This is a genomic window from Sphingobacterium sp. xlx-96, from assembly GCF_011007365.1.
Lineage (GTDB): Bacteria > Bacteroidota > Bacteroidia > Sphingobacteriales > Sphingobacteriaceae > Sphingobacterium > Sphingobacterium luzhongxinii.
This window is the reverse complement of sequence record NZ_WFKM01000012.1, coordinates 56,029-171,371: the sequence shown is the minus strand read 5'-3', so window position 1 is coordinate 171,371 and position 115,343 is coordinate 56,029. Positions and strand designations below refer to the sequence as shown.

Here is a 115,343-nt window from a genome sequence, read left to right as displayed (position 1 = left end):
GATACATTACTCAGGTTTTCATAAATACTAAGTAGTATGTGTTGGTCAGGAACGGGCTCTTTATTAATCTCTGCGAGTGAAGCAAGTAGGTTGGCTTTGGCTTTTTCATAGTTCTGTTCTTGTATAGCCAATTCAGCATGTATACCGTATGCGGAAGCAACATGATTGTGTTGCCCCGTTTCTAAGCCCTTGGATTGTGCTAACAGTGCATAGAACTGGACGCTCTCTCTGTACTCTTCCGGGTAGAAGCGTAAATAGAGATTTGCTAAGTTGTTGGCTACAAAAGACAGATTAGAAGTAATGGCGAAAGAGTGCTTATTTTTATTGTATACGGCTATTGCCTGCAAATAATATTTTTCAGCTAAGTCTCTATAACGTTGTACATGGGGGTTAGCTGTGAATTGTTGTTCATGCATATAACCCATAGACATATAAGCTTCAAAGATCGCATTTGGATCCTTTTGTTTTTCAGCTATCTTTAAAGATAGGTTTCCGTATTTTTCCTGCGATTCATATTCATTCCAATTGGCATATATGGAAGTTAGTTCTTTATATACAGAAGCTTTGCGAAGCTCTAGTGTAGGTGAAGGGGGGGAGGAGTCAAAATATTGTAATGCCTGAAGAAAACTGCGTACAGCTTCGGCTTCTTTGTTATTTCTAGCCGCCAACCAGCCTTCGCCATACTTTACATAGCCTTTTATTTCAATTTCCTTTGTTTTTTTAGCATATAGTTTGGCCTTGGTAATATTGTCAATTGAGGTTGTTGCGTTGTCCAGTATACGATTATTCATGGCAAGTACGGTATATAGGTAGGCCGTATACTTACCATCGGAAAGTTTAGAAGCAAGAGCTACATTCTCTTCTATAAGAGCTATGGCCTTGTCCTGTTGATTATTGAAAAAAAGTGCCTGTGCGTATTTTCCGGTTAGCTGAAATCGCTCTATACTGGCTTCTCTAGTTTTGTTATAGTCTTTTTTTAGTTGGTTAAGTAGATCTTGTGCTAGGACTAGATTGCCGTAGAATAAAAGAAAGATAATAAGTATGTATACAGTCCCCCTAGAAACTTGCCTTAATAACTTTTTTGCCATGCTAAAGTTGTCCCGATTTGTGAAGATAAGTCAACGAATATAAAGCTTTCTGTTGAAATGAGGGGAAATCTCCTCTATGCTAACTGATCAGCATAGAGGAGATCTGAAAAGTAAAATTAGTCTTCGGTAGTATGAATACGTTGCCCCTTACTGTCGATATAGTATATCTCTAGAGCTTCTGGATCTTCTGCTACAGCTGCCATGTTTTCCGAAAATGTATTCGCAAAAGTGAATTTAAAAGGAATGAGTGTTTTACCGTTCTCGTCAATGTATCCATATTTTCCATCCTTTTGCGCTAGGATGAGGTTGTTTTCAGTAGGCAGATAGATGAATTCAAATGTTTCGCCTATTCTTTTCTTTTGCGTGATGTTGTACAAGACATATTCCTCATCTACAATAGTAGCAAAATTAGTTTTGTTATAATCAGAAATTAACGCATGTTCGATAGGAACAACTATTTTTTGATTTTGATCGATTAGACCACTTTTTTCACCAATCGTGACCATAGCCATGCCATGGTTGAAGAATGATATCATATCATATTTTGCAGGTATAAAGGTTTTACCATCTTTATGCAATAGACCATATTTTTCATTCTGACCATATAGATACTGCTTTGTATTATCGTCATAGTTGAGGTATTCATAGGTAAATGGGATTAATACCTTACCATTTTTATCAATTGCACCATATTTCTCGTTTTTATCAATTGCAAGCGCGACATTGTCGTCTGTAAATATACCGATGTAAGTATATAGCGGTTCGATTATGATATTATCAGATTCGTCTTTCATACCAAACAATTCACCGGATTCTTCACTGTACAGAAAACGGTCCTCGGCCAATTGTGTCTCGGCTGCATCCATGTCTTCACCGGTCATTTCTGTGTAACCATCTGGTACCTCGAAGTAACTATTATCCAATGTTTCATTTTGTACTTTACTTGCTATAAACCCGTTGCCTCCGACCGATAATGATAATACGGCTCCTTTTAGTTGTTTGAAAAATTGGAATTCTCCCCAATAAAGACTAGGTATTTCGTCGGTGTACCAAATCTCTATCAAAGCTTCTTCATTCTCTTCTGTGCCATAGTCTACTTTTAATTGTGCCAGTTTACAGTTGTAGCCGGCTATTTTTTTCTGCTTTCCCGCCACAAGCTTAATCGGTAACAGTTCTTCTTCCTCTTCGATGTTCGTGTCATTAATCAGGTACTCTTCTGAATCTGGTATTAATGCAAAGGAAGAGTTTTCGTTTTTATGCGTGATGTATATAACCCCGCTTAGTGCAGCATTATCTACTCTAAAGTATTCTTTGTTAACCCAAGCAGTCATTAATGCATTGCCTCTGCTTTCCGCTGTCTTAGCGTCAGATTCGGCTAGCACACTGTAGTCAATTCGAAACAGCTTTTGGGATTGTGCCCAGGCACCTGTGAAGGTTAATACTACTGCTGTAATAAATAAAGTTATTTTTTTCATTTTTAGTTCCATTACTTACACAAAGATGCTAATAGTTTTATGCATTTTCTATCCCCGATAACCGCTAATTTTTATCGCTCTAGGAATCAAAATATTGTGGTTCGAAGGCTGTTAAATAAAGAAAGAGGACCATTTAATTTACTGTTTCTTTTAGCTATACGCCTTCGAATCCCTACTTTTGTATATGAATAAGATTGAAGAGATTAATGCGTATATCCAAAATGAACGCGAACAATTATTAGCACATCCGTTATACTCCAAAATTAGTAGTATTAACGATTTACGTTTATTTACCGAAGTACACGTGTATGCCGTTTGGGATTTTATGTCTTTATTGAAAAGTTTACAAAGGCGCCTTACATGCACACAGGTACCCTGGGTAGCTTCAGAATATCCAAATACAAGATACCTTATTAATGAAATTGTGTTGGCCGAAGAATCGGACGAGTATATTGACGGAAGACGGTTAAGTCATTTTGAAATGTATTTGGATGCGATGATTTCAATGGGGGCAGATACCGCTGCTATCGATCAGTTCGTCACCCTTATCAAGCAAGGTGTACAGGTTCGAGAAGCTATAGGTGGACTGGAGGCTGATCCACGTATAAAAGCTTTTTTAGACTATACCTTTACTGTTATTTTTGATGGAGGAGATCACGAAGTTGCTGCTGCTTTTACTTTTGGCAGAGAAGATTTAATTCCAGGCATGTTTAGTGCTATACTCAAAGAAATCCAGGTTCGTTTTCCCGATACTGATTTGCAGAAATTTATCTATTATTTTGAACGTCATATCGAATTGGACGGCGATGAGCATGGGCCTCTTGCTATGCAGATGATTATGGAGCTAGCGGGGGAAGATGAAGCAAAATGGGATACCATAAAAAAGGTGTCAAAAGAGGCTTTAACAAAAAGAATAGCTTTGTGGGATGCCATTTACGATCGTATTGTAGGATGAAAAGTCGGTCGGAGACAACAAAACTTTCATGATTCGATTGAATCACCAACAGATATGAAAGTTCTTGGTGGCCTCTGAAAACATACACTTTCAGAAAAAAAGTAAAGGCAGCTTCGATAAGCAATTTATATATTCAGACCTGTAAAATAATAAACAAAAAATACTAATGGAGTTGAAATGCCCATTAGTATTTACATACACAAGTTATAGTATAGAACTTCACTATTTAATAGTAAATTCTGCAGTCACCAATATTTTCTGCTCAGGCTTACTCTTAAACCAAAACTCTTTACATAACCTATATCTGCCAGCTTTTTTAAATTCATCAGCTAAAATGGATGGAATAGCATATGGCCGTGAATTTTTCGATTTAGGCCTGAGAATTCCAAGAGAATCTTCCCATCCAAGATTTTCGCGCAAAGGCACAATCTGCCATCTGCCATTTACAAGTCGTTCTATTATAAACTGATTAGCAAAATGAAATATTTCTTCTGTCTTATTCATTATTACACATTGTACTATCTTTTTGTCCTCGGTTCGAAGTAGCACATTTGGTAATAGTTGCATCTCAATACTATCTGGACTATTATAGCCACCACCCGTTGCCTGTGTTTTATAAATGTTTAAATTTTCTGTAACTATAGCGGAGGGGTTAACGCTACTACTAGCGTAACTTGACTGAAATAATAGGGTAAAAAAAACCAAGAAATTTATTCGTGTAAACATATCTTAAAATTTAATCTGTAATTAATACCTAGCTAATCCAAAGGTAGTTAAAATATTGTCTGCTTTCGTATTTCTCTGTACTCCAAAACCTTCTATTAACTTGGTCAATTTTTGATTAGCCACTTCTTGTGGAGAGGCGAATTGGACGGCGATGAGCATGGGCCTCTTGCTATGCAGATGATCATGGAGCTAGCGGGGGAAGATGAAGCAAAATGGGATGCCATAAAAAAGGTGTCAAAAGAGGCTTTAACAAAAAGAATAGCTTTGTGGGATGCCATTTACGATCGTATTGTAGGATGAAAAGTCGGTCGGAGACAACAAAACTTTCATGATTCCATTGAATCACCAACAGATATGAAAGTTCTTGGTGGCCTCTGAAAACATACACTTTCAGAAAAAAAGTAAAGGCAGCTTCGATAAGCAATTTATATATTCAGACCTGTAAAGTAATAAACAAAAAATACTAATGGAGTTGAAATACCCATTAGTATTTACATACACAAGTTATAGTATAGAACTTCACTATTTAATAGTAAATTCTGCTGTCACCAATATTTTCTGCTCAGGCTTACTCTTAAACCAAAGCTTTTTACATAACCTATATCTGCCAGCTTTTTTAAATTCATCAGCTAATATGAATGGAATACCATATGGTTGTGAATTTTTCGATTTAGGCCTGACAACTCCAAGATATTCTTCCCATCCAAGATTTTCGCGTAAAGGCACAATCTGCCATCTTCCATTTACAAATCGTTCTATTATAAACTTATTAGCAAAATACAATATTTCTTCTGTCTTATTCATTATTACACATTGTACTATTTTTTTATCCTCGGTTCGAAGTAGCACATTTGGTAATAGTTGCATCTCAATACTATCTGGACTATTATAGCCACCACCCGTTGCCTGTGTTTTATAAATGTTTAAATTTTCTGTAACTATAGCGGAGGGGTTAACGCTACTACTAGCGTAACTTGACTGAAATAATAGGGTAAAAAAAACCAAGAAATTTATTCGTGTAAACATATCTTAAAATTTAATCTGTAATTAATACCTAGCTAATCCAAAGGTAGTTAAAATATTGTCTGCTTTCCTGTTTCTCTGTACTCCAAAACCTTCTATTAACTTGGTCAATTTTTGATTAGCCACTTCTTGTGGAGAGGCGTCTCCTTCTACAGCGAACATGGCAAAAGGTTTATTGTTCGCAAGTTTGTCACCAATACCGACTTTATTGAACTGAAATTCATCAAACTGACTTCTATCAGAACAAGCGTTCAATAATATTAAAGCCAAAAATGTCAATCTCACTAAGATTGCTTTTCTCATAATAAAATAGTTTAAATTTATAAATATAGAAATGTACCGTTTTTTTTGACGCTATGAAACGATTTAGTGTAAAAAGAAAATTACAAAGCGCTAAAAATCAGCGAAATATGTTGATGTTCGGGATTGTCAGCTGCATTTAAACTCCATCTGATCAATGATCTCATTTGGCAAGAATCCGCCTTATATGCCTCTTCAAAACAGCCCAGTGCAAAATAAAGTCTGTAAACTATTTTAAGGTCGCATCAGAGTTTGGCACCCCAAGTCTTGCTTCGAGCTGTACACGTCCTACCAAATAAAAGATCGTCGCTTTTTTGGTGGTTAGACTCCCCGTAAAAAAACTGATATCAGACGTTTAAGAACCAAAAGTTGATGCCTTTAGCGCTCGAACAAAAAATTATACTCTTGTTTTTATTAATCAAGTCCTTTTCATGATAAATAATCATACAAAAGAAACAGAAACGAATTAGTCTGTACAAGAAAATAGGTCAATGAATAATCACTGGTCTAACATTGTATTGCAATATTATTGATAAACAGCAAAAACTTTCAGAAAAAAAAAGGTTTTCAAACGGGGAGAATGAAAACCTTTATAACCAATTATAAACCTAAATTATGATAGCACAAATATAAGTGTAATCTGTACACTATGCAAGGGGATAGGAAGTTTTTTATCTGAAATGACACATCTTTGACATTTTATCTGTAAAAAATCTAAATAGATGAGGATAGCTACAAAATTCGTTTTTATATTTAAACACTTATATTGGGTATAAGGGCGAATTTGTTTGGGGTTGAAAGTTAACTTTAATTTTATTTTGATATATATGCGAATAGTATCACTCTTGATAATGATTTTGTTGGGGACAATATCCCTACAGGCACAAACCAACCGCTTGGTATTCCAAACGGATTTTGGAAATATTAAGGTACTACTTTACGATTTTACACCCCGGCACAGGGATTTGATTTTACAGTCTGTTGAGGACGGAGTCTATATGAAGTCTTTTTTTAATCGGGTTATAGCTGATTTTGTTGTGCAAGGTGGTGAGCATGATGTCGATATAGCCAATAGAGAGGGAGCTGATCCCTCTGGTGCAAAGCCTAGGTTAGGGCCCGAGTTCGACCAGAGAGCTTTTCATAAAGTTGGAGCATTAGGTGCTGGACGGGACGATAATCCCGCGAAAGCCTCATTTTTAAATCAGATTTATTTCGTGGTAGGCAGACCCGTCTTAGAGAAAGATTTGATTCAGCTGGAAGAAAAGAAAGGGCGTAAATATACGCCGGAGCAATGGGCCAGCTACCTTAAATTTGGAGGGCAGCCTCGGTTGGATGGAGATTATACTGTTTTTGGTGAAGTTTATGAAGGAATGGACGTGCTCCTCGAAATCAGTAAAGTCAAGACGGATAGTTTGGATTATCCAGTACTTCCCATTGAATTTAAGTTAATACGGCTAGATTAATTTTAATTCTCTAGCCACTCAATGCCACATCAAGAGCCATCATAATGATGAATCCGCCTATAAATCCCATGGTAGCCATATCTGAATTCTTATTTTGCTGTGCTTCCGGAATTACCTCTTCTACGACTACAAATATCATAGCCCCAGCTGCAAATGCCAATGCATAAGGTAAAATAGGCGTAAAGGCCGCCACGGCAATTGCTCCAGTAACCCCTGCAACTGGCTCGACAATAGCCGAAAGCTGTCCGTAAAAAAAGCTTTTTCGGCGGCTCATCCCCATCCGTCGCAATGGCATAGCAACGGCAATTCCCTCTGGAAAATTTTGTAATCCTATACCTATGGCTAGTGCTATTGCACCACCGATACTTGCGGCAGGAATACCAGCAGCGACACCACCAAATAATACCCCTACAGCCAATCCTTCTGGAATGTTATGTAAGGTGATGGCTAATACGAGCAGTGTTGTTTTTTGCCAGGGTGTCTTTATACCTTCTACTTGTTTAAAGTTGACATGTAAATGAGGTAATACTTTGTCCAAGACAAATAGAAATGCTGCTCCTGCCAAGAAGCCTAGTACGGCGGGCATTACTTTTGTAAAGCCTTCGCCATCACTCATATCGATAGCAGGTATAAGTAGACTCCATATACTGGCAGCTACCATTACTCCTCCTGTAAATCCGAGCATACCATCCATAAATTTCTTGTGGTTTCCTTTGAAGAAAAATACGAAAGCAGCACCTAAGGCGGTCAACAACCAGGTAAACATGGTCGCATAAAAGGCTGCCCAAATTGGATCAGTCTGCTCTAAAAATGAAATAATGGATTCAAACATGTCGGAAATTGCTTAACGTGAGCTAATTTATTTTATCAAAAGTAATAAGTTAGATTATTCTAACAAAATTATTCTCAACAAATATGTTTGCATACTCTAATAATTTGTAGATTTGTGTATGAACACGCCCATAGAGGAAAACTATCTGAAGGCTTTATTTATGTTGTCTGCAACAAAGGGAGAGGCTACGGTCAATGAGGTCAGTCGGTTTCTGGATATAAAAATGCCGACCGTAAACAGCATGATGAAGCGGCTTGCCGACAAGGGGTTTGTCATTCATGAAAATTATAAACCCCTGAAGTTGACTGACGAAGGGCGTTTACAGGCTGCATTGGTAATTCGGAAGCACCGTTTGACCGAGATGTATTTGGTCGAGAAAATGGGATTTGGATGGGACGAAGTACATCATATTGCAGAGCAGATAGAGCATATACACGCCCCCGATTTTTTCAATAAGATGGACGAACTTTTGGGATACCCTACCGTAGACCCCCATGGGTCTCCAATCCCTAACAAGGAGGGTAATGTCGCAGAAGCCCCATATTTAAAACTTAGTGAGTGTCAGGTGGGAGATGAGGTAGAATTGATGGCTGTCGGACAGTCGTCGTCGTCTCTTTTGAAATACCTTGATGCGCGTGAGCTAGGATTAGGGATAAGTATCCGCATCGAAGATATTGAGGATTTTGATAAGAGTATGCATGTGAGTTATTTGGGAAGAGTAGGCGTTATGTTGACTTCGTTGGTCTGTGATAGCCTCTTGGTGAGGAAAGGATAAAGGAGAGGAAAGGATAAAACACCCCATCACATAATTTTAAAATATTCCTTACTTTTAAGCTTCAACAAAGCTATTCTATGTCCGAAGCCGTTATTCAATCCAGTTTTTCAAGTTATGAAAAGACCGTTTTTTTATTGGCGTTGACACCGTTTACCGTTGTGCTGGATTTTATGGTAATGCCCCCCTTAGGTGATATGCTTTTCAAAGCCGTGGATATCAGCGCTTCTTCTTTTGGGAATATTGTATCTGCATGTGCCTATAGTGCCGGTATATCTGGTTTGCTTATCGTCGGTTATGTAGGAGCCGTTTGTGTCGTTTTATCCTAGCTATTGATGGAGAAGGTTGATCGTTATGTAGCCGCAAAAAATAAGATCACAGCAAATTAGTATTTTTCCCTGCACTATTGAGGTTTAGATAGACAGGCTTTTTAACATTAAATCAACAATAGCTTCTGGTATTATCCATTAATAATAGATATGTTTGCCACTTTTGGCATATTGATAGGGTTTATTTCAGTATGTTTTATTCAAAAAAAGAATAAAAGGAAACATGATAGCAGATATTCAGGACAAGGAAGTTGAAGACTTATACCGAACAGGCATTATTCAGCAGACAGCATATTGGTCAGCAGTTAAGAAATTACAGGGATTGCAGTCCAAAGCTTTTAATTTTGAGACCAAGTTATCCGATTTGTATGTAGATACAACAGATACAGGTTATTTGATAGGCGATTTTTTAGTTATCATACAGGCGATAGATAAGGAACACTGTATTGCTTATGTACCTTACGGCCCAGAAGTGGAACCTTCTGAAGAAAATCAAGGTTATTTTCTAGAGCAACTTTCCGAGAGTCTGCGATCTTATCTACCGCAGAATTGTATCATGATTCGGTATGATTTATCTTGGGAATCTCATTGGGCAAAAGATGATGATTGTTACGATCTGCACGGCAACTGGTTGGGTGTGCCTGATAGACGTATTCAGGAAATGCGACTTAATTTCAATACAACGCATTGGAATCTACATAAAGCCAATACAGACATTCTACCATCAAATACCATATTCATGAATCTGAAGCGAGATGATGAAATGCTGCTTGCACGAATGAAGCCTAAGACGCGGTATAATATTAATCTTGCCGCACGAAAAGGCGTTCGTATTCAATCGCTAGGTTTAGAAAGTATAGATGTCTGGTACGATTTGTACCGACAAACGGCCGAGCGCAATAACTTTTTCCTTCACGATATTAATTATTTCAAGATCGTGCTTTCCGCACGGGCAAATGATACGCTATCGCCAGCGGATGTATATCTTTTGGTTGCTGAAGTTGATGAAACACCACTAGCGGCTATGTTCTTGGTCGTCGCCGCGAATAGAGGAACATACCTCTATGGGGCGTCGGCAACGGAGAATAGAAATTATATGGCAACCTATGCGTTGCAATGGCGAGCCATGCAAATTGCACGAGAACTGGGGTGTACCGAGTATGATTTTTTTGGAGTAGCTCCTCAGGCAGATCCCTCGCATCCACTTTATGGACTTTATAGGTTCAAGTCTGGATTTGGAGGGGATATTTATCACCGCTTAGGCTGTTGGGATTATCCACTTGATAAGCAAAAGTATCAATACTACATTTCAATGGAATTTAAAAATCAAAGCTATCACCTAAGTTGATTTTAAACTAGCTATAAAAAAAGCCTGTGACGTATAGTCACAGGCTTTTTTTATAGCGATAACTTTAGATACCTATCTAAGTTATGTTTCAACTGTTATTGATGTATAAAATTTGTCCAATCGCTACCTTCTTCGTAGTCCATTAATGGATCTGCCTGTGTGCCTGCTGACCATTGCCCTGCCAACATGCTCAAGTCCATTTGTATGTGCTGGCGGGTTATCTCGGTCATTTCATTGTTGAAACCGCGATGGTTAGAATGTACTACAAACTGGAAGCAGACTACACGTGCAATCATTCTCCCCAATGTAACCATCTGGCGTTGTTTAGTTTGATCCGGGAGGTTAATGTTCAAAGTACTACCGAATATTTCTGCCGCATCTTTTGTAAGCTCGTAGCTTTTTAGATAATCGAGCAGATTGCTGACTTTCGTTTTGCGCATCACCCGTACTACAGCATCAGCGACCTGCGAATAAAGCATTTCATTAGATCCTTCAAAAATCTGGAAGGGTCTACTGTCTACTACGCTTCGACCAGCGATATGATCTAGGCGATATCCATTTGCCCCGGCCAGCTGTAGTGCTATTTGAGCGGATTCCTGCATCAAATCAGTAACTAGTGCTTTCACACTATTGGCATCAACTGCATTACCAAACAAATCCTCGGCTATAGAACTCATGCTGCTGCTGTAGGAGCACATGGCCGAGCATAAGGTGTAGGCCGCTTGGATACGTGATAATTGAAACTTTACAGCATCTATCTCACTCAATGGCTGTCCCGAAACGCGTCTTGTCTTACAGTGTAATAAAGACTCATCCAAAAGACGCTTTATGAATCCCATACCCATACCAGGAAATTGCAACCTGCTACGGTGCAACGTATCCAACATCAATTTGATACCCGTGCTTTCAGCTACCAACTTCTGTACAGCGGGGACTTTGATGTTAATATCATTCAGACCGTATGGAATGGCATAAAGACCTAGGTTATTAAATTTCCTTTGAACGATGATCTTTTGGTCTTCGATAGCGTTATCCGTTACAAAGAAATCAATATCTCTTGCTAATTCACCATTAGCCACAGTTTTCCGGGCAGTGACTAACCAAAAGTCAGCAGCACCCGTTAAGCCTTGCCAGTGCTTTTGTCCTTTGATGGTATAGGTGTCACCTTGCAGTTCATGGGCAGTGCGCATGCTCAAGGCATCACTGCCATAACCGGGTTCTGTAATCATCAAGCCGCCCATAGCTTTATCTTCTAAGAAACGTTTGAAGACGCTAGCGTGTAAAGACGGGTCAGCATATTTGGCAAAAGGCTCCAGGAATAAAGCGATATTAATACCAAACATGAGCGATAGCGATAGTGACTCATAAGATGCGGCGGATAATACGCCCAGACATTCCTTGACGTGCACGCCTCTGCCACCATGTTCTTCAGGAATAGCTACTGAAAGTGGGTTCATCGCCATGATCTCACTCAAAAATGTGGGAGGGAGCCCCCTAGACAAACTGATAGAATTATAATCATATTCAGTATTGAATAAACTAGACAACCGCTCCTTAAAGGATTTTATATACAGATTGAAATCTTGATGAACACCGATTTGTTCCGTTAGATTAAGCATAACAAACGTTTTTTAATTGAAACATTGAGTAAACAAATTTAAGGACAATCCTAGCACAAAACAAAACAATGTTCTTACGGGCATTGATAAGTATTGCTGCGTTAAATTTCCTTTAATCGTTTCCTTATTACAAAAATAGCGGATAATGTGTCGTGTTATGTGTCTTATCTCGTACCAATACTAGGACAAATCGTGCTTTTTTTATTTAGCATTATTTCGATATTCTGTTGGAGAGAGTCCAACTATCTTTTTAAAAACACGTGAAAAGTAAGAAGGATCAGAAAAATCCAATTCGTAACAGATATCCGAAATGCTCTTGTTGGATTCAAAAAGAAGTAATTGGCTATGCATAATACACACCTCGAGTATAAGCTCTTTAGACGAGCTATTGAAAACAGAAAAAACACATCGGTTTAAGTAGTTGGTCGAGACAGCAAGCTTGTCAGCATAAAAACCTATATGCTTATGTTTTTTAAAATTCTTGTGAACAAGATGTTTAAACCGCATCGCAATCTCTTGTTTTCTATTCAATAGCTTATTCGAAGAGGAAAGTTTAATTACTTTTAGAAGTACAGATTTTAACAGACTATCATTTAGCTCTTTATAGGGATGATCTGCATAGAGTTCTTTACGCAGAAGTTTACATAACTGATCGATATCTCGGCTATCTTCCGTTGATAAGTTGATCAGTGGCGAAATGCTAAATATGTTCAAAATTTCCTGGGCTCTGAAAATCGAAGTCATAGCCGCTTCATTGATCAGTATACAGTGTCCATTTACTGATTTATCAGCAGCCTTTACTGCAGAGATGTTGCCATAGCTACTGATAAGGATAGCAGGTGCCTTCACCATATATTCCTTAGGGCCGATCTGGTGTGTAAAATATCCCTCTGTGAGATGGACAAGTAGATTGTATCCTAAAAAAATAGGCGGAGTAGGAAACTTAATATAAGGAGCAATTTCGCTGAGGGGGAATATTTTGACCGGAAATTGTTGATGTTTTAAGTGTTCCTGACTACCTATCATGAAACGTTCTACAAATTCATCCGCATTAACTTGTTTTTCCATTTTTTAAAAAAACTGTTGTATGATTCATGCATACCGATAACTAAAATTAAAAAAACTTTGTGGCATATTCATAGGAAGACTACATATATAAGGTGTTATTCTCAGGAGGTGAGATATAATTTATTCCTATGTAAATAATTATCTTCGACGAGCTCGCAAGTTCGGTTCGTTAAAGCCCATTCTTTAATTCATATGACTGGCATGCTGCATCGCGGTCATCAGTGGTTGTACATTTTTTTACATGGATATTTCATATATTAACCTTAACGTGCTAAAAAAGCGGTTAATTTGCGAATTGAATACATAACACAAGCATTGATGGACTATTTTAAGGATCTACTGGAATTATTACAACTTGAGCTGACATATGACAGACAGCAGCACCAATCGTTGCTTTTAGAGCGTGGAGTCAATGCACGTAAATCTTTGGGTGTTTCTTGGTATCCTATCCAGATTACGAATAGTGAATTGGGGCGAGGAAATTATCTTACCCTCACGATCCATAAAACCACTGACTTAGAAAATAGCCATAAGTTTAGGTTTGGTATGCCTGTTTCTCTGTTCTCGAACCACAATCCGCATGAAGATCGGATTTCAGGTACAATAGCTTTTGTTAGTCAGTATTTAATGCGTGTGTCTTTCCGCACGGATGATCTCCCCGAATGGAGTCGTAAGGGAAAACTGGGGATAGATCTCTTATTTGACGAAAATTCCTACCGGGAGATGACGGGTGCATTAGTGGAAGCCGAGTCTCGAGCCATAGATAAGGACAATGGACAGTTGATACGTCAACTTATAGGAATTGAACCTCTGCGTGTTGGTTCACAAAATACGTTTTACGAGAATACTGCCCTAAACCTCAGTCAAAACAGTGCTGTAAGACAGGTGTTGGCCGAGGGGCCGTTGACCATACTTCACGGTCCCCCAGGTACAGGCAAGACGACGACATTGATTAACGCGATATATGAGCTAATACAACGTACAGGGCAGCAGGTACTCGTCGTTGCACCCAGCAATACAGCTGTAGATGTGTTGTCCGAAAGACTTGATTTAATAGGACTTAATGTGTTACGGATAGGCAATCCCGTAAAGATTTCCGATCATCTCATGGAGCTAACCTTGGATGAAAAAGCTAATAAGCATCCTGCTTATCGCGAAGTCAAGGTGCTGGGTAAACAAGCCAGAGCGTACACCGATATGGCTCATAAGTATAAGCGTAACTTTGGACGATCCGAATATGAACAACGTAAAGCTTTGTTAAATGAAGCCCGCAAAATACGAAAGGAAATTGACAGGATACAAGATTACGTAACCGAAGATATATTAAACAAAGCCCAGGTAATTACAGCGACCTTGGTAGGAGCCAATAACCCCTATATTAAAGATCGGTATTACAAGACTGTTATTATCGATGAAGCTGCACAAGCACTAGAACCAGCTTGTTGGATTCCTATTTTAAAAGCCGACCACTTGATATTGGCTGGAGATCATTGTCAGTTGCCTCCTACGGTCAAGTCCAGTCAGGGGCGGAGTAACGCTCTGTTTCATACGTTGTTTGAGAAGTTAATCAAATTATACCCCGAAGCGGTTTCTTTCTTGGACACACAGTACCGTATGAATAGCCAGATAATGGCTTATCCATCTACTGTTTTATACCGGGGAATGTTAAAGGCAGCGCCGTCTGTGTCACAATGGACTTTACAGGGAGATTCCCAACCGATTATTTTCATCGATACAGCCGGGGCCGGATACGAAGAGTCTGAAGCAGATGATACCCTATTGAATAGGGAAGAGGCACTTTTTTTGAAAAGCCATCTTTCTGAACTATTGTCTCAATGCCGTGATCTGCATCGCGATGCTGTTTTACCGGACGTAGGTGTCATCACGCCCTATCGCGGTCAGGCCACCTTGCTGAAAGACATGTTGGCAGAAATCAATAATAAGGATTTCGGTAGCCTTCAAATCACTACCATAGATGGTTTTCAGGGACAAGAGAAAGATATTATTTATATAAGTCTTGTACGTAGTAATAGCGATCAAGCTATTGGTTTTCTATCCGATATTCGTCGTATGAATGTGGCCTTGACAAGAGCTAGAAAGAAGATTGTCGTGATAGGAGATAGTGCTACTATAGGGGCTCACCCTTTTTACAAGGGATTTTTAACATATGTTGAGTCAGTAGGAGGTTATCACAGTGTTTGGGAGTGGGGAAGCTTATAGATTTTTCTCTTTTCGGCGTAGGTATTTTTCTCTTTAGCCTCAGGTTCCTTGTCCATAGTTGTAGGGCAAGGAAGTCCAACTGTAAATATAGAACCTTTATTTGGTATGCTATTGATATGGACGATGCCGCCGTTTCTTTCGATGAGGTCTTTACACAATACTAATCCCAAGCCAGCCCCCGGTTCGTCCACTGTTCCAAGTGATTTGTGCTGTATGACATTAAATAGCAATACTGATTTCGAAGGGTTAATGCCCACTCCTTGGTCTTTAATGTGTATAAATTTGAAGTTTTGGTCCTTGGACGTGAAAATTTCGATTTCACCCGTGACATAACTGAATTTTATAGCATTACTGATCAAATTACGTAATATAATGATAAAGTGATCTTTATTTACAACAACATGCTCTTCGTTCGAAACATGTAGCGTTATCTTTAATTGCTTCATTATGGTTTGTTCTTCAAAACCATTTAAAATATTTTGGATGATAGGTTTGATCAACACCTTTGTAGGAGGGGGGGCGATGCCCTGTAGACTGCTACTTCCCCATTGCAAGAGATCATCCAACACTTGGTTTTGTTGAACGATTCGGAGGTGGAGCTGATGGATAAAATCAGCAGAAGTTTCGTTGTTTAGTACTTGGTCTCTCAAGGCTACAACCATAGTTTCCAGCGATGCAAAAGGACTTTTGATATCGTGGGCGATTATAGAAAATATCTTCTCATTATCCTTATTGATGGCTTGTAATGAGCGACGTTGATCTTCTATTTTCCTTATGTTTTTGTAAATGATCCTTAAAAAAAAATTTACAGAGGCTATAATGAATATAAGCGCACAGATTATGTTATAAAGAACACGAAGTAGGGGTACGGGTTTTTCAAGCGAATTGATGTTTGGGAAAAGATAGATTAATACTACAGCTAAAGTGACTGCTAGTCCAAAGATAATATGAATCCGACGCTCATCATAAAGAAGTGTTGAAGATATAAGTATACACACTAGAAAATATTCTGCCCCATTGTGATAGAGAACAGCTCCCAAAAAAAAGAAAATAAAGTTGCTTGTTAGGAGCATTAACTTGGCATGATTTGGTTTGCAGCGGTATTGAAGCAGCAGCACTGCAATATCACATAGCCCATTTGAAAAGTTAATCAATGCCAGTAGATAACGATGTTCGAAAAAGTTGGTAATCGAAAAGAGCATGGCAGGAAGAATACAGAACCATGCAATCATGTTCACCATCTGCGCTCTTTTGAACTCCATGTAGGACATAGACGGATCTGTACCGATATGCGTTAGCATTTCCCAATAATATAGGATACGTTTCATAGGTCTATATATTCAAGTGGCAAAATATGGATACAAAAGGATTATGTTTTCAAGATATTCTATTCACTGTATAATGTCAGATTAAAGGGAGTCTATTTCAGTTTTTTCTTAGCTCAGCCCATTTTTTATCAAATATAAGTAGCAAAATGTATTTTTAAAATTAAAAAAGATTAACCAATTTTTACCCGTCCAAAATTACGGAGCTATTTATCTCCGATACCCCCTCTATCACTTTCTGACCAAAAGTGGTGACTCATTTGTCCGGCCATCGAAAATTTCATTGGGCCGGATCATAGATTAGTTCTACAATCGGAGCGAGCCGATACGGCTTAATTTAGGGTTAGAAGCCAGGCCGTTAGGATTGCACCCTAACTCGCCTTCAGGTATTGCCAATCCCTGTTTAGCATAAAACCCTATCCAAAAATCGTCAAAATCACCTGTTTTAGGATTCTTAAAGGTCATAGGTTCCAAAACAAATAGTTCGACGTGCCTGAAAGCCCTTTCTACAAAATCCGAACAGTAATAGGTACTATCGTTCAGTTTATAGCTCCAGTTGTAAGGCTTCCCCAGCATTCGGTTTGCTTTTGTTATTGCCTCCGGGATAGCAGACCTATATTGGCTATCGATTCGATATATGACATACAGCTGCTCTCCACTCAGACTATCCAAAGGCTCTTTTACTGACCCTTTACGACTACTTGCGTGGAGAATGTACGGGATGCCTTCTGCAATTTCAATTAAACCTACATGATCAAAAGAGATGCTCTCCGATCGTTGTGTGACCCTATTGATCGCTCCGGAGAGATTTTCTGATTCAGCGCCGACAAAGAGAAGATCACCTTCAAAAATAGTCACTCCGTTATAGATTACACTGTCTTGCGCACGAAGCGTTAGTATGTTGAGTATGAATACGAGTAGAATCGTTATTTTTTTCATTTTATCTGCTAAAGGGTTAAATTAACTGCTACCTTTCTTCTTTACGGTAAAGCCTGTTCTTTTCAAGAATAGAGACAAGCATCGAGGAAGAAGCTTTGTATAGCGTCGTAAAAGTACGAAATTCCATAAGGAATAGAATGGTAGATAAAGGCTTTTATGAAGCAGAGTATTCTCAGCGGTAGTCACAAGTTTCATGTTTTAGCGGATAAATCGAGAACTTAGAATATTTTTTTTATAAATATATTGACCAAAATATTTTGATAACAGCAACTAAATACGGTTATTTATCCCTAAATTCAGATGGATTAACCTTTTTTAGTGTTTCTCTTAAATTATAATACACATGATTCGATCTAAAATAGTCGGTACAGGGGCCTATATTCCTACAGAGGTAATAGGGAATGAGGTTTTTTTAAACAATACATTCTATACCGATGAGCATACGCCGATCCAGCAGCCTGTGGAGACGATAATACGCAAATTTAAGGCAATCACTGGGATAGAGCAGCGTCGATACGCACCCCTAGGTATTGCCGCTTCCGATATAGGTGCCTTTGCAGCAGAAGAAGCTATTAGACAATCGGGAATAGATCGCGAATCTATAGACCTGATTATTGTCGCACATAACTACGGAGAGATGAAATATCCCGGTGCTCCGCGCGATATGGTTCCATCGATAGCCTCACGTATAAAAAATAAACTGCGTATCCAAAATACGGCGTGCATTCCATATGATATCATATTTGGGTGTCCAGGTTGGGTACAGGGATTGATTCAGGCGGATATGGCGATCCGGTCTGGCGATGCGCAGATCTGTCTAGTAATAGGTGCAGAGACACTCTCGCGGGTACTGGATCCTACAGACCGGGATAGTATGATTTTTTCCGATGGTGCAGGAGCCTGTATCGTGAAGGCTACTGAGACAGGAAAATCAGGTATCATAAATACAGCTGTACGATCTGACACCGGATACGAAATTGATTATATCAGTTCGTCCAACAAAAATAGTGGAGAAACAGGAGAGCCGCAGTACATCAAGATGAAAGGAAGAAAGGTATATGAATATGCGCTCAAATATGTACCCCAGGCCATGAAAGATTGTTTCGACAAAAGTCGTGAAGCGATAGGTGATCTAAAGATGATTTTCCTGCATCAGGCCAATGACAAGATGGATGAAGCTATAGTCAAAAGATTTTTTGAACTCTATGGAATAGAAAGTCTTCCGGCAGATATCATGCCGATGAATATCGCACACATGGGTAATAGTTCGGTAGCCACGGTGCCGACACTACTACATCAGGTATTAAGCAAAGAGATCGATTCATTCACATTGAAGGAAGGCGACTTGATCCTATTTGCGTCTGTAGGTGCTGGAATGAACATCAATGCAGTAACCTATAGGTGGTAATGCGGGATTAAGCCTTAATTTCTAATCTTAAAAATGAGTGAGAAGCAACTTTGTAATCAAGAATTTCGACATTTTTTTCTTTCGTTTGTGCAGTTTTATGCGTCATTTCATTGTTATTGAACACCACATTGGTGTCTATGCTGAAATGAAAAAGGGGGAATTCGTCTAAAAAGGCAAACATAGTCTTTCAAACTTATGGGAATATCTGATGCTTATGTAACAGGTATTCCCATCCCCTGTAAATCACAAAAATAGGCCTAAGTATTCGACACCGCCTTCAATATCGAATACGCGCATGGTCGTTTTCGATATCTCTCGCCAATTTAAGGATATAGACTTCTTGCTGTATGCCAGGTTTCTCTTTTCAATTCAAACCAGTCCGTCATATCGCCTTCATAGTCAAATGTCTCTCTGAGATCAAACCCTAATTTAGACAGTACCCTTTTTGAATTCAGGTTTTTGGGATCGGTGATCGCATAAATAGAATCTATACTTAGCTTTTCAAATCCAAAACTTAGAATAGCTCTAGAAGATTCGGTAGCAAAACCCTTTCCCCAATGTTTTCTCTTAAAACGGTATCCAAGCTCATAAAAATTAGTTTGATTATTCAGTGGTCCTTCAAAATACTTTAATCCCGACCAACCGATACATTCATTTGTTATCTTATCTACAACAGCCCAGCGAGCAATCCCGTTTTTTTGATATTGTATTTTTAGCATGTTGATTACTTGAGTAATTTCGGATATTGAAGTTACGGGCCTATTCTCTATATACAAATGAACTTCAGGATCAGAATCCATTTCAAATAAATCATTTGTGTCAATATGATCGAGCTCTCTCAAGAGAAGGCGTCCTGTTTCAATAATAATTTTCATAATTTAGTGTTTGATTACCCTATATAATAGCATTTTGAAAAGTAAATATAAAGAATTCTAACGTATCGTTCCCACTAGTAGAAGTTCATGGGGCCATGCACGCTTTTGATTTTTTTCTGTTCGTAATCAGACAGTTTTTACAATCGGCAAGTACATCCTGCCGCCGGTACCTAAATTATCCAGATACTCCCTTACAATAGGTATATCCGCCTCTGCCCAGTCATAGCGCAGCATCTCCGCCGCTTCTACCCATATGGCCTGTACATGCTCTGTAGCCTGTACAGTGCCGGACTTCAATTCACAGACGAATGGATATAGGCAGATCGAAAAGGTAGGGTAGTGGTGTTCTACAGGCGTCAATGCTTGGTCTATACCGATGTTGACACCCAGTTCCTCTCGCACCTCCCTACGCAGGCCATCTTCTAGTGATTCGTCCTTTTCGAGCTTTCCTCCCGGAAATTCCCATTTCAGCGGCAGCTTCATGCTGGCCGATCGTTGGCAGATCAGGACCTTACTTTTATGGACTATTATAGCACAGGTTACATGTAGCATATGCGCCTAAAGATAGAGAAAGTAAATAATAAAAAAATAGCTACAGATTGACAACTCGATATTTCCCCCCTTTCCTTGTGTTGAATTTGTAGCGATTGCCTTCCATGTTTACTACAGCTTCAGCCCCTATAATTTTTGCCTTCTGTGGCATTATAATATCACATTCTTTTCCTCCATGAGATATGATTTCAACTTCTTTCAAATTTCCATTCTCCCATTGTATACACAGTTCAAAATTCCCACGGGCCTTTATGCCATTAATATTCCCCGTTTTCCAGGCAGTTGGTAGTGCCGGTAATATACGTATGAAGCCCTCGTGGCTCTGCACAAGCATTTCTATAATTCCTGCTGATACACCAAAGTTTGCGTCAATTTGGAAAGGAGGATGTCCGCTAAATAAATTAGAATACACCCCTCCACCAGGCCTACGCTTAACATTTTTTTTAGCTGCAGGCTCTATAAAGACGAATGATTTATTTAAAATGCTATAAGCACGGTCTCCGTCCTGCATTCTAGCCCACCAGTTTATCTTCCAGGCCATACTCCATCCGGTACTCACATCCCCTCGGTGCTCAAGAGTTTGTCTAGCCGCCTTTACCAAATCTGCATTATCATCATTACTGATCTGTGAGCCTGGAAAAAGCCCAAACAGATGAGATATATGGCGGTGCGAATCATTGGGATCGTCAAGATCTTCTGCCCATTCTTGAAGCTGCCCGTATCTGCCGATTTTGAAGGGGTAGAGCTTAGCCATTGATTTTTCAACTTTATTCCGGAATTCAACATCTACATTTAACTCCTTTGATGCAGAAATAATGGATTTAAAAAGCTCTCTGACGATAGAAATATCCATTGTTGTGGCTTTTCCTATACTATATTTCTTCCCTTCAAACGTGTATACGTTTTCGGGAGAAGTAGAAGGTGCTGTTACCAAAAAACCAGACTTTGGATCTTCCACAAGCCAGTTTAGCATAAATTGAGCAGCACCTTTCATCAAAGGATAAGCCTTTTCACGCAAGAAATGCTTGTCCTGCGTATAATTAAAATGTTCCCATAGGTGTAAGCTTAACCATGCACCACCCATCTGCCAGCAAAATGCCTGGGGATAATACGTTTTGTCGGCTTCAAAATGACCTACAGGCGATGTTTTTGCCCACAGGTCTGAATTATGATGTGCTACCCAACCTTCGTGTATACCATAATTTACCCGAGCAGTTTCTTTTCCGTTGATGGACAGTTCTTCGATAAACGATAGCAAAGGTTCATGACATTCGGACAGGTTTGTGTTTTCAGCCAACCAATAATTCATTTCTGTATTAATGTTAATCGTATAATTACTGCCCCAGGGAGGTTGTACTTTGTCATTCCATAGCCCTTGAAGGTTGGCGGGTCTACTGCCTGGTCTCGAACTAGAGATAAGCAGATAGCGTCCATATTGAAAAAATAAAGCCTGCAAGTGCAGATCAGAAGGATCTTTTTCAAAGTTTCTAAGTCTACTATCTGTCATCAATTGCGCTTTCTGCGCAGGAGCTTCGAGGTAGAAGCTTACCCTGTCAAAAAGTTGCCGGAAATCTCTTGTGTGGTCATCAGTCAGCTTTCCTATTTTGTTTTTTAAAGCGTTGGTCATTTTTGCTTTAGCTTCGTTAGATGCTTTTTTATCCCCATTTTTTGGAAACCTGTTAAAACCATTAAAGTTCGTGCTTTCTGTCAAAACAAGAGTCACCTCATCGGCACCGATAACCTGGAGGAAGTCACTACCGACCTGAATCTTTCCCCCTTTATTACGGATAGCTAATCGAGCTTCAAATTCCAAGCCTTCATTGGGGTCGTAAGTCACTTGTTCTGGAAAGTAAGTTCTATGGGCTACATATTTAGGTGCTTTTCCCTGCAGCAATAGCTGTTGCCCTTCTACATGGCTTGTAGCTTTCAGTTCGCTGCTCAATCTTGATTTAAAAGTTATTTTTCCTTTTTTGTTGGCTTTAAGGTGGATGACCAATGCTTTTGCCGGATGACTTACAAAAGCAGTTCTGGTATATTTAACCTGATCTATTGTATACGTTGTCGTGCTGATCGCCTTTTGAATATCCAATGTCCTTAGATAGTCCGTAGCCTTTTGTCCATCGTGTTCAAAATCTAACCATAAGTCTCCTAGCGGAAGGTACCTGGCAGAGTAAGGGCCCTGCATTTTACGCCATGTTTTTTCGGCTTGGTCAAATTTATTGTCAAGTATTTGTTTGCGCAAGACGGGCAGGAGAGAGGCCGCTTCCGGATTATTGCCTGGTTCCGGATATCCAGACCATAAGGTATGGTCATTCAACTGGAATCTCTCTTGTTGCACACCACCAAATACCATTGCTCCTGTTTGACCATTTCCAAGAGGCAGTGCCTCTTCCCAGTATTCCGCTGGACGGTCATATTTTAGCAGCAGTTCAGTTGCGGACTGCGCCTGTAATCTTGGTATTTGAAAAAGACAAAGAGAAATAATTATAAAGCAGTACGATTTCATTATGGTATTCGATTAAATTTTAATTATAGCCAAGATTTTGGACGAGCATACGCTCGTAGTTTGTTTTAATTTCGCGGGTTGGTATAGGTCCCCTATTCCAATGATTGTCAAAAACAACACTAAATGTTAAATGACAGCCATGCCATAAATTCTTAATTGCATTACATTCCATTTTAGAAATTACTAAGGTGACAAATTTATAATTCGGTCGCTTCAACGTATCGGACAAAGCTTTTTTTAAAATTAAAAAAAATGTAAGCCCTATTTGAAAGAATTTACGCAATCGATTTAGATAGATCTTATAAAATAATCTCCATTTGGACGATGAACTATGAAACTCTCCACAGGTCGATTTTATCACAGACAGACAGCATGTCAAAAGCTTTTATCCTAAATACCCTGATGACGAAATTAATTACCCTTCATTAGTTAAAAGAATTACTTTTGTATGAAATTTTATCATTATGGGAAGGCCAATTTATTCAATAGAGGACGACTCTCTATGCTGTCCGATTTGCGGAGCAACGGCGGAATGGGTATATTACGCTGATAGCAAACAAAAACTTGTCCAGCATTATATCTGTATGAATGATAGTTGTCAATACAGTTTTCTTATTGGAGCGGATTGAAAAAAAATCCAGATGTAAACAGGCCTTCAATTTAGATTATAGGTCTATCTACTCTTAACTGCTGTAGTACGACTAAGGCTTATTACCCGTTCTTATCATTTTTTTTGATCCTGTTCATTTTTCATTGCGATTGTTCTATATTATCTCCGGAGCAGCATCCTTATCATTCGATTCTCTGATAGCAGAAGCTATTTCCTTCAAAGCTTCACTCTGCTCGCGTAGGGCAGAGGCATGTTCTCTCTTTACTGCGAGGTACCTCTCCAGTAATGCAGCCAACATCAGATACACAGCATAAATAATGAGCACTATTATGGCAGCCCAGACCAAGTACATTAAAATTGCAGTTATAATCATAATTGTGTTATTTATATTCCTAGTTTACCACGGCCACTTTTACCAAAGGCCCAATATGCCAGCATCCCTAAAAGATTTGTTATAAGAAGGAGCACAATCCATAAGGCTCTTTCACTGTCCTGTAATACGGGGTTTTTAATAGCGTGGTATATCGTGTAGATAAAGGTGCCGAACAGGGGAACCATAATAAAGAACTCTTGGAAACTGATGAAAAGTAAATTCATAATTTTAAGTCTGTTTTATGATTTGGTTTTTATATGTTTAATAGATAGTCATCACATCGTTTTCTGATATTGGCCCAATATACAATACACAGAAAAAAAGTATGTAGATATCAACTATTCAGCCTGATACCTTAAAGATACATAGAATTTTCTATTCGTACAAATTTATTTGCATGCAGTACACAGTGCGGCAGGCCGCAAGTTTATGATACAAGACCATCTCCATAATTCCTTGCAGACGAGGTATTTTGGAGAGCAGGAGGTCTATCTTATCCAGGCACCTATTTCATTCTTTGTTATTCATAGATGTTATTCCAGATAAAGTCTTGATCTAACTATATGCTCAGTCTCTTTGATATAGCGCTCCATTATTAGTTTCGAATTCTTGAGTTCGTATTTGAATACCGCATTTTTACCATTGATATTTAAATGTATAGAATCCTTGGATACAGTATAGCTGCCGTCGCCTTCAGGTGACTTAAAAGCCCCATCGGGCAGAAACTGTACAGTCATGTTTTTGACCGAATCCAGCCTATCTTTGCCTCCGTCATAGGGCGTACGATCCATATTCAGGTAAGTTATCTGTTCGGCCACGAGCTGCCATTTTTTATGTAAAGGGTGCTTTAGGCTGTTGAACGAAAGAAAAACTATACTTGATAGGACGATTAAATAGCTGAATAACCTCATAGTAGCAAATTTAACATTTTAAGTTGTCGATTGCATCCAATAGCGCATTACCTGACAAAAAAATCCCTCGAGTGGGGAGCTTCAGGGATTTTTAACTAACCAATTATTAACCTAAATTATGAATACCTATATAACGTCAAAACACATGCCGATAGTATATCCGTTTCAAATAATACATAGACGTTACGACCGTTTATTTCCTGCTCCCCTTTACAGCCGCGATTGCCCCTTACATCGTTAGCTTTTCTAACGCCGCCTCCCCCTTATACGTAGATGTGCAATTTGATATTGTAAGCTATGTTCCTTATCTTTAGGTACTACTAGTTTTTTTAACATACCATATTATGATTAAACCACTCTTACAGGACCTAAGGTATTCAATGGTTTATAAAGTTATCTTAGGGATATTGAATCTATTAATGCTTGCTATTATTATTTTTTTATGTACCAGGATATATTTTACACCCCTTGCATTTGACGCACCCATCACTATCCTTATCAGCCTACTCGGATTTTCTATCTTCCTTTATTATCGATTGACACAGTACAGTCGTTATGTCCTCCAGTGGCATGCTTCGCTCAGCGATCAGGGGATTTGTATTTTTGATCCAAGACTGGGTAGGCTAGATTATTATTGGGACACAGATTTTATTGGAATAGATTCATTTAATCTGCTTTTGGAAATTGGGCCCTATGGGCCACCCGAGCGAATGAACAGGACATACGGTGATTATAAGATCAGCAAGTGGTTGACAGGGCACAGGCAGATCGTGGATTCAAATGTCGCATTTGTAATTCAAAGGGACTTCAAGCACATCAAATTAGATGAGATAGACCAAACCCGATTAATAGATGAAGGCAAAAATACATATTACCGTTTTCTTAATACCAATAAGTGGAATATGCTTTTCTTCAAATTTTGTTTTTGTTACATCACTACCGCACTTTTGGTGTTTTATGTGCTTACTTTCGATATGTTTTATTTTAATCCTTCAATAGCATTAGCCATCTGTATTATGGTGAGTATACATTTGACCATCAGTTTTCAATATTGGAATTATGTGAGGTACATAAGTAGTTTAGCACTAATGGCGAGTAGCATTATTTCGGTAATAGCCTTTTCTTACATTATGTTTGATAATGTTCATTTTAAGAATGAAATGTTCTTTTTTATTTGGGGAATAATATTTGGCTTTATTTTGACCCTCAGTATATGCGTGTTCGTTTATTTCCATAGGCCGCTTGTGTTTGTTTTAGCGCCCAAGATTAGGTACGGCATTTTATTTAGCTGTTTTATACTCATTAGTTTATTTAGTGGAGCATTTCTAAAAGTCGGCAATATCGCATTTTCGGAACAGCCATACGTATGGGAGAAAGGTACAGCAGATTCCCCCCTTATGATTTTCATCTTCGTGGGAGAAGATCCTGATTACGTAAAATTTGACGACAAGGACTGGGGAAGTCATCATATGGGATTGTTTTTCCTGAATTGGGCAGAAATTGACCAAAGCACCCAACGTGTCGAGATCTTGACCTATAAAGGGCGGTTAGGTATCCCTTGGATGTATAAGAACTATTCCAAAGACGAAAAACATAAAGCGAAAGTTATAGCAGGCTCAGAATAAAACATAATTAGTGTACTGATATTATCCATTCCGCTAGTATGCATGGTCATGATGTTAACGAAGAGGTTACATCGCTAGTTATCTTCTATACATCTATTTCATCAAGTCCTCCTACTTGTAGTGCTCGTAGAATCTATTGCTGAATAGTACTGTAGGGTCATATTTTAGTTTCATACCAAAGAAACTGTCTGCCTGCGGATACGCTTTACGCATCTTTTCTCTGTCGATATGCAACCTATAAGGCAGGTAAAACGTTCCTTCATTTTTCAGGGCTGCATCCACAAGCTCATTAGTCAGCTCTTTCATTGCCTCTTCCTGTTCTTTTGTTTTCTTTTGATTGAACAGGATCACAAATCCATATACATCTTCTTTAGCATAGTTCAGGTAGCTGTCCCTATCCTCACGGACACCACGTATTGTGATATTTAATAGATCAATCGTAGACCGTTTTAAGATCGGTTTGATATCCTGTATAAAATGATTGAAGTGTCTTTCTGGAATAAAGTACTCCTGCAATAGATCTGTAGAAGCAGTATCTTTGTTTTCAATCAGCGATACATGATCATTTAAGAGTTCATTTCGGGTGTAGACAGTATTTTTAGAAATCTTATTCTTGCCCGTTTCCAGATCCCATCGCAGTCTCTTTCCGTATTCACTACCTACACTACCTCTAAATACCAGCCGCTGTGTTTCAGTGCTTTTCGTTTGTTGGAGAGCAGGTATATCCGTCTTTACTTCCTCAAAATAGTTAAGTGTAGCCTCTTCTAGAAAGTGTTTATCCGAGATCCGTAACCTTCCAAATACAAGATTTACATTTGGGTTATCAGACACATATTTCTTATAGGAGCTTACATAGTTGGCAGGAGATAGTCTGATATACTTATAGGTCAGTGCTGCATTGTCGACAACATGGAGCTTAACATCCAGTATTACACCAAACAAACCATATCCACCCAATACCAGCTTGAATAATTCCTGATTTTCGCTTCTGCTACAATTCAACACCTTACCGTCAGCCAGCATTATCGAAAAGGAGTGAACACTTTTCGATATAGGAGGTAGGTCTTTCTGCCAGCCATGTCCATTCACACTGATCGATCCTCCGATGGAGAAAGAGCTAAAAGCCTGCATTATCGCAATAGATTTACCATACCTGTCAAGATACTTCAGGGCATCCTCCCATAAAGCGCCAGAACCTATCGATAAGATGTTCTTCACTGTGTCAAGCTCCATATGCTTATAGGGGAGCATATTCAATAAGATACCATCAGGTGATATCGTGTGGCCTCCCATGCTATGTTTGGCGCCCGAGATCGAAATTTTTAAACCTTTCTCTCTAGCATATTTGAAGATGCCCTTAAGCTGCGCTTCAATTTGGTTTCTATCTGCCGGAATGGCAATAATAGTATCCATCTTTGTGAGATTCAACTGACTGGCATCATTAGTATATCCTCGCGGAATTTCGACTTTGGTTCCAGCTTCCTTCCACCTTGTTCTCAGTAGGTGAAAAGAAGGTATAGACAAGAAAAGTATCAAACAGACTGCCCCAATGAGCCAAAAGTATTTTGTTTTCATTACACTGCAAATTCAATTGTACAATATACCTTATTGTACCGTTTCTTTTATACCAAGACATAGAAAAGTTCTATTTTTCAGTGAATTTGTACCCCGTATAATACAAAAAAATCTCTGAGACGATACCTTTGGACATAAACTTCAGGATTTCGATTTATTGTAAGATGGCGGTTAATAAGATGGATATGCCAGAGATATAACTTCCTGCGTTTACAATAGAAATCTAATTACTTGTTAGCATCGTTTTTTTAGCGCAGTGTAAGAAGTCACTTTATCAGAATACGCCAAACGAAGCCATTTAAAAAGTAGCGATATGCAAATTTCTTTTTATAGACTGTTACACAATACCACTATGAATATTTAGATTAATATTAACATAATGTTAATATTTTATATTACCAATTTACTTTAATATTTGTTTTTTATGTTTGAGAAAATCTTATTCGACGTTCATTTGGATGTTTTGTTTTGGTGTAAATTTTAACTTTTTTTTTGTGCATGCGTTTTATTTACTACTATTACAGGCTTTTCTATGCTCATTTTGAAACCCATGACAATCCTCTTTTTAAAAGCATAGTTGCTATGGGGATGGCATTTGTTCTCATGCTAGGGATTGTTTATTCTATTATTGAATATTTGAATCCCGGCTCCATCAAGTATACTGAATATAGTAGGGGAGAAAAAACCATATATATCCTGTGTTTCTATTTCCTTTGGCATTACTCCTTGAAATACATTTTAATCCACTTTGCCAAAGTGGATCCTAACACAGGAGTATCCAGTTTATATAATTACACCCCATCTATCCGAGCCTCTAACTATAACATCGGGGTACATGCATTTCTAATTGCATTACTTCTTTTTTTGGGTTATTTAAGAGTTCAGTGATCCGGTATTTTGATTAGAAACCTTATGGACATTTTATTAAAACTTCTATTTTGTTTGCAGATAGTTATATTGTTGAGTAGTAAATCTGGTCCAAGAAAGCCCCATGCTGATGAGTATCTCTATTCGGTCATAGATACAGCAGGTCCGGTGGATCGGTATAGAGACAAGGCTATAAGTATGATTGAACCGTACTGTGTTTTCACTGCCAATAAATAGAAACTTTGAAGAATATATGAAAGGAACTATCTATCTGATACTATGTGTTTTTTTAAGTGCCACGAGTATTTTCTTAAGCTATTTATGGATATCAACGACAAAATACAAAGTTAACAACAAAGAATATGTACAGCGTTTTGGTTTGCCCTATGGACTGCAGTTTGCATACCATGATTACATTTATGGTGGGATAACTATATGTGATAAAGATGAGAAAATCATTTTGTCATCAGGAAAAAAAATAGGTATGGAACAGGTCGAGGTAAGGCAGTTGTTGTGCTATACTGTATTACCTCGGGAAAAAGTGCTTTTCAAATTCTTAGATGGGACTAATAAAATTCAATATTGTTCCATCAATAGATTTCATAGGGTGACTTATGAGCAAAATGAAAATTTGGGTAATTGTACGGACTTATTAAGTGTTTTGAGATGGATACGGTTTGAAATCTCGCCGCTAAATACCCGCTATGCCCTGTTTACAGGGATTTTATCTATGATTTTAATGATAAATATTGTTTTGATTATAAGGCTTTTCTCAATGTTGAAGTATAAGCTAACGTTAAGGTCTTAAAAAGTAGATGCTTGTTGAAAAAGGGAAATATTTAGTTGCACAAAAAAAATCCCTGGAGCGGGGAGCTTCAGGGATTTTTAACTAACCAATTATTAACCTAAATTATGAATACTGTTATAACGTCAATTCCTATGCCGATAGTATATCCGATCGTCATAATAACATAAAGGTTACATTCGGATTATATTTTCTTCTATCAATATTCTATACTTGACGATACTTTTTTATCGAGTACCTCTGATGGATATAGCGGTAAAAAAAGCCACCCGCAACATAACAGACAACATCCCAGATATCTGCCGTATGGTGATCCGTAGTTCGCGGCATGATATACTCAAATACGTAAGCGGTTAATACCGAGATCAACAGGATTTGAAATAGGGGATAGCGGTATGGTTTGGAAGTGCCCAGTATGCAAAGACTTACCGATTGCGCTACGTGGATAATCAGCGGTACGAATACAAAATCCGTCAACCAGTTGTTCAGAACCGGAATCGGGTGTCCGGAAACTCTTGTAAAACGGATCAAAAACCAACTGATACAATAGAATTGGAAATAACAGTCGTCCAATAGGTATACTAATGAACGAAAGAAACCGCGATAAGCATAGCTAAGCCGCCACATAATAGTAAGATTAAGAACATGTACCAACCAACCACTTTCTGTTTCTTTTTAAGGGGCGAATCATTTGGATCCGGGGCAAATAAAGTTTCCCGTATTTCGTAAATGTTTCTCGATAACCAACTTCCTGAATTCTTAGCCATAACAACCATTATTTGTGGCAAAATTACAATATTTAAAACAACGTCTCGAAGATTTAACCCCACATTGATCACTCCATGCAGTCCATCTGCATGATCCCATTTGGTTGTTTGAATTTATTCTATTCCTCATTTATATATCCCTTCAATTCCTCTCTAAGTTGATAGTATCGCTCGAGTTCCCGTTGCAGGTCACTTTCTTCGGATACAGCTTTATCTTCAATAGGCAGTGGCGCATCAAATGATCCTTCGATGACTTCTAATGTGATCTTGTCGTCTAGAGATATATGATCAAAGTACCAGCTGACGTGTTCGGATGCATCAGAATCTAAACCTCCTATTGATAGCGTAGGACCTTCGCTTCTGCCTTCTCTGTGTACAAGAGACGTGATAGCCGTCAATACAAAGTTCTCTTTGTCAAAACCAGCTTTACAGATCTGCCTGCCATTGATTTTTACATTAATTCCCAGGTTGTTCATCTTTGATTTATCCATTGATGTAATCTTTGAGTTTTTCCTTTAGGTAATGGAATTCCTCCAGTTTGTATTGTAGTTTTTCTTCTGGCGATGTTGTACTTTTGTGACGTTCGATGGGCGGATCAAAAGAACTGTCGATCAGCTCAATTTCTATGGTATCTCCTAATTTGACATCAGTATTATACCAGCCCAGGTGATCATCTTCATCTGAATCCAAGCCACTCACATTAAAATTATAATATTCACTACCGTCGTTTCTGTGTACAAAAGTTACACATCCGGTTACCACGTAATTCTCTTTGTCAATTCCAGCGTTAGTTACTACTTTGTCGTTGAAGCTGACCTTCAAACCGTATGATTTATTCATGATTATTTAGTCTTTTCATATATAAAATGTTTTTTTAGACTTTACTGTTTCAGCTATTACGCGCAATTGAAAATTACTCACACAGCATTGTGTCAAAGTCTAGCTGCAATTGTGTCGTACCATCTTTATCAACCCGCACCCACTTGAAGCTTTTTAATGCATAGGCATTTCCCTTATCTAAAGTCACCCATTCATCAATTCCCCTGGCTCCGTTTCGGAGATCGTTATGTGTGCCTAGCCCTACAGGTGCGGTGTAGCTTCGGTCCTTAACGAGAAATTTGCAGCCACCTGCGTTTACAGCTTTATCGGCATCTGTTTGTGACAAATATCTCGACTTGGTGTAGTTGGGCAAGGTATTATGCACCATCATTGGAGACATAGACGTTGCACAAGAATTGAGCAGTATTATTACTGCTATGCAGCATATTTTTAAAAAATTCATAGCTTTTATATTTTTCTCCTGCACAGAAATATAGTAGATGGATATCAACTATTTGATGTGCCATCATTAAAGATAGCTATTACATTCTATTGCTACAAATGGATTTGAAAGATAAAAGTATCTCGACAGGATGCCCATTTAATTTTTTAACTCTGTTGGAAGCTATGCTCTACAAAAAGGCAGACAATAAAAAATACCTGGAGCGGGGAGCTTCAGGTATTTTTAACTAACCAATTATTAACCTAAATTATGAATACTGATATAACGACAATTCCTATGCCGATAGTATGTCCGATCGTCATAATAACATAAAGGTTACATTCGGATTATATTTTCTTGTATTAATAGAGGAGGAGCTAGATTAATTCCTATGTATCTTTAATATACTGCGCCTATTTCAATTTTTTGATAGCCTCACTCTGTAACTACCACCAATTGTTCTATAGTGGCATCGTCTCGCATATTTAACTTCGTTGAGGACTTCGTCGTTCCTTTCAGATCGGGGTTCGCTTCCCGCCATTCCTTGGCCGTAACGCCAAAAAGAGCCACGTTGAGCAGGTCTGCTTCTGTAGCATATACCAGACCTACCTGTTGTTTGGTGATCTGCTGTGGAATTAGATTTTCTCTAATAGCATCGGTGTGTATTTGATAGTTTACTTTAGCCAACGTACGTTGCAGACTCCAGTCTAATTTAAGACGGTCATTTTCTTCATCTTTGAGACGTTGATATTCTTTGACTAGCAGCAGCTGAAATTTCGGGCTGATCCACATTCCAAAATGAAATGCAATGTCTTTATGTGCATAAGTTCCGCCATATCTTCCTGGCTTGGCTGTAATTCCAATTGCATTGGTTGCCTCAATCCAATTTTTCACAGACAAAACGAAATTATTACTTCCTGCGGAATTTTTAATTGTACCGAATTCGGTATAATTAAAATTGGGATTGTATAAGGCTTCCCATTCGCCAGTATATTCAATAGTGCTTTTGAGTGTGAGCCATTTTATGATAATGGCTTCCTGCATTTGGCTCTTAGCCATATCAGTAAGTGAAATAAAATCATCTTGCTTTTGCGAGATGATACTTATTTCTTTACCTCCGATTTCTATTTTCTTATTCTTACTCATAATTTATCCCCGAATTTATAAATTGGTATGGTGTTTATTCACCATAATTACGTTGTCAATTAGCTAATCGAAAAGGTCTTATCGATTTACATCCACAGCCAGATCCATATCACGCAGGTATACTTCCCTCATATAGCCATCCCATTCCGGCTCATCCCGCATGATAACTCCGTATACACACATTCTAGCTTCTTCTTCTGTAAGTGGGGGATAGCCTTCGGCTATAGCGTCTTCATCCAAGAATAAGCCGTTGCGGTCATTCCATGCCAGCCATTCGATTAGTTCGGTTCGGGACATGCTATTGACTTGTTCTAGTAACTTTTCGTCAGTCAGCTCTGATAACTGATACCGCCAATCCGAGTCCCGTTGTATTAAAGATTCGTTCATAACTTTAAGATTTACAAAACGAATATACTAAAAATATTAGTTTTGTGAAAATCTTACGGATACAATCTTTGGTATCCAGAATAGACGGTTGGATTTGATACGCTCGCGGTTGGTCTTCCAGTCGAAGCCATGCCAGAACTCCCCATCCACAAATATTGCCAGTTTATACTTTTTGATCACGATATCGGGACGGCCAGGGAGCGATTTGTCATGCAGGCGGAAGCGGATATTTTTAGACCATAGCGCTTTTCGGAGGAGCATCTCAGGTTTAGAGTTCTTGCCCTTGATACTAGACATGATCTTGCTACGCTGCTTTGAGGTATAGAAGCCAGCGGATTCCTCAAATCGAGGAACTGCTATCCGATCATCATCCTCTTTATCGTAATCAGTCATATCACAAAGTTATCAATGTTAACTATACAAAATATCATATAAAGCCCAATTAAGTTAGGCGTAGCAGTTATTTAAAACTTTAACAATTAATTTCAACCAAAAGTTGTACTTTGCTGCTCAAATTTATATTCAAAATAAGATGACGACTCTGTTTATTATTCTCATAATACTAGCAAGCGTAATACTTACATTCTTCGTTCTAATTCAAAATCCTAAAGGTGGTGGTTTGTCATCCGGATTTGCAGGAGGAGGAAGCTCTTTGCGCATTGTTCAAAAAAGCATATGGTGAGGATTAAGTAAAATATTATCAAAAATTAAAAGAAATGAAAAGAATCCGTGGCATACTATTATTGGCCGTAATTTTAGTAAGTAGCTGCAAGACTAAAAGCCATCTTGTAAACCTTGAGTATGAATACGACAATGGGGGAAATAGAGATACTGTAAATTTGCAGGTCGAAATGGGGAAAAAGAAAAAAAATAGAGAAAGAGACGTTAAGGTAGTACAAATATCCCCTGATTTGTATAGTATACAATATGGCATAGCAGCTAAGATTTACGGCGGCATTTATTTTACACATCCTATTACGCTACTTTCCGTATCAGAAACTGGTACATTTATCATAAAGCGGAATACAAAGTATAAAATGGGTAGTCAAAATTAACTCTTTCGTAGTCGAAATATCGTTTCCATAAGCTCCACCAAACTAACAGCAAAGCCCGTTATCTTAAAGAATTTATTGCTTTTCAACTGATCCGATCCGTGAAGTAACAGCTAATGGATCTTGCAGAAAGATATCCTACGCGAGGATTTCAGACCTATTACGGCAAAATACGCCTAGAAGGCATTGTGTGGAACCGAAAAAGGGTGCTCCGAGTTTATCGAAATATCAATCTTAAGCTTAGAACCAAACGCAAACGTCGCATTCCTTCTAGGATTAAAGAGAAACCCAAGTCCCTGGTTCAATTAATGATACTTGGTCAATTGAGTTAGCTTCGCTGCTACTTCGTGGTTATGAGTGATTCGCTTGCGAATGGCCGAAGGTTTAGAGTGCTCAATGTCATGGATGATTATAATCGCGAATCATTGATAAATGAAGCGTTCTACTCCATCCCTGGCGTTAGACTAGTGCAACAATTAAAGGAATTGATTACATCTAGATCTAAACCCAAGCGTATAAGAACGGACAATGGCCCGGAATTTCTATCTAAAGTCTTTACAAATTTCTGTGCAGAAAATGGGATTGAACTGCAATATATACAACCGGGAAAACCAGCTCAAAATGCTTACATCGAGCGGTTAAATCGTACGTTCAGAGAAGATGTACTCGATGCATATCTATTTGGTTCTATAACAGAAGTTAATGCCATTGCTTATGAGTGGCAGATCGAATACAACAGTAATCATCCGCATAAGGCCCTAAATGGGCTGAGTCCGTGGTTATACGCTAAAGAAGCTTTGGTATCTTGAAGCGTATTTTTATATTTATTCAATGTTTGAAAACGGGGAAGGCTTCATACCCACTGGCGCTTTTTTAATGTTAGAAGATAAGACTGCCAAAAGAAATTTATCCAGAATCTTTATGTATAAAAATAAAAAGCTCATTTGGTATTAATGAAAAAAGCTTTGACTAACACATTAAAGAGAAGATAGAATCACTTTTTAAACGATAAAAAGTCATAAATAAGTTATTTTATCAAATGCAAGCTTTCCTTGTTTTACTTGAGCTAGCTCCTTAGCACTATAACCAATAGTATGGAGAACATAGTTTGTACTGGCCAACTGTCTTTCTACTTCGCTTTCCCCAAATGCTTCATAATTCTTTTCTGCCATAACTCGTTTTTTAAATTCATTTTCAATGTTTTCAATGTTCTTCTTCGGGAAAACAGAAAAAAGGTTCATAATACGCGTTCCGAAATATACTTCTGCTGGTCTAAGATTTTTAGAATCAAAATACAGGATTACAAAAATAACCTGTTTAGGATCTAGTTTTTCATCATCTATATTTTTTGGAATATTCGCTATCAAAATAGATGCAACCATCTCTTTATACGTTGTTTTTAGGATATTCGGATCATAACTATAATCTTTATCATTCTCTAAAAGTTTATTTGAACGTTTACCAATGGTTTTAAAATCCTGTCTTTGTTGCTTTCTAAGTGCCTCCAACTCTTTATCCTCCGATTTCTTATTTTTTGCATTTAGGGGGTTGTAAAAATATTTATAATCAGCACATGAAGTACATAGGATAATAAGTAAGAGAAGTTGAACAATTTTCATTATTGATAACAATTAGTGTTTTCTAAAAAGTGCTGTAGGTAAAGTTCCCTGTTTTGGTAAAGTTCCCTGTTTTGGTAAAGTTCCCTGTTTTGGTAAAGTTCCCTGTTTTTCAAACAACTTAAAATTAATAAATTAGTTTGTTAAACATTATGAAGAAGAGCAAATTTTCGGAACATCAGATTGTTAATATTCTCAAAGAATATGAGTCGGGGTAAAGCTACAAAGGATATTTGTAGAGAACATGGTATTTCAGCGCCTACTTTCTATCAATGGAAGCAGAAATATGGCGGTATGGACGCACAGCATCTTAAGGAGTTAAAGGCCCTTCAAGAAGAAAACGCTCGTCTAAAACGGATGTTTGCCGATTTGAGTTTGGATCACCGCATTTTAAAAGATATAATTGAAAACCGACTGTAAGGAGCTCATGAATACCTAAAATATAAATATTAATGAATAAAAAGCGCTAAAGCTCTGTGAACGTAAAGAGCTGGTTAATGGAGTGATAGAATAGCATGAAATCAGTATTCATAGAGCCTGTAAAATTGTCTGCATGAGTCGCAGTATGTACTACTATGCGTATAAAAAGGATGATAACGCTATTATTTCAAAGCTAATGGATCTTGCAGAAAGATATCCTACGCGAGGATTTCAGACCTATTACGGCAAAATACGCCTAGAAGGCATTGTGTGGAACCGAAAAAGGGTGCTCCGAGTTTATCGAAATATCAATCTTAAGCTTAGAACCAAACGCAAACGTCGCATTCCTTCTAGGATTAAAGAGAAACCCAAGTCCCTGGTTCAATTAATGATACTTGGTCAATTGAGTTAGCTTCGCTGCTACTTCGTGGTTATGAGTGATTCGCTTGCGAATGGCCGAAGGTTTAGAGTGCTCAATGTCATGGATGATTATAATCGCGAATCATTGATAAATGAAGCGTTCTACTCCATCCCTGGCGTTAGACTAGTGCAACAATTAAAGGAATTGATTACATCTAGATCTAAACCCAAGCGTATAAGAACGGACAATGGCCCGGAATTTCTATCTAAAGTCTTTACAAATTTCTGTGCAGAAAATGGGATTGAACTGCAATATATACAACCGGGAAAACCAGCTCAAAATGCTTACATCGAGCGGTTAAATCGTACGTTCAGAGAAGATGTACTCGATGCATATCTATTTGGTTCTATAACAGAAGTTAATGCCATTGCTTATGAGTGGCAGATCGAATACAACAGTAATCATCCGCATAAGGCCCTAAATGGGCTGAGTCCGTGGTTATACGCTAAAGAAGCTTTGGTATCTTGAAGCGTATTTTTATATTTATTCAATGTTTGAAAACGGGGAAGGCTTCATACCCACTGGCGCTTTTTTAATGTTAGAAGATAAGACTGCCAAAAGAAATTTATCCAGAATCTTTATGTATAAAAATAAAAAGCTCATTTGGTATTAATGAAAAAAGCTTTGACTAACACATTAAAGAGAAGATAGAATCACTTTTTAAACGATAAAAAGTCATAAATAAGTTATTTTATCAAATGCAAGCTTTCCTTGTTTTACTTGAGCTAGTTCCTTAGCTCTAAAAGCAGCAATATGTTGGACATAGTTTGTACTGGCCAACTGTCTTTCGACTTCGCTTTCCCCAAATGCTTCATAATTCTTTTCTGCTATAACTCTTTTTTTTAGTTCATTTTCAATGTTTTCAATGTTCTTCTTCGGGAAAACAGAAAAAAGGTTCATAATATGTGTTCCGAAATATACTTCTACCGGTCTAAGATTTTTAGAACTAAAATACAAGCGAACAAAAATAGTCTGTTTAGGATCTAGTTTTTCATCATCTATATTTTCAGGAATATTCGCTATCAAAATAGATGCAACCATCTCTTTATACGTTGTTTTTAGGATATTCGGATCATAGTCTTTATAACCTTCATTATTCTCTAAAAGTTTATTTGAACGTTTACCAATGATTTTAAAATCCTGTCTTTGTTGCTTTCTAAGCGCCTCCAACACTTTATCCTCCGATTTCTTATTTTTTGCACTCAGTGGGTCATAAAAAACTCTATAATCAGCACATGAAGTACATAGGATAATAAGTAAGAGAAGTTGAACAATTTTCATTATTGATAACAATTAGTGTTTTCTAAAAAGTGCTGTATAGTTGTTGCTGGTAGGTATTATATTCTTAAATATAGATCTTCCGTGTATATTATCCGGTAATAAAAAGTTTGATTTCATGAGTCTAATATCCATAATATATTGCATATTATTACCTGTTCACTTCTACGGTTTCCATTAGCTTCCTTAACTATATTGTCTTTCTACATCAGCTCATAAATTATATTTCATTTATTTTCAAAAATTACGCAACAAAAAACGATTTCCGTGTATAATATCTTTAAATAGATATTAAATAATAATGAAACAACTACTTTACATTCATGGACTGGGATCAGGCAGAGACTCCCGCAAGTACAAGCTTATTGAACAATCATTTCGCAGCACACACCATTGCACCTGTGCCGAGTGGAACAACGATACCGATATCAAACTCTTTCTCTTTAACCTTTTCAAGCGTTATCTCGGGAGCAAAGAGCTGGTGATTATAGGAGATTCTACAGGCGGCAACTATGCCTGTCAGTTGCGTGACCTCTTGATCAGCAATTCGGTGAGCGTAAGACTTGTCTTGCTCAATCCCTTGTTGAATATAGCCAATCGTATCGCCGACCACCCATTCCCCGATACGTTGCGGGATAGCTTGGCGGCCATAGATCAGGTAGATCACTGCTTCCTATTACAGAGCTTATACGATGAGGTCATCGATCAGACCAAGGTCAGGCTGGGAGAGCGTGTCGTGCAGCTCAAGGTCGATGATAGCCATCGACTCTTCAGCATTGGCGACTATGTACCTACTATAAAAGCCTATATTCACGATAACGAGGTGTTTGTATAGCCATATCGGCCACCTCGTTATTTTCTTTAACAATTACTAATCTCATGCTCCCTTTGGGGAGCTCAATTACATTTTAAATGCGTATTATTTTAATCGTGATCACCATCTTTATAAGCGTGATCGGACAATACAGTTTTGCCCAAGATCTTAGTCTTGGCAATATTTACAATTATGTGAATAGCCGGGAGCAGTTGTCCAAAGAGCAAAAGACATTGCGAAAGGAACTTCGCGCCGAGGCAAAACAGAATACAGCTTCGCTTCAAGACAATCTAACCCAACTCAGAGATAAAGGGTATTTCAAATATATCCATAACAATGTACAGAATGACAATGCAAAATATCTACTGGCTATAGATAGGAGGCTATTGGTATTGCAAGCTTCACTAGACTCTACCTTACTTACTCTGCAAAATTCCTCCTGGATCGACAGTTTGGATGTGCCCGTGCCACATCTGACATATTACGGGGACAAGGGGAGTAGCAGTCAGTACTACTCGAGCATGGATATACTCCGTCATTTCAGAAAGCGGTATACCTCCTTGGTTCAAAAGTATCCTCGCGATTTTGAACCTTTGTCTATCCAAACAAACGAGAAGTTTGCTTATACGATTCTCGATTTTTGGAAACCTACCGATGGGGATAACTTGAAAAAGCTAGAGCGGGCACTATTAGCAAGAGAAGAGGACTATAAAAAAAGCCAAATAGTTATTGCAGAGCATAGAGCCAAGGAAGCCGAGCGATTGAAAAAGGAAGCCGAAGCAAGAGCCCAGATCGCAGAAGAGCAACGCCTGGCCGAGGAGAAGCAGCTCAACTTTGAGAAAAAGAGAGAAGCACAGATTGCGCAATTACCCTCAACCTCCGCGATCAAAGCAAAGTTTCGAAGCTACAAACATAAGACTGGGCATACTTTTGAGCTTTTTCCCGTAGGATTTACGCCAAAGCCCAATAAATCAACCTATGACAAGGTCCGGATGTTCGGTAAGGTATACACGGCCAGATATAGAGAGTATGACGCTAATGGGATTAATTCCCTAATCATAGAGTTTTACGACTCCGGTCATATCCTCAGTGTTACCGTATATAAGGGCGGAGGTTCCATCTATAGCGCCGAATACAGAGACGGTGCCAACAGGCCATATGACGTATATACGAAGACTGCAGACGGCAAATACCACATCACGTTCAAGAGAATCTACGACATGTATCTGGATAAGACTACAGAAACATATCGATACTATGCCGCAGAAGCCGATTATTATTATCCATAATGACTATTAGCTATGAAATATATCACAGATAATGGCAGACTATTTCCCAGATCTACCTCCACAACTTTCTCGTTTCCAAGTACAGCTCGATCTGGTTGAGCACCATCGGGAGCTTCTTCAGTACATCCTGTGACCAGAATCGGAATACCGTATAGTCCATATGCCGTAAGGCACGGTTTACCCGTTCATCCTTCTGCATATTGCGTTCGATCTTAGGTATCCAGAATAGACGGTTGGATTTGATACGCTCGCGGTTGGTCTTCCAATCGAAGCCATGCCAGAACTCTCCATCCACGAATATTGCCAGTTTGTATTTTTTGATTACGATATCGGGACGACCGGGCAGGGACTTGTCATGCAGGCGGAATCGGATATTTTTAGACCATAGCGCTTTTCGGAGGATCATCTCCGGCTTGGAGTTCTTGCCTTTTATACGAGACATATTATAGCTGCGCTGCTTAGAGGTATAGAAGCCAGCGGATTCCTCAAATCGGGGAACTGCTATCCGGTCGTCATCATCGTAGTTTTGCATTACTCAAAGTTAAGGCTTTTTACAGGTCAACTTAAAAAACCTTTTTCAAAGTTGATTACCTACTAACATTATTACTAATAATATTAGTTTTTATTCCCTTTATTTTATATAATTGTATTCACATGGTTTATTTTCTATAGTTTCTTTCAGTCGCCTTCAGGATTAAACTATAATGTTAGTAAGTTATATTTCTAATTTTTAATTCTTTAAGAGGCTAGTCTTAGAACAGCTCTTGTTTAGTATTGTTTTTTTTTATATTTGGGTATATGAATTTGGTTTCGCAAGAGAAAATGAATCAAGAAGTTTTTTTATCTGTAGAAGAAGTATCTAAAGTTTTAGATTTTTCACCCCAATACATTCGTAAGCTCCTTCGAGAAGGGAAACTTAGTGGACAGCGCGTAGGTAAGACCTGGGTAGTGAGCTCTACAGTTGTTGATGCTTTTGATCGTAATAGTCATCTAAAAGAAAACTCTGATTTTGATAGACAATCCTCTATCGTACGTAAGAATAGAAAGCCTATCGTGCTTTCATTTTTTTCTGGTGCTATGGGATTGGATATCGGGTTAGAAAAGGCAGGGTTCCAGACCTTACTAGCTTGTGAGATTGATAAAGCTGGACGTAAAACTATTATTGCAAATAATCCCAATATAGGCCTGATTGGTGATATTAGGAATTATACAGCAGAGGAGATTCTTTCCTATGCAGGATTGACGAGAGATACCGACATTGACGTTATAGCTGGAGGGCCACCTTGTCAGGCTTTTAGTACAGCTGGTAAGCGAAATGGTTTCCAAGATGAAAGAGGTAATGTTTTTTTAAAATATCTAGAAGTCATAGAGGAATTACGGCCCCGGTTTGTAGTCATTGAAAATGTACGAGGATTGTTGTCTACAAAGATGACGATTGATGTTGATGATGAAATATCTCGCGAGATGACACCTACTATGCGAGAGACTTCAGGAGCAGCCTTATACTACATCAAGAGACGGCTGGAAAATGCAGGTTATGGAGTCTCATTCAACCTCTACAATTCAGCCAATTTTGGATCTCCTCAGATTCGAGAAAGAGTAGTGCTCCTATGTTCTCGAAGCGGAGATATTCTACCCCACCTTACACCCACACATGACGCACAAGGAGAACATGGGCTCAAAAAATGGAACACTTTTAAGAAAGCAGTGAAAGATCTGCCTACGGAGTGTGATCATATTCAGTTCCCTGAGAAACGACTTAAATATTATCGTATGCTCAAACCAGGAGAGAACTGGCGTAATCTTCCTGCCGAGCTACAACCACAGGCCCTTGGAAAATCCTATTATCTAGGAGGAGGGAAGACAGGGTTCTTCCGGAGATTATCTTGGGACAGACCTGCGCCTACGCTCGTTACACACCCTGCTATGCCGGCGACTGATCTTGCGCATCCAGAGCTGGATCGCCCGTTGTCCGTACAAGAATATAAGCGAGTACAAGAATTTCCAGACAGTTGGATCATCGAAGGGTCTATTTTGGATAGGTACAAGCAGATAGGTAATGCAGTACCTGTTAGCTTAGGCAAGGCGGTAGGCTTGAGTCTAATGAATGCGCTAAATAACCAAGCCGTAGATTTGATTGATGACTTCAAGTATTCACGATATAATAAGACTTCTGATATACAGTGGACCAGAGAGTACCACCGTCTACATGAGAAACAGGCACAACAGCTGCTTGATATTTAGGCTTAAAAACAAGAGCAGGTAATTAATTACCTGCTCTTGTTTTTTTCTCTCTAGGGACAATTGTCCCCGAGTTAAATTCTACCAATTTTTCCCAATCTATTCCTCCGTTATCATCCGTAAAAGAATTTAAGAACTCTTTCTCAAGTTTATTTTTAAGATTGCTGTATGATAGGTTGAACTCTTCATTTCTCAATTGGGACTCATGGCCTAGCGGTTCGATTATCTTTTTATACAACTCGGTATCTCCCGATATCAATTCCCAAAACCGTTGACCACAAAGTTTATAATAGTTTCCTTTTTGCTTGAACTCCGAACGAGTTTGACTCTTTCCATAGCAACAGCCATTTACAAATACAGTTTCTACCTTCGCGCCAGAGGTCGCCAGTCGTTTCCGTGCAGAATTGAAATGGTCGATCATTTTTTTTATTTGCGAATCGTTGCCCCAGTTTGGCCCAGACTTGATCGTGACCATATAGCGCTTACCATCTTTTTCAAACTCTAAGTCTAGCCCCTCAACACCAGCTTTGCGGCCACAATAGACCAATTGATTTATATGGATTGCCAATTGTTCAAGCCAGTTACCAAATATCCCCTCCTCACTAGACGATATATAAGCAGATAAAATCCCATCAATGATTTCTGATGCCGTAATGACATTTTTAGCTTTAAACATATAGGGGTTTTTGGCTTTTAGAACATCTTTAAGCTTGATGTTTTCTATTTTTGACAATCGCTTTGCATGAAAATCGCCAATATTGGCTTTTACATATTGGATTACGTCTTCTATATTTAGCTGGTTCATATTATCAAACCTACATAAATTTGACTTTACCTGCAATAAAATTGCTTTCATAAATGCTCTTTATACCTCGGTATTTAGCGACAGCCTTTCGCAAAGCGCATAATATAATATGTGCAGATGCTGTAGACTGAGCACCAGTAATCGAAATTTTGTGTTATAATTTTTATAACATATTCAAAAATGGGATCAGTTATTATTTCAAGGATATTCAAATGACAATTTGTAACCACGAAGGACATTACGATTAGGCGTGCGATCACCTTACTCTCGCTGAGTATTAAATTATTTTTCATAAAAAATGATATTTTTTGGTTATTGAATCGTAGTACCTCAAAGCATACTATGCTGTATAGATTGCTATGCTTTGACGTAGTGCATTAAGAAATTATTTAACGGCAAGGGTATGGGACGGTGAAAAGGCTCTAACTTATCAGAGTTCGTTTTTCTCTTCCGCGAGTTCAAATAATGGCTCAATAAGAATCTCTTCGTTCGGTCTTATTGTCTCCCAGTAACATTATACCTAGTTTTGGAAATTTATTTAGACGGATGTAATGAATGGTTGAGGAATATTCTTTCTGCTCTTAATTTTGTCTTCCCACACAATTACATTATACGCGGTTTTGGATATTTGTTGCGTTAATTCTACAAATACAAAAAAAATAATGAAGAGCCGTTTTTGGGCTTAAAAATACCATACGGGTTCCCGTATTATTGATGTTGACTTATGTTGTATTTTGTGCAATATTTTTTTATTCAATATTGATTAATGCTATATTGTTACAGGATTTTTGAATGTTGAGCGATATAAATTGTGAAATAAGAATACAGATATATTTAAAGGAATTTAGAAGTGGAAATTGAGCAGAATAAAAAGCAATTATTAGATTATCTAAATGAAATTGCCCCTTGGGAAGGATGGAGAAGCAATTACAATAGCTTCGTGCCAAAATTTATAATAGAGGCCAGCAAAGGAGGGGATTGGAATGAATGGGATGAACACTTATTTTATGAATTTTTTGAGAGATCAAATAATCAATGTGTATCAAGCTTAAGACAAGGGTATTTTACAAAAGAAGAACAGAAAGCTATAAAAGAGAACTGGACGAGAATAGCTCCGGTTCTTCAAAAAATTGCGTTAACGCAAGACGTTCCACAATTTGAGACTTATAATGAATTAAAAGATATTTTACGAGATTATACTAGAGTTGATCGTAGAGCTAGTACCTACAGACTAATAGCCTCTTTGCAACCTAAAATTCTTTGTACCATTGTCAATCATGCTAAGCTGAATGAACTGATCACTTATTTGAACAAGTTTGTTTCCGGGTCCCAAATTTCATTTTCATACAATTGGTTTGAAAGTAGTAATCATGTATTGGCATTTTTTATTAAAGAGAGTGGATATAATTACAAAGACATCATAACATACCCTTGGCAATTATTAGAATATTTTAAAGGTAATCATCATATAGAAGACAATGATATGAGCGAAGATGCGGGAAGTAGCTTAAAGACAGAAATTAATCTTTTACAATACAAAAAACAAATTATCCTTCAGGGTCCTCCAGGAACAGGAAAGACAAGAATGGCAAAAGAAATTGCCAAAGATTGTATAGAACTTACTGTTGATCTCTTCCGAAAGATCATTTATAAAAATATAAAAATCAGTAAAGGTGGAGATAAACAGTCTTACATCATTAGCGAAGTAACTGATGAGACAATTGTCATCAATGATTCTACCGCTGAGCACACGCTTCAGATTGAGTTAATCAAGAAGTATTACTTCGACAGAAGCTTTTTACAGAGTGACTTGACTAGCTTTGATGAAAGGGGCCTGCTAATCAGTAGATTTATTTATGATAATATACTTGCGCATTCAGAGCAGTTTCACTTAGTGCAGTTTCATCCAAGTTATTCTTACGAAGATTTTGTGAGAGGCATTGAAGCACGTTCGGCAGGGACGTCTGTAGAATTTCATAATGTCAATAAGATTTTAGGAAAGATCATTAACCAAGCAAATCAAAATTACCTAGATAGTAGGCTTTACAATGACCCTGTTAAAGCGGCCGATGCTGTCAGTTTTAGAACTAAACTAGATAGATTTAAAGAAGTAGTGACAGAAGCTATTAATGGAGAAAATGGAGAGTATAAAATACCTAACGTTACTGCTAAAATAATGGAAGTTACGGATGTAGGTTTCAGGTATGTTTTTCCCAATACTCCTAATGTCAATCATAACATTCTTTTTATAGACTTGATTAAATTGAATGAGTTAGGTGTAGAATATAATACAGGAAATGATGTAAAGCTCCAAGAAGATCATTTGGAGATGAAGTCCAAGTCTCCGTATTATTTTCACACTTACAAGGAGATAGAAAGTTTAGATCTTGATAAAGAGGACAAACTTCCTGTTGCCACAAGAAAGAACTATTTATTGGTTATTGACGAGATAAACCGAGCTAATCTTTCATCTGTACTGGGCGAATTGATCTATGCACTAGAGTATAGAGGAGAAGATGTAGAGTCAATGTATGAAGTTGGTGGCTCCAATAAGATTTCTTTACCTCCCAATTTATATATCATCGGTACTATGAATACAGCAGATAGAAGCGTAGGCCATATTGACTATGCCATACGCAGGCGTTTCGCTTTTGTTGACATACTGCCCAAAAATCTCACTGGAGAGACAGGCGTAACTTTTGATCATGAGCTTTTCAATAAGGTCACAGGGCTATTTGTCAAAGATTACGACCCTGGTATAGATTACTCTATAGAACGGGATAAGCTACAAGCTTCTACACATCTGTCCGAAGAATTCCGCCCCGAAGATGTATGGCTTGGTCATTCCTATTTTATAGACAAGTCAAAAGAAACGGATGGAGCTGGTATGGATGTGAGGTTAGAATACGAGATCAAACCGATCCTGTTAGAGTATATTCGTGATGGCGTTCTCAAAGAAACCGCCCGAGCCATCGTCAATGCATTGCCTAACGAAGTTAAGGAGAGTAACTAGTTCCTAGATGAAGATTTCGTTATACGAACATGTTAGCCACTCGCTATACAAACGTAATAGGGACAATGAGAATGACGAGATAGATTACCACAAGTGGTCGTCCTGTCTCGTACGTTCTTACAAGGATAGGCGAGGTAAATACTATAGCTGTTACAAGCTCATCAAATCATTTGATAAGATCGAATTGGCAGCAGACTACTATATCGGTATCGATTGGCTTATTCCAGGGGAGAAGTATATCCATATTCAACCCAAGATCAATAAATATGTCGTCAACCAGTTTAGTGAAGCCTGTAGTGTCTTAGATGAAAAGGATACTGGCGATAGCCATGATGAGCAAGCAATTAGAGAGGCGAGTCAATTTCAAGTCAATTATCTTAAGATGCTGCTAGGAGCAATGTCCGATCCCGTGGTTTCTAAAGAGTGTACTGATCTAGTTCGTATCGAATGGGATGATACGTGGATTCATATCGATCAGCAGGATGATAGTCTCACTCCATTTTTAGTAGTTCAGTTTCTGCAGTTACTGAAGCACATTGTGCGCAAAGGACTTAAGAAATCTTACTATACTGTTCGGGAAAATCTTAACAACAGAGTCAAGGGCAAAATTCTGGTTGGAGACAATCTTAAACGCAATGTGTTTAAAAATCGGATGGTTAAGACTTATTGCGAATATCAGGTCTTTGGGGAGGATAATGCTGAAAACCAATTCTTAAAAAAGGTATTTCAGTTCGTTACAGCTTATATGTCCAATCATAAGGATCTATTCGCTGGTAATAAAGCTCAGCTTGATCAGATGAGAAATTACATCCGACCAGCTTTCGATCATATCGGAGATATAACCAAAGAAAGTACATTTAAACATTTCAAGTACAATCCTTTTTTCAAAGAGTACAAAGAAGCCATTAGGATAGGAGGCTATATATTAAAGCGCTTTGGTTATAATATCAGCCGTGCGACCGAGACTTCTGTGCTTACACCACCATTTTGGATTGATATGCCCCGCCTGTTTGAACTCTATGTCTATCAGAAGCTTTTAGAGGTCAATGGTTATGACAGGAACAAGATCCGATACCAATTTTCCACCTATGGCAATGCGCTGGATATTTTGGTCAAGGACGGAGAGAACTCGATGATCATTGATGCCAAATACAAGTTGCACTACAGGCACAGCCACGTGCATCAGGATATCCGACAAGTAGCTGGCTATGCTAGATTAAGTAATGTCCGCACAGAGCTCGGTATTTCGAATGATCGGAATATAGATTGCTTGATTATCTACCCAGATATGGATTATGGATTAAATCTAGAAGATTCTGATGACTCAGTCGATGAGTTATCACTTTCAGCTATCCGTGAAACTTTTAAGAATGAACAAAACAAAATTACGGCTTATTATAAGGTTTATAAGGTAGGGGTGGAATTGCCCTCTGTTCAAATCATTGAGAAATACGTAGTTTGAAAGTTTAGACTTTTCCTGAGAAATTCCTAACTTTAACAAAAAAGGTTCCAGTCATCCGAAGTATAACTGGAATCTTCATTGTTAACACACTTGCAGAGAGACTGCTATTTAAGTTGGGATACTAGACTTTGTAAATAATCATTTCTTAGTTGTCGCTCCTTTTTGTTGTTTACTGCCTCTGTTGCAGCAAGCTTGTAATCTTCGGGGATGTTATTTTCAAAATTCTCCAATTTGGAAGCAAACTCTGTGTGTTTGTGCGCAATCACTTCGAAGTTATTATACAGAATAATAAATAGAGAGAAAAAGTTTGATTTAGTATGCCAGATAGACTTAGGCCTAAATTTAAAGCTTATATATAGATCAGAAACCTTCTCGAATTTTTGAACAATTTCGTCTTTATCTTTAAATTCATAGAAGTAATCGTCTAGAAAATCATTTGCTTTTTCATTTCTATTGAATAGTCCAGCTATAACAGATGTTAAAATATTTAAAGTATACTGTAAGTGGACTTTTCGTGATATCTCTCGTACGCTGAAAATATTTTTATCGGTAAAAACTGTTTGAGATTTTTTTACCTTTTTAGAATTTGCCCATTTGTAAAATTCTTTTGGAATATTAGGGTCTTCTTTAAAACTATCTATATCTTCTGCTACATCTAAATTAATTTGATTACAAATTAATTTAGCAACCAACATATATTCTGAAGTTGAATATTCTGATGCAATTTTTTCTATAGCCGTTAATGAATTTGAAGTTCGGTTTATACGCTGGAAAATTTCTTGAACTTTTGGATCGTCATTATTAAGATCTAACTCGATGACAGCAACTTCATATTTTAGAAAGGCAGTTTGCTCTAGCTCGGTTAAATTTTCAAAGAATATGCCATCAACGTCAAAGCGATTATCTATAAATTGAGTAATGGCATTTGTTCTTTGTTGCCCATCAACGATACAAGAGGTTGTTGTCATATTAGTAACATTAACTTTGCCTTTTGAAATAAAGATTTGAGGAAATGGGTAACCCAATAAGATTGTCTTAATAAAATCCTTATTATGTATATCTCTCCAGACCAAATTTCGTTGAAAATATGCATCGGGGATTAACTTTCCACTTCTTATATCATTAACCAAATCTAGTAAGGATACAGACCTAACTCTATAATCTACCATGTTTTACTATATTTTTATATAATCTTTAATATTCTTAACCTGTTTGAATTCAAAAAATGTCTGAGATTGATAAATTCCAGCATTAATCGATTTAAAATAATCATTATGTTTCAAAGATAGCTCAGAAAAAAATTTAAACCAAGCGGCTCTTTGTTGACAGCTAGGCATAAAATCTGGTCTGAAAATTCCTTTAGAAATATATGAAGAATAATTTGCAAAACTATTTCCTTTAGAACTAGAAAACTTTGTTAAGTTTTGAAATCCCTCAGATAATTTAAATACTATTTCGCTATACTGAGTAAAAAGTGAAGGGTCAATTATAGCAATATCTAAGTCGGAAATCTTTGGTTTAAATGTCGATGTTTTATGAAAACTCCTTCCAACCTTCGAGGAACCACAAACCTGAATATGATTAATAGGGATATCAAAAAAAAGACTGATTTCATTTAGAATGTCATATTGTCTTTCTTCATTTTCAATAAATGCTTTTGTCGGATAAGTTAAGTAAACTTTTCTAACGATTTCAACGTGAGATTTTCTTTCGGCTAGCCCTTTATCAATGGATTCTAAATGATTCATATATCTTGTTTTATGGTCTCATTACCTATCCTTATCATTTTGATCCTGATCATCACCAATTTTAAATAAATGCGACTGGTATTGCCCATTGTTCTGCCTATCGTAGTTTTCTCTCGTAAACGCAAAGTACACTACATAAAACCACCCAAATATCCCGTGGAGTATTGCCCATCCAATAGATCGGTTCCGATCCCAGGAGGTGACGATTGCGATGATAGATCCAAGACCGACACCTGATTGTGTTACAGTTTTAGTGGTGTTATTAACTATATCTTGTCCGAACACGACCGTTATCAAGGACAAGAAGAATGCGGTTATTGCTAGCTTTTTCATACTAAATAATCTCGGGCGGCGTTCCGTTTTTATCATTCGACTCGCGGATTGCTGAAGCAATCTCTTTAAGCGCTTCACTCTGCTGAAGTAGGGCTGCGGTGTGTTCGCGTTTTGCTACCAAAGAGCGGTTTAATAAAATAGAAAGCACTTTGTATAACCCGTAGAATACAGTTGCTATTAAGCCTCCGTAAAATAACGGGACTAAAATTAATAGCTCTTGTGTGCCGATAAATAGTAAATTCATAATTTTAGTTTGTCTTATAAATGGTGGTATCTATTTCTTTTTTTGTTTATTCCTAATAACTGTTTAAACAACGCAATGTTGACTTTTCTCTTACATTAATCCAATTCATTTTAATCCCATCAAACCTATTTAACTTCTTCCACTTAACCCTACGGGTTCCCGTATTCTAAACCTCTGTGCAACATCCTATGGCAATTAGCGCAGACTAGCATTAGATCATCTAGCTTTGTTATTGTACTTTCAGTTAGTTCGTAAAGTGGTGTGCGATGGTGGCATTCGATGAAACCATAGCCGATTTCTCCATAAGTCTTGAAGAAGTCGAACGAGCACAGTTCACATTCAAGTTTGCCGTGTAGTTTTAGCGCTTGCTGCTTTTTCTTTTTTACGAGCGTAGCATTTCTTTCCCGTGCTAGGTGGTACTTATATAGTACTGTTCCTTCTGGTCGCTCAAAATCGCTATCTTCAATATCTTCTCTAGCGTTAAGTATTTCCACCTTAACCTCCGGGTACTCTACAGCAGCTTTAATGGCATTGGCTAATTTTTTCAATAGATCTTTCTGATCTTTAAACTCGTTAAATACCTCCTTGTCTAATTTGCTGGTAGACGACATACCCTTGCCTGTGTAAGAATCATCTAATGCCAGGAAATTACTTAGTTTTAAACCAACACCGTTAGGATTTCTAAATTTCTCATATTCTTCTTTATCACCATGAATAGGCAACTTGTTTAAGGTGTCCGATAAATCGATAATTAACGGATTTCTGGCATGAATCTGTCCCGGTTCCAACTGAAAATATAAATCTAAAGCGAGAATAAGCTCATCACGTTGCCATTTTGGATTACGCTTCTTTTCCATTGGAATTCTTTAGGTTTTCTACGAATTCTTTATAAGTCTCAAACCAATAGTTTCCAAGAATTTCAATTGAATTGTTTAGTTCCTTGCCAGGAATACCTCTTGTCACTTTGTAAAAGAAAGGTTTAGCACCCACTTTTTTATTTTCTTCATTTTTCTCTTCTGTTTTCTCCACAAACTTTGAAAAGGATTTTGCGAGCCGATCCCCCACTAAAGTCGTAGTAAAGACTGTATCGGAATCAACCATATTAATTTGATTAGCAATTTTTTCTGTTAAGAATTTCTCGTCAACTTTTAAGAAGGAGAGTGCAACTGCAATTTTATCATTTACGGTAGTGGAATTCTTTGATTCTGGGGTATAAGTTCCTTTTTCTTTTCTAAAAGTTATTCTTCGTTTCGTCCGTTCCGGCAAAGTCTCAAACTCTGGCATTTTTTGTTTGGGATTTGAAAATTGATAGTGCTGCATATTGAATGCTTGAGCAATTGCTTGCATACGTTCCAATTCTAAACTACCTTTGAGAGTTATTAGATTTTCGATGTTAATCCTATTCGTAAAAGCAAGAAATGCTATGTCTATAGCTTCCAATCCAAACTTTTCCATATACTTTAAAAGGATATGGACAAATTCTGCAAGAGAACTATTTGGCTTTTTATTATCGCTCATTTTTAATTAATCGAAAAATTTGAATTTTATATACTTATTACGTATCTTTGTTTATACTATTACGACAGGTAGGAGAGGCTCGTCCTCAGCCTAACGATTGTCACTCGTGAGCGAAAGCCGCCAAAAATTCCACATGAGTAGACATGGAGTTCGTATTCTATTGAGTTTTTGTATCTTCGTACATAATTCAATAGAGCGAACTTCTTGTAAGCCTTTGTGGAGCTTAAGTTTCGACTTAAGTAGGTTGCTTGGCGGCGCCACGCTCAAAGCTTTGAAGTTCGCTCTATTGGTTTTAACCAATTCAGCATTTTCAAGCTTCTAGGGTGCCACATCGTTTTATAAACATTATGATTATGATGAAACGATTACAAACCACTAAGCAAAACCACTCAGACCCGATCCAGGATCGAAGTCAACGGTTTTCTCTTTCACTATTTCAAAAAAACATTATCGCTCCGCCAGAGTAAGAGCAGATATCTAGGTATACAGAAATGGGGGTGAGATTGCCACGTCGTTTTTACTACGTGAAAAAACTTCTCGCAATGACGGTTGAAAAAAACGTCAAAGCCCATTTCTGATACCGGCCTACAGTACAATACGAAGAAAGTACAGTAGACTGATATCATGTTTTTAATCTAGCACCTTAAAGATATTGATAAGTTTCTATTGGTACAAATTTCTTTGCAATAAATATTGTTTTTTACAATATGTATGGGCCGGTACTTGTATTTTTCTTTTTGAAATGCCACGTAGCTAACGCTTAACAACCAATTATGATCTCGATCGGTGGCATTCAAAAATCAATTTGATTTTTGAACATGCAATGCACTAATCATTGCACAATCCCTTAAAAAAATGAACATTCTTTTAAAGGCTGGAAGAGGACTGCCTATTTTGAAGCAGCATACAACAGCAACCAATAACCTTAAGATGGGGCAAGATGCCCAACGCATTAAAGACAATGCGACCAATGAACCCCAACGTACAAGAGACGAAGCGTACTCTCAGATATTATCATCGATAGCAAGGAAGATAGATCATATCGACTTTGATGCTTATTGTCCGAGCAGAGTTATCGAAGCATTCTGGAATAAATACAACTGGAACAAAGAGACTTTTAATCTATTCGACTTGATACTGGCTGCTAGAGGCATTACAGTTGAGTCTGATCAGATCGAAGCTTTCCTTGAAGATTTTGAGTACTTCATCATAGCGCAGTATACTATCTACTATATGAACTATGACTATGACATTTTAGGATTCTGCTATGTCGAGGAAGAACTGCGTAGTACAAAAGAAGGAGTGAGGCGAGGGTTATTGACCCGATTAGTAGGTATACAAGGGAGGGGGATATAATGAGAAGTATATATATAATATTCTGTGTGTTGTTTAGTGGCACTTTGGTTTCTCCTGCCTTTGGGCAGGAGGCCAAAGGCCTAACTCAGACTACACTTAGAGGTGTGGTATCATCTCTTCAAGATGGTAAGGCTATCGAAGGGGCTTCGGTCACAGTAGATAAGAAGCATGCACGGACGGATAAGGAGGGGAGGTTTAGCATAAGCGTAGATAAGCCTACAGGAATACTAACTATAAAGCATATCGGATATAAGGAGCAACGGGTTGCCTATGCGAATACAGCTACACTATTGAGTATACGACTACAGCCCAATGAAAAACAGATCGAAGAAGTGGAAGTCGTATCTACCGGATACCAGAAGATACCTAAAGAAAGAGCTACGGGGAGCTTTGTACAGATTAATAGCGAACTATTTAATAGACGGGTCGGGTCCAGTGTGATGGAACGTTTGGACGGTATTGCTCCAGGGTTGCAGTTTGATAATAGAACTGGAAGACCGGTTGTGAATATCCGTGGTATAAATACACTAAGAGATAATGCATTAGGCCCTTTAATTATTGTCGATAATTTTCCATATGAAGGAGAGATCGATAATATCAATCCGGATAATGTAGAGTCTGTCACCCTATTAAAGGATGCTGCGGCAGCCTCTATATGGGGTGCGCGGGCTGCAAATGGAGTAATCGTCATCACTTTAAAGAAACCGCTGTTAAATGATAAAATGAGATTGTCGTTTAATACAAATGCGAGTGTTTTAGAGAAGCCTGACTTATATTACTACTCGAAGATGTCTACCAGTGATTTCATTAATGTAGAGCGAATGTTATTTGATAAGGGGTTCTACAGTACGCAATTAAATGGAGCCAATAAAAAGTTTTATGTCATATCACCCGTTGTGAGTTTATTGGATCAAGCTGACAAAGGTTTGATCAATCGGCAAGAAGCGGAAACTAAAATTGATGCATTACGCAATATGGACTATCGGGATGATATGATGGAACATATATACAGAACGGGGTTGAATCAACGATACGGATTGGACTGGAGTGGCTCTACAGGTAAGCTTGGTTACATCGTTTCACTAGGGTACGACAGAAATCAAAATACACTGATACGCTCCTCAAATGATCGCTTGAATCTACGCTTGTCAAATTCTTATCGCTTATTGGACAATCTGGAGCTGCGCACATCGGTAGCAATGACAAACAGAAATACAAGCAGTGGTGGTGGAAACCTTTTTCCGATCAATCCAGGCGGAGGAAAAACAAACCTATACCCTTATGCCAAGCTGGTTGATGAGTTTGGCAACAACTTGGCTATCCCAAATACGTACAATCAGGACTATATACGCAATACAGGAAATGGACAATTGCTGGACTGGGAATATAGACCTGTGGACGACCTCTATGATGAAACTAGGTTTCAGAATACGAAGCATTTGGCGCTAGGAATGGATGTAGATTATAGTTTGTTTGATCTTTTTAAGATTTCGGTACAGTATAATCTTGAAAATCAACTCGGAGCAGGAGGGACTTTATATGATGAAGACTCTTATTATATGCGCAATACGATTAATAGATTTACGCAGGTCTCTAATAATACTGTCAAGCATATAGTGCCGCTTGGCGCTTCGTTGATTTCATCTAATAACAGTATGGTCAGCCAGCGGATAAGAGGACAACTGAGTTTTGATCGAGTATTAGGTACAAAGAATATGGTTACTGCTTTTGCGGGAGCTGAGCTTTCAGATAAGTACATAAAGTCAAATAGTACACAGGTGTATGGTTATAATCCTCAAGTTCTGACCTCTTCTTTTGTTGATTTTCAAAATAGCTATCCGATATACGATGGATTATCATCTGCCAGAAGAATTCCCAATGCGCAGGATTTTGATGGAGCAATAGCGCGATTTGTATCTTTCTATATGAATGGTGCTTATACCTATGATACTAAGTATATTTTTTCAGTTTCAGCCCGTAAAGATGCTTCCAATTCTTTTGGGACAAAAACTAACACCCGTTGGAATCCACTGTGGTCAGCAGGTGTAGGATATATCGTAAGTAATGAAAAGTTTGTGAAAAATATGGGTTGGATAAATCATTTGAAGCTCAAGGGTACATTGGGGTATACGGGTAATTCGGGGGGCGGAAATGTAAAGCCCTTGATCATATATAACGGTTCACCAGCTGCTTACACTAATTTGTCTTACGCTTGGTTATTAGCTCCTCCAAACCCTTACCTAAAGTGGGAGGTCGTGCAGATGATAAACTATGGCGTCGATTTTAGTCTTTTAAATAGAAGGATATCGGGTACAGTGGAGGTATTTCACAAAAAGTCAATGGATCTTATTTCTTTGGATCCGATAGACCCCACGACGGGGTTTTCTACTGTTACCAGTAATGTAGCTGAAATAAAGGGTAATGGATTTGACGTACAGCTTAATGCTGCAATAAGTAATAAAGCGATAAGATGGAATGCCAGTATAGGGCTGTCACATGTTAAAGATGTCGTGACAAAATACTTCGGAGCAGAGATGGCTACGACAAGTATAGTGAGTGGATCTGGGAGAAATCTTAGTCCGATTAAAGACAATACTTTCTACGCCATGTATTCATACAAATTTAAAGGTCTGGATCCATCAGATGGATCTCCGATAGGTTTCCTTAATGGAGTCGAATCGAAAGATTATGCGTCTATCTTACGTGATTCCATTCAGAATCTTGTTTATCATGGATCGGCTTTACCACCTTATTATGGTTTTTTGCGCAATAGTTTTAATTGGAAGGGGATAGATCTCTCATTTAGTATTGCGTTTAAATTCGGCGCCTATTTCAGAAAGCAGACCATTAGCTACAGTACGCTCTATGCTAACTGGGCGTCTCATGGTGACTTTGATAAGCGATGGCAGAAACCTGGCGATGAGTTGACTACCTCCGTGCCTTCTATGGTATTTCCAGCCGATGGTAGGAGCGATTCATTTTACGGCTATTCTTCTGAAAATGTCTTGCGTGCTGATCTGATAAGACTACAGGATTTGCGTATCGGGTATAATTGGGTTACGCCGATGGGAAAAATGAAGTTTAATGGATTTTTTGCGGTCAACAATCTTGGTCTAATCTGGACAGCCAATAAGGTAGGGATAGATCCGGATTATAATAATTTACCAAGATCTAGAACCTTTTCTGTAGGAGTAAGAGCAGATTTTTAAAAGTTTTAAAACAGATTATTTACATATGAAATACGCATGTTTAGCGAAGCACAAACACCCCTGAGTATTCCATATAGCCATTAAAAAACAAACCGAGTGAAACGAGCTCATTTATACCGATGAAAACAAACACGCATAAATAATTAAACACATATGAAATATCCATGTAGCAGAACTGCACAAACACAGATGAAAATACTTTGGATATTCCATATGACCATTAAAAGTCAAATTATTTACATATGAAAAATAAGAATTTAAAAATAGGTGTTTTTGTAATTATGACCTTTATTATCCTAGGTTGTGAAAAATTCCTTAACGAAAAGCAGGATCAGAAAATCGTTATACCAGAGACATTGACGGATCTGCAAGCATTATTGGATGCCGCTATATATATCAACTATGGGTATTACCCATCCGTATTGGAAATGTCTACCGATGATTTTTATGTAGCAGAGGCTTCATTTAACAATTTGAGTAATTATAGCAGAGATGTTTATCTATGGAAGCCTTATCCCATGCATGAGGGTACTGATATCAATGGAGCCTGGATGTTTTCCTATCGGAATCTGTTGATTGCAAATACGGTACTGGATGAAATAGATAATGTACAGACCTCCGAGCTTAGACGTAAAGACGAGATAAAAGGAGCCGCATTGTTTTATCGGGCATATGTATTTTACCAATTAGCTCAGGCCTATTGTGACCAATTTATAGTAGGTGCGACGAATAGTGGGTTAGGATTGCCTCTACGAACTACTCCCGACTTTAACGAGAAGTCGCGAAGATCGACCGTCGCTGAGACTTATCAGCAGATAATTGAAGACATGAAGATGGCTATAGCTTTGCTGCCAGAGAAAAGTGAAGTGCCAACAAGACCCACTAAATTGGCAGCTCAGGGGGCGTTAGCGAAAGTTTATTTAGTCATGGGGGACTATGAACAGTCTCTGATATACGCCACGGAGGCGCTTAGGGGAAACGATGCTCTCATAGATTATAATGGCCTGAATGTTAATGCTTCGATTCCGATTGACAGGTTTAACAAAGAAACGATATACTATGCCTACAGTTTTAGTACAGACCTTTTAAAGAGGACAGTTGGACTTGTAGACTCAACCTTATACGATAGTTATGCCTCAAATGATCTACGTAAATCTGTCTATTTTGTCGACAACGGGAATGGTACCTATGGCTTCAAAGGAGCATATACTGGGCTGAATAACAATTCATTTTTTTTAGGTATTACTACGAGCGAGTTATTTCTGATTCAGTCTGAATGTTATGCTCGGATGGATAACGTTACGTCATCTTTGTCTATCCTAAATAAGTTATTAGAAAGCAGGTATAAGAAGGATAGTTATATTCCATATGATTCCATGTCGCCAGAGGATTGCCTACGTCTTGTATTGAGGGAGAGACGAAAGGAGCTGCTGTTTCGCGGTGTTCGTTGGTCTGATCTGAAGCGATTGAATAGGGAAACTGAATTTGCTAAGACATTGGAAAGAAAAATGAGGATTAACGGTAACCTAGAAACATATTATCTTCCGCCAAATGATCCTAGATATAATTTCGTGATACCAGAAGAAGTAATAATTAAATCAGGAATGCAACAAAATATTAGATAAGACATTAAACTATGAGATACATTAAAATTATCTTGTTTGTTTTGTCTACTATAACAAACATATATGCACAGGAAAGCGAGAGACTGCTGCCGGGACAGCAATTGCCTGATTTAAAATTTAATAATTTTCTTAGTACGCATTTGGATTCGGAGACATTTAAGCTTTTGTCTGGAAAGGCAACGGTTCTTGATTTTGGTTCTACTGGATGTGCGCCATGTATAGCTTCACTGGATAAATTTCAATCACTGATGTCGATATATGGGGAGAAGCTCCAAGTGATTAGTGTTACAGCTGAAAAAGAGGAGCGAGTACGGAAGTTTCTCAAGTCAAATGCAATAGGCAAACAACTTACCATTCCTATAATCTACGAAGATAGTGTGCTGCATAAACTGTTTCCTCATCTCTCAACGCCGCATTTGGTTTGGGTAAACAAGCATGGTATAATTGTCGCATTTACAAATCACGATTACGTTACGCCTGCACATATTGAGAGTTTTGTAAATGATGAAAAATTGAATTGGCCTGTTAAATGGGATTTTCCTTTAGATGTCAGTAAGCCATTGCGTGTTTGGAATAACCAGGCCGGGGATCTGAATCTATTACCTAAACATGAAATATCTGTTTTTATCTCAAGCTATATACCGGGGGTTCAGTCGAAATATTTTGCAGCAGGTGATACTGTAAAGGGAAATGCCAGAGTACTAGCTGTCAATCAGTCTATCCCCGAATTATACCTGCGAACGATGGGGCGAAGTCTTCGAGATAAATTTATGGCTTCACAGATAGTAACCAAGAATTTTGATGGGGGAAGTTTGGTGCATAATTATTTAAATGGTACGCAACTAGGATGGATGCAGGATAATGCATATAGTTGTGAGATAAATTATCCTGTCGATTTGAGTAAAGATTGGACAGGGAGAAAGATGCGGACATATCTTGATCTCTATTTCTCGTATAGTACGAATCTCATGGATACGTTAAGAGATGTCTGGTTAGTTTCATTGGGACCAGACACATTATCAATGAGAAGGGATGCAGGGGCTAAAGGTATAACTTTAATGAAAATGATAGACATGTTAAATGCAGTCCCCAATGCAACGCCAGTATTATATTTGCGGGGAACACATGTAAGAAAGATGGCTCCATTTACAATGGATTTGGATACTAAACGTTTCCATGATTTTGAATATCTAAAGAACCAATTGGAAAAATATGGTTTTCAGTTGAGGAAAAGTCGTAGAGTTATGGAGACGCTAGTCATTCGAAAGCTGCAGGAATGATTGTTTTATAAAGGGGCAGTCCATTGTGACGGCCCCTTTAACTTCGCTAGATGTCAATAGTCTACGGCGTGTTCTTTAATGTTGCAGTTTCGTTTGCCCCAGAACTCATAGCATTTTGGATGCGTAAGAGCACGGATTGGTTTGGCCCGGTAACATTGGCCGTGAAGTCAGGTGTGTTACCCGATGGGTCTGCTACCAGATCGGCTGGAGCTTTTACTTGACAAATTTCTTGGCTTCCGTCACAGCCCGGATCTTCTGTCGCTAATTGATAATGCTCCGGATTCTCGCGGTCATTGGGTATTAATGGGTCTCCACTACCCACAAAGTCCCAGTACTGATCTGTTAAAGTTACTGTTGAAGAAACTTCTTTTTTATTTGTTTCTTCCGTGAATGACATAAATGTCAAGCTTAATGCAATAGCTAAGGCTGCCAAAGCCATTGCATAATTTTTGATGTTTTTTAGCATAATGCTATAATTTAAATGTTTATAATTTCTTCCCTTTTTTTACCTCTGGAAAGATGAAGAGGGGCTTGTTATCCGGATCTGTTGATCTTTTCGTTCGATGCCTCAACAAGTATCGGATGGATAGTCGAAAAGGTCTTTTGGCCGACACGCCCTGCACCCAGTGGCCTAGTCACCGGGATTCGTTGTGGTACCTGTTATCAAGTTATCCTGTTATCAAGTTATCGTGTTAAAAAGTCCATCTTTAGCATTCGTATTGTTATCCTGTCTGAGTTGCTTTTTGTCAAATTTTGTAGATAGAAGATAGCCGGTAATACTGATGGCTAAGAAAAATAGATTGAACCAAAGGTGATTTGTCCAGCCCATCTGCGGTATTGCTAGTCCGCAACTGCAGGGAGGCTTGCCCCATACCTGGAGCAGAACCAGTGCGATATAACCCGTGAAGAGTATTAGCTGTATGCTGGATAGCAGCAGACCCACCTTGCGAAAGCGCTCGGCTACCAACAAGATCGCCGTCACCAGCCCTAGCGTGGGCAGGCTATAGATCAGTGCCCAAGCGACGGTATAGCTTAGCGGTTGCTGCAGGATCCCTGATTTAAAAGCCTCATAATGCATAATCTTGTATAGACTGCTCGGTATCCATAGGGCCAGCAGCAGTACGACTAGGGTGTTAAGTAGGTAGGTGTTTGTTTTCATTTTGTTATCTAGTTATCGTGTGAACGGGTTATCAAGTTATTTTTCGTTTGCACTGATGTAGGCCAGTACTTCGTCTGCCGGTTGCGCCCGGGGTATGCTTCTCTTTACATCTTACAGGCATTGTTGCATATTTCAAAGGTAGCGCGAATACCGATGAAAGCCGGTGTCCTCATACGACCAGTTGCGTGTTATAATCCGACTTTTGTGCTGATTTAAAGCTTGTTATTAGCTTGTTTCGTTTTTATTTGTTAATTTACGATAACAAATTAAGCCTTAAGGTATGCGTTTCGAGGTCAATACATGGGTATGGGTGGCGCTTTCGAACAATCGGAAGCTGGCATTTGTATTGGCGGTACGCAAGCATACCGTTATGGTCAGGTACTACGATGTGATCGGGCATAAGCTCTCTGCCAATCGGGAGGTTTTCACCAAGCGTGTGGTACTGCCTGCAAACCTCGAACGGGAGCAGCTCGAAAAGCTGCCCTGCGGAAAGCGCCCCCTCGCCCTCAATAGGGCCAAGATGATCGTAGCCACCAATATGATCTTTAAAGATATCGAGCAGCGGCTCGAGCGCCGGGTATATTACTGCCACAGGTGCCGTGCCTTCCATACTACGGCACAGTTTAGACTGCCGATAGCATTCATGAAGACACTGGCCGAAAATCCCTATCAGAGTGATGGTTATGAAAATTACCTCAAGATAAGCCACCGCAAGCGGGTATGGTACTGGTGGCACCATACGTTGGGGGTTAAGGTTCCATTCGCCCTGTTCGAAAGGATCGTTGCCGAATATGGGCCTACACCCGAAAAGGCCATCGTCCGGATCAAACTGGATCCTTTGGCCTTTATGCATTTCATGATGCTCTTTCTGTATAAGGAGCGGCTCAAACGTAGCGCTACCGATGCCTAGTGTTGAGTAGGGATATAAGCACTGGGATACACCTTATGGTATTTCTTAAAAGCCTTCCGGAAAGCTGCGCTGTCACTGTAGCCCAATTGCTCAGCGATAGTGCTGACGGCTACCTTGTTCGATAAGAGTTCGGCAGCACGTTCGTGCTTCAACCGGTAGATATAGTGGGCGAGGCCTTCTTTTTCAGTGCTTCGGTACGTACGGCCCAGATAATCCTTATCAACATAGAATCGATTGGCCAGCACGCTGATAGGCGGTACCGGCTGATTTTTAGCGATACGTTTTTGGATATAGTACTTTACAGCCTGTATCTTGTTCTGGATTGGTGATAATGAAGGGTCGTCCAAGGTCCGCATCTGTTCGACTAGATTGCTGACGGGGACATAGATCTGGCTATCCTGTAGGATATGCCGGCCGGGACAAAGGCCTAATAGGTAGTACAGCTCGGCTCGGTCCTGATCAGTTATGGCACTCGGTACAGACTGGTAGAGGGTATCCCTTGCTAATTCGTGCGGTAGTAACGCTGATCCTAGAGAGAGGTCCTCGGGATAACGGTCCAGCCAGCTCGCTGCCACATTGAAGCCGACGATCCAGTGGCGGCCCTGGCCCACCTCGATATCAAAATTTTCCTTCTGGCCGCGGATAAGATGTTTACGATCCTCGCTCAGCACGGGGATAGCCCCATGATCATCTTTCAGGCTATAGCCGCCTTTCAAGGCATACTGCCAGTGGATATCGGGATAGCTTACCTTTATAGGAATTTGTAGTTTCCGTTTTGTCTCGATCTCGATACTGTATAGGTATACATGCTTGGCATTGTACCATTGTATACTGTACCAGTTGTCTTTGTCGTACCAGCTGCGGCTCTGGGCATAGGCTATTGCAAAAGAGATATCTCTCGGTAGGCGGGACTCCGCTGTGGAATCGGGATTCAGGTCACCGAAATGTATATGGAAGCTGCGTATCATAAGCTGTTGATTTGGGGTGTATAATTGTTAATTTGCAAATAAAAGCCTTTAGGCCGCCGCTGTCAAGAGACAGGGGTGACACCATACAAGCGGTGAGGGCTTATCGCTGTGCTTAATCGATAGTGGTTGGCGTATTAAAGGCGTGACTAAGGGTGCAAAAAAAAATATATTTTCTTTCGTTCGTGGATTTTTAGAGGGCTTTCGTGGATTATTTCCATTTATAGATTTTTGTTTCCTAGTTTGGCGGTAAGATCTATAATTGTTGAGCGCTCAACTATGTTAAACTTTTAATAAAAATAACATGGTTAAATTAACTTTAAATCAGCAAGCAAACCTGATACAGGAAGTGATCAGGAAAACAAAACGTAATGCCCCCAAGGGCAACACAAAAATGAAGTCTACGGTAGACCGCATAAGGAGTAAGTCGTCCTTGTGCGATGTAATATTGCCTGGCATCGATCCCTTTTAGCGGATGGCAATGCGTATATCTGACACGGGGCGGGGCAAGCTGTCCCACCCCGTGTACGCGGCGCCGGATTGGAACGATGTGGAGGCACTCAATACCTACGCACTACTGTCGGCCAATCTGTCCAATTTTATGCCGCAGCTGCAATCGCATCAGGAGTTTTTCCAGCGATACCGTTATCAGCAGGTATTAAATGGGAATGATCTCTTACACTTTGAAAGGGATTATCCGTCGCCGGTAGAAGGATGGGATGCTGTGCTGGCGCTAGTGAAGGCCCATCGTGGCATTATTGCAACGTACCACTTTGGACCCTTTCAATTAATCAATTACTTGTTGATGCGGGCCAAGATCCCTTATGTGCTATTGGTGGCAGGGCAGGTGATAGCCGACTGGCGCGCCAAGTATCCACAGCTTTTGGCACGTATGGAGCTGGCCGCCCGACAGGGGGGATTTCAGCTCTTGGATGCCAATGATCCTGCCGCACTAAGAATGCTATACCGCTTGCTGGATAAGGGCTTTAGTCTATTGATCTATACCGATGGTGTAGAAGGGGTGGCGCATAATCGGGCGGCACGGATGACGCGTGTCAATTTTTTAGGACAGCAAATCTATGTGCCACGGGGTACGGCGACACTGGCTTATCGCTTTGGCTTACCGATCTATCCCTGCCTACTGTGGCGTGAGGGTGACCGTATTAGGGTGGAGGCGGCAGATACGATAACGGTGGCCGAGGGTCTAGACCCGCAACAGTATGCCCGCATGGTCGCAGATCAGTTATTTGCACTCTTGGCCAAATATGTCATGCACTGGCCCGAGCAGTGGACCAACTGGTCGGTATTGCACCGCTTTTTGTTACATAAACCGCCTATCGGTGTTGCTGCGGGTACAGTAGCGGATATGGAACGGCACTATGGGTTGGTGCGCGTAGATAATAACCCCTATTTATTGGAAAAAAGGAATTACAAGATGTTTCCCTTGGATGAGGTAGGGTTTAAATTGTTGAAGAACAGTTGGTTTTGAATATTTTTTTTTGGATGATACACGAAATATTTATTAGCTTAAGGAATTTAACTAACCTAAAAGTGATGAATTCGAGTTATTTAGCCAAGAATGGGTTACGCCTTTTCGTACAGTTTGCACCTGCTTATGGTTTGATCACTTACTTGCTGAACCGTATACTGAAACCGGAGAACACGGTACCCACCGTACTGACGGGGCTGCTGCTCCTGCTGTTGTGTATTGTATTCGGTGTCGCCCTGATCCAGCTCGTAGTTTATAGTTATACGAGGTGGAGCCGGTTGTGGATGTTGACGGTATGCTCTGTCGCGTTTATTGCAGTGTTCCTGTTTCTGCTGTATGTGCTGCTGCCGAATATCGGTTTTTTTGACTACCTGGAGGTCGATTCGACGATTACGATGACATCTTTTGCACAGTTGGTACTACGTTATACCAATGCCCTGGTGATGGCGGGTTTTATTTATTACCATATCAGCGCCCAATATCATCATGAACAGATGCTTCAGGCAAGGGAGGAGGCGCATCGGCAGGATATCAGGAATAGGGAGTTGCTGCATCAAAAGGAGGTGATGGCCAAGAACCTGGAGATCGCTTTTCTGACCGCGCAGATCAATCCGCATTTTTTGCACAATACGATAGCTGCCCTACAGGAAGAATGTATAGTGGATAGTCCGCTCATGGCCGAGCAGCTGGCCAATCTATCGGATCTGATGCGCTACAAATTGGAGTGTACCGATGCGAATATAGCGACGATGCCGCACCGTACGGAACTGGATGGACTTAAGAAATATTTAGCGATCATGCAGTGGCGATTTCCGCAGGCGGATATTCGGTTGTCCTGTACGGGAAGGGACAATGGGCAGCAGGTATTGCCTACGGTACTGCTGGTATTGGCCGAGAATATGTTTAAGCATGGACGCTTCCGGTACGGCAATTATCCCCTCAGCATTGTGGCTGAGCTAGGTGATGCCACCGTGACGTACCGCTTTAGGAACAAGATCGATCCGCAGAGTGAGCGGCGACAGGTGGAGGGGGTAGGTATTGCAAATATCGTACGTCGTCTGGATCTGGTCTATCCGCTGCGGTATGAGCTCAGGAGCTGGAGAGACGAAGAGGAATGCTACAACGTGTACTTGCAGATCAAACAAGAAGGCCATGGACAATAGAACGACAACATTTATTGTGGATGACGAGCCTCGGGCGATAGAGAGCCTGAGACGGCAGGTTGAAATGCGCGACGACCTCTATTTGGTGGGTACGGCCACGGATCCTTATGAGGCTGTCACGGAGATCGAGCGCGTGGATGCCGAGCTGGTATTTGTCGATATGAAGATGGAAGGGATGAGTGGCCTGGAGCTGATCAAGGTGCTGGGGCCGGAGCGTACGTATATCTGCTATACAGCTTACAACGAGTATGGACCTCATCTATCTCCACTGGATGTGCCATATTACCTGCTAAAACCGACTAAAAAGGAACTTTTTGATACGATAGTGGACTTATGCCTTAGGAATATGTATATCAAAGAGCAGGGAAAAAATGCCATAGCTGACAAGGAGTTGCTAAAAGAGGGCCAACTGTTGGTGCATGTGCTCAATAAGAATGAGGACCGTAGTCTGCGCCTTGAAGATATATGGGCACTGCGGGGCAAAGGCGATGATACCTGGATCTATTACCTAGAGGAATGCATTATAGGGGCAGGGCGGCTCCGCTTGTACGAGCAACGCTTGCCCAAGTCGCTATTTGTACGTACGCACCGCAGTTATCTGGTCAATAGGACGTGCGTCCTGTCGTACAGTAGGCCCAATCGGCTCCGCCTGCAGCAAAGCGGCTTACTGGACTACGTACGATTATCGGAACGCTACAAGCATAAATTGCTAAAAGAGCTTGATTTAAAGGATAAAAAGAATGATAAAAAAGGAAAACCAACATACTAGATTTTTGAAAATATTGGCGCTTGTGGATACACAAACGGACGATGCTGCTCTGCAGGCCAACAGGATGCTTGATGTACTGGAGATTACGCGGAGCTACCTCATGGAATTTGCGGCCTATATCGCTGTGCAGCTGCAGCTCGTGGAAGAACGCCTGCTGATGCAGCAACATTACGAAGAGACGGCGCTGGATGCAACGCTGAAAAATCACTTTGATGCCGATCAACGCGGTTTTGTGCAGCAGTGGCTGCACTCCTTTGAACAGGTGGTATATCCCTCGGATGGAGAATGTCTGGTCAAGTTGTCTTCCAGAGAGATGCTGTACCTGGTACGGCTGATAAGGGATGCGGGGCTGTTGGAATTGACAGAATTGAAACATACATTTCGCTTTCTGAGCCGACATTTTTATACCAAACAACAGCGTAGACTCTCTGCGGAGAGCTTGCGTAAGAAATATAGTCAGCTGGATAGGCCACTGATGGTACGGATGGAGCAGCACTTGCGGCACCTGCTGGATATCAATAGATACTACCAGCAACGTCTGGAAAGTAGTGGAAGCTAGCACACTATGAATAATACTAATTTTATTATTAAACAGTTGTAATCATGAATTTACATGCACATTTTGGGAGGGTACAGCTCTCGTCCCCATGCTATGCGCTGGGGCAAAACATGTACGTTGAGATGCGCTGGATGCGCGAACAGATTATGGAGATATTGGAAGCGATTTATAAGTTGAGCGGGCGGCCCAAACCGCTCCTGCGGGACAACAGGTATGTAAAAGACAGGCTGGGGGTCTGTGATCGAACGATCAGGCGGTTTATTGAAAAGGGGGATCTGCGGGTGGCACAGACGATCAATAAGTTTAACTATTACCTCGCTGATGATGTCGAGAGACTGTACATGATGTACCGTTGCGGACGCTAATCTATACCGTTACAAAAGCTACCTCGAATCGATGGTAGCTTTTTTTTTCTACAACACCTACCTTTTACCTGACCACCGACCTACCTGGGGCTACTTAAACCGGGTGAATCCCCGATCAACTTCCGGTCGTTTCCCGATGCTGATGCGGTACTGACCGGGGATCCATCGGGGATCGATGCGGTAATGCTGCTCGTTATGGAGATAGAAGACTGGTGATGGAGTAGGCCCAATTAGGAGATCGGTAGCTTTTGCGATCTGTTTTTTTTTTGCTGTGTGGCCGGTATCGGACTATTTTACGGTGGATAGCGGACAGATAGCGGTCAATCGATGTGTACCTATATGTTTCTTTGGTATAGGTGATTATGTTTGTTTTGTCAAAGCAATGATATACCGGTATGAATGCTCTTTGGCTTAACAGATTTATTCATTTTTTTAAACAAAAACAAAGATGGGAAGAATACGACAGGGTGCAAATGGTGGATTCCGCGGGAAAGCGGGATCTGTAGTGGGCAGCAGCTGGAAAGGTATAGATTATATCAAAGGGCTGCCCAAGAAGAGTAGTAAGCCGCCTACAATGGCGCAATTGGAGACGCAGGCTAAGTTCAAACTGCTCATGCGGTTCCTGACTTCGGTCAATATGTTCCTGCAAGTGGGATTTGGCCATAAACAGAACAGTAAGAGTACGCCGGCAAATGTGGCGTTTCAGTTTAATCTCTTCAAGGCGATTGCTGGCGCCTATCCGAATTATACGCTGGACTATGCCAATATCAGCTTTTCGGATGGGGGCTTGTTTTCAGCAGGTACGGTGACGGCAGAATTTGATACGGACAAGATCAATGTGACCTGGGACGTTTCAGCTTCTAAAAGGTTAAACAAACTGGGGGATGACCAGCTTTTTATTCTGGCATACCATCCGCAGAAGAATGAGTTCCTGACAACTGATGATGTGCCTCTACGGGAAGATGGTACGGCTGTAATGGCGGTACCGCAACATCTGCGTCAAGGGGATATTCATGTCTGGTACTTTATGACGGATCGGACCGAAAAGCAGGTGTCGAATACGTCGTATCTGGGGCTGATCACGATCTAGGACCGATCGTGTGATTTTTATCTTTTAACCAATGGGAGCCAGGTTGCTGGTTCCCATTAACAGACCTATAGCAATGACTTACTCAAATATGGAAAGAAAGCAGAAAATAGTGTCAACGCGGCTCAGGTTTCTGTTGGCAGCGAAGGCGCTTCGGCCACTGTTACCGCTCTTAAAGGTGGGGTATAAAGAGAAATACCGCCGGGATAGGCGGGTGCGCCCGTTTAACCATGCGATGCAGCAGGTGCTCAAGAATGGCATCGTCGGGGAATATCCGGATCTACAGGTGGACTATAGCCGCATATTGCTGAGTGATGGAAGCTACGATCGGCTGTCAGCCGTTGAGTTGTCTCGCGATGAATCTGGACTACAGATCAAGTATGCGATAGATGCTGCTGGAAAGGCCGATGATGTCGTGCTATGGACAGCGCTGTGTGTGGAAAAGGAGGAGGCACTGGCAGTGCAGGGCAAGCGATCGAACGGGACTCTGCAGTCGGCTGTACCTTCTCATCTGATTGAATGTCGGTTTCACCATTATATAACGGTATGTGACCGTGATTATAAGCGCTTTTCAAGGTCGCAGTATTTGGGGATGATTTAAGGATGGTTGTCCCGAATCTAATGATTAAACACTAAAAAATGACTACACTTTTAAACACACAAACTGCTTCACATCAAGGATGGAGGTGGGGAGAAAATTTTATCTTTTCAAATATTAAATATTACTTATTCAGATGGTTAGTGTTATTTACCTTGTTTTTATATTTAATAGGAAAAGCCTTGGTATTCGTAGATCCCGCAGTAGGAGTACTCGATCTGGGCGTCCTTACGGTGGCGGTATTTGGCTTACTGGTTGGGGTCGCTGCGATATTGTGCAGCCTGTGGTTGCAGGAGCTGCTCTGGCAGCCGTTCAAAGTATTCCGCCAACACTTTAATAACCACTTTAATCAATTGACAGCATGGCAACAATGTATTCTTTATTTCTCGGTTTTCTTCTTGCTGCTCTATGCAGGGGTAATGTTGATGGGGGGAGTGTTGTAGGCTCGCTTAAGCCGCGAGTGGCTCATACTTTCTTGCTTGATCAAGAAAGTATGCAAAGAAATCAAGGCTTGGTTGCTCGGCTAAATTGTCTTCTTATTTCTGGCAATAAGACAAACTCACTTCGCTCGAACAAGTCTGATTGCTTATCAGAAATAATCGACAATTCTTTACGCCTTGCGCAACCTAGGCCGTTTTTTTGGGATAATACTAGTAGTACTTCATTACAATTACTCAATTTATCGCCTGCAAAATTTTTGACAATTGCAGTGGGATGCAGAACCTTTGTGTCAAAAATTTTAAGCGATGAGTTTTTTGCTTCCTTTTTTGCGGAAAAAAAGGAAGAGCCCCGCCACGGCTTGAGTGGCATAAGAGGTAATCGTTCTGGCATGGAAGACAAAAGAAACTTAATAATAGTTATTGCTTCAAATGAGCTAGGCGTAAAAGAAGCTACTGGCCATAATGACGGCCCTCGCGTTGAACAATACCTCCGCTATACAAACCTCGGCCCCGGCTATGACTGGTGTGCGGCCTTTGTAAGCTGGGTATATGGACAGGCGGGACTTGTACAACCTCGCAACCCTTGGAGTCCTGCTCTATTTCCGAAGGCCCGAAGCTATAAGGATGAAGGGAAAATACAGAAAGCAGATCTCTTTGGCATCTACAGCACTAAGCTAAAGCGTATCCATCACGTGGGACTGATCAAAGAAAAACAAGGACAGTACATACTCAGCATTGAAGGCAACAGTAATAACCGTGTCGAATCCAGACGTCGACATCAGAGAACTATACACAGCTATGCGGATTGGATTGATTGATAGTATTTAGATATTAGTGAAGCTTTTGACATTAGTAGTGGGAGGCACTACAATACAGTCAAACCGAGTCTACGAGCTCAGCGCAGCTAAAGGTTCGAGCGACGAGTTTTGGACACTTTTGCGGTCAAAAGTGTCACGCCTGTCCGGCATGGAGGACAACCTTTCTATAAATTTATTCAGCTATGAAAACCAAAATATTATATTTCCTGCTCCTCACAGTATGTTTCGGCTGCAAAGTAAACAAAGAAAAAAGCGAACGGCTGCAGGAAGACAGGCAGGCGCAAAGCCGTCTGGAATCTACTACTTCTTGGACGCAGTTCCATAGTCAGGACAGCAGTTTACGCTATTGGTACTATAGGGGAGACAGCACGTTCTTCTTTCATCCGGATCTCGGTCTGTGGGGCCGATCAGGTCAGTTAGCTTATGCCGAGCAGCGCGCTGTACGGACACAGCTCGATGAAGGGGTACAGCGGTATGATAGCCTAACGGCGGAGCGTAGCAGCAAGCAGCGAGAGGCGCGCTTTAGAAAATACAGCGACCTGCTGTCCCACTGGCGCTGGCTATTGCTTGGTATTCCTCTGCTGCTAGGAATCTATTGGTACTGGCCAAAGAAATGAATTTTGACAGTAAATATTGGGTGTAAAAGCGAATTTATGTAGGTTTGTATCTGTAGACCGATTATCTGCAGCTTTGTAAGCGAAGCTGTAAGGACTGAAGAGCTAAAAATATCATAAATTAGAAATATGCCTGTTATTGGTAGTTCAGGAAAAATCAAGGCAATGATCAATTAAAATTATGTTTTGCAATGAAATATTATGGAAGAATCACTTTTTAACTATTTAGACACTATTGGTAAGTTTTCTGAAGAGGAAAAACTCGGTATTATGGAGTTGATCCAGCTCCGCTATTTTAAAAAAGGAGATACGGTGCTCGAGGTCGGAAAAAAAACCGAAGATAGTTATTTGGTAATAAAGGGTTGTCTCAGATCTTTTTACATCGTAGATGGAGAAGAAAAAACGACTGAATTTTTTACCGAAGAAGATATTATTACCCCCGTATGTATACGTGATAACGCGCCTTCAAAGTATAGCATAGCCTGCCTGGAGGATACGGTACTGTTGGTTTCTAATCCCCAGTTAGAAGCGATTGGTTATTCCAGATTTCCTCAATTTGAAATGTTGTGTAGGGTGGTGTCTGAAAAAGAGCTCAACAAAAAACAGCAGCAATTAGATTCGTTCAAGATATTGAATCCCGAAGATCGGTATAAAAAGTTTTTAATAGACCGCCCGCAACTGATACAACGTGTCCCTCAATACCAGATCGCGAGTTATCTGGGAATCACACCGCAGTCGCTCAGTAGGCTACGGAAGCGGATTGTCTTCGATAAATAGAAATTTCATCAACCGTCATTTATTAACTTAAGTGAACGGATTTTACTTTCATTTCAACGTAATATTGCGGTAATAGTAATAGCAAAATTAAATAGAGATGATGATGAGCTTTTCAAAAATTAAAATAGCCGCTGTGCTGTTTGGCCTGGTACTCCTGCAAATATCGACCAGCTGTAGCAAAGATGAGGAGCCGACAGGTTCTTCTAAAAAGGTAGTCTTTAAGGCCGAGGCGTCCTCGGGTGTTTTGGTCAACTTGGTGGTATATGGCTACGACAACAACCTGACTACTATTTCTAAAGCAAATGTCCAGACCTGGACTAGCCCGGAAATAACGGTACCTGCGAATACCTCTGTAGCTACGATCTCGGCCAATGCTATGGGCGTAAATGCTTCCTCTACCTTGAAAGTGAAGGTTTTTGTTGATGGGGTAGAAAAAAGGGAGAATACCAGTACCGGAACTGCCTTATCTGCAACAGCACAGGTGAATTTGAAATAGGTTTTTACTTGGGATATAACTTATACTGGCTATAGACAAATTGCAACGCGTACGCTCGAATTGAGTGCATAATGTAGTCGAATAGCACAGGAGAAAAATCGACCTTCGATCAGTCGTGGGCCGATTTTTTGCCATTAGCCCTGCTCAGCTCGGAGCGCGCTGTGATCAATGTCAATTGTAACATGTTTTACATCGTTTGCAATAGGATTCCTTTGGATCGTACTTCACTAGGCCGATAGCTGTAATGTTGTAAGAATAATTGGCTAAAATGATGTGGGTACTTAAAACCACAAGAGTAAGAGATCGTCTTGATATCGAGATCGGTATGTAACAATAGGTGCAAAGCGTATTTTAATCTGGACTTTCGGATATAACCGAATACGGTGTCTTCGTACCGCTCTTTAAAGGCCTTCTTAAGTTTAAACTCATTGATGCCAAAAGTCCGGCTTATTTTTTTAAGACTTAGTTCTTCGGCAAAATGGCTGTCCAGGTAAGATTTTACTTCAGACAGCGTGCGCAGATCTTGACTGTTCCAAAGACTTGCCTCAATAGTCTCTGTCCCTGCTGTAAAAACCGATAGAATAATCTCTATCGCTTTGCAGCGTATGTATTCTTCGGCGAATCGCCCATGATACGAATGATCTATAAGGTTACTGATCAGAACGCTCTGATCAACAGTTATGGGAATAGCTTTTTTGAAGAATGTCCATCCATTTTCTTGAAAATGTTCCCTGAGCTGGGGCTTTGTAAAGCCCTGTGCCCGGAGCAGATCAAGTAGAAAGTCAAAGTCGATATGTATGTCGAGTACGCTGCGTGAGGAGGGGTAGAAGATGCTACCCGCTGTGGGGGGCAGATAAATAAACTGTTGTTGGCCCGAACATATCGCTATCTCTGTACCACGCGTATCGGAAAATATAGAATGACCCGCTATTTCGAACTGAAACTTGATGAGGTCTTCGGGGTGGTCTATCAAAAGCCGAAAGGGCTTAAGGACAGTCCAGTCCTGATAGCATACCACAAATTGACCAAAGTGGTGATAGTACATGTCTCCTCGTACTGCACTGTTGGATAGTGATTTACGTTTAAACCCTTTTTGAAATTCTTGTTGGGTATCCATGGAAAATACTGTTTTCAAAATAGTATCCCCATAAAACTCCCGCAAAGTGAGACTCTTCATTTTGTCCTTTTTTTGATTCTTATAATCCTTGATCTGTTATCGCTGGAGTAACAAAGTTAATACTTTTGCGCTTGTTATTTGTACTTATTCTAAATAAAAACAAGATGCTTTATAATTTATCGAAAATACAATGCATGCTATTGACGGTGGCATTATTGATCTTTGCTCCACTTTACGGACTTGCACAAAACCGGATAGCATTATCAGGTGAGGTGTATACGGCAGATGGTCGACCGTTGGCTTACGCAAATGTTAAATTGACGGGTACACCGTATACGGCACGTGTCGATGAACAGGGTAAATTCGCTATGCAGATACCCGAGGGTACTTACGTTTTGTTCGTCAGTTATGCCAACTATACCGTTACAGAGCAGGTCATCCATGCGAAAGGCCAATCGTCATTAGTCTTGCCCCGTATCGTGGTACCATCTAAGGCCAACGAACTGCGCGAAGTAGTGGTGTCCGATATTCAGAAAAATAAATTTGCACGTAAAGAAACGGACGACATTGCCAGAATGCCTTTGGCTAATCTACAAAATGCGCAGGCTTATTCCGTGATCAGTAAAGATTTTATGCAGGAGATAGCGGCAACAGATTACAACAGTGCCTTGTCGCATGTGCCGGGCGCAATCGTCACGACTGGGGTAAATGACAACGGGAATGGAATAAGCCTAAGAGGCTTTTCTAATAGTGGTACAGGAAATACCAATATGGTACGGAATGGCTTACCGATTAATTCCAGAGCCATATCAGAAATCTTCAACCTCGAGAAAGTGGAGGTGATTAAGGGGCCTTCGGCCACCTTATTCGGGGCAGAGGTGACCTCCTACGGTGGTATTATAAATAATGTGACTAAGCGGCCTTACGAGTCTTTTCGGGGTGAGGTAAATTACATTACCGGGAGCTTCGGTATGAATAGACTGACTGCAGATATCAACACTCCGCTCAATAGTGACCGCACAGCATTGGGAAGGTTCAACGTGATGGGTACGCTTAATAATGGGTTTCAGAATGCGGGTAAAGTGACGGCCATGGGATTCGCGGCGAGTCTCGCTTTTAAGGCTGGAGAAAAAACTATTGTCCGATTCGATGCAGACGTGTATAACACGACCAAGCCATTGGTCGCTTACCTTCGGAATACGCATAAGTTGAGTTTTGCAAATCTTAAAGAATACGGGATGCCTTATGATCGTTCATTGACATCAAATGATATCACAACCAACCGGACAAATGTCAATATCAGCGCCGAAATAGAACATCAGCTATCGGAGAATTGGTCGTCGCGTACCTCTTACCTTTTTAATAATAGTGGGGATAAGGGATCTGTATTCATGGTGCCCATGGTGGTCGATGATACCCGTATCGAAAGACGCTATCGTATCTTTGATGACTATAACCTCAATTTTTCGGTTTTACAGCAGAATTTTAACGGTAACTATACCATTGCTGAGGTAAAGAATAAGGTGTTGCTCGGTGTCGATGCGACGCTTTATACGGAGAAAAACATGTTTATGGTACCTTATTTTGCTATATATGATACGGTGGGGGTGCATGATCAAGTTTGGAAGCCGCTAACACGGTCGGAAGTGGAAAACTCACGAGGAAAGCGTAGTTATGGGGATGGTGTGGACAATACGAAATACAATGTGGTTAGTGCCTATTTTTCGAATGTGACCAACATAGCAGATCGGTTGTTTTTGATGCTGAGTGGGCGGGTCAATCGATTTCATCAAGGTAAACGGATGTCTTATTCTCCAGGACAACCCCAGGTCGTAGACGAACAGGGCAACATCGAACAAAAGGGAACGGATCCCTCATACCGGGAGGTGGAAGGCTATAACCAGGTTAACTTCTCGCCCAAGATAGGACTGGTATACCAGCCTATCAAAGACCAGGTTTCCCTATTCGCCAATTATATGAATGGATTTACAAATGTAGCGGCTTCTGACGGGCTTAGTGATCCAAATAATATAGACTCGGAGGTGATCAAGAAAAACTGGCGCCCCGAGGAAGCCAACCAACTAGAGGTAGGTACTAAGGTAGAACTGTTTAATCGACTGCTGAATGCCACGGTATCGTATTATGATATAAGGGTTAAGAATCGCCTGCGCGAAGTAATAGATTATGTCTACGTGCAGGACGGAACATTTAATTCTAAAGGTGTGGAGATCGATCTTATTGCAAATCCTGTCCGGGGTTGGAATATGATATTGGGCTATGGCTATAACGATAACAAGTACGTGAAAAGTGAAGACTATTCCCAAGGATTGCGTGATGCGCATTCGCCAAAACATATCGCTAACTTTTGGACATCGTATAAGTTTTTGGGAAGTGCTGCTAAAGGGCTGGGATTTGGAGCTGGAATGAATTATGTGGGCACGGCATTGATGGATTATGAGGATGATTTTGAAATACCTGCGTATACGGTAGTCAACGCTACGGCATTTTATGATCAACCGAAATACAGGGTTGGGCTTAAATTCAACAACATCGGAAATGTAAAGTATTGGGACATATTTGCAAGGCCTCAACGACCTTTTGAGTTCTTGGCAAATATATCGTTCAAGTTTTAAATCCAGTCAGAAAGATGAGTTATATACCTAAGAGAGTACCTAAGCCGGCGGCAGAAGAAATGCCGCCAAAAAAAGCAGGTAAAACTTGGTTTGCGAAGGTTAATGCTTGGCTACACCTGTGGCCAAGTATTGTATCAGGCCTGGTAGTTGTATTTGTATGCCTGACGGGAACATTGATTGTCTATTGTGACGAGATTTTGGAATGGAGCGCTGGGGATGCTCGGTACGTCGAAGTGCAGAATCAACAGAGCACATCGGATCAATTGATTCAAGCTATTCATGATTTTGATCCCGAGCTGGAACTGTCCGAGTTGGTGTATTTTAATGATCCGTATCGCAGTATCCGCGTGCGGGCTTTTCATAAGCAGACACATAAGCTTACTTTTCTATATGTAGATCCCTACAGCGCTAAGGTACTGAAGGCCGATACACTGGCTCATTTTTTTTATATCACGGCACACCTGCATTCTGCTTTGCTGGCGGGCCCAGTAGGCAGTTGGATTGTTTTAATAGCCACCGTTATTTTCTTTATCAGCTGTGTCACAGGGTTGGTTTTGTGGTGGCCCAAGCGCTGGACCAAGAAGACGGTGCAAGATAGCTTTACCATCAAGTGGAAAGCGCGATTTAAAAGGTTCAATTACGACCTGCACAATGTCTACGGCTTCTATTCGCTCCTGTTGTGCTTTGTATTGAGCCTTACGGGTATTATTATATTTTTCCATTCTTTGGGAGATCTTATTACCTCTGCTTTTGGTGGGGTAGATGAACATATTGAAGAGGTGTTGGGCGAATATCAACCTGATCGTCCCTCGCATGATATTAACGCTTTGGCCTATCATGCGTTGGCCGATCATCCAAAAGAAAAAAATGCAGCGATATGGGTGTATGCCTTGGACGAAGCGGGTGTATATGTGTTCCGTCTCGGTGTGACGGGACTGAAGAGTACCGAAGGACAAAAGCTTAGCGTATACGACCGATATACGGGCTTATCGTTGGCTGTACCCGCGCCCCAGCGTATACATGAGGAGGTCGAAAACGTGATATGGCAACTGCATATGGGCCAGTGGTGGGGGCAGTTCGGAAAGCTATCCACCTTTCTCGCAGGTATAGTGGCTACCTCATTACCGATCACGGGCTTTTTGATCTGGTGGGGCCGTCGGAAAAAGAAAATCAAGAAAAAAACAGTAAAGACGACCTTGTCTTAGTATTTATATTCATTTAAAGATAATATGATTTATTCAACTGCTATAATTACTACACTCCTTGTCCTTTGTACGGCCCTGGGGATCTATGCGCAGAGCGGGCTGCAAGGTTCTGTGCTTAATAGCTATAATCAGCCTATTTCTAAAACCAGTGTAACCGTTTTGTCCCAAACAACCGGGGAAAGCTATCAGACCTACAGTGACAATCAGGGCCTGTTCAGGATAGATCTCCCAAAAGGAAAGTATCTGTTGGATATTTATCATATGGGCTATCAGAGACACAAGGTATTGGTCGATGTACTACCGCGCATTTGCACCGTCCTCGGTACGGTACAGCTCGTGACGGAAAGTCAGCAATTGGAAGAAATTACGGTACAGGGAACAAGGAGACTTATCGAGCACAAGAACGATCGGACGGTGATCAACGTAGAGAATAGTATTCTGGCCACTGGAGCTACTGCGCTGGAATTACTAAAGCGAGCACCTTCACTGCGGGTCGATGAGGCGGATAATATCCATATGAGAGGCAAATCGGATATTGGGATTATGATCAATGGTAAGCTTTCTTATCTATCGGACAAAGAGTTGACCAACATGCTAAAAAGTATGCCGTCGGAATCGATAAAAAGCATTGAGTTAATAAGTAGTCCTTCGGCAAAATTTGATGCCCAAGGGGTAGCTGGAATGATCAATATCGTCATGAAACAATCACCCTCCCAATCCATGTCTGGCAATGTGCATACCTTCGGCGGTGCAGGTAGGAAGGAACGTTACGGACTAGGTGCCACCCTTGGGGGGCAAAGAGATAGGTGGCGGTGGCAAGGGGCAATGGAATATGCGTACCGGGGGGAGGAGGAGTATCGAAACTTTGATCGGTTTTATACCGGAATAGAAGGAGGGAAGTCGCTTCAATACGCTATAACAGATGAGCCGCTGCGTACACAACAGGCAAGAGCAGGACTGGAATATGTGCCTACGGATAGAACGAGTATCGGTGTGCTCTGGACGGGCAATTTTGGTGTATATAAAAGTGCTAGTAAGGGGTATAACGATGTCTATGCGCTGACTGGCGATCGAACTGTACATACCCTTACAGATAATACAAATGATAGCCGTTGGCAAACGCATAATGTAGGGTTTAACCTAATACAAAAGATCGGAAAAAAAAGTGAACTGAGTGCGGATTGGGATATCCTGTACTCGACTTACAAAGCGGATCAGGTACTGCGTTCCTCCATTCAGAAATATAAAAATGGCAATTCCCAAGTTGAAGCACGTCGGAACGCGACCCCGTCAACAACAGGTCTGCAGGTGGCAAAGGTAGACTATCAGTACCGATGGAATGCGTCATTGACAGCGGAAGTCGGGGGGAAGAGCAGCTGGGTCAAATCCGACAATAATAGCCTATCGGACACCCTGAAGACTGAACAATGGGTAGCGGATTTACAGAATAGTAACCACTTTGTGTACAAAGAGCAGATTCATGCGGCCTATGCGAATTTCAACCTATCATTTGACCAATGGGGAATAAATGCAGGGGTACGTACGGAACATACCAAAGCGGATGGCGTGTTGAAAACGGATGGAACAACGCTGAACAAGGACTATATAAATTTTTTTCCAACTGTTTCAGTTCGATACGAGATGAATGACAAGAATCAGGTACAGTTGTCCTACAGTCGCCGGATTAATCGTCCAGATTACGAGGATCTTAACCCGTTTCGGTATTATGTGGATGCGTATGTCTATTGGGAAGGCAATCCACTATTGCAGCCTGAATTGGCCAATGCTTACGAACTGAAATATAGCTTTAACCGGGATCTGCTATTTTCGTTTTACTATACGGATGTAAAGGATGTTATGACTTCTGTGCTGACACAGCTTCCTAATGAAAATAAAACTATACGTAGTGTGCATAATATTAAAGGCTTTCAAAATTATGGGGTCAATATGGATTATTCTTTTTTGTTAATGCCTTTCTGGTCTACCCAGTGGAATGTTAATGCCTTTGAAAACAACTATTTTGGTAGCTTTGGAGAAGAGCAGATAGCTAATCGGTTATGGTCTTATACGGTACAGACTAACCACAATTATCGTTTGCCCAAACGCTGGTCTGCCGAATGGACAGCTGCCTATGAGAGTCCACAGACCGATGGCGTCTTTCGCCAGAAAGCAAGTGGTTATGTGTCGTTAGGGCTGATGAAAAAAATGTTGGACGATAAGCTTAATCTGAAGTTAGCTGTGGATGATATATTTAAGACAAGCCTGTACCGTACTACTTCTTCTGTGGCGAATGTTGACATGGATCAGCGAATAGATTTGGATAGCCGTATATGGCGCATCAGTATTAATTATTCCTTCGGTAAAAATAGAAATGATAGGAAGATGAAAGATAATGAGCAACAACAGCGGGTGAGGGGGATGTAACTATCTTTACTACCTTTGAGATCCTTACTTGCGGTAAGGGAAGTGACCGTATGCTCCGGGATACGACCTGTCTGATGTAACCCAGATGATTAGCCGCTACACCAATTTATAATTATCGCAACCGTGGTTACAGTAATGCTGGTTGCGATAATAAGGGTAGTTGTTCCTTCGCTGTCATGGGTAACCGTTCGGATATATCGGACTATTTTCAGTACGCGGAATAGCGGCCTTCTTACTTATACAGCAGCGCTTACTTACAAAGTCGCTGAGAATAGTGGTATGCAATGGTAGTTTTTTGAGAAATGTGTTGATTTTCTTGTTTTTACAAAAATTAGTTGTACCTTTGTGGTATTATAAGGCCCTGCCTACGCTCTTTCTGACTTTGTTAAGTTAACTCTTCACTTCTTTCAGTCCAGCTTTCTCAGATGCCATTTTAAGGTTATCAAGCATATATACAGCATTTGCTGAGTGGTATTGGATAAGTTATTTTAATTCCCCATATATTTCTGTTAACATGTGATACATGGTGTATACCAGCAATTTTTTGGTATAGTCTTGTGTTATTTATCCAGGCTTGATCGAGGATTTGCGATCTGTGGTTAGAAGATTGCTGAAACACGAAATAATAGCCTTAGATCTGCTTTTAAATGCAGATAACGCAATAGTCAAATAATTTTTTATCAATAATAGTTAATACAATGCAAGAAGGAATAGTAAAGTTCTTTAACGAAACAAAAGGTTTTGGTTTTATTACACCATCCAACGGTGGTGCTGATGTTTTCGTACACTCGACAGGTTTAGTAAGTCATATACGTGAAAATGATACGGTAACATTTGATGTAGAAAACGGCAAAAAGGGAATCAACGCAACGAATGTTCGCGTAGCAAGATAATTTGTTCATTTCATTTTTTTTTACCTTCATGCGGCAGACGAAAGTCTGTCGCATTTTGTTTTGATTATCAGATATATAATCGTATATTTACCAATAGCAAGACTGTATATAAACTTAACCCCATTAGCAGGCTTGTTCCTTATGTCAGACGAATCGTTTTATACGCCTGGTCCCCAACAGTGAATTATCGTCTAGAAACGTCGACTACCCTCTGTATTATTACAATTTTTTTTAAACAAAAGTAATTAATCCATAATATCATGAGTAAAGATCAGAAAAAGCCAAAGAGTACAACCGAGAAAAAGCAATCATCTTACCAAAAGGAAAAGAATTCCTCCTCGAAAGAAACAACGACAAATTTTTTTGATAAAAAGAAAAAATAGTATTTTAAACCTAAGAGTATACAGCAATGATACAATTTGAGAAGATCACGCATGCGATATTACGTGTCCTTAAGGATAAGGGCTATAATGTACTGACATCGAATAATCGGCTTACAGACCCAGAAATCTATTGGTATCCGGAGCAGGTCATCAGTATAGCAAAATATCGTTTTAATCTAAATGATAGGGGGTACAAACACGCATTGGGGCATCCGGTAATCGTACGTATACAATATGCATTGGATAATATGAAAGATGATGAGCTGCACGGTATGGTATATACCACGTCCAGAGATGTGCTATTTGATTAAAAGTCAAAAGTTGTTGATTCGGAGTTGTCCTAACCGGCAAACCTTTCGCATTCCAAAGCCTAATGCTTGGAAGTTGAAGATCAATGTCCTTTCCTTTTACAGGGTTAATTATTTTTTTTTTATTGCTGCTATTTTTTAATTGACAAACTCCGTTTTACAGTAATCAATTTTATAAGCACCGCTCTCGCGCACGAGGGTTACTTCATTTTGTGTTTTTATGCCCTCGCCGTAATCGATAAATACACGGTACAGCCCCGCTTTGATCTTGTTGATCTCTAATTCCTGGAGTTCGCCAATATCGCCATTACCTCTCCCGAATAGCCATATTTCGCGTGCCTCGATCGGATATATGTCGGTCCATTTCTCGCTGTATTTCTTTTCCGCTATAGGATATTCCTCATCAGTCAGGTTTGAAGCGCCATACAGTTCGGCGGATTCGGCTAGGAATTCCTGAAATCGCTTGGTACAGAGTTTTTCTTCTACATTGTATTGGGGGAAGTACTTGTCTGAACTTTTTGTTTTGAAGACGCTTTTTAACCATTCTAGCGCCTGATCAATAGGTTTGTCAGCGGCATTTTCTTTTTGAACGTCAGTAGTATGCTGCAGCTCTTTAGCCCGTGCGACATGGTCCGAAACAGCTGTTTTTTGCGCAGACGCATTGTTTTTCTGACCGCAGGCACTTATCAAAAAAGCGAATAGGTAGATGGGCAAATATTTTATGTACATAGTTATCGAAATAGATTCCAATATTAAAAACATTCGGAGACAAAAGCAATCCCTGTTATCGGCTATCTGATAGGCTATACCCTGAACAGATCTTAGACAAAAAGCCCTCTTGTCTGTCTTATTATTAGCAACTGATTTTTTATAATAAACACGAATGTTAAAAATGGACACGAAAAAACTGACTATTGCCGCGCTGGCACTGATAGGCACTGTAGCCTGCTGTACGTCTATCAATGAGGTAAAGGCACAAGAGATGGCAAAGACTGAGCAGATAACCCCGAAAGCGCTCAAAGAGCTGCAGAAAAAAGTGAGGAATAATGTTGATAGCGTAAGTTATCATATGGAGCTGATCGAGGCCATGGGAATAGAGAATCCGGCACTTTTCAGTCTTTATGAGGGGTGGATGAAGGAAAGGCCTACAAATGCTAACATTCCATTGGCCTTGGGGTCAACACTGGAAAAGCAGTACAGTTCGAAAGCTAAAACATATCTATTACGGGCTATCGCCATAAACCCGGATCTGAAAGAAGCCTATGAGGCCCTGTGGTCCGATGCTTCGCGCTGGGGTGAAGAGGACAAGAAGAGGGATTATTTAAAGAAAATTACGGAAATAGATCCGCAGGATGCCAGTTATGCATTTTACTATGCAAGCTCCTTCAAGAACGTCGATCGGGAGAAACACAAACAATTGAGTTTGGCTGTGGCGGATAGGTTTAATACGAGCGAGCGTGGCGCACAGGCATTGTACTGGCTGGCGCATCAGACACAGGATCTTCAGGAAAAAGAGGCAATATACGTGCGCCTAAAAAATGACTTTTCGCCTGCCGGATTTAACTGGTCGCTGAGTGGTATGACTGCATACAGCGACTTATTATTGCAACAGCAGCGCTATATGGAGGCTGCAGCACTCGCTGCGGAACTTTTTGAAATGACGAAGCAGGAAAATTGGCAGCAGAGTGCGGAGACGGCTTCCAGGTTTGCACAGTACAAACAGGCGCAGGGTAATAAGGAATGGGAGAAGGCCCTGGCGATATTGGACGGGATTAAAGTATCGCGCTACTCGTCTGCGTACAAATTGATTCCGGTGGCCAAGGCCGAAGTGTTGCACCAAAACGGACAGACGGATAAAGCGTTCGCTACATTGATGGAATGCTATGTGAAGTCTCCATCACCGAAGATCAAGGAATCGCTAACAACTTATGGACATACCCTTGGTAAAGATAAAGGTGCGGTGCAGGCTGCTATATCCAACGCTCTGAAGACAAATGGTCGGGTAGCGACACCTTTTGAACTGAAAAACTATGCTGGAAGTAGCAACAGCTTGGCAGACTTTAAGGGAAAGGTAACATTTATTACCTACTGGTATCCGGGCTGTGGTCCGTGTAGAGGCGAGTTTCCGCACTTTGAGAACGTGGTGCGTAAGTTTGATAAGGACAAACTGGCTTATCTCGGTATTAATATCGTCTCTTCGCAAAATGACTACGTATTGCCATTCTTGAAGTCTACTGGCTACAGCTTTGTGCCTTTGGAAGATGTAAAAGGTAGGAATAAGGGAAATCTGGATAATAGGAGCGCAGCGCCGATGAACTTTCTGATCGATAAGCAGGGGAATCTGATCTTTGAAAATTTCAGAACCGATGCCGATAATGAGGACGAGCTGGAACTGATGATCAATGAAGTCAGTCTACTCTAATTGAAAAGGGACATCGCGAAGATGTCCCTTTTTGTTTTTTAATAGTTGTTTTGTACAATTATGCCTTGACTCGAGATAATCTCTGTCCGTGGAATAGGGACAGCAAATCGTCTGGAATCTTTGGATAATTGATACGTTTTGAGTGGTTGATCCCGCAGTACGGAGGATGCATTGTAAGGATAGAAGCTACGGCTCAGCAACACATCGTCGCCTGCATAGTCATTATTGTTGAAGCGGCGGATATCCGACCAGCGCTGCGTATAAGGCATCTCTCTGCGGCGCTCTTCGAGCACTTTCTTGATAGCATCTTCTTTGCTGCTGGCTTGAAGATTGACCCATACACCTGGCTTCATACGCTTGGCACGCAATGTGTTGACTGTCGCCATGGCTGCAGCTCCTTGATCTAACCGGGCCTGGCATTCGGCCTTGATCAGCGTCATCTCGGCTACAGTAGGCCCGGAAGGGACACGGTCTTTGTAGAAAAATACATATCCAGGCCAGTTGTATGCAGGTTTGGTCATACCTCTGTCGTAGGAGTAGCCTTCTACAAAGTGATATTCGTAGCGAAGATCGTTGGTCTTGTCATAAAGGTCGATAAGCTCTTGGCTCGGAATATACCACCAGCTTTCGTGATTCAGCATGCGGAAATACAAAAATTCTTTCCACTGTAACATATCGGTAAAATCACTTTGGTTGTCGTGAGTATATGGAAATTTGAGGGTTACCGTTTCGGCTTGCGGAGTACCTGTGTTGATATTGACAGTACTGCTGCGGCCGTAGCGCATATCGGTATTGTAATCGACGAAGGTACTGTACTCGGTCAATGCTTTATTGGCGAAATCGAGGGCTTTGTTGTAGTCATTGCGCACCAGGTAGTAACGGGCGGCAAAGCCATTAACAGCAGCCGTATTGGCCCGCCAGTGTCTCGCGCGGCCTTGCTGTACAAGAGGGACAGGCACTTTCTGTGCCTCCGCCAGGTCGGATTCGATCTGCGTATATACGGCATGCAGTGGCGCCCGTGCCGTGGGCTCTTCAAAAGAAGTCGTCAGCTTGATCGGCAGACCCAGCTCATTCTTGTTGGCTTCGGTATAGGGAAGGCAGTACGTGTTTACCAGTGCAAGATAGCTGTAGGCACGGATCAAGTGCGCATCTGCTTTCAAACGGTCCTTGTCGGCCTGGCTTCCGCTGACACGGCTTAGATTCTCCAGCACCATATTGGCATTGAAGATTTTTGTGTATTCATTTCTCCAGAAATTTTCGCGCGTATCGTCCTGTATATAATCGATGTCCCACAAGGCAAACTCTACAGCTGCCATAGAAAAAGAGCCTGGACGGGCATCGTAAATCTGCTTCGTGAAATTGTAATCATCGGTACTGTATATCGCTGTTCTGTTGCCCTCGGTATAGAAGGTGCTGTATCTATTGAGCAGTGCATCAAGCTGATCGGTCGTCGTGACGACCAGATCGGAAGATTTGGAAGGTTTTTCATCCAAAAACTTGTCGCAGCTACTGAAAGACAGTGCCCCGGAAATAAGTATAGCTAGGGTTAGTTTGCTCGTTTGGTTTATTGTAGTTTTCATCTTTCCTTATTAATTAAAATCCAACCTTCAATCCGAATGTAAAACGTGGGCGCGGCTTCATCGTACCCAAGCGGAATTCCGGGTCTTCGCCCGTATTATTGAACAATACGGTAAACAGGTCATTGCCCTGTATGTACACCATGGCATTGCTCTGTCTGAGAAGGTTCCACTTTTGCGTAGGTAGACGATAGCTGGCGTTGACCTCCTGCATACGGAGGTGTGAAGCGTTGGTTACCAGATAATCCATGTACGGATAGAATCTATTCCAGAAATAATAACGGGGTTCAATAGTATTTAATGGTAAGGGGACTATCGTATTCGGATCGCCATTCATGACTTCACCCAGTTTACTGTTCGGGAGTAGTCGGCCATATCCAACATCTGGATAATTGAATGTTTGTTTCATAAACTTATGGCCCAACTTACCCGTAAGAATAAATGAAAGATTCAGATCGTAGATCTGGAAGCTGTTGCTAAAGCCTAAGGTATAAGGTGCTACGCGTGTACCGGCGTGCAACAGGTAGTCGCGACCATCGCCAGGTGCCCAGGTGCCAAAACCGTAAAGCTCGCCATTGGATCCTTTGACCTTAGGTTGCTTATCGTGTACTCCCGCGTACTCAAATACCCATAACGAGTTGGCATCATAGCCCTCGATATAAGCACCAAAGTTCTGATTATATCCATAAAGTTCGTTTGCAGCATAGTTGGCTACGAAAAACTTATTGACCTTATTCTTGTTGTACGAAAAGTTGAAGCTACCGCGCCAGGTAATGTCTGACCCATGTAGCGGGAGTGTCGTACCCAACTCGAGCTCTATCCCGCGGTTGCTGATCTCGGCGTTGTTCAGCTTTTGGCTATTGGTGCCATTTACCGCGGGGATAGATAGCTGTGCAATGAGGTCTTTGCCCTGCTTGTTATACACATCGATCTTTCCATAGAGCTTTCCCTGCCATAAGGAATAGTCTATACCGGCATTCCAGGTAGCGGTACGCTCCCAACGTAGTGTAGGGTTGCCATAGCTGGTCACACGTGCAGTATATTCGTTGGTGTACACGTCTGGCGTGGTCGTAAGCCCCAACAACGGACGGAAGGAGGTCGAACGATCCACATTGCCGTTATACCCATAAGTAAGCCTTAGGTTTAGGCGGTCTAACCAAGTGTACTGTTGCATAAACTGTTCGCGACCGATCTGGTAGGAACCACCGATAGACCAGAATGGTGCGTAGCGGTACGAAGGATCGTCCGTAATCATATTAGAGGCATCGTTACGTATACTACCGGAGATGGTATATCTATTGCGATAGGTATAGGCGGCATTGGCAAACATAGAGACAAAACGCTCGGTACGGTAAGTGAATGAATTGGTGTAGCGGAAGGTCTGATTTTCGCCCATCCAGTTTTTGATGGGGCTGAATGTGCCGCCCGGTCCGTTCGGGTAGGTGCCTACGGTGAGGGTCTCTTCATTATAACCGTAAGATGGTGGGTTGTAAAATTGTTCGGATACGATGTTACTGATCTCACTGCCGGCCACGGCATTGATCTCATGGTCTAATCCGAAAGTCCTGTTGTAGTTGACTTGGTTACGGAAGATGTATGTGTTAACGGTGGTGCGTCCCCAATCTTTCGAATTATTGTAAGGCTGCTCAATTAAGGCTCCCTTAGGCAGATTGGGCGTAAAGGTGTTCTTCTTGTTGTCCCAGGCTGTCGCTTCGTTGACACGCTTACGTAAATAAAACGAACCTTCATTGTACAGGTAGCGATTTTCGGTGTTGAAGTGCTCGTACTGTAGCTTCGTATCAAAGGTTAGTCCCTTTAATGGTTTGAAGGTAAGACCTCCCATCAGGCGGGTATTCAGTTCCTTGGTACGGCGGTCGCGTTGGGAGATCTCCTGCACGGGATTGTAGGTCCAATCGGCATATGGAAATCTATCCATAGGTACAAAACGCTCCATGATAGGCCAGTAATACTGATGGATATTGGTGTACGAACCATCGGTATTGATTAGCATGTCGTATGGAGATAAACCCTCTATATCCGAAAGATTTACACCATTCTTCTTGAAGTTATTGTGCTGCAGCATGGTCGAAGCATGAACATCCAACCAAGGAAAGATGCCCGCTGTAGTCCGGTAGTTGAGCATGTAGCGGTCATTGGAAGTTTCCTTGAAGTTACTCTGATTGCGCTCATACAGCATGGAGGCCAGGTTGTTCATCTTGGCACTGCTCCCTTGGAGCGTGAGGTTGTATTGCTGGGTAACGGGATTAGCTAGTAATAGATCTTCGATCTGCTGGCGGTTGTCCAGTGTTTTCAATCGTTCTAGCTCGGCGTCACGCTCAGTTTCACTCCTATAGCCCAAATGATGCTCACTTAGGGCTATTAGTCCTTGGGACCATTGTTTTTCGTAATTAGATGCTAAAGAACCCGAATTTTCTGTGGCGCTCCATCTGTTGAAGGCTCGTTTTTCGTATTCGATGGTCTCGGCCGAAGAGGCTAAAGGATTAACGTAGGAAAGATCAAATTTCTTTCCGACCCGTGTGAAAGCCTGAAAATCTACTTTGAGCGGCGTCCCTTGTTTTGCCTTTTTGGTGACGATAACCACTACGCCGTTGGCGGCGCGTGCTCCCCATATAGAGGCCGCAGCGGCATCCTTCAATATGGTGATGCTCTCCACGTCATTGGGATTGATCGAACTGAAATCACCTTGTATGGCAAAGCCATCGACGACAACCAAGGGGTGCGCATTGGCGGTGAGATTGCCCTGTGCATCACGTATATTGAGGCTGGTCTGCCCGCGGATCTCAAAACGTGGATTGCCGTCTACGTCGAGTGTGGTCTGTACACCGGCAGTAGTGCCTATGATGCGCTGCGCAATATTAGTCGTGGGTTTTTCGATCTGCGCTTTGTCGATAAGACCGAAAGATCCGGTAGCGCGCTCCTTGTTCAGGGTCTGAAATCCGGTATTAACAACGACTTCTTCGACTTCCTGCTTGGTCAATCGCAGGGTGAGACTTTGCAGGTTGGACGCGGCCGAAACTTCGAGGTTGTCAAAGCCTAAGAAGCTGATGGCCAAGGTCGCATTGCGGTCTACACCGTTAAGCTGAAAGAAGCCTTTTTCGTCGGTAGAGGTGGAGATATTGCTCCCCTTGACGCGGACGGTCGCTTTTTGTAGCGGATTGCCTTGCTGGTCCCGCACATAACCCGAGACAGGGCGCTGTTGCTCTATTTCTTCTTCGAGAGAAGCTGTATTTGTCTTGCGCGGTGCAGCCAGCGGTACCAAGGATACGACTTTGCCTTTAATGACATAATCGAAAGGTTGGTCTTTAAATAATTTGTCCAACGTTTCCTTGAGGTTTCTATTATCAATAGACACAGATACGGGAGCAGCTTTCTTCAAATACGAACTTTTATAGATAAAAGAATAGCCACTCTGCTTTCTTATTTCTTTAAAGACATTTTCAAGAGCTGCCTTTTCCGTATGTATGCTTATCTTTTGGGCATACGAGTTGGCGGATAACTGCAAACTGGCTCCTAAAGTAAGGTAAGTTAACAGACGCATTTCTAGTGTGATTTTTGGTGATGCTAGTTTTTTCTTCCTAAAATTGGACAATAAAATATTGTACCATCTTTTAGTATAAGCATGATTATTCATACATTTGATGATTAGGTTATTTATTTAAAGTCAGTTGTAAATAAAAGTTAGCCTTTTACATTAGAGCAGGGATGTGTCCGCATCTCTGCTTTTTTAGGCTTTAGAAGTCTTTGTACTATTTTTTCTCCATATACTTCCTCCTGTATTTAGTGTTATCAATTGTTAGTCGTTTTATTTGTTGTTAGATACTGTTATGTTTTTTCCCTGACGCTTAAACTGTAATCCCAGATTGATCTCTAGTATATCCAGAAGTTCGTCTAGGGCTAGCGTGGTCTGGAGTTCGCCGTTAAACTTGATCCCTTTTGGTAAAGCACTGCTTTCAAAGGTGACATCATAGTTACGTTCGATCATCCGTATGATAGGCAATAGATCTTGATTGGAAAGGGCAATGATACCTTCCTTCCAAGCTATTGTTTCAGCAGCATTGACTTTGACGACCTGATTGCCGGTGGCCGAAGCAATGTATTGCTGATTGGGGCGGAGTAAGGTGGTGCTGGTCTCTTTAAGTTGCCTTACCGCCACCGCACCTTCTGCTAGTGTAGTGGTACTTACGGCCTCGTCAAGATAGCTATTGACGTTAAACTTGGTGCCCAGTACTTTTATTTCTTGATTTGACGAGTGTACGATAAATGGTGTTTTACTATTGCCATGTTGGACTTTCACGACTTCAAAATAGGCCTCGCCTTCTAGCTTGACGGATCTGGAATCTTTACCAAATGCAGCAGGGTAGGTCAATGTGGTGCCCGAATTGAGCCATACATTAGAGCCATCGGGCAGGGTGAAGTTGAGCTTGCCTCCACGGGGAGTTTTTAAGGTAATGAACGGATTGGCATACAGGTTTTGCATCTGGGCACGGGCCAGTTTTTGTGCGGCCCCTGGTGCCCCGTCGAGTAATAGGGTGTCGCCTGAGGGTAGTATGGCGATAGCTTTGGTGACTGGAGCGGCTATGGGTTGTTGTGATGCCGTGATCGCTGCCCCCTCTTCTTCGCTTGTTTCCGTCGAATAGATGTAATAGAAGGCAGCAAAGCCGACGACGGCAAATACGGCAGCAACCTGTCTCCACGGGAACAACCGCTTTGGTGAACGTGCTTGATCCCGGATGGGCGACCATTGGCTTAGCCGGGATTCGGCTTCGGATTCTTGAAAGTCTTCTAGGGTATTGCGCTTTATAAAGTCATTGTAATACCGGTAGAGCAACTGTTTTTCAGCTGTCGTTGCCTGGCCGGATCGGTAGCGGTCTAATAATGTTTTGAATTCCTTTTTATTCATGTAAATATAAGCTGTAAAGCGCCACTATACGTACAAGACAGTTAAGTCTTGCAGGTGTCTAATAAAAAAATAAAAATTATGAAAATAGAAGTATAAAGATATACTTAAGGTTACTTTTTAGGATGAGAAGCGCATTGTAAATCTGTTGCCTTACGGTCTTGGTCGTGATATTAAGCTGTTCGCTGATCTCTTGATGAGATTTCTGCTCTTCGCGGCTCAAGAGAAATACTTCCTTCATCTTTTTGGGCAGTTTGTTGATCTTTTCAGCAAGTATCGCTGTAAGTTCCTTTTCGATGATATATTCGTCGACATCATTGCGCTGTACCGTCTGAAGTGCCTCGGTGTAGTCGTAAAACTTCTGCGTGATTTTTTGGTGGTCCAGCTGGTTTAAGATGATATGCCGTATCATACGGTGTAGATACGCCGAAAAATTGCTCGTGATATGCAGGCTTTCTCGCTTGTTCCAGAGTTTGGTAAAGACGTCCTGTGTGATATCCTGCGCTTTGTCATAGTCTTGGTAAAACAGATAGGCGTGCTTGTATGCAACGTTTCGATAGCGCTCGTAGAGTATAGAGAATGCCCGTTGATCCCCGGTCTTGGAAAGTTCAATAAGCTCGATATCTGTATACTTGTCGTAGGTACTCAATGAAATTTTCGGTAAAAGTTAGTGCTTCGCCATCAAATTTAAACGATATATACTCAAAAAACAAACCCTATTTTAAGTCAAGGTTAATAGGGGGGCGGCTTAGGGCAGTGGTAGAAGGCGCTTAAGAAGAGGAAGAGAGAAACTGCTGATAAGGTGACAGTGGGTAAGCATAAGTGCTTGCTGGATTGCTGTTTTTGTTTAGTTATGCTAAATATTTACACTTGGTTTTTAGGAACGTGCTTCCAGTCGTAAGTAACAATTGTTTAACAATTTATTTTTACTTTAGTTAAACATTAGATGTAATATTGTAGATGTAAAAGGTTTTTTGTGATTTATTATTTAATATTTGTAAACATTATTTTAGTTTGTTACTTTAGTTTTTAAATACGGGAAAACACCGAATTAACCAGTAATACTAAACTTAAAAAAGCAAGGCTTATGGGAATATAAAAGTGTCTATATGCAAAAAAGGAGATGTTGGACCATCCCCTTATGTAAGGAATCAAAACTGTTCAAAAAAATTTTAATTAACCTTATTATTTCAAATATGAAGAATATTTCTTTCGTAAACAAGTTAAGGAGGAAATTGGCTCCGGTTTGTTTGCGGATAACAACAGGATCGCGTATGCTGTCACTGGCTTTAATGCTTTCAAATGCGGCAGCTTATGGCTCACCAACAATGAATCTGTACGGGCAATCGCTCTCGCAACAAGCCGAAATCTTGGCTAAGGGCAGAATTACAAACGGTAATACGCCTCTAAAAGGGGTATCCATATCGGTCGTGGGTAAGACATCAACAGGTATCGCATCCGATGCCGATGGCCGCTTTACGATACGTGTACCCAAGAATAGTGTCCTGCGTTTTACACTTATGGGACATGAATCTAGGGAAATGACGGCGGACGAAAATATGCAGATCGAGCTCGTCGAGAAATCATCTATGCTCGAAGAGACGGTCGTAGTGGGCTATGGTACCCAAAAGAAAGTAAACTTGACAGGGGCCGTAGACCAGATAAGTGCTAAACAGTTGGAAAATAGACCTGTCACTAGCCTAGGTTCCGCCCTACAGGGGGTGATGCCGAACTTAAACATCACGAACCCCAGTGGTAATCCTACCGCCACAGCGAGCTTTAATATTCGCGGTACCACCTCGATAAATGGTGGTGGACCTTTGATTCTGGTAGATAATGTACCCCATACCGAAGCCGAACTCGCTCGCCTGAACCCCAATGATTTTGAGACGGTAACGATTTTGAAAGATGGTTCGTCTGCCGCGATTTATGGGGCCCGTGCTGCCTTCGGCGTGGTACTGATCACGACGAAATTTCCAAACTCGGACAAAACGCAGCTCAGCTTTGGCTACAACGCTTCGTTCAGGACGGTGGGTAAAATGCCGGAAGTGGTAACCGACCCACTCACCGTCATGGAGTATAAGAGATTAGCTGCCACACCGCTCTATGATTTATTCCCGGATGCCGTTCGTGAGTATGCTAAGCAGATTCAGAACGACCCAAGTCTACCAAGAGTGATCTTGGATCCGAATAATAAGTTGAACTACATGTATTATGGATCTACAGACTGGATGGAGGAGGGATATAATAAATCGGCCCCCACACACACCTTCAATCTGAGCCTGGGTAGAAAGTCCGAAAATATTTCTTACTTGTTTTCGGGTGAATACCTCAAACAGAATGGAATGATGAAATTCGGACAGGATATAATGAATCGGTACAATGCGCGCGGAAAGGTGGATATGAAAGTGACGGACTGGCTGGAAATTGGAAATAATACCCTGATCACGGCGCGCGACTTTGATTCACCGGTATTTATGGATGGCGACTTCTTTTGGAATGTGAATCGTACGAGCTCGCTCGATGTGCCTAAAAACCCGGATGGCAGCTGGACTTCGGCCGGAGCAGCACTGCTCGGCAGAATGCAAGACGGCGGACGTACAACGAGAAAAATTAATGAGTTTCAAACCAGTTTCAATGCCAAAGCATCGCTTATCAAGGATGTATGGGACGTAAATGCGGATGTTACTTTTCGTCGCTCGAGTTGGAATCTGAGCTCATTTGACTTACCTATCCCGTATAAGACCGGGCCGAATACGGAAATAAAATATGCGGGCCCCTCTACGTCCTATGCGACCAAGCAATATGAAAATAACAAGTACGATGTTTTCAATATATATACAAACTTTAAAAAGTCATGGGGAGACCATAACCTGAATACCTTGTTGGGCTATAATCAGGAATATCGTAAAAACGAAGTGACCTCGGCAACCCGTAATGACCTGTTGTCGATAGATCTACCGAGCTTACAGTTGGCCTCGGGAGCTACTTCGGCTACACAGTCGTTGGATGATTGGGCTGTACAAGGTGTATTCTATCGTATCGGATATGATTATAAAGGGCGCTACTTATTGGAATCTAATGGGCGTTATGATGGGTCGTCCAAGTTCCCGAATGGAGATCGATGGGGATTCTTCCCGTCTGCTTCGGCAGGATGGGTGGTGTCGGAAGAGCGTTTTTTCGAACCGGCAAAGGAAATTGTCAATCTATTGAAGTTTAGAGCATCCTATGGGCAACTGGGCAATCAAAACGTGAGTAACTATTCCTTTTTGCCTACCATGGGCGCTGGAAAGATAGGCTGGATCCTGGGGAGCGAACGTCCCTTGGGGATTAACCCTCCCGGAGCGGTAATGAGTAGTTTTACCTGGGAGAAAGTAGCGACGACCAACTACGGTGCAGACCTGGTCTTGTTCAATAATAGATTGGACATTACAGCAGATATGTATACGCGTACGACCAAAGATATGCTGGTAGCAGGCAAGACGCTGCCAGGGGTTTTTGGTACCGGATCGCCCAAGATTAATGCCGGCGACCTGAAGACGGAAGGATGGGAGCTGCGTGTGGGATGGAAGGACAACTTTGACTTGGGTGGCTCTCCGTTCAATTACAGCGCGGCCTTCGTATTGTCCAACTATAAAGCTTCTATTACGAAATACGATAATCCGACCAACCTATTGAGTGACTATTATGTGGGGCAGCGTCTGGGGACGCTCTGGGGTTATACCTATGACGGTGTATTCGAGAACCAAGCTCAATTGGACGCCTTGAATATGGTGGATATAGGAAATGGAAACGTGGGCAACAATTCGTATATAGGGGATATCAAGTATAAGGATCTAAATGGCGATGGCCGTATCAACGCGGGTAAAAATACCTTGGACGATCATGGTGACCTGAGACCCGTGGGCAATTCCAGTCCGCAGTATCCTTTTAGTTTCGATCTTGCTGGCGAATGGCAGGGAATCAGTGCAAGGGTGTACCTGCAAGGTATAGCAAAACGGGATTGGTATCCTGGAGGTGGATCTATCTATTTCTGGGGCATCTATGCACAACCATGGACCAACGTGACCAAACAGAATCTGGACCACTGGACACCGGAGAATCCTAACGGTTATTTCCCGGCGGTGAGGGCTTATGCTGCTGAGGTCAGCGGACGCTCGCTGGCGGCTACAAACGACCATTACCTACAGGATGTAAGCTATATGAGGGTAAAGAACATTACGCTGGGATATAGTTTGCCGCAAACATGGATCAAACGTTCCGGTTTAGGTAAGGTACAGTTTTATTTCTCTGGAGAAAATTTATTTGAAAAGACGAATCTTGATATGCCGTTGGATCCGGAAGGCTTTGGTGGCAATCTTTATCCGTTTCAACGTACTTATTCATTTGGCCTGAATCTAACATACTAAGAAACTTCAAAATGAAAAAATCAATATATTTATGTGGTGCCGTGATGGCACTATCGCTATCCGCATGTCAAAAAGATTTTTTGAACAGATTGCCGCAAACGGCAGTGACTTCTGAAAATTCGTTTCAGTCCCCGAAGGACCTGGAGATCTATACCAACACCATGTATGGCATGATAGGTCCTTCATACTCGGATGGTTTTTCGGATAATATCGCAGGCATGGCAGGAGCGTCTACGACCGACAATATGGTGCGGGGTAACCTGACTGTTGCCAATGCGGGGGGCTGGAACAATTGGGGTGATCTACGCCGTATCAACATCATGTTGGACAATGTACATAGGACCAAAGGTAATGCTGCCGATATCAATCATTTTGTAGGAATAGCAAAACTGTACCGTGCCAATTGGTATTATAACATGGTAAAGATATACGGCGATGTACCATGGTACGGTAAGGAAATCAAAGATAGTGATACAGAGGGGCTGATGAAAAAGCAGGATCCACGTACGCTGGTCGTAGATTCGATTATGGCGGATCTGGATTTTGCGGTCACGCACATCAAAGCCGCTGGTACAAATACACGTATTACCAAATGGGCAGCATTGAATCTCTTGTCCCGTATCGCACTATACGAAGGTAGTTACAGAAGGTACCATGAATACCTCGGTCTACAAGCGACGGCAGCGTCATTCTATAAAAAGTCGGCCGAAGCAGCACGACGGGTGATGGATGAGGGGGGCTTTGTGATCCATAATACGGGGAAGCTGGGGGAAGATTATAGAGCGCTGTTCTCGAACCCCAACCTTTCAGACAATAAGGAAGTCCTGTTCTTAAAAAAGAACAGCATGGGCGAGGGGGTGGGGAATAACTCGCATACGGTCTTTGACTATGAGTGGGCCATGAGTAAGGAGCTGATGGAAGAGTACTTAATGAAAGATGGAAGTCCATTTACCGATCAGCTTGGTAATGAAACGATGAAAATCACTCAACTGTTTAAAAATCGGGATCCTAGACTTGCTGAATTGATCATGGAGCCCGGGTTCAAAACAAACCCTAACCTTAATCTGCCCCACGTACTGAAGCCTACCTATGGGGGTTATCTTCAGGTCAAGTTTTATCCGAGAGACCCGGAATTACGTAAAGGCTGGAACCTGAATTATACAGATCTACCGATTATGCGGTATGCGGAGACCCTGTTAAACTATGCGGAAGCAAAAGCTGAACTGGGCACATTAACACAGGAAGACTTGAATATAACTATCGCTAGATTAAGAGCTCGTGTCGGTATGCCGGCGTTGATACTAAATGCAGCAAATAGTAATGTCGATCCCCTGTTGGAAGCACGATATGCTAACGTAAAGCAGAATAAGGGTATAGTGCTTGAAATCAGAAGAGAGCGGAGAACGGAGCTCGCAGCAGAGGGATTCCGGCTGGACGACCTGAATAGATGGGGGGTAGGCCAGCTTCTGGCGCAGGCTCCTAAGGGAATGTATGTCGAAGCGCTCGGACTGATGGACGTAACAGGGGATGGTAATCCTGATATAGCGATTCTGGAAAAGAAAAGTGACGATAATGCCTGGGCTGTATTGCCTAAGGATCAAAGGGACAAGATCACTCCGCATTACCTAAGTGATGACGTGATCTATCTATCGGAGGGTAATAAAGGGCATATCATGTTTACCCGTGATAAGAAGCAACCGCGCAACTGGGAGGCTCCGATGTATTATTACCGCCCTATACCTATACAGCAGACGGTGTTAAATCCAAACCTGAGCCAGCCTTTTGGGTGGAAATAGTAGGGGATGCTGTTGAAATTTTAATTTTAAATCCCTGAATTTGTTTTTATCAGGGATTTTTTCTCTTTTGCGTTGGCAAATAGACAACAATTATAAAACAGATAGTGAATATACATATGAAATATATAGTGGCTCTGGGTCTGCTTTTTACTTTTACAAATTCCTTTGCGCAGATAAAAGGTCGGGTGTACGAGGATACCAACGGTAATTCGAAGTTTGATGCCAACGAAAGAACGCTGGATAAGGTGGTGGTTTCGAACGGCTATCAGGTGGTGTGTACCGATGCACAGGGAGAATTTAATATGGAAAACAACCCCGATGCTCGTTTTGTCTTTGTTAAAGCCCCGTCGGGCTTTAAAATGAGTAAGCAGCATTACTTGAAAATAGAGGGGCAGCAGACTACTTATGATTTGGGTGTGGTTGTAGATCCAAGTCAGCAAGTGGATAGACTTGATTTTATACAGATTACAGATACGGAGACAGCGCTATACGGTACCTGGGTAGATAATATTAAGCAGTATGCCCGTAATCAGGGTATTCCATTGATCATGCATACGGGTGATATCTGCTATGAGGAGGGGATGAAATTTCATGCGAGACAACTTAATAGTGGGTTGATGGGTACGGCAGTACATTATGCGGTAGGAAACCACGATCTGGTGAAGGGTAAGTATGGGGAGGAGCTGTTTGAACAATTGTTTGGACCGACGTATTATTCTTTTGAAAAGGGGCCTGTACACTTTGTGGTGACACCGATGTGGAGCGGCGATTATGCGCCGAGCTACAACAGAGATCAGGTAATCCGTTGGATGAAGAAGGATCTCTTGAATAAAGATCCAAACAAGGCATTGGTCTTGATAAATCATGATTTTTCGGTAGGGACCGACTTTGTCCTCAAGGGAAAGACCGAGGAGATAGATCTGAAAGCCTATGGACTAAAAGCATGGCTGTACGGGCACTGGCATAATAACTATAGTTTTGTAAACGCGGCTAACGGTGTACGTGTCATTTCGACCAACGCCCCGGATAAAGGAGGTATAGATCATTCGGTAGGCCAATTTCTACATGTCAGCATGGATAAAAACGGTGTACAGGATGTCCGCCCCATATTTACCAACTTGAAGGAATACATCGTATTGGCGGATCCAATCATCGGGGCCAAAGAGGTGCAGATCAAGGCAAATATCTACGATAGTGAGCGGTGGGTCAATAGGGTGAAGCTTACAGGATATAACGCGAAGGGAAATAAAGTGGTCGAGAAGGATTTTGAAGGTAATGGTTCATGGACTTGGAGTATTGAGCTTCCTCGGAATAAGTCGAAAGAAATACATGAAGTATTGGTTGAGGTGATTTTTGGAGATGGTTCATCAACTATGCGTAAACATAAATTGGATCTCAAACAGCGGACCGTCATGAAGACATTATGGTCTAGCAATATAGGTGGTGGTATATGGAAGGTGAGTCCACTGCTGAACGAAGGTATGTTATATACGGCCACCTTTGATGACACGGGCGGAGGTAAGGCAAAGATCGTCGCTATGGATGTCAGGGATGGCTCGCTGCTGTGGGAGCTGCCTGTCAAGAATTCGATCAAGCAGAAATTACATATCTATAAGGATATACTGTTGGCTACGGATGTGGAGGGAACGGTCTATGCTATCGATGCCAAGAAGGGAACGTTAAAATGGACGAAGGCTTTGCGACAGATCGGCCTACCGAATTATGTAACGGGATCTGCATTGAAAGACGGTGTCTATTACGCTGGAGCCGGAAGTTTTCTCACGGCATTGAATGCGGAAAGCGGTGAAGTGGTCTGGAAGAATACGGATTGGAATGGAGGAGAAGCGATGCCGGGTGAGATGTTGGTTACAGAAGATCTCTTGATAACAGGGGCAAATTGGAATGCATTATTTGTCCATGATAGAGCATCAGGAAAGCTTCTTTGGAAAAAAAATGAGGACGGTCTTCGGTTTAGAAGCGGTGGTGTTGCTGTGGATGGCGATAGAATGTATCTCACGGGCTTGAATACGTTGTTTGTGTTGGATAAGTCCAAAGGTACTGTGTTGGCACAGCAAAAGCATGCTCTGGATTTTAAAGTGATGGGGGCTCCATTGATTAGGGGCAAACAGTTTGTTACCGGTACTTCAGACGCTGGTGTGTGTGGTTTTGATAGGGAGACACTGGAGGAAAAGTGGCGATTTGACACGCGCGATGCATTGATATTTACGTCTTCTTATTCCAATCCAAATACTGGTACACAAGTAGAGACCGTAGAGAGTGCCATCGTGCCTTACCAGAATGATTTTATTTTTGGAGCATCGGACGGTTATCTCTACAGATTGAGCGATACCGGAAAGCGAGTGGCGGAGAAGAGAATAGGAGCACCAGTATTGGCAGATCCTGCGCTGTTGGATAATTTGGTGTTTGTCGCTGATTTTTCAGGGACGGTACATTGTATACAGTTGGATTAGTCAAAAAGAAAGCCCGAATATGTCGGGCTTTCTTTTTATGATAGTCGGTTTGTCTCGTCTTGGGTTAATTTATATAAATAGCTAAATCGAATCCTTGTATTTTTTTTTGTAGTTTTTTTGTGCTAAAAAATAAGTTTTTATATTTGCGCATTATTTAAACTAAATCTAAATAAAATGTTTAAGGGTTTATACTTCAACCGTGCGGCAAGACAGAAGACTTATAGCTATATTTTTAGCATTGCGCTGGTGTTTATGCTTTTATCGGGGCATGGATATGCGCAGGTAAAGGTTTTCGTACACAGTGTAATACAAAAGCCCATTCAGGGTGCGACTGTATATTTGGGTGAAGATATTGTGGGGAGGACCGATAGAAATGGTCAGATTGATCTAGCAGTAACTGATAATCTGGTGCAACGTATCGGCGTACGGGGAATGGGTTTCAAGCCTTTTGAGAAAATAATAAATCTGGATACCGTACGATCGCCGCTTCAAATTGTAATAGAAGAGACCGATCAGCAACTGGAGGAAGTTGTTGTTACAGCGGGAAGACGACCTGAATTCGTATCGCAGGTGCCATCGTCGGTGAGTATCCTGAACCGACAGGATATTGAATCCCAAATGAATATTAATACCAATCTATCCAGTATTCTGGGAAATACAATACCTGGACTGGGGACATCGACCAATAAGGCGACCAATGCCGGGCAGACGCTGCGTGGACGGCCGATATTGGTTTTGATTGATGGTATACCTCAGTCTACTCCATTGATGAACGGGGTTCGTGATTTGAGGACAATAGATCCTAATGTGGTAGAGCGCATTGAAGTCATCAAAGGTGCGACTTCTATCTATGGCAATGGTTCGGGGGGAGGTATCATAAATTATATTACAAAAAACGCTAGTGGGAATCAGAAAATAGCTGGGCAGACCAGTATAGGTACTACTTTTAATCCTATTCATAGTGATGGCACCATGGGCTATCGGGTGTCGCAGTATTTTTCGGGTAGTGCAAACCGAAAATTGAGTTTCAATATCGGCGGTACTATGGATTATACCGGATTACAGCGGGATGGTGAGGGATTGCCGCTAGGACAGACCGATGGATTATCTAACTCATATCAGTACAATGCTTTTGTGAAGTTGGGCTATCAACTGGATGCGCATTCTTCTCTTAGCGGATTCTATAATTATTTCAATAGTACGCAGCATGCCAAATATGTGAGTCAGGCCGGAGTATATGGTGAATCGCCGACGATAGGAGTCCGTGGTGAAGAACCTGGTGAACCGGCGGGAACGCCATTCAATCATAATGCGATGCTGAGTTATTCCAAAGATAATGTGTTTGGAAATTCGCAATTGGATGTGACAGCTTACATAAACTCGTTCCAATCGATGAACAGGTATGTCAAGGAGTCTACATCCTGGTACGGACCGGGACAGACCATGATTAATTCTAGAAAGAAAGGTTTGCGTCTGAACATGAATACGCCGTTACAGCTGGGAAGTATTCCGACTGCGATCACCTATGGTATAGATCTGTTGAATGATATCACCTATCAGGACCTGACTGATGGCAGGGTGTATATACCGAATATGGATATGTCGAATATCGCTCCTTATGTGCAGTTAAAGGTAGATTTGTTGGAAAATTTAATCTTTAAAGGCGGACTGCGATATGAGAATGCAACCGTACGGGTCAAAGATTATAATACGATAGCCACCAAGGCTGATGGCAGTGGTGGTATTTTTGTCACAGGCGGAAAAATACCTTATAAAGCGACGATGTTTAATGCTGGATTGCGGTACAATAAATATAACTTTTTCAATCCTTTCCTGAGCTTTTCGCAGGGTTTTGCTATCAATGAATTGGGGCGGATCCTGAGACGGGCTACTGAAAATACAATCGATAACCTCGAGACAGACCCTATTATCACGAATAATTATGAAGTAGGTTTTTCGAGTACGCAAGGGATATTCAACCTTTCGGCGGCGTATTATATCAGCACATCCAAATTAGGGGTTAATCTGGTAGATGTGGGAGGTTATCTGACTCCTCAGCGGGAACCGGAAGATGTGCATGGTTATGAAATCGCGCTGGATGCACGTCTGTCGCCACAATGGTCGGTAGGGGGAAGTTACGCTTATGTGGAAGGTGAAGCTAAATTTGATGATGGAAGTCAAGTCTACCTCAATGGTTCTCGTATTGCACCGGCTAAGGCAACGGGATACGTGTATTACAGACCCAATAATAAGCTAAATGTACAGCTATTCTGGGTGCATACCGGTGCGCGTGATCGCTTCGATATCAATCCCAAGAAAGGTCAATACAACAACAGTGAGGGGCCGGTAAAATCTGTCGATCTATTTAATCTTTCCTCTTCATACAGCGTCAATGCGCTATGGAATATAGGTATGGGGATAGAGAATCTATTGAATAAGACCTATTACCCTACAGTAAGCCAATATCGAGGACTTGACGTGGACTATGTAAGGGGCCCTGGAATGCAGGTGAGTTTGAATTTTTCGTATAAATTTTAGTCATGTTCAAGAGCTGGATACTGTGGATCCATAAATGCCTGGGGCTGCTTAGCGGTATTGTTGTCGTAATCGTAAGCCTAACAGGCTGTATCTATGTGTTTCATGACGATTTGAAGAGCGTAGTATATCCGGCAAAATATTACATCACGGATAGTAGTAAAAATAAGCAAGTAGAACCTCTCCCGCTCAGTACACTGCTGGCTAAATCGGAGAAAGCATTAGGCGCGGGTAAAAAGGTGTCCCGTGTGGATCTGTACCCTGCTGCTGATAGAACCTGGGTGTTTCGGGCGATGGATCTGGACGAATCTAAACATGTGTTTTGGGATTATTATACCTATTACGATCGTGTGTTTATAAATCCGTACACAGGACAGGTACAGCAGATTGAAGATTCAAAAACTGAGTTTTTTCAGTTGGTACTCCAGACGCATATGAACCTTCTGCTTGGAAAGGCAATAGGAAAGCCCCTCGTAGCTTGGTCGACCATCCTATTTATTGTTTTGATCATCAGTGGAATACCGTTGTGGTGGCCTAAGAAGTGGAGGGGAAAGCCCCTTAGGCGGAGCCTATGGTTACGTTTCAAAGCAAAGAAAAAGCGGTTAAACTATGATTTACACAATGTTTTGGGCTTCCATACAGCGCTATTGGCGCTAATTTTATGCATTACAGGGCTTGTGTTCGCCTATCCTGGTTTTAAAGCAGCGTACGTCTCTTTTTTTAACGGTATATCTGTGAGTGATTCTGACAGGGAGACGGAGCTAGCTGAATTTCAACCTGTACCGCAGGTCTATGCCGCTAATATCGACAATGCACTATTATATAGTCTGAAACAACACCCGACAGCAGATATGATGTCTATACGGCTTCGCGGAGCAAAGGCCGAGATGGATGATATACAGATTCGGTTGAGCAAAGACAAAACGAGTGATTTTGTCTGGTATTACTTTGCGCGGTCCGACGGACAGATCGATAAAGTGTTAACGTCCGAAAGGATGAAAGCAGGGGATAAGTTGGCCAGTATGAATTTTGACCTCCATGTAGGGAGTATCGGCGGAATGGGGACTAAAATATTGGCTTTTGTGGTGTCTCTGATATGCGCTTCACTACCTATTACGGGATTTATTATCTGGATGAACAAGAAAACTAAATAGTCTCCGATTAGCGATTATCACTTTCTTCCTCTTTACCTTCCTCGATAAGCGTTTCTACTTCTTGCATTTCGCCATGATCTAGTTCGTCTACGCGCTGTTCTTGTTCGGCAGTGTGTGTGTCGATATGAAACGTGCAGGCCACTGGAAAATGATCAGATCCAACGTCAGGTAAGATGGTAAGCTGATCGATGAAGATTTGGGGACTGTGAAACAGTAGATCTAAAGGAACTCTGAATAACCAATATTTGGCATGGAATGTCGATAGTATGCCTCGTCCTATACGAGCATCAATGAGTTCGCTAGTCTTCCGAAATAATATCGAGCTCTTGGCCCAGGCGACATTGTTGAAATCACCTACGACTACTACTGGAAGCGAATGGTTTCGTACCTGCTTGGCTACACTCAACAGGTCGCCATCGCGCTCTTTCGAATTTTCCTCTTCGGTCGGACTAGGAGGAGGAGGATGTACTCCAAAGAATATAAACCGGTGGCCATCTTTGGTTTCTAGTTCGGCTTCTATACTAGGGATGTCGTCTGCTACAAAATAGTGTGTTTGGACCGAGATCAGTTTGAGACGGGTATATAGATGCATTCCGTAGGTATTGGCTAAAGTTACTTTTTGATGATTCGGATAGTCACTTTCTAGGACACGTAATGCGCGCTCCCAATGGGCATCGCTTTCCATCGTTAAGAAGAGGTCGGGAGCTTCTTTTTTGATAAGGTTGATAAATCGATCGTGTTTTTTGTTATACTGGTATACATTGCAAGAGATCACCTTGATGGGATCCGACGTTGAATCGGATTTTTGGACGGATGGAGTGCGCCAGAACTTGGTGTACCGCGCCAGTACATATGTATGATAGATTATAAGTGCGAGCTGACTGGATTGTATCACCCAGTACGAAAAGTCTTTTGTATGCATAATAGCCATCAACACAAATGCTGCGAGCTGCAATAGCAATAGTTGCAGTTTTAAGAACTCGGGAACACGGAATACCCAGTGTTGGTGTTGGATGAAAGGTAAGATGCTGAGAACGATGAGCAGACAGGAGATAATAGTAATGATCATATACGGCGCTTCTGTTTTTTTATTAAATACAGTTGAAGGAAATATTTTGTTTTGTAGAAAGGATGGATTTGTTGAGATTGTTGTTACGCTGTGTCCAGCATTTGAATCGGGACACAGCTTAATAACGCGGCTGCTCTTAACTGTGGTATATGTCGTAAAATATTTTTGACAGTTTTGAAGGGTTTTCTTTCCAGGCATCGTACATGTTTTTACCAATTTCATCAGGCACAATCTCCAGTTCGTCAGTCGCGACCTGCGTTAATATTTTTATGGCGACGCTATCCGGACTGGGCATATCCCAGTTACTGTCTTTATTCATATCCGTAGCAATAGCTCCAGGATTGACTGCTTGCACTATAACGCCCTTTTTTGCTAATTGTGTGGCAGAGAAAAGTGCTGCCTTGGATGCTGCATATCCTGCAATTGTGGGCAAAGGAGAGTAAGCGGCAATAGAAACGATGTTTATTAGTCGAGCGGGCTTATTCTTTTCCAGAATAGGAGCGTAGGCCCGCATCATGTTTATGGTGCCAAAATAATTGACCTTCATATCATGATCCATACCAACAGGATCAGCCTCTAAGATAGTTCCTGGATTTAAGACACCGGCATTGTTTATCAATATTTCTGTATCTGAGGTTGCTGTTATGATTTGAGCAATAGCTTCGCTACTGGTAATATCTAAAGGGATTGGGAAAACTCGATGGTCATGGAATGTAGGCATCTGGTTCAAATCTCTTGATGTCGCGTATATTTTTTTTACGTCATTTTTTAATAGTGCCTTTACAAGTGATTTGCCAATACCTCTATTGGCTCCGGTGATGAGAACTACCTTGTCTTTAAAAATCTGCATATCTTTATATATTGATTAGCCAAAATTAGGACAAGGAACAGCACGAAAAAATCCGATAATTGCTGAATTCTATAGGCAGCTTCCAAAGAATCAGATCTTTTGTGGAAGCTGCTTTTATATTTTAAAGAATCTTCTGCGGGATTACTTTTTGATTACCAACGATTGTTTGACTTGGTTACGGTAAAAATCTATCGTTATCTGTGTATGGTATTCATCCCGTTTTATAATGGTCTTAAAATCTTTGACCGTGTGGACTGTTTCGCCTTGGCAGGCGACGATAACATCGCCTGTTCGCAAACCTCCTCGGTGTAATAGGGAGCTGTCTGCTAGTTTTACTATGCGTACTCCGGCTATGGTCGGTAAGCCGGCCGCAGACTGCTCGCCTAATGTTTCGACGGATTTAAATCGGCCTTCTTTCCAATCAAAATATTCACCGTCTTTATTCGATTTTTCCAATGTAATTTTTGGTATCTCTGGTTCGGCGGCTAGTGTACGCAGTCTTGGGGCGTTAACGCCAAAGTGGGACATATCAAAGTCTGTATATCCCCTTAGTGGGAAACCATCAAGACTAAAGTCGCCGGTAGAGGCATTCTTAAACTTGATGTTTTCCACAGCGATCGAATGCTGTTCTATGCCTTTTGCCTGATCCTTTTCCAGGTCTTTCCTATGGGTATAAAAATTGTAGTCTACTGTATCTCCCCAATAGTGGACCTGTATATCTTGATGGGGTTGCATTACGATATTATGACGAAACACATCGTGACTGTCCTTAAACCAAACATGTGGGTGAAACCCATTATTGACCATAATATTGTTGTATACCGTCCGGTAAAAACCTTCTCTAAGTTTTAGACCTCCGCTGAGGCACAGGTTATTGAAGATGCGGTAGTTGGAAGAACCGTCATCCAGGTCGATATCCCAACCGTGGTCGCATTGGAATCTATTATTGCGGATTAATGTGGTTTCTACAGCATCAAGTAAAATCCATTGGGGATGCTTCGCGACCAATGCATCCATTTGCGCTCTATTGGGATGCCAGAAGCGATCTCTGCCCCAAGAATTGAATGCGCCATGATCGCTGGTCTCCAGTACCGTATGAAAGACATCATTGAAGGCAATATCATGACCGCCCCAGGTGCCATCGCCGATATTTATTCCTGCTCGAGGTACCTGATATATGGTGTTGTGAAAGACACGTATCGAGGAGGCCATCGCTATCTGGACACCTGCGACTTGCTTTTCGATCAGACCAATATAACGAATCAGGTTGCCATGGGCTTCACACTGCGCGGGATAGTTCGTTGTTTTAGGGCCGCTTAGGGTATCCATATCTTGTTCTGCAACAAATTTTTCATACCGGAAAGCGGGGGAACGCACAGCATCGGCTGAACCAACAAAGTTGATGGCACCAGCGCCTATGCGTTCGATAAGATTGTCGCGGATAACAACAGCTCTATTATAATTACTGATGAATACAGCATTGCCGCCCAGATCGGAAAAGTCTGAATCGGAAATGGTACACTTGGTGGTGCCTTCGAGCTTGATAGCCCCTTGGCGATATATGGTCCAGTCACTGCGGAGTAGCGGTTCTGCCGTCTTCATAAAAGTAGGAGCCGTATGGATAAAACGAATGCCTTGGATATTAATATCATGTACTGGATTAGATGCTGTTCCTAGAAGGGTTATAATATTTTCTAGTAAGGGTGCTTCAAATGTTTGTTGATTGGGATCCGTACCAGAGTCAGGAAGGTAGTACAACGTGGCTGTCTGTTCATCAAGATACCACTCAAGGACTGTGTCTAATTCTTCAAAAACATTTTCGACGTAGCGATAGGTATCATGCATCTTGCTAGGTCTATTGTTTTGGGTGCCACCTTCGAATATTAAGTTTCCCTTGGGGTCTTTGGAAAGGACGCGATAGTGGAAGCCGCCCCATCTTCCGGCGTGTAGGGCGTGAACGATAGCTCCCTTGGGATCTTTCCATGCTGAGGTTCGCTCGGGAGAAATCGCGTCTGCAGCATAGCCGTTAAAGGGTGCTACTTGGGCGTCAAAATTAGGGTAGCGAGCGCGGACGAGTCTGTTCCCATCGGCGAATAACTCTTGGAAATTAAGTTGTTTCGGTACCTTCGCTTTCCAAAGGCCATTCTCTAGCTTCTCCCATTGTAGCTCCAATAGTTTGGATCCACTTAAGGTAACATTTCGCGCTATAGCAGCACGGATAGTGAAGGGGGAACCCTCGGTTCCCGATATTTCGGGATGAATTTGGAGAGGTTTATCCAAATAATATTTCCCGTCCATAAGAACAAGCTCGATTGCACCGGTGAACCCCTCTTTTTTAAGCTTTGATACGGCATCTATTCCAGCTTGTGGACTGGCATAGGGCTTAGACTTGGTGCCGGGGTTACGGTCATTACCGGATAGGGATACATAGATCGTTTTGCTGTTGGCAGAAGGCTGTGCGAAGACTCGAATCGACAGATAATAACACCCCAGTAAAATAAATAGGGTGAATCGGATTACATTGGTTAAGGTATAGTACATCCTTAAATATAGGTTTTTTTAGATTAATGTTGGATATAGTAAGGAAAAATAAGCTAGAATCAGCGCGTTACGGAAGTTTTTTTTCTGTATGGATTGGATTGGGACATCCTAATTTTGGCGTACCTGTAGTATAAACATGAGCGGTTGATGATCGCTACTATCTCGTGTGGAAGTAACACGAGGAGGTATTTCCTGACGAAGTACCTCCTCGTGGTGTATTTAGTTAGTATGTATATGTTTCTATGGATTTGATCTGATTATTTCCTTCGGTAAATACCAGGGTAGGCTTGTAGCTATCGGCTTCTTCGGGCGACATATTAATGAATGCCAAGATATGAATAGTATCTCCCACCTTGGCATGTAGGGCTGCTCCGCCATTCATACAGACCTCTCCGCTACCTCTTTTGCCGGGTAGCACATAGGTCATAATCCGACTTCCACTTACGGCGTTGTTGATATATACCTGTTCGTATTTTTTAATTCCAGCAGCATCCAATAGATCTGCATCAATAGTGATCGAACCGTTATAGGCAACATTGGCCTCGGTTACTTTTACCGTGTGTATTTTTGATTTTAGTAAGGTTAATTCCATGTTATATTGCTTTTGATAATTTTTTTGTTGTAGGTGTATTCTGTCTTTTTTAATAAATACTTGATTTCGTTTTGAAGAATAGTAAAATGGAGACCATCCATCTGAGTGGTAATTTCAAACGGTTTTGCGAGGTCTAGGTTTTGTTGGGGGCATATGGTCGCTATCCGATTGATCAACACCCCTGAAGAAGTATAGCTTTCCACCCAATAGTGGGATTCGCTTATGCCATCGTTAAGAACCTGAAACCACATGCCTTCACCTATACCACCTAGCCATTGGGCATTTTCACGGAGATTGGGTGGGAGTGCCGGGCGATCTAATTGCCCATTGTCGGTGTCACACCCAAGCGTGGATATGTGCTTGCTTGATAAATTTTCCTTGAGCAATTGCCAATGAAAATTTAATGAACTGATCCTGCCCATTCTTTGTTGTTGGACCATACCCTCGTGGTAACAGTGAATGGTATTATTCGCTCCCGTATTGATGATGTTACTCATCGGGCTTGGTTTCAATGTTTCTGGAAAATTGATTTTTTTGATACGCCGATCTTTTGGATGCATCCCAGCAACAAGGACTTGGGCAACGAAACGTGAGCAACTGTTATTGCCTTTGGCAATAGCACCGTAGGGAATCGGACCATTGGTAACTAACTGATCGGCAAACTTTTTTGCGGAGACGTAGCAGATATCTGGTGCAAGCGTAAAAAAGAGCCGCCCTCCTCCATGTGTAGCTTCTTCCATAGCACTTAGTTCGGTCAATATCTCATCTATATTGGTAATCGCTTTGTGTGACTTATCAAATGTGGCGATACGGTCTATTTGAAGTCTGGGATCAAAATGTTTGGATCGTGCGCGACCATCGCCACGTGGACTGACATAACGGCCAAAGTCATAATACTCGATGTTCCCTGTATTTTGGGAGATGAGAAGAATAGCAGCATGACCGACTTTGAAATTTAGATTTTTGACAATACCGCATTTTTTTAAAAATGCCATCCAACGTTCGTCTCCAAAAGCAGTCTGGTCTGGCCATGCCAAGGGTATGGCAAAGTCATTAAAACTTCTCATCATATTGTGCTAGCTCTTTTTTGAATGTCGGATATAGGCTGTTTAGGTAGCGGTCGCCATAGTCTGCAAATAATAAGACTATACGGTCGTCTGCATGTATCGGATGTTTCTCCGCATATCTTTCTAAGCCGCTGAGAACAGCTGCACTGGAAAAGCCAAGTAATATTTCTTCTTCTTCATAATAGGTGTTGGCCCAGCTTATACTTTCTGTTCGGCTCACCTGAAAGATTTCATCGATTACTTCTGGAGCGAATACAGTCGGAACGAATCTTCGACCTATACCATCTATTTTTTCCATAGTAGGCAGGGCTTTGGGAAGAGATCCATGACTTTTTAAATGGGATAGTATAGAACCGTTAGGTTCTATACCGCATATCTGTATGTTGTGGTTTTTTGTTTTTAGATATTTGCCTGTTCCTGATATAGTTCCGCCTGTACCTATACCGGCAAAAAAATGGGTGAGCTTGCCATTCGTCTGTTCCCATATCTCGGGGCCAGTAGTCTGGTAATGGGAAAGTGGATTCTGGGGGTTGTTGTACTGGTCTGTAAAGTAGCAGTTTGGAGTGCTTTGGGCATATACAGAGGCTTGGTATTGGGTTGACCCCTTGTCAGATAGGCCATTTGAATTGTCACAAGCTATTACAGTAGCTCCCAGTCTGCGCAATAGGCTAAGCTTTTCGCGTGCACAATCCTTGCTGACGTAAATACGGCAGCCGTAACCGAGTTGCTGTGCGAATTGGGCTAGACCTATTCCCGTATTGCCGCTGCTGGCCTCCACGAGTGTATCACCTTGCTGGAGGAGACCAAGCTCGATAGCCTGTTGGATCATATACCAGGCAGGGCGGTCTTTCGAAGTTTTGTTAATGTTATAGAACTCTTTCTTTATAAATATACTACAGGCGTATTTTTCGGAGAGGTATGGGCATAGTTGTAGTGGTGTATTTCCTATTTTCGTAGTATCCAAATGGTATGATTTTAAAGTTTATTTATTGTTTATATAACGATATAATGACGTATTGTATTGTGTTTATTACCCTTTTTTATAACTTTTAACAGTTCAACGAGGTAAAAGTTTGCTGTAAAGAGGCAATAGATAGTTTTTAAAGTTTGTTATGAACTATTTGCCCTTATGAGTGGTTATGGAGATGAGACAACTGTAAAAACTATGAAGAAAACGAAGAAGATCTTTACGGCGCATTTTACGATATTGAAAAATGCGGTGTTGGGATTTATGAATGAATCGGCTTTAAAATACAGTGCTTCACTGGCTTATTATACGGTTTTTTCTGTAGGGCCTATCCTTGTTTTAATGATCGCATTGGCAGGGATTTTTTTTGGTGAAGAAGCTATACAAGGTAAGGTGTTTTCCGAGTTACGAGGTCTGATCGGTAGTAGTGTGGCATTGCAGGTACAGGATATTATTAAAAATCTTTCTCTTTCGGGCAAGTCGAATATGGCGCTTACCATCAGTGTCGTGACGCTTTTGATTGGTGCTACTACGGTATTTGGAGATATCCAAAACTCGATAAATAACATATGGCATGTACGCCCTAAGGTGAAGAAAGGTTGGTTGAAAATTATAAAAGACCGCCTACTTTCTTCGTCTTTGGTGATAGGCCTGGGTTTCTTGTTGGTAGTTACGCTAATCGTAAATGGCATTATAATAGCTTTGACAGATCGATTGCAGCGATTTTTTCCGGACACTTCGGTGCAATTGTTTAATGGGATAAATTTTTTACTGTCCTTTGGCATTATTTTTTTTATGTTCTGCATCATTTTTAAGGTACTTCCTGATGTCAATATCAAATGGCGAACAGTACGGTCGGGAGCACTGTTTACCGCGGTTCTGTTTGTAATCGGGCATTTTTTGATCGGTCTGTATATCGGAAATTCAGGCACCGAAAGCACCTATGGAACAGCTAGTGCTATTGTACTAATCCTGTTATGGGTATACTATACCTCGGCGATACTCTATTTTGGAGCTGTCTATACACGGGAATATGCGATCCATAAAGGCACGCCGATACAGCCCTCTGAGTTTGCGGTGTATGTTGAAGTCAAGGAGGTGGAGAAGGAGGTTAATGTAGTGCCGCCTGCTCCGTTGACAGAGCAGGAAAAGGCAATGGGCAAACGCACCAAATAGCTGTTTTTTCGCTGTTAAAGCTTGTAGGATACGCTAAAAAGACATGTTTTGGGATAATAGAGTGCTATCCTTCACTAGATGGTTTTTAAATTTTATGATAAAAGTGCTTCCTTGTCCAAGTTCACTTTCAATCTTAATCTCTGCATGTAGACGGTCAGCAATACGCTTTACGATAGATAGGCCGATTCCCGAACCTTCAAAGCCACTTGAATTGGACATACGTTTGAATATTTCAAATATATTTTCAACTTCATCTGCAGGGATGCCAATCCCGTTATCTGTAATACGGTATATAACATCGTCTTTAGTGAAATGACTGTTTATGCACACTTGCGGATATTCGGTCTTACTGCTATACTTGACGGCATTGGCCAGTACATTTAAAAAAAGTTGATACAATAGAGTTTTTTCTCCAACGATCGGATGCAGTTGTCCTATTTGAACATCCAGATCTGGGCAGTAATAGCGTTCTTTACTTTCGGCGATGATCTTATAGATGAAGGGTTCTGGATGTATGGTGTCATATTCAAAGTCAAAGGTCTTGGCTTTTGAGAATTCAAATACCCGTTGCATCATATTTGTCATCAGGTCTACAGCCTCCAGGATATTGGTGCTTACCTTTTTAAGAAACTCTTGTGGTAGGTTGTCTCGCTGCTGAATCACCTGTGCCGCCAGCTTTATGGAAGACAAAGGATTTTTTAGGTCGTGACTGAGCGTGTAGCTATAGGTGTCTAGTGTATTATTGACTTCTACGAGTCTTTCATTCAGCTCTTGTATTTCAGAAACTCTTTTCATGACAGCGTCCTGTACGATGTATCGCATACGGCGCATAAATAACAGTTCTCTTTTTTTCCATGGCGTAGCATGTCCTTTTACTTTCCGCTTCCAGGCCTCGAATGATGTTCGTGGGGAAGGGTATTGTACTTTCCCCCTTGGTTTGTCCACAGGAGTTTTTTTAGGATTTCCAGCCCAGGTTTCTTCAATCTCTATTTCTTTACGAAACCAATAGAGACTAAATTTTGGTTCACGCAATATGACGACTTTTGCCACACCTGGAAATGTCTCTTCGTACGCCTGATCCGCTAACGTAAAATTATGGTATGCAAGCAGTTCTTTTTGACTACGTTGATTGATAGCGAATTGAATTTCTCTAAAGTGCTGAAGGATAGGTGATTCACCGTATAGATAAACACCATCAGGGTGTTGAATTGCCAAGCCTTGTGCCGATACCATATTGCAGAGGGAAGGAGCACTGTCGGCCAGGACTTCGAGTATTTTGCGATTGACCAAGAGCTTTTCTTTCAACTCTAACTCCAAGGATTTGATCTTTTTATTGTATTGTAGGTCTATTTCTCGTTGATGTGCGAGATGTCGATTTACGGCATATTGAGCCAAGAAGACGCACAGGTGACGCTGTGCCAGATCGACCATTTTAGGATTTCGGTGTTGACAGGTTATGAGTCCCCACAGTTGACCGTCCATAAGTACGGAAAAGCTGGCACTGGCACGTACCTGCGCATGACGAAGGTACTGGAGGTGGGTGGGCGACAAGGCGCGGATACTGGATTTACTTAAATCTAGGGGATCAGTCTCCTTGCTTAATAAAGAGTACGTTGGAGCATCAACATCTACTGTATGACGGGCTATAAAATGGGTGTACAATTCACGGGCCTGTTTGGGAATATCAGACTCGGGATACTTGTAGCCTAGTAGCGAAGTCATGTCGGGGGCGGTCTTTTCGGCAATGACCTGTCCGCTGCCATCATCCATAAATTTATACAGCATGACTCGGTCAAAATTGATCACCGTACTGATGCTGGAACAGAGTGCAAACCAAAGCTCATCTCCTGCAGCGTCCAAATGCCGCGCATGGGAATATAGTTTGGTATTACTTGACTTGCGTGTATTAATTTGCTCGAACTCAAAGTAAATTTTATGCTCAAGTTGATAAATACTCCAATGAAAGTCTCTCTCGTTTATTTTTATTTCTGAAACTTGTCTATATAATGGGTCTTCTTCAAATTTAGAAAAGAAAGTGGATAGGGTAGCGGGATCCAGTTTACTAATTGTCCAGAAGTCATTCAGGGGGCTCCCTAATAAATCACCCGCAGATAGGTTGAGCCAATCTCCAAAGTTATCACTGATGGCTATACACTGTAGGGCATAATCAAACACCACCAAATAACCAAACCCCTGAATCTGGCCACAAAGATGAATTGGTTCATCTTCGCACTGCAACCATGCTTTACCCATAAATAAACGTTCAAGGTATAAATATAACTTTATGAAGTCACTTCTCAAAGTTTTGAACGACTGTTCTAACGGTAAGGGTATAAATACGGGGGAAGAAAAAAAATACGGTTTAGATAAATCTACCGTATAAAGCTGACATATTTTATGTATTTACCATTCCTTTTTTTATCATTTCTAACATTGGGGGGGATGGATTCTTAAAGGTAGGTGCTTGCTCAACAAGACTTCCGACCCCTTTTTTGTTGATTTTAAAGGTAAGATCCATTTCGGTGGTAAATAACACTACGCTGCTGAACGGGTTTCGAATATAGTCGCTTAGTACGGTAAATACTTCTTCTTTGGTATGGAAATGTTCAATCTCTTCTGTTTTGTAGCAAAAGGTTAACGCGAAATCGTAACCTCCAGCATCTAAAAGATGAAGTCGTACATAAATGTTCTTTAACTCCGTATTACCTATCGTTTTGGCGAATGTCAATTTGGCAAATGTTCCTTGTTTGATACTTGATTTTATGTGTTCACAAAATTCGTTAAATACAATTTGATAGGGCATTTTAATAAAGTTTGAACGGCAAAATTACAAGAAGTAGTCGATAAGCGCGAGTTTTTTTATTATTAATTGCCTCCGTCCGCCCATCACGCATCTGTAGATGTAAACCTATCTTCTATACCATCGATTTTAAAGGCAGAATACGTCGTTTCTATAGGTTCTGTAGCTGTGCCCTTAACGGCGATATAGTATGCCTGCTGGAAATGGTATTAAAAGGCCGTTACTTCTTTGCTTCGTAGCGGTTCTACTTACGCGGAGAAAAGGAATTTTAATAGTTTTGCTTTTTGAACGCTGTCGGTGTAGTGCCGGTATGGCGTTTAAAGTATTTAGCAAAATTAGATTTATCCGAGAAGCCAAGTTCAAAAGCTACTTCGGATATGGAACAGGTTGTATAAAACAATAACCGCTTCGCTTCTTTGATAATATATTCTGCCAGAAGTGCAGATGCTGTGCGATTTGCGTTCTTTTTACAGACTGCGTTGAGATTCTGTGGGCTGGTGTTAAGTTTGACTGCATAATAAGCCACGTGGTTAATTACCTTTGCCTCACTATTCAACAGCGCATAGAATCGGTCGTATATGTTTTTAGTGGTGGCTTTAGCTTCATTTGAAGAGTCTACATGTTCTAATACCTTGGCCAGGAATGCTTTGAACAATCCCTCTTGGCAGGTTTTGTTACCTTCATTGACGAGTATACGCAATAAGGTTTCAAAGATCGCTCCCTGTTTAAAATATAGTGTATCATATTGACTGATGATGCCCACTAATCTATTGATTTCAAAATCAGCACTCTGCATCACAAAAGAATCCTTTATAAGGATAACAAAGCCTTTTACAGGATTGACCAATTCCCAATGGTGTACATTGTCTTTTCTGATGACTAAAAGACAGGGGGACTTGACGGTAGATTCGCGACCGTCAATCACATGTATACCCGAAGTGGACGAAAGGAAGACCAGTTCCAGATAGCCATTATGCCTATGCGGTTGGGTGATGTTTTTTGAACGGTCAAATTCAACGATCTTGATATGCCTTCGATCCTTGATTTTGTCTTTTACGATAATCTGTTTGTCAGCGTTCATAACTTACAATTATACAATAATCAAAATTAATAATAACCCATAATTAATGATCTTTCTATTTGTCTATAACTATAAATGGTAACTCTGGCAAAATAAATTAATAAATTAAAACCTTAGGCTGGCGTGCAGTGTGATTTTTTTACCATCATATCCCGGGAGAAATAGGTAAGTGTTTTTCTTCTTTTTTATACGATCTTCGAACAGCGGGAGTACCCAATACGATATTTTAGTACTTAAAATACCGATTCCAGCTCCCATGGCGACATCAGAAAACCAATGCTTGTTATTGTACATTCTAAAAAAGCCTGTTCCTGTGGCTACAGCATATCCGGCTATTCCGTACCAGATCGATTGATGCCGGTATTCTTGCCACAATAATTCGGCTCCTACAAACGCGGTTGCAGTGTGTCCAGAGGGAAATGAGTTATTAGCGGAGCTGTCTGGTCGCCATACGGTGCCTGTAGATTTTATGGTTATTACGGTGGTAGCCATAATAGCATTTGACAAGGCGGCTCGAAATAAGCGTTGTTTCAGGTTGTGCTTTGCCTTGATGCCTAAGGCATCAAGTGCAAATACACTGGCGGTACCGGCATATTGGCTGAAATCATCTATGGTGATTTTTTCGTCGATATTTTCCTGAAATTCGTTTCTGATTTCGTTGTTCTTCCCGATAAGATAGTGGCTTTCAAGACCCACGATGCCGTAGCCTATAAGTACTGATGGTACGATCAATTGTTTATAGTATTTTTTTTTCGGGCTTTTGGCCGTCTTGATGGTATCCGTGGCGCTAACTGTTGCTGACTGAGCTTTCAGTACGATGGGCAACAAAAGCCAGATAAATAATAAAAAGACTGTTTGTAGTCGGTTTAAGTTTGCCATACCATAGGTTTTGTTTTCACTGACTAAATATAGAAATAAAGAAGTGTTTTATAGCTTTTTTCTGAAAGTTTAGGTGTGCAGAGGCCATCAAGAACTTTTTTCATAACATTTTACTTTACTGTTAGCATTCAAGAGCTCACCCGATACAATCGGGTTGGGTTCATCGCTGTTGATGATTCAATGTAATCATGAGCGTATTTATCGATACAATCTACAAGGACATCGTATTATGAGCAGGTCAACCTAGGAATCATTAAATAGGATCAATAACTGGAATTGTCTTTTTTAATTTTTTTTTGATTTTCTTTAATAATGGGATATTAAATTCGATTTTAACTGTAAATTTATAGGTGTATAGTGTTAATTATCAACGGTAAATTTTGATTTTAACTATTTGGACATAAGCTATGAGAATGGATTGTTTAAATAAAATCGGATTATTGAGCCTTTTATACCTATTGGTATTTACTCATTGGGCATCAGCACAAGAAATTATACAAGATAGACGATTTGGGAAACTAACCGTCTACAGCCCTGAGGAATTTCCGAATAAGCCTGCCAAATCTTTAGTGTTGTTTATTTCCGGGGATGGTGGATGGCAATATGGGGTTATTAATATGGCTCGTGCTATTTCTAATCAGGGAGCGCTGGTTATTGGTGTAGATGCAAAATCCTACAGAGGATATCTCAATCAGCAAACTAAAGGTTGTTTATATCCTGCGGCTGATTTTGAGCAGTTGAGCCTATTTTTACAACGCAAATATAATTTCCCTACGTACCAAAAGCCATTACTGATGGGATATTCTTATGGTGCAACATTGGTGTATGCCTTGCTGGCTCAAGCACCTGCAGGCACATTCGCTGGTGGCATCGGATTGGGCTTTTGTCCTGATTTAGAACTGTCTCTTCCTCCTTGTAAAGGTAGTGGGTTGTCTTATAAAGTTATAAAAGAGCGTGAGCGTTATTATTTGAATAAGGTGCCTCATGTACCCA

General features: G+C 41.0%; 104 protein-coding genes and 1 pseudogene (2 of these 105 only partly in view). 52 read left to right on the top strand and 53 right to left on the bottom strand.

The window, feature by feature from the left end; all coding sequences use genetic code 11:
- Positions 1–1,088, bottom strand: the 5' end (the start) of a protein-coding gene (locus G7B20_RS15940; RefSeq protein ID WP_164112411.1) for a sensor histidine kinase. The gene continues 1,177 nt to the left of window position 1, outside the view; the window shows 1,088 of its 2,265 coding nt (coding positions 1–1,088); its start codon is at positions 1,086–1,088; its stop codon lies beyond the left edge, outside the window.
- 116 nt (positions 1,089–1,204) lie between these two features.
- Positions 1,205–2,563, bottom strand: coding sequence for a WG repeat-containing protein (locus tag G7B20_RS15935; protein ID WP_164112410.1), 1,359 nt, complete (start codon positions 2,561–2,563; stop codon positions 1,205–1,207).
- Between the two features lie 184 nt (positions 2,564–2,747).
- Between G7B20_RS15935 and G7B20_RS15930 the strand changes: the two genes are divergently transcribed.
- Positions 2,748–3,518 carry a DUF3050 domain-containing protein gene (locus G7B20_RS15930; protein ID WP_164112409.1) on the top strand — a complete coding sequence of 257 codons (771 nt, stop codon included), beginning with the start codon at positions 2,748–2,750 and terminating at the stop codon, positions 3,516–3,518.
- A gap of 222 nt (positions 3,519–3,740) precedes the next feature.
- Here G7B20_RS15930 and G7B20_RS15925 read toward each other — a convergent pair whose 3' ends face one another.
- Positions 3,741–4,244: an immunoglobulin-like domain-containing protein gene (locus G7B20_RS15925; RefSeq protein WP_164112408.1), complete on the bottom strand. Its 504-nt coding sequence runs from the start codon at positions 4,242–4,244 to the stop codon at positions 3,741–3,743.
- Positions 4,245–4,355: 111 nt separating this feature from the next.
- Here G7B20_RS15925 and G7B20_RS15920 point away from each other — a divergent pair, with 111 nt between their 5' ends.
- Positions 4,356–4,544: a DUF3050 domain-containing protein gene (locus tag G7B20_RS15920; protein WP_240458433.1), complete on the top strand. Its 189-nt coding sequence runs from the start codon at positions 4,356–4,358 to the stop codon at positions 4,542–4,544.
- Positions 4,545–4,766: 222 nt separating this feature from the next.
- Here G7B20_RS15920 and G7B20_RS15915 read toward each other — a convergent pair whose 3' ends face one another.
- Entirely contained in the window at positions 4,767–5,270 is a 504-nt protein-coding gene (locus G7B20_RS15915; RefSeq protein ID WP_164112407.1) for an immunoglobulin-like domain-containing protein, read from the bottom strand.
- A 21-nt stretch (positions 5,271–5,291) separates the two neighbouring features.
- Positions 5,292–5,570 carry a hypothetical protein gene (locus G7B20_RS15910; protein WP_164112406.1) on the bottom strand — a complete coding sequence of 93 codons (279 nt, stop codon included), beginning with the start codon at positions 5,568–5,570 and terminating at the stop codon, positions 5,292–5,294.
- 824 nt (positions 5,571–6,394) lie between these two features.
- Here G7B20_RS15910 and G7B20_RS15905 point away from each other — a divergent pair.
- On the top strand, positions 6,395–7,030 hold the full coding sequence (locus G7B20_RS15905) for a peptidylprolyl isomerase (protein WP_240452862.1): 636 nt from the start codon (positions 6,395–6,397) through the stop codon (positions 7,028–7,030).
- Between the two features lie 10 nt (positions 7,031–7,040).
- Here G7B20_RS15905 and G7B20_RS15900 read toward each other — a convergent pair whose 3' ends face one another.
- On the bottom strand, positions 7,041–7,862 hold the full coding sequence (locus tag G7B20_RS15900; RefSeq protein ID WP_164112404.1) for a ZIP family metal transporter: 822 nt from the start codon (positions 7,860–7,862) through the stop codon (positions 7,041–7,043).
- 118 nt (positions 7,863–7,980) lie between these two features.
- Between G7B20_RS15900 and G7B20_RS15895 the strand changes: the two genes are divergently transcribed.
- The 3 genes from G7B20_RS15895 (at position 7,981) to G7B20_RS15885 (ending at position 10,311) form a co-directional block, all read left to right on the top strand.
- Positions 7,981–8,637, top strand: coding sequence for a metal-dependent transcriptional regulator (locus tag G7B20_RS15895; RefSeq protein WP_164112403.1), 657 nt, complete (start codon positions 7,981–7,983; stop codon positions 8,635–8,637).
- 77 nt (positions 8,638–8,714) lie between these two features.
- Complete coding sequence (locus tag G7B20_RS15890) at positions 8,715–8,963, top strand: hypothetical protein (protein WP_164112402.1); 249 nt, start codon at positions 8,715–8,717, stop codon at positions 8,961–8,963.
- 223 nt (positions 8,964–9,186) lie between these two features.
- A complete protein-coding gene (locus tag G7B20_RS15885) occupies positions 9,187–10,311 on the top strand; it encodes a lipid II:glycine glycyltransferase FemX (RefSeq protein WP_164112401.1) in 1,125 nt (374 codons plus the stop codon).
- Positions 10,312–10,406: 95 nt separating this feature from the next.
- Here G7B20_RS15885 and G7B20_RS15880 read toward each other — a convergent pair whose 3' ends face one another.
- Together G7B20_RS15880 and G7B20_RS15875 are read right to left on the bottom strand one after the other, a co-directional pair.
- Positions 10,407–11,930, bottom strand: a complete 1,524-nt coding sequence (locus G7B20_RS15880) for an acyl-CoA dehydrogenase family protein (RefSeq protein WP_164112400.1) — start codon at positions 11,928–11,930, stop codon at positions 10,407–10,409.
- 201 nt (positions 11,931–12,131) lie between these two features.
- The gene (locus G7B20_RS15875) at positions 12,132–12,998 is read right to left on the bottom strand and encodes a helix-turn-helix domain-containing protein (protein ID WP_164112399.1); all 867 of its coding nucleotides are present in this window, start codon (positions 12,996–12,998) and stop codon (positions 12,132–12,134) included.
- Between the two features lie 318 nt (positions 12,999–13,316).
- Here G7B20_RS15875 and G7B20_RS15870 point away from each other — a divergent pair, with 318 nt between their 5' ends.
- On the top strand, positions 13,317–15,218 hold the full coding sequence (locus G7B20_RS15870; protein WP_164112398.1) for an AAA domain-containing protein: 1,902 nt from the start codon (positions 13,317–13,319) through the stop codon (positions 15,216–15,218).
- Here G7B20_RS15870 and G7B20_RS15865 read toward each other — a convergent pair.
- Positions 15,188–16,546 carry a sensor histidine kinase gene (locus G7B20_RS15865; protein WP_164112397.1) on the bottom strand — a complete coding sequence of 453 codons (1,359 nt, stop codon included), beginning with the start codon at positions 16,544–16,546 and terminating at the stop codon, positions 15,188–15,190. The two genes, G7B20_RS15870 and G7B20_RS15865, sit on opposite strands and share 31 nt — an antisense overlap.
- Positions 16,547–16,849: 303 nt before the next feature.
- Positions 16,850–17,482: a YiiX/YebB-like N1pC/P60 family cysteine hydrolase gene (locus tag G7B20_RS15860; protein WP_205600249.1), complete on the bottom strand. Its 633-nt coding sequence runs from the start codon at positions 17,480–17,482 to the stop codon at positions 16,850–16,852.
- A 343-nt stretch (positions 17,483–17,825) separates the two neighbouring features.
- Between G7B20_RS15860 and G7B20_RS15855 the strand changes: the two genes are divergently transcribed.
- Complete coding sequence (locus G7B20_RS15855; protein ID WP_164112396.1) at positions 17,826–18,890, top strand: 3-oxoacyl-ACP synthase III family protein; 1,065 nt, start codon at positions 17,826–17,828, stop codon at positions 18,888–18,890.
- A 323-nt stretch (positions 18,891–19,213) separates the two neighbouring features.
- On the opposite strand, the gene G7B20_RS15850 is transcribed toward G7B20_RS15855, so the two are convergent.
- The 6 genes from G7B20_RS15850 to G7B20_RS15825 all read right to left on the bottom strand — a co-directional run bounded on the left by G7B20_RS15850 (position 19,214) and on the right by G7B20_RS15825 (position 24,717).
- On the bottom strand, positions 19,214–19,765 hold the full coding sequence (locus G7B20_RS15850) for a GNAT family N-acetyltransferase (RefSeq protein ID WP_164112395.1): 552 nt from the start codon (positions 19,763–19,765) through the stop codon (positions 19,214–19,216).
- Positions 19,766–19,891: 126 nt separating this feature from the next.
- Positions 19,892–20,317, bottom strand: a complete 426-nt coding sequence (locus G7B20_RS15845; protein WP_164112394.1) for a (deoxy)nucleoside triphosphate pyrophosphohydrolase — start codon at positions 20,315–20,317, stop codon at positions 19,892–19,894.
- A gap of 40 nt (positions 20,318–20,357) precedes the next feature.
- Positions 20,358–22,823 (bottom strand): glycosyl hydrolase family 95 catalytic domain-containing protein, encoded by a 2,466-nt coding sequence (locus G7B20_RS15840; RefSeq protein WP_164112393.1) that lies wholly within the window; start codon positions 22,821–22,823, stop codon positions 20,358–20,360.
- Positions 22,824–23,587: 764 nt separating this feature from the next.
- On the bottom strand, positions 23,588–23,806 hold the full coding sequence (locus G7B20_RS15835; protein ID WP_164112392.1) for a hypothetical protein: 219 nt from the start codon (positions 23,804–23,806) through the stop codon (positions 23,588–23,590).
- Between the two features lie 11 nt (positions 23,807–23,817).
- Positions 23,818–24,030, bottom strand: a complete 213-nt coding sequence (locus tag G7B20_RS15830; protein WP_164112391.1) for a PLDc N-terminal domain-containing protein — start codon at positions 24,028–24,030, stop codon at positions 23,818–23,820.
- Between the two features lie 309 nt (positions 24,031–24,339).
- Positions 24,340–24,717: a hypothetical protein gene (locus tag G7B20_RS15825; RefSeq protein WP_164112390.1), complete on the bottom strand. Its 378-nt coding sequence runs from the start codon at positions 24,715–24,717 to the stop codon at positions 24,340–24,342.
- 344 nt (positions 24,718–25,061) lie between these two features.
- Here G7B20_RS15825 and G7B20_RS15820 point away from each other — a divergent pair, with 344 nt between their 5' ends.
- Complete coding sequence (locus tag G7B20_RS15820; RefSeq protein ID WP_164112389.1) at positions 25,062–26,342, top strand: hypothetical protein; 1,281 nt, start codon at positions 25,062–25,064, stop codon at positions 26,340–26,342.
- Between the two features lie 111 nt (positions 26,343–26,453).
- Here the strand turns inward: G7B20_RS15820 and G7B20_RS15815 are convergent, their stop codons facing one another.
- Positions 26,454–27,917, bottom strand: coding sequence for an FAD-binding oxidoreductase (locus G7B20_RS15815; protein WP_164112388.1), 1,464 nt, complete (start codon positions 27,915–27,917; stop codon positions 26,454–26,456).
- Positions 27,918–28,859: 942 nt separating this feature from the next.
- Between G7B20_RS15815 and G7B20_RS15810 the strand changes: the two genes are divergently transcribed.
- Entirely contained in the window at positions 28,860–29,021 is a 162-nt protein-coding gene (locus G7B20_RS15810; protein WP_164112387.1) for a hypothetical protein, read from the top strand.
- Between the two features lie 16 nt (positions 29,022–29,037).
- Positions 29,038–29,592: a hypothetical protein gene (locus tag G7B20_RS15805; RefSeq protein WP_164112386.1), complete on the top strand. Its 555-nt coding sequence runs from the start codon at positions 29,038–29,040 to the stop codon at positions 29,590–29,592.
- A gap of 204 nt (positions 29,593–29,796) precedes the next feature.
- Here G7B20_RS15805 and G7B20_RS15800 read toward each other — a convergent pair whose 3' ends face one another.
- The 7 genes from G7B20_RS15800 to G7B20_RS15770 all read right to left on the bottom strand — a co-directional run bounded on the left by G7B20_RS15800 (position 29,797) and on the right by G7B20_RS15770 (position 33,543).
- Positions 29,797–30,216: a hypothetical protein gene (locus G7B20_RS15800; RefSeq protein WP_164112385.1), complete on the bottom strand. Its 420-nt coding sequence runs from the start codon at positions 30,214–30,216 to the stop codon at positions 29,797–29,799.
- Positions 30,217–30,475: 259 nt separating this feature from the next.
- Positions 30,476–30,847 (bottom strand): hypothetical protein, encoded by a 372-nt coding sequence (locus G7B20_RS15795; protein WP_164112384.1) that lies wholly within the window; start codon positions 30,845–30,847, stop codon positions 30,476–30,478.
- Positions 30,840–31,196, bottom strand: coding sequence for a hypothetical protein (locus G7B20_RS15790; protein ID WP_164112383.1), 357 nt, complete (start codon positions 31,194–31,196; stop codon positions 30,840–30,842). Before G7B20_RS15790 ends, G7B20_RS15795 begins: the two co-directional genes overlap by 8 nt.
- Positions 31,197–31,269: 73 nt before the next feature.
- Positions 31,270–31,638: a hypothetical protein gene (locus G7B20_RS15785; RefSeq protein ID WP_164112382.1), complete on the bottom strand. Its 369-nt coding sequence runs from the start codon at positions 31,636–31,638 to the stop codon at positions 31,270–31,272.
- Between the two features lie 414 nt (positions 31,639–32,052).
- Positions 32,053–32,763, bottom strand: a complete 711-nt coding sequence (locus G7B20_RS15780) for a KilA-N domain-containing protein (RefSeq protein WP_164112381.1) — start codon at positions 32,761–32,763, stop codon at positions 32,053–32,055.
- 78 nt (positions 32,764–32,841) lie between these two features.
- On the bottom strand, positions 32,842–33,150 hold the full coding sequence (locus G7B20_RS15775; protein WP_164112380.1) for a hypothetical protein: 309 nt from the start codon (positions 33,148–33,150) through the stop codon (positions 32,842–32,844).
- A 36-nt stretch (positions 33,151–33,186) separates the two neighbouring features.
- Entirely contained in the window at positions 33,187–33,543 is a 357-nt protein-coding gene (locus G7B20_RS15770) for a very short patch repair endonuclease (protein ID WP_164112379.1), read from the bottom strand.
- A gap of 139 nt (positions 33,544–33,682) precedes the next feature.
- On the opposite strand from G7B20_RS15770, the gene secG reads away from it, so the two are divergent.
- The 3 genes from secG to G7B20_RS15755 all read left to right on the top strand — a co-directional run bounded on the left by secG (position 33,683) and on the right by G7B20_RS15755 (position 35,011).
- The gene (gene secG / locus G7B20_RS15765; RefSeq protein WP_164112378.1) at positions 33,683–33,832 is read left to right on the top strand and encodes a preprotein translocase subunit SecG; all 150 of its coding nucleotides are present in this window, start codon (positions 33,683–33,685) and stop codon (positions 33,830–33,832) included.
- A 34-nt stretch (positions 33,833–33,866) separates the two neighbouring features.
- Positions 33,867–34,205, top strand: coding sequence for a hypothetical protein (locus tag G7B20_RS15760; protein WP_164112377.1), 339 nt, complete (start codon positions 33,867–33,869; stop codon positions 34,203–34,205).
- A 350-nt stretch (positions 34,206–34,555) separates the two neighbouring features.
- Positions 34,556–35,011 carry an integrase core domain-containing protein gene (locus G7B20_RS15755; protein WP_164112373.1) on the top strand — a complete coding sequence of 152 codons (456 nt, stop codon included), beginning with the start codon at positions 34,556–34,558 and terminating at the stop codon, positions 35,009–35,011.
- Positions 35,012–35,218: 207 nt separating this feature from the next.
- Here the strand turns inward: G7B20_RS15755 and G7B20_RS15750 are convergent, their stop codons facing one another.
- Positions 35,219–35,821 carry a hypothetical protein gene (locus G7B20_RS15750; RefSeq protein ID WP_164112376.1) on the bottom strand — a complete coding sequence of 201 codons (603 nt, stop codon included), beginning with the start codon at positions 35,819–35,821 and terminating at the stop codon, positions 35,219–35,221.
- Between the two features lie 149 nt (positions 35,822–35,970).
- Here G7B20_RS15750 and G7B20_RS15745 point away from each other — a divergent pair.
- From G7B20_RS15745 to G7B20_RS15735, 3 genes and pseudogenes are all read left to right on the top strand, one after another.
- Positions 35,971–36,232 (top strand): annotated as a pseudogene (locus G7B20_RS15745) (transposase); the annotation flags it as partial.
- 139 nt (positions 36,233–36,371) lie between these two features.
- A complete protein-coding gene (locus G7B20_RS15740; RefSeq protein WP_164112374.1) occupies positions 36,372–36,650 on the top strand; it encodes a hypothetical protein in 279 nt (92 codons plus the stop codon).
- A gap of 21 nt (positions 36,651–36,671) precedes the next feature.
- On the top strand, positions 36,672–37,127 hold the full coding sequence (locus G7B20_RS15735) for an integrase core domain-containing protein (RefSeq protein ID WP_164112373.1): 456 nt from the start codon (positions 36,672–36,674) through the stop codon (positions 37,125–37,127).
- A gap of 207 nt (positions 37,128–37,334) precedes the next feature.
- Here the strand turns inward: G7B20_RS15735 and G7B20_RS15730 are convergent, their stop codons facing one another.
- Positions 37,335–37,940: a hypothetical protein gene (locus G7B20_RS15730; protein ID WP_164112372.1), complete on the bottom strand. Its 606-nt coding sequence runs from the start codon at positions 37,938–37,940 to the stop codon at positions 37,335–37,337.
- Between the two features lie 298 nt (positions 37,941–38,238).
- Here G7B20_RS15730 and G7B20_RS15725 point away from each other — a divergent pair, with 298 nt between their 5' ends.
- A complete protein-coding gene (locus tag G7B20_RS15725) occupies positions 38,239–38,772 on the top strand; it encodes a YqiA/YcfP family alpha/beta fold hydrolase (protein ID WP_164112371.1) in 534 nt (177 codons plus the stop codon).
- Positions 38,773–38,849: 77 nt separating this feature from the next.
- On the top strand, positions 38,850–40,040 hold the full coding sequence (locus G7B20_RS15720; protein ID WP_164112370.1) for a hypothetical protein: 1,191 nt from the start codon (positions 38,850–38,852) through the stop codon (positions 40,038–40,040).
- A gap of 52 nt (positions 40,041–40,092) precedes the next feature.
- Here the strand turns inward: G7B20_RS15720 and G7B20_RS15715 are convergent, their stop codons facing one another.
- Entirely contained in the window at positions 40,093–40,572 is a 480-nt protein-coding gene (locus tag G7B20_RS15715; RefSeq protein WP_164112369.1) for a very short patch repair endonuclease, read from the bottom strand.
- A gap of 266 nt (positions 40,573–40,838) precedes the next feature.
- On the opposite strand from G7B20_RS15715, the gene G7B20_RS15710 reads away from it, so the two are divergent.
- Positions 40,839–42,284: a DNA cytosine methyltransferase gene (locus tag G7B20_RS15710; protein WP_240466026.1), complete on the top strand. Its 1,446-nt coding sequence runs from the start codon at positions 40,839–40,841 to the stop codon at positions 42,282–42,284.
- Between the two features lie 22 nt (positions 42,285–42,306).
- Here the strand turns inward: G7B20_RS15710 and G7B20_RS15705 are convergent, their stop codons facing one another.
- Positions 42,307–43,137 carry a PmeII family type II restriction endonuclease gene (locus tag G7B20_RS15705; protein WP_205600248.1) on the bottom strand — a complete coding sequence of 277 codons (831 nt, stop codon included), beginning with the start codon at positions 43,135–43,137 and terminating at the stop codon, positions 42,307–42,309.
- Positions 43,138–43,936: 799 nt separating this feature from the next.
- Between G7B20_RS15705 and G7B20_RS15700 the strand changes: the two genes are divergently transcribed.
- Both G7B20_RS15700 and G7B20_RS15695 read left to right on the top strand, forming a co-directional pair.
- On the top strand, positions 43,937–46,099 hold the full coding sequence (locus G7B20_RS15700) for an AAA family ATPase (protein WP_205600247.1): 2,163 nt from the start codon (positions 43,937–43,939) through the stop codon (positions 46,097–46,099).
- Between the two features lie 7 nt (positions 46,100–46,106).
- A complete protein-coding gene (locus tag G7B20_RS15695) occupies positions 46,107–47,561 on the top strand; it encodes a 5-methylcytosine restriction system specificity protein McrC (protein WP_164112368.1) in 1,455 nt (484 codons plus the stop codon).
- A 104-nt stretch (positions 47,562–47,665) separates the two neighbouring features.
- Here the strand turns inward: G7B20_RS15695 and G7B20_RS15690 are convergent, their stop codons facing one another.
- The 6 genes from G7B20_RS15690 to G7B20_RS15665 all read right to left on the bottom strand — a co-directional run bounded on the left by G7B20_RS15690 (position 47,666) and on the right by G7B20_RS15665 (position 51,404).
- Positions 47,666–48,730 (bottom strand): DUF262 domain-containing protein, encoded by a 1,065-nt coding sequence (locus tag G7B20_RS15690; RefSeq protein WP_164112367.1) that lies wholly within the window; start codon positions 48,728–48,730, stop codon positions 47,666–47,668.
- A gap of 6 nt (positions 48,731–48,736) precedes the next feature.
- Complete coding sequence (locus tag G7B20_RS15685) at positions 48,737–49,309, bottom strand: hypothetical protein (RefSeq protein ID WP_164112366.1); 573 nt, start codon at positions 49,307–49,309, stop codon at positions 48,737–48,739.
- Positions 49,310–49,330: 21 nt separating this feature from the next.
- Positions 49,331–49,642: a hypothetical protein gene (locus tag G7B20_RS15680; RefSeq protein WP_205600246.1), complete on the bottom strand. Its 312-nt coding sequence runs from the start codon at positions 49,640–49,642 to the stop codon at positions 49,331–49,333.
- Position 49,643: 1 nt separating this feature from the next.
- Complete coding sequence (locus G7B20_RS15675) at positions 49,644–49,886, bottom strand: hypothetical protein (RefSeq protein ID WP_164112365.1); 243 nt, start codon at positions 49,884–49,886, stop codon at positions 49,644–49,646.
- A 149-nt stretch (positions 49,887–50,035) separates the two neighbouring features.
- Positions 50,036–50,743, bottom strand: coding sequence for an HNH endonuclease (locus G7B20_RS15670; protein ID WP_164112364.1), 708 nt, complete (start codon positions 50,741–50,743; stop codon positions 50,036–50,038).
- A complete protein-coding gene (locus G7B20_RS15665; protein WP_164112363.1) occupies positions 50,727–51,404 on the bottom strand; it encodes a hypothetical protein in 678 nt (225 codons plus the stop codon). The genes G7B20_RS15670 and G7B20_RS15665 overlap by 17 nt, the downstream gene beginning before the upstream one ends.
- Positions 51,405–52,259: 855 nt before the next feature.
- On the opposite strand from G7B20_RS15665, the gene G7B20_RS15660 reads away from it, so the two are divergent.
- The 4 genes from G7B20_RS15660 (at position 52,260) to G7B20_RS15645 (ending at position 58,874) form a co-directional block, all read left to right on the top strand.
- Positions 52,260–52,760, top strand: coding sequence for a hypothetical protein (locus tag G7B20_RS15660; RefSeq protein WP_164112362.1), 501 nt, complete (start codon positions 52,260–52,262; stop codon positions 52,758–52,760).
- Positions 52,760–55,969: a SusC/RagA family TonB-linked outer membrane protein gene (locus G7B20_RS15655; RefSeq protein WP_164112361.1), complete on the top strand. Its 3,210-nt coding sequence runs from the start codon at positions 52,760–52,762 to the stop codon at positions 55,967–55,969. The genes G7B20_RS15660 and G7B20_RS15655 overlap by 1 nt, the downstream gene beginning before the upstream one ends.
- Before the next feature lie 242 nt (positions 55,970–56,211).
- Positions 56,212–57,594 carry a RagB/SusD family nutrient uptake outer membrane protein gene (locus tag G7B20_RS15650; protein ID WP_164112360.1) on the top strand — a complete coding sequence of 461 codons (1,383 nt, stop codon included), beginning with the start codon at positions 56,212–56,214 and terminating at the stop codon, positions 57,592–57,594.
- Positions 57,595–57,605: 11 nt separating this feature from the next.
- A complete protein-coding gene (locus G7B20_RS15645; protein ID WP_164112359.1) occupies positions 57,606–58,874 on the top strand; it encodes a TlpA family protein disulfide reductase in 1,269 nt (422 codons plus the stop codon).
- Between the two features lie 61 nt (positions 58,875–58,935).
- Here the strand turns inward: G7B20_RS15645 and G7B20_RS15640 are convergent, their stop codons facing one another.
- Positions 58,936–59,340, bottom strand: coding sequence for a hypothetical protein (locus G7B20_RS15640; RefSeq protein ID WP_164112358.1), 405 nt, complete (start codon positions 59,338–59,340; stop codon positions 58,936–58,938).
- Positions 59,341–59,553: 213 nt separating this feature from the next.
- A complete protein-coding gene (locus G7B20_RS15635) occupies positions 59,554–60,033 on the bottom strand; it encodes a MauE/DoxX family redox-associated membrane protein (RefSeq protein ID WP_164112357.1) in 480 nt (159 codons plus the stop codon).
- A 280-nt stretch (positions 60,034–60,313) separates the two neighbouring features.
- Between G7B20_RS15635 and G7B20_RS15630 the strand changes: the two genes are divergently transcribed.
- Entirely contained in the window at positions 60,314–60,943 is a 630-nt protein-coding gene (locus tag G7B20_RS15630; protein ID WP_164112356.1) for a hypothetical protein, read from the top strand.
- Here G7B20_RS15630 and G7B20_RS15625 read toward each other — a convergent pair.
- Entirely contained in the window at positions 60,940–61,911 is a 972-nt protein-coding gene (locus tag G7B20_RS15625) for a helix-turn-helix domain-containing protein (RefSeq protein ID WP_164112355.1), read from the bottom strand. The genes G7B20_RS15630 and G7B20_RS15625 overlap by 4 nt on opposite strands.
- Positions 61,912–62,389: 478 nt before the next feature.
- Here G7B20_RS15625 and G7B20_RS15620 point away from each other — a divergent pair, with 478 nt between their 5' ends.
- The 12 genes from G7B20_RS15620 (at position 62,390) to G7B20_RS15565 (ending at position 71,083) form a co-directional block, all read left to right on the top strand.
- Positions 62,390–63,397, top strand: a complete 1,008-nt coding sequence (locus G7B20_RS15620; protein ID WP_164112354.1) for a hypothetical protein — start codon at positions 62,390–62,392, stop codon at positions 63,395–63,397.
- 65 nt (positions 63,398–63,462) lie between these two features.
- Positions 63,463–64,560 carry a sensor histidine kinase gene (locus G7B20_RS15615; protein WP_164112353.1) on the top strand — a complete coding sequence of 366 codons (1,098 nt, stop codon included), beginning with the start codon at positions 63,463–63,465 and terminating at the stop codon, positions 64,558–64,560.
- A complete protein-coding gene (locus G7B20_RS15610) occupies positions 64,550–65,329 on the top strand; it encodes a LytR/AlgR family response regulator transcription factor (protein WP_164112352.1) in 780 nt (259 codons plus the stop codon). The genes G7B20_RS15615 and G7B20_RS15610 overlap by 11 nt, the downstream gene beginning before the upstream one ends.
- Positions 65,301–65,888 (top strand): hypothetical protein, encoded by a 588-nt coding sequence (locus tag G7B20_RS15605; protein WP_164112351.1) that lies wholly within the window; start codon positions 65,301–65,303, stop codon positions 65,886–65,888. Before G7B20_RS15610 ends, G7B20_RS15605 begins: the two co-directional genes overlap by 29 nt.
- 122 nt (positions 65,889–66,010) lie before the next feature.
- Positions 66,011–66,253: a MerR family transcriptional regulator gene (locus G7B20_RS15600; protein ID WP_164112350.1), complete on the top strand. Its 243-nt coding sequence runs from the start codon at positions 66,011–66,013 to the stop codon at positions 66,251–66,253.
- A gap of 448 nt (positions 66,254–66,701) precedes the next feature.
- Positions 66,702–67,343: a DUF6266 family protein gene (locus tag G7B20_RS19530; protein ID WP_164122994.1), complete on the top strand. Its 642-nt coding sequence runs from the start codon at positions 66,702–66,704 to the stop codon at positions 67,341–67,343.
- A 31-nt stretch (positions 67,344–67,374) separates the two neighbouring features.
- Positions 67,375–67,941 (top strand): DUF6266 family protein, encoded by a 567-nt coding sequence (locus tag G7B20_RS15590; protein ID WP_164112348.1) that lies wholly within the window; start codon positions 67,375–67,377, stop codon positions 67,939–67,941.
- A 38-nt stretch (positions 67,942–67,979) separates the two neighbouring features.
- The gene (locus G7B20_RS15585) at positions 67,980–68,381 is read left to right on the top strand and encodes a hypothetical protein (protein WP_164112347.1); all 402 of its coding nucleotides are present in this window, start codon (positions 67,980–67,982) and stop codon (positions 68,379–68,381) included.
- A 284-nt stretch (positions 68,382–68,665) separates the two neighbouring features.
- Positions 68,666–69,196 carry a C40 family peptidase gene (locus tag G7B20_RS15580; protein ID WP_240466025.1) on the top strand — a complete coding sequence of 177 codons (531 nt, stop codon included), beginning with the start codon at positions 68,666–68,668 and terminating at the stop codon, positions 69,194–69,196.
- A 182-nt stretch (positions 69,197–69,378) separates the two neighbouring features.
- A complete protein-coding gene (locus G7B20_RS15575; protein WP_164112346.1) occupies positions 69,379–69,813 on the top strand; it encodes a hypothetical protein in 435 nt (144 codons plus the stop codon).
- 198 nt (positions 69,814–70,011) lie between these two features.
- Positions 70,012–70,587 carry a Crp/Fnr family transcriptional regulator gene (locus tag G7B20_RS15570; RefSeq protein ID WP_164112345.1) on the top strand — a complete coding sequence of 192 codons (576 nt, stop codon included), beginning with the start codon at positions 70,012–70,014 and terminating at the stop codon, positions 70,585–70,587.
- 97 nt (positions 70,588–70,684) lie between these two features.
- Complete coding sequence (locus G7B20_RS15565) at positions 70,685–71,083, top strand: hypothetical protein (protein ID WP_205600245.1); 399 nt, start codon at positions 70,685–70,687, stop codon at positions 71,081–71,083.
- Positions 71,084–71,270: 187 nt separating this feature from the next.
- Here G7B20_RS15565 and G7B20_RS15560 read toward each other — a convergent pair whose 3' ends face one another.
- Entirely contained in the window at positions 71,271–72,260 is a 990-nt protein-coding gene (locus G7B20_RS15560) for a helix-turn-helix domain-containing protein (RefSeq protein WP_164112344.1), read from the bottom strand.
- A 104-nt stretch (positions 72,261–72,364) separates the two neighbouring features.
- On the opposite strand from G7B20_RS15560, the gene G7B20_RS15555 reads away from it, so the two are divergent.
- The 5 genes from G7B20_RS15555 (at position 72,365) to G7B20_RS15535 (ending at position 80,049) form a co-directional block, all read left to right on the top strand.
- The gene (locus G7B20_RS15555; protein WP_164112343.1) at positions 72,365–74,833 is read left to right on the top strand and encodes a TonB-dependent siderophore receptor; all 2,469 of its coding nucleotides are present in this window, start codon (positions 72,365–72,367) and stop codon (positions 74,831–74,833) included.
- A gap of 14 nt (positions 74,834–74,847) precedes the next feature.
- The gene (locus G7B20_RS15550) at positions 74,848–76,038 is read left to right on the top strand and encodes a PepSY-associated TM helix domain-containing protein (RefSeq protein WP_164112342.1); all 1,191 of its coding nucleotides are present in this window, start codon (positions 74,848–74,850) and stop codon (positions 76,036–76,038) included.
- A gap of 24 nt (positions 76,039–76,062) precedes the next feature.
- Entirely contained in the window at positions 76,063–78,462 is a 2,400-nt protein-coding gene (locus tag G7B20_RS15545) for a TonB-dependent receptor (RefSeq protein WP_164112341.1), read from the top strand.
- Positions 78,463–79,160: 698 nt separating this feature from the next.
- Positions 79,161–79,355 carry a cold-shock protein gene (locus tag G7B20_RS15540; protein ID WP_079640669.1) on the top strand — a complete coding sequence of 65 codons (195 nt, stop codon included), beginning with the start codon at positions 79,161–79,163 and terminating at the stop codon, positions 79,353–79,355.
- A gap of 409 nt (positions 79,356–79,764) precedes the next feature.
- Positions 79,765–80,049, top strand: a complete 285-nt coding sequence (locus G7B20_RS15535; RefSeq protein WP_164112340.1) for a hypothetical protein — start codon at positions 79,765–79,767, stop codon at positions 80,047–80,049.
- A 135-nt stretch (positions 80,050–80,184) separates the two neighbouring features.
- Here the strand turns inward: G7B20_RS15535 and G7B20_RS15530 are convergent, their stop codons facing one another.
- Entirely contained in the window at positions 80,185–80,775 is a 591-nt protein-coding gene (locus tag G7B20_RS15530; RefSeq protein ID WP_240452860.1) for a hypothetical protein, read from the bottom strand.
- Between the two features lie 163 nt (positions 80,776–80,938).
- Here G7B20_RS15530 and G7B20_RS15525 point away from each other — a divergent pair, with 163 nt between their 5' ends.
- On the top strand, positions 80,939–82,468 hold the full coding sequence (locus tag G7B20_RS15525) for a TlpA disulfide reductase family protein (protein WP_164112339.1): 1,530 nt from the start codon (positions 80,939–80,941) through the stop codon (positions 82,466–82,468).
- A 38-nt stretch (positions 82,469–82,506) separates the two neighbouring features.
- Here G7B20_RS15525 and G7B20_RS15520 read toward each other — a convergent pair whose 3' ends face one another.
- The 4 genes from G7B20_RS15520 to G7B20_RS15505 all read right to left on the bottom strand — a co-directional run bounded on the left by G7B20_RS15520 (position 82,507) and on the right by G7B20_RS15505 (position 89,612).
- Positions 82,507–84,048 (bottom strand): RagB/SusD family nutrient uptake outer membrane protein, encoded by a 1,542-nt coding sequence (locus tag G7B20_RS15520; RefSeq protein ID WP_164112338.1) that lies wholly within the window; start codon positions 84,046–84,048, stop codon positions 82,507–82,509.
- A 13-nt stretch (positions 84,049–84,061) separates the two neighbouring features.
- Complete coding sequence (locus G7B20_RS15515) at positions 84,062–87,697, bottom strand: SusC/RagA family TonB-linked outer membrane protein (protein ID WP_164112337.1); 3,636 nt, start codon at positions 87,695–87,697, stop codon at positions 84,062–84,064.
- A gap of 171 nt (positions 87,698–87,868) precedes the next feature.
- On the bottom strand, positions 87,869–88,966 hold the full coding sequence (locus G7B20_RS15510) for a FecR family protein (RefSeq protein ID WP_164112336.1): 1,098 nt from the start codon (positions 88,964–88,966) through the stop codon (positions 87,869–87,871).
- Positions 88,967–89,042: 76 nt separating this feature from the next.
- Positions 89,043–89,612 (bottom strand): RNA polymerase sigma factor, encoded by a 570-nt coding sequence (locus tag G7B20_RS15505; protein WP_164112335.1) that lies wholly within the window; start codon positions 89,610–89,612, stop codon positions 89,043–89,045.
- Positions 89,613–90,159: 547 nt separating this feature from the next.
- On the opposite strand from G7B20_RS15505, the gene G7B20_RS15500 reads away from it, so the two are divergent.
- The 5 genes from G7B20_RS15500 to G7B20_RS15480 all read left to right on the top strand — a co-directional run bounded on the left by G7B20_RS15500 (position 90,160) and on the right by G7B20_RS15480 (position 101,328).
- Positions 90,160–93,372, top strand: coding sequence for a SusC/RagA family TonB-linked outer membrane protein (locus tag G7B20_RS15500; RefSeq protein WP_164112334.1), 3,213 nt, complete (start codon positions 90,160–90,162; stop codon positions 93,370–93,372).
- Between the two features lie 11 nt (positions 93,373–93,383).
- The gene (locus G7B20_RS15495) at positions 93,384–95,168 is read left to right on the top strand and encodes a RagB/SusD family nutrient uptake outer membrane protein (RefSeq protein WP_164112333.1); all 1,785 of its coding nucleotides are present in this window, start codon (positions 93,384–93,386) and stop codon (positions 95,166–95,168) included.
- 116 nt (positions 95,169–95,284) lie between these two features.
- Positions 95,285–97,639, top strand: a complete 2,355-nt coding sequence (locus G7B20_RS15490) for a PQQ-binding-like beta-propeller repeat protein (protein WP_164112332.1) — start codon at positions 95,285–95,287, stop codon at positions 97,637–97,639.
- A gap of 174 nt (positions 97,640–97,813) precedes the next feature.
- A complete protein-coding gene (locus G7B20_RS15485) occupies positions 97,814–100,177 on the top strand; it encodes a TonB-dependent receptor (protein ID WP_240466024.1) in 2,364 nt (787 codons plus the stop codon).
- A 2-nt stretch (positions 100,178–100,179) separates the two neighbouring features.
- Positions 100,180–101,328, top strand: a complete 1,149-nt coding sequence (locus G7B20_RS15480; RefSeq protein ID WP_164112331.1) for a PepSY-associated TM helix domain-containing protein — start codon at positions 100,180–100,182, stop codon at positions 101,326–101,328.
- Positions 101,329–101,335: 7 nt separating this feature from the next.
- Here the strand turns inward: G7B20_RS15480 and G7B20_RS15475 are convergent, their stop codons facing one another.
- The 6 genes from G7B20_RS15475 to G7B20_RS15450 form a co-directional block, all read right to left on the bottom strand.
- Positions 101,336–102,397 carry an endonuclease/exonuclease/phosphatase family protein gene (locus G7B20_RS15475; RefSeq protein WP_164112330.1) on the bottom strand — a complete coding sequence of 354 codons (1,062 nt, stop codon included), beginning with the start codon at positions 102,395–102,397 and terminating at the stop codon, positions 101,336–101,338.
- 136 nt (positions 102,398–102,533) lie between these two features.
- Positions 102,534–103,247, bottom strand: a complete 714-nt coding sequence (locus tag G7B20_RS15470; RefSeq protein WP_164112329.1) for an SDR family NAD(P)-dependent oxidoreductase — start codon at positions 103,245–103,247, stop codon at positions 102,534–102,536.
- A 141-nt stretch (positions 103,248–103,388) separates the two neighbouring features.
- Positions 103,389–105,788, bottom strand: coding sequence for a PDZ domain-containing protein (locus G7B20_RS15465; protein ID WP_164112328.1), 2,400 nt, complete (start codon positions 105,786–105,788; stop codon positions 103,389–103,391).
- 223 nt (positions 105,789–106,011) lie between these two features.
- A complete protein-coding gene (panD, locus tag G7B20_RS15460; protein ID WP_164112327.1) occupies positions 106,012–106,380 on the bottom strand; it encodes an aspartate 1-decarboxylase in 369 nt (122 codons plus the stop codon).
- On the bottom strand, positions 106,371–107,450 hold the full coding sequence (locus G7B20_RS15455) for a DUF6695 family protein (RefSeq protein WP_164112326.1): 1,080 nt from the start codon (positions 107,448–107,450) through the stop codon (positions 106,371–106,373). The genes panD and G7B20_RS15455 overlap by 10 nt, the downstream gene beginning before the upstream one ends.
- A complete protein-coding gene (locus G7B20_RS15450) occupies positions 107,434–108,411 on the bottom strand; it encodes a PLP-dependent cysteine synthase family protein (protein WP_164112325.1) in 978 nt (325 codons plus the stop codon). The genes G7B20_RS15455 and G7B20_RS15450 overlap by 17 nt, the downstream gene beginning before the upstream one ends.
- 201 nt (positions 108,412–108,612) lie before the next feature.
- Between G7B20_RS15450 and G7B20_RS15445 the strand changes: the two genes are divergently transcribed.
- Positions 108,613–109,590, top strand: a complete 978-nt coding sequence (locus tag G7B20_RS15445; protein ID WP_164112324.1) for a YihY/virulence factor BrkB family protein — start codon at positions 108,613–108,615, stop codon at positions 109,588–109,590.
- A gap of 33 nt (positions 109,591–109,623) precedes the next feature.
- Here the strand turns inward: G7B20_RS15445 and G7B20_RS15440 are convergent, their stop codons facing one another.
- The 4 genes from G7B20_RS15440 to G7B20_RS15425 all read right to left on the bottom strand — a co-directional run bounded on the left by G7B20_RS15440 (position 109,624) and on the right by G7B20_RS15425 (position 114,350).
- Positions 109,624–111,843, bottom strand: a complete 2,220-nt coding sequence (locus G7B20_RS15440; protein ID WP_164112323.1) for an ATP-binding protein — start codon at positions 111,841–111,843, stop codon at positions 109,624–109,626.
- A 142-nt stretch (positions 111,844–111,985) separates the two neighbouring features.
- Positions 111,986–112,393 (bottom strand): hypothetical protein, encoded by a 408-nt coding sequence (locus tag G7B20_RS15435; RefSeq protein WP_164112322.1) that lies wholly within the window; start codon positions 112,391–112,393, stop codon positions 111,986–111,988.
- A gap of 265 nt (positions 112,394–112,658) precedes the next feature.
- Complete coding sequence (locus tag G7B20_RS15430; RefSeq protein ID WP_164112321.1) at positions 112,659–113,471, bottom strand: helix-turn-helix domain-containing protein; 813 nt, start codon at positions 113,469–113,471, stop codon at positions 112,659–112,661.
- Between the two features lie 105 nt (positions 113,472–113,576).
- Positions 113,577–114,350 carry a phosphatase PAP2 family protein gene (locus G7B20_RS15425; protein WP_164112320.1) on the bottom strand — a complete coding sequence of 258 codons (774 nt, stop codon included), beginning with the start codon at positions 114,348–114,350 and terminating at the stop codon, positions 113,577–113,579.
- Positions 114,351–114,763: 413 nt separating this feature from the next.
- On the opposite strand from G7B20_RS15425, the gene G7B20_RS15420 reads away from it, so the two are divergent.
- Positions 114,764–115,343, top strand: partial view of an AcvB/VirJ family lysyl-phosphatidylglycerol hydrolase gene (locus G7B20_RS15420; RefSeq protein ID WP_164112319.1) — the start only. Its footprint extends 842 nt past the window's final position; 580 of the gene's 1,422 nt are visible here — the first part of the coding sequence; it begins with the start codon at positions 114,764–114,766; the stop codon falls past the right edge of the window.

What these genes read in the sequence shown, in the direction of transcription:
- G7B20_RS15465 (WP_164112328.1), bottom strand. Translation starts at nt 105,788, where the DNA reads ATGTACTATACCTTAACCAATGTAATCCGATTCACCCTATTTATTTTA.
- G7B20_RS15815 (WP_164112388.1), bottom strand. Translation starts at nt 27,917, where the DNA reads ATGAAAACAAAATACTTTTGGCTCATTGGGGCAGTCTGTTTGATACTT.
- G7B20_RS15720 (WP_164112370.1), top strand. Translation starts at nt 38,850, where the DNA reads ATGCGTATTATTTTAATCGTGATCACCATCTTTATAAGCGTGATCGGA.
- G7B20_RS15530 (WP_240452860.1), bottom strand. Translation starts at nt 80,775, where the DNA reads ATGTACATAAAATATTTGCCCATCTACCTATTCGCTTTTTTGATAAGT.
- G7B20_RS15725 (WP_164112371.1), top strand. Translation starts at nt 38,239, where the DNA reads ATGAAACAACTACTTTACATTCATGGACTGGGATCAGGCAGAGACTCC.
- secG (WP_164112378.1), top strand. Translation starts at nt 33,683, where the DNA reads ATGACGACTCTGTTTATTATTCTCATAATACTAGCAAGCGTAATACTT.
- G7B20_RS15825 (WP_164112390.1), bottom strand. Translation starts at nt 24,717, where the DNA reads ATGAGGTTATTCAGCTATTTAATCGTCCTATCAAGTATAGTTTTTCTT.
- G7B20_RS15435 (WP_164112322.1), bottom strand. Translation starts at nt 112,393, where the DNA reads ATGCCCTATCAAATTGTATTTAACGAATTTTGTGAACACATAAAATCA.
- G7B20_RS15630 (WP_164112356.1), top strand. Translation starts at nt 60,314, where the DNA reads ATGCGTTTCGAGGTCAATACATGGGTATGGGTGGCGCTTTCGAACAAT.
- G7B20_RS15865 (WP_164112397.1), bottom strand. Translation starts at nt 16,546, where the DNA reads ATGAAACGTATCCTATATTATTGGGAAATGCTAACGCATATCGGTACA.
- G7B20_RS15490 (WP_164112332.1), top strand. Translation starts at nt 95,285, where the DNA reads ATGAAATATATAGTGGCTCTGGGTCTGCTTTTTACTTTTACAAATTCC.
- G7B20_RS15660 (WP_164112362.1), top strand. Translation starts at nt 52,260, where the DNA reads ATGAACATTCTTTTAAAGGCTGGAAGAGGACTGCCTATTTTGAAGCAG.
- G7B20_RS15560 (WP_164112344.1), bottom strand. Translation starts at nt 72,260, where the DNA reads ATGAAGAGTCTCACTTTGCGGGAGTTTTATGGGGATACTATTTTGAAA.
- G7B20_RS15610 (WP_164112352.1), top strand. Translation starts at nt 64,550, where the DNA reads ATGGACAATAGAACGACAACATTTATTGTGGATGACGAGCCTCGGGCG.
- G7B20_RS15880 (WP_164112400.1), bottom strand. Translation starts at nt 11,930, where the DNA reads ATGCTTAATCTAACGGAACAAATCGGTGTTCATCAAGATTTCAATCTG.
- G7B20_RS15715 (WP_164112369.1), bottom strand. Translation starts at nt 40,572, where the DNA reads ATGCAAAACTACGATGATGACGACCGGATAGCAGTTCCCCGATTTGAG.
- G7B20_RS15605 (WP_164112351.1), top strand. Translation starts at nt 65,301, where the DNA reads ATGATAAAAAAGGAAAACCAACATACTAGATTTTTGAAAATATTGGCG.
- G7B20_RS15695 (WP_164112368.1), top strand. Translation starts at nt 46,107, where the DNA reads ATGAAGATTTCGTTATACGAACATGTTAGCCACTCGCTATACAAACGT.
- G7B20_RS15665 (WP_164112363.1), bottom strand. Translation starts at nt 51,404, where the DNA reads ATGAGCGATAATAAAAAGCCAAATAGTTCTCTTGCAGAATTTGTCCAT.
- G7B20_RS15620 (WP_164112354.1), top strand. Translation starts at nt 62,390, where the DNA reads ATGCGTATATCTGACACGGGGCGGGGCAAGCTGTCCCACCCCGTGTAC.
- G7B20_RS15790 (WP_164112383.1), bottom strand. Translation starts at nt 31,196, where the DNA reads ATGAATAAATCATACGGTTTGAAGGTCAGCTTCAACGACAAAGTAGTA.
- G7B20_RS15655 (WP_164112361.1), top strand. Translation starts at nt 52,760, where the DNA reads ATGAGAAGTATATATATAATATTCTGTGTGTTGTTTAGTGGCACTTTG.
- G7B20_RS15870 (WP_164112398.1), top strand. Translation starts at nt 13,317, where the DNA reads ATGGACTATTTTAAGGATCTACTGGAATTATTACAACTTGAGCTGACA.
- G7B20_RS15650 (WP_164112360.1), top strand. Translation starts at nt 56,212, where the DNA reads ATGAAAAATAAGAATTTAAAAATAGGTGTTTTTGTAATTATGACCTTT.
- G7B20_RS15480 (WP_164112331.1), top strand. Translation starts at nt 100,180, where the DNA reads ATGTTCAAGAGCTGGATACTGTGGATCCATAAATGCCTGGGGCTGCTT.
- G7B20_RS15855 (WP_164112396.1), top strand. Translation starts at nt 17,826, where the DNA reads ATGATTCGATCTAAAATAGTCGGTACAGGGGCCTATATTCCTACAGAG.
- G7B20_RS15685 (WP_164112366.1), bottom strand. Translation starts at nt 49,309, where the DNA reads ATGAATCATTTAGAATCCATTGATAAAGGGCTAGCCGAAAGAAAATCT.
- G7B20_RS15850 (WP_164112395.1), bottom strand. Translation starts at nt 19,765, where the DNA reads ATGAAAATTATTATTGAAACAGGACGCCTTCTCTTGAGAGAGCTCGAT.
- G7B20_RS15805 (WP_164112386.1), top strand. Translation starts at nt 29,038, where the DNA reads ATGAAAGGAACTATCTATCTGATACTATGTGTTTTTTTAAGTGCCACG.
- G7B20_RS15475 (WP_164112330.1), bottom strand. Translation starts at nt 102,397, where the DNA reads ATGATCATTACTATTATCTCCTGTCTGCTCATCGTTCTCAGCATCTTA.
- G7B20_RS15570 (WP_164112345.1), top strand. Translation starts at nt 70,012, where the DNA reads ATGGAAGAATCACTTTTTAACTATTTAGACACTATTGGTAAGTTTTCT.
- G7B20_RS15820 (WP_164112389.1), top strand. Translation starts at nt 25,062, where the DNA reads ATGATTAAACCACTCTTACAGGACCTAAGGTATTCAATGGTTTATAAA.
- G7B20_RS15895 (WP_164112403.1), top strand. Translation starts at nt 7,981, where the DNA reads ATGAACACGCCCATAGAGGAAAACTATCTGAAGGCTTTATTTATGTTG.
- G7B20_RS15910 (WP_164112406.1), bottom strand. Translation starts at nt 5,570, where the DNA reads ATGAGAAAAGCAATCTTAGTGAGATTGACATTTTTGGCTTTAATATTA.
- G7B20_RS15775 (WP_164112380.1), bottom strand. Translation starts at nt 33,150, where the DNA reads ATGAACGAATCTTTAATACAACGGGACTCGGATTGGCGGTATCAGTTA.
- G7B20_RS15905 (WP_240452862.1), top strand. Translation starts at nt 6,395, where the DNA reads ATGCGAATAGTATCACTCTTGATAATGATTTTGTTGGGGACAATATCC.
- G7B20_RS15935 (WP_164112410.1), bottom strand. Translation starts at nt 2,563, where the DNA reads ATGAAAAAAATAACTTTATTTATTACAGCAGTAGTATTAACCTTCACA.
- G7B20_RS15760 (WP_164112377.1), top strand. Translation starts at nt 33,867, where the DNA reads ATGAAAAGAATCCGTGGCATACTATTATTGGCCGTAATTTTAGTAAGT.
- G7B20_RS15575 (WP_164112346.1), top strand. Translation starts at nt 69,379, where the DNA reads ATGAAAACCAAAATATTATATTTCCTGCTCCTCACAGTATGTTTCGGC.
- G7B20_RS15445 (WP_164112324.1), top strand. Translation starts at nt 108,613, where the DNA reads ATGAAGAAAACGAAGAAGATCTTTACGGCGCATTTTACGATATTGAAA.
- G7B20_RS15915 (WP_164112407.1), bottom strand. Translation starts at nt 5,270, where the DNA reads ATGTTTACACGAATAAATTTCTTGGTTTTTTTTACCCTATTATTTCAG.
- G7B20_RS15515 (WP_164112337.1), bottom strand. Translation starts at nt 87,697, where the DNA reads ATGAATAATCATGCTTATACTAAAAGATGGTACAATATTTTATTGTCC.
- G7B20_RS15780 (WP_164112381.1), bottom strand. Translation starts at nt 32,763, where the DNA reads ATGAGTAAGAATAAGAAAATAGAAATCGGAGGTAAAGAAATAAGTATC.
- G7B20_RS15470 (WP_164112329.1), bottom strand. Translation starts at nt 103,247, where the DNA reads ATGCAGATTTTTAAAGACAAGGTAGTTCTCATCACCGGAGCCAATAGA.
- G7B20_RS15710 (WP_240466026.1), top strand. Translation starts at nt 40,839, where the DNA reads ATGAATTTGGTTTCGCAAGAGAAAATGAATCAAGAAGTTTTTTTATCT.
- G7B20_RS15545 (WP_164112341.1), top strand. Translation starts at nt 76,063, where the DNA reads ATGATTTATTCAACTGCTATAATTACTACACTCCTTGTCCTTTGTACG.
- G7B20_RS15535 (WP_164112340.1), top strand. Translation starts at nt 79,765, where the DNA reads ATGATACAATTTGAGAAGATCACGCATGCGATATTACGTGTCCTTAAG.
- G7B20_RS15860 (WP_205600249.1), bottom strand. Translation starts at nt 17,482, where the DNA reads ATGAAAAAAATAACGATTCTACTCGTATTCATACTCAACATACTAACG.
- G7B20_RS15565 (WP_205600245.1), top strand. Translation starts at nt 70,685, where the DNA reads ATGATGATGAGCTTTTCAAAAATTAAAATAGCCGCTGTGCTGTTTGGC.
- G7B20_RS15835 (WP_164112392.1), bottom strand. Translation starts at nt 23,806, where the DNA reads ATGATTATAACTGCAATTTTAATGTACTTGGTCTGGGCTGCCATAATA.
- G7B20_RS15845 (WP_164112394.1), bottom strand. Translation starts at nt 20,317, where the DNA reads ATGCTACATGTAACCTGTGCTATAATAGTCCATAAAAGTAAGGTCCTG.
- G7B20_RS15495 (WP_164112333.1), top strand. Translation starts at nt 93,384, where the DNA reads ATGAAAAAATCAATATATTTATGTGGTGCCGTGATGGCACTATCGCTA.
- G7B20_RS15900 (WP_164112404.1), bottom strand. Translation starts at nt 7,862, where the DNA reads ATGTTTGAATCCATTATTTCATTTTTAGAGCAGACTGATCCAATTTGG.
- G7B20_RS15875 (WP_164112399.1), bottom strand. Translation starts at nt 12,998, where the DNA reads ATGGAAAAACAAGTTAATGCGGATGAATTTGTAGAACGTTTCATGATA.
- G7B20_RS15795 (WP_164112384.1), bottom strand. Translation starts at nt 30,847, where the DNA reads ATGGATAAATCAAAGATGAACAACCTGGGAATTAATGTAAAAATCAAT.
- G7B20_RS15585 (WP_164112347.1), top strand. Translation starts at nt 67,980, where the DNA reads ATGACTACACTTTTAAACACACAAACTGCTTCACATCAAGGATGGAGG.
- G7B20_RS15930 (WP_164112409.1), top strand. Translation starts at nt 2,748, where the DNA reads ATGAATAAGATTGAAGAGATTAATGCGTATATCCAAAATGAACGCGAA.
- G7B20_RS15645 (WP_164112359.1), top strand. Translation starts at nt 57,606, where the DNA reads ATGAGATACATTAAAATTATCTTGTTTGTTTTGTCTACTATAACAAAC.
- G7B20_RS15670 (WP_164112364.1), bottom strand. Translation starts at nt 50,743, where the DNA reads ATGGAAAAGAAGCGTAATCCAAAATGGCAACGTGATGAGCTTATTCTC.
- G7B20_RS15730 (WP_164112372.1), bottom strand. Translation starts at nt 37,940, where the DNA reads ATGAAAATTGTTCAACTTCTCTTACTTATTATCCTATGTACTTCATGT.
- G7B20_RS15690 (WP_164112367.1), bottom strand. Translation starts at nt 48,730, where the DNA reads ATGGTAGATTATAGAGTTAGGTCTGTATCCTTACTAGATTTGGTTAAT.
- G7B20_RS15770 (WP_164112379.1), bottom strand. Translation starts at nt 33,543, where the DNA reads ATGACTGATTACGATAAAGAGGATGATGATCGGATAGCAGTTCCTCGA.
- G7B20_RS15625 (WP_164112355.1), bottom strand. Translation starts at nt 61,911, where the DNA reads ATGATACGCAGCTTCCATATACATTTCGGTGACCTGAATCCCGATTCC.
- G7B20_RS15520 (WP_164112338.1), bottom strand. Translation starts at nt 84,048, where the DNA reads ATGAAAACTACAATAAACCAAACGAGCAAACTAACCCTAGCTATACTT.
- G7B20_RS15510 (WP_164112336.1), bottom strand. Translation starts at nt 88,966, where the DNA reads ATGAATAAAAAGGAATTCAAAACATTATTAGACCGCTACCGATCCGGC.
- G7B20_RS15680 (WP_205600246.1), bottom strand. Translation starts at nt 49,642, where the DNA reads ATGAAAAAGCTAGCAATAACCGCATTCTTCTTGTCCTTGATAACGGTC.
- G7B20_RS15755 (WP_164112373.1), top strand. Translation starts at nt 34,556, where the DNA reads ATGAGTGATTCGCTTGCGAATGGCCGAAGGTTTAGAGTGCTCAATGTC.
- G7B20_RS15425 (WP_164112320.1), bottom strand. Translation starts at nt 114,350, where the DNA reads ATGGCAAACTTAAACCGACTACAAACAGTCTTTTTATTATTTATCTGG.
- G7B20_RS15705 (WP_205600248.1), bottom strand. Translation starts at nt 43,137, where the DNA reads ATGAAAGCAATTTTATTGCAGGTAAAGTCAAATTTATGTAGGTTTGAT.
- G7B20_RS15640 (WP_164112358.1), bottom strand. Translation starts at nt 59,340, where the DNA reads ATGCTAAAAAACATCAAAAATTATGCAATGGCTTTGGCAGCCTTAGCT.
- G7B20_RS15735 (WP_164112373.1), top strand. Translation starts at nt 36,672, where the DNA reads ATGAGTGATTCGCTTGCGAATGGCCGAAGGTTTAGAGTGCTCAATGTC.
- G7B20_RS19530 (WP_164122994.1), top strand. Translation starts at nt 66,702, where the DNA reads ATGGGAAGAATACGACAGGGTGCAAATGGTGGATTCCGCGGGAAAGCG.
- G7B20_RS15440 (WP_164112323.1), bottom strand. Translation starts at nt 111,843, where the DNA reads ATGGGTAAAGCATGGTTGCAGTGCGAAGATGAACCAATTCATCTTTGT.
- G7B20_RS15890 (WP_164112402.1), top strand. Translation starts at nt 8,715, where the DNA reads ATGTCCGAAGCCGTTATTCAATCCAGTTTTTCAAGTTATGAAAAGACC.
- G7B20_RS15750 (WP_164112376.1), bottom strand. Translation starts at nt 35,821, where the DNA reads ATGAAAATTGTTCAACTTCTCTTACTTATTATCCTATGTACTTCATGT.
- G7B20_RS15800 (WP_164112385.1), bottom strand. Translation starts at nt 30,216, where the DNA reads ATGTGGCGGCTTAGCTATGCTTATCGCGGTTTCTTTCGTTCATTAGTA.
- G7B20_RS15500 (WP_164112334.1), top strand. Translation starts at nt 90,160, where the DNA reads ATGAAGAATATTTCTTTCGTAAACAAGTTAAGGAGGAAATTGGCTCCG.
- G7B20_RS15785 (WP_164112382.1), bottom strand. Translation starts at nt 31,638, where the DNA reads ATGAATTTTTTAAAAATATGCTGCATAGCAGTAATAATACTGCTCAAT.
- G7B20_RS15840 (WP_164112393.1), bottom strand. Translation starts at nt 22,823, where the DNA reads ATGAAATCGTACTGCTTTATAATTATTTCTCTTTGTCTTTTTCAAATA.
- G7B20_RS15455 (WP_164112326.1), bottom strand. Translation starts at nt 107,450, where the DNA reads ATGATGAGAAGTTTTAATGACTTTGCCATACCCTTGGCATGGCCAGAC.
- G7B20_RS15540 (WP_079640669.1), top strand. Translation starts at nt 79,161, where the DNA reads ATGCAAGAAGGAATAGTAAAGTTCTTTAACGAAACAAAAGGTTTTGGT.
- G7B20_RS15525 (WP_164112339.1), top strand. Translation starts at nt 80,939, where the DNA reads ATGGACACGAAAAAACTGACTATTGCCGCGCTGGCACTGATAGGCACT.
- G7B20_RS15615 (WP_164112353.1), top strand. Translation starts at nt 63,463, where the DNA reads ATGAATTCGAGTTATTTAGCCAAGAATGGGTTACGCCTTTTCGTACAG.
- G7B20_RS15555 (WP_164112343.1), top strand. Translation starts at nt 72,365, where the DNA reads ATGCTTTATAATTTATCGAAAATACAATGCATGCTATTGACGGTGGCA.
- G7B20_RS15600 (WP_164112350.1), top strand. Translation starts at nt 66,011, where the DNA reads ATGCGCTGGATGCGCGAACAGATTATGGAGATATTGGAAGCGATTTAT.
- G7B20_RS15740 (WP_164112374.1), top strand. Translation starts at nt 36,372, where the DNA reads ATGAGTCGCAGTATGTACTACTATGCGTATAAAAAGGATGATAACGCT.
- G7B20_RS15635 (WP_164112357.1), bottom strand. Translation starts at nt 60,033, where the DNA reads ATGAAAACAAACACCTACCTACTTAACACCCTAGTCGTACTGCTGCTG.
- G7B20_RS15885 (WP_164112401.1), top strand. Translation starts at nt 9,187, where the DNA reads ATGATAGCAGATATTCAGGACAAGGAAGTTGAAGACTTATACCGAACA.
- panD (WP_164112327.1), bottom strand. Translation starts at nt 106,380, where the DNA reads ATGGAATTAACCTTACTAAAATCAAAAATACACACGGTAAAAGTAACC.
- G7B20_RS15550 (WP_164112342.1), top strand. Translation starts at nt 74,848, where the DNA reads ATGAGTTATATACCTAAGAGAGTACCTAAGCCGGCGGCAGAAGAAATG.
- G7B20_RS15590 (WP_164112348.1), top strand. Translation starts at nt 67,375, where the DNA reads ATGGGAGCCAGGTTGCTGGTTCCCATTAACAGACCTATAGCAATGACT.
- G7B20_RS15925 (WP_164112408.1), bottom strand. Translation starts at nt 4,244, where the DNA reads ATGTTTACACGAATAAATTTCTTGGTTTTTTTTACCCTATTATTTCAG.
- G7B20_RS15485 (WP_240466024.1), top strand. Translation starts at nt 97,814, where the DNA reads ATGTTTAAGGGTTTATACTTCAACCGTGCGGCAAGACAGAAGACTTAT.
- G7B20_RS15430 (WP_164112321.1), bottom strand. Translation starts at nt 113,471, where the DNA reads ATGAACGCTGACAAACAGATTATCGTAAAAGACAAAATCAAGGATCGA.
- G7B20_RS15830 (WP_164112391.1), bottom strand. Translation starts at nt 24,030, where the DNA reads ATGAATTTACTTTTCATCAGTTTCCAAGAGTTCTTTATTATGGTTCCC.
- G7B20_RS15675 (WP_164112365.1), bottom strand. Translation starts at nt 49,886, where the DNA reads ATGAATTTACTATTTATCGGCACACAAGAGCTATTAATTTTAGTCCCG.